The organism is Marinobacter xestospongiae (assembly GCF_023156385.1).
Lineage (GTDB): Bacteria > Pseudomonadota > Gammaproteobacteria > Pseudomonadales > Oleiphilaceae > Marinobacter > Marinobacter xestospongiae.
On sequence record NZ_JAKZAK010000010.1, the window covers coordinates 1 to 85921 of the forward strand.

Here is an 85921-nt window from a genome sequence, read left to right on the forward strand (position 1 = left end):
GCCGATGGTAGTGTGGCACTTGCCCATGCGAGAGTAGGTCATCGTCAGGCTCTTAATACCGAAAACCCCAGCATCTTCGATGCTGGGGTTTTTTATTGCCTGAAAGAAATCCATCGACATAACGCCATCAAGGCAGGCTGAGCGAACGGCCTGAAACCGGCTACTGTACGCCATTCATCCATTCCAACACGCCCCCCAGGATCCGGTGTATCAAGGCACCTGGCTGTCCAAGCGCTGACCAAGATCGGACATTGCCTGGTACTGCCAGAAGGTCAGTACCAGCACCGCCACAAACGCCAGGCTGCCGTACAAGGTCAATCGACGATGGCGTTTCTGGAGTTGCTGAATCTGCTGTTGGTGACGTAGCTCCAGGCTCAACATCGCCCGGCGCAGCTGGGCGAGGGCATCGTCGGTTTCTTCGTAGGCGACCTCCAGGGTTGCCAGTCGCCCGGACCAGCTATGGTTTGAGTCTTCAGGCATCGGTATTGTCAGGGCAGGCTCCTGCGTCGCTACCGGGTCCGCTGTGGCGGGCAGGGCTTCCTGTCGGGTGAAGATGGTGTCGAGGGCGTGAAGCAGCTGATGGCGGTCGACCTGCTTGCGAATCACCCCTGAGGCCCCCAGCGCTTTTGCCTCCTGCAGGTACCGTTCGGCGGACTGGGAGGTGTACATGAAGACCGGAATGTCCCGGGTCTCGGGATGACGCTTGATTTCAGCGAGGGCCTGCAGTCCGTTCATACCGGGCAGCAGATGGTCCATAAAGACCACATTGAAGACGTCCTGTTTCAACAGGGGTAGAGCGGCTTCTGCGGTTGCGACACCGATGGCGGCGACGTCGGCCCGCTCCAGCAGGCGAGTAAGGATAATCCGCGCGGTTGCGGAGTCTTCAACTATCAGGGCGCGTCCACGGGACATGGGGTCTCCTTGCACTGATCACGGCGACCCCTCAACATCCGTGTGATTATAGTTAGTATCGAAAACTAACGTCCCGTGCGGACAGATTCAAGTCACTTCCTGGCACCAGGAAGGGAAATGAGACCTGGTACTGATTATGGTTCCCCCATAAGCTCCAGAGGTTTGCTCGACAAAGGTTTCAGGGTAACCAGATCTCGAAAACGCCGCCGCCAAACTGGCCGCCATTGCGCAGTCGTATTTCCCCTTTGCGGCCACCCTGGTTGTGGAGTTGAGCCACCGTCGAGGCGAAGAACAGCCCCAGGCTGGTACTGCCGCTGTTGAAATCGAGCGAGCCAAAGCTGACGGGGCCGGAGTGCTGCATGCTCTCCGGATAGCCTCGTCCGTCATCCTCTACACCGATCACTAGATAGTCATCCTGCTGTCGTGCTGTGAGGTGGATGCGGCTCCGGGTATAGCGAATGGCATTATTGATGGTGTTGTTGAGCACGCCGGTTAACAGGTCCTCATCGAAGAAACCCAGCAGGTCATCGGCGGCAACAGAACACTGGATGTCCAGACCGTCCAGCAGTGGGGTGTGTCGGGCGAGATTTTCCTGCAGAAAATCAGGAACAAAGTGCTCTTCAATATGTGCAGACAGGGTCTGCTCTCCCAGTCGGTAGATACCCAGCAACTGAACCAGGTCGTTGTGGACGCGTTCAGCCTCGTACTGGAGAGTATTGAATCCCCGGGTACCGCCGAGTTGCTCGCCGTGTTCCTGGCGCAGTTCATCGAGGGAGTTCAGCAGCATGCCCAGGGAATTCTTCATATCGTGCACCGCCGAGGCGATCACCATGGAGAAGTCGATGGACTGTTCCGGTTGGCTCGTGTCCTCGGAAGGTGAGGCGGATGAATTCTGGACATCAGTCATGCTGCAGGGTCTCCAGCTTTTTCTTGAGGGCAAGTAGGCGACGATACTGCCGATGCTGTTCAGGCAGGCCTGCCAGGTCGTTAAGCAGGCGCCGGCAGTCAGTCAGCAGAGCTCGTCGGCTGGTGTCGTTGTGGTACTGCTTCATCTGTACCTGGACCAGGTTGAGGTTCAGTGCGGTATGGTTGGGCACGACGTTCAGAGCCTCCCGGAAGGCACTGGCGGCCTCCTCCAACTGACCGTCTTCAAATGCCTTGATGCCGGCCCGGTTGAGGTTACGAGCCTGCATCCGCTGCCGGAAACTCACCGGTTCATCCAGCAGGGTTTCGATCTGCTGCAGAACATCGGAATCGTCTTCGTGCGCCTGCGCCAGCTGGGCGAGTACGGCTTTGGCGTCGGTCTGTCGGTCGAGACGGAACAGGGTGCGGGCATAGTCGAGCCCGGTGTCGGCGCTCATTCCCTCATTGCCTTCCAGTTCTGCGCTGATGTCCTGCAGGCAGCGCTCGGCGTCTCGCGCCCGACCCTGACCGGCATGAACCCGGGTCTGTACCAAGCGGCTGCGAACCACCAACTCGGGATCGTCGTCAAAACGCCGTTCCATGCGTGAGAGGGTATTCAGAGCCTCCTCGGCACGCTGCTTGCCGGTGTCCGTCTGATCACCATCACTCAGGTCACTCAGCGTTCGCCCGAGGGCCAGGTAGTTGTCCGCAGTGTCGTGAATGGAGTGAACTCCGAGTTGAACGGTACGCTTCCAGGCGCCGGAGGCGGTCTCCAGGTCCTGGTTGGCTTCTGCTACACTGGCCAGGTGCTTCTGGCGCAACAGCGCATTTGGCGACAGTTCTGCCGCTTTGCCCAGCACCTGCTGGGCCTGGGAGAGTTTGCCTTGATGTTCCAGGGCGGCCGCCAGCAGGTCGTAGCCCTCCATAAAGTCCGGATGATCCTCAACCAGAGATTTCAGCTCGGTCACGGCGTCATCGTAGTGTTTCTGGGCCAGCAGCACTTTGCCCCGCCCCAATCTGGCCCACGACAGGTCCCGCTGCGACAGCACATCGTCATAGATCTTCTGGGCATGGCTGAAATCGCCCACCCGGTGGTAGAGATCCGCCAGGGTTTTCAGCAGCCAGGTCTTGTAACGGGGCTGCTTGGGAAGGGCCTGCAGGCAGAGGGATATGGCTTCTGGGTAGTTCTCCAGATCGATGGCCCGGTTGATTGGTAGCAGCGCTTTGCGCTGTTCCACCAGACTGCCGAGGCGCTTTTCCAGCATTGCCCGGTTTATCGGTTTGGTCAGGTAGGCGTCGGGCTGATACTCACGCGCTCCCATGACCATTTCCCGGGACGTTTCGGCGGTGACCATCAGGAACAGGGAGGCCCGCTTCAGCAGCTTCTTGTGGCGTAGCTCCTCCAGTACGTGCTGGCCGTTCTTGCCATCGCCCAGGTTGTAGTCACACAGGACCACATCAAAGTGCTCATAAGTACAGCGCTGGATCGCCGCGGCGCCAGTGTTGGCCACGTCGATGTGCTCCACCCCGAAGCTGCGAAGCATCTGCCGCATGGAGAGCCGGAAACTCTCGAAGTCGTCGACTATCAGATATCGGAGTTTCCTGAACGGGTTGTCATGGGCGCTATTGGCAGTCATGGTTCATGATCGTCGCTGTTTCAGCAGTTTATTGACAAGCGCCCTGAGGGCCGCTGGTTTAACCGGTTTATAGAGGATCTGATAGCCCCGTTCCAGGGCATCCTCCTTGACCTCTGCGCCCAGGTAGCCGGTGATAAGGATACCTGGAATCGCCGAATCGCAGGTTTGGCGAATGGCGTCCATGGCATCGAGTCCATTCTTGTCATCGTCGAGCTGGTAGTCCGCCAGGATAATTGCAGGATGTCGCCCCTCAAGCTTGGCCACGGCGTCCTCCAGGCTGGCGGCGGCCGTTACCTGGCATTGCCAGTTGTTCAGCAAAGCCTCCATTCCCTGAAGAATCTTGGCATCATTATCGATACATAGCACATGCAGATCCCGAAGGGTGGACACACTGCGGGCGCTACGTCGTGGTGTGGTATCGGCAGGTTTGCTGGTATCCGCCGGCGCCAGCGGAACGGTAATGCTGAACACACTGCCCCGGCCCTGTACGGAATTGACGTTCACCGGGTGGTCCAGCATACCGCTGATCCGATCGACGATGGCCAAGCCCAGCCCCAGGCCTTTCTTATCTTGGTTGTGCTGAAGCCGTTTGAATTCCTCGAAGATCTGGGCGAGCTGGTCCTCCGGGATTCCCGGCCCGGTATCCCAGACCTCAATCCGCAGAAAGCCCCGCAACCGCCGACATCCCATCAGAATACGGCCTTTGGGTGTGTAACGGATGGCGTTGGAGAGGAAGTTCTGGATCACCCGTCGCAGCAGCTTGATGTCGGATCGCACCCAGGCGGAGCTGTTGATCACATGCAGCTCCAGGCCCGAATCCGCGGCAATGGCGGAGAAGTCGTTGGCCAGTGTCCGCAACAGATCGCTGATGGGGAAACGGGTGATCTGGGGCTCCAGCGCGCCGGCATCCAGCTTGGAGATGTCCAGCAGAGTACTGATGATCTCTTCCGCCGCACTCAGCGAGCTGTCGATGTGCTCTACCAGCTCATTGGTTTCCTGGTCATGGGGCTTGCCGGCCAGGGCTGAAGTGAACAAGCGGGCGGCGTTCAGCGGCTGCAACAGGTCGTGGCTGGCGGAAGCCAGGAAGCGGGTTTTACTCTGGTTGGCCTGTTCCGCCACCGACTTGGCCTTGAGCATCTGCTCGTTGATGATCTGCAGTTCCTGGGTGCGCTCTTTGACCCGCTGTTCCAGGTAGATGTTGGTTTCCTTGAGCGCCTTTTCGGTGCGGCGCATCGCAGTAATGTCCTGGAAGGTGGTGACATAACCACCACCGGGAATGGGGCTGCCGTCGATCTTGATCACGGTACCGTCGGGCCGGTGACGCTCATAGGACATCCGCTCGCCCTTGCGCATGCTGCTGCAGCGGTCGTCGATGATCTCGTCAATCTTGCGGGCAGGGAGATTGGAGCTGGTGAGGTTGTAGCGCATCAGGTCTTCGATGGGGCGACCCACCCGCACAAACCCCCGCGGGTAGGAGAACAGCTCCAGATAGTTCTGGTTCCACACCACCAACTGCTGCTGGTGGTTCACCACCGACACCCCGAGACTGATGTTCTCGATTGCCGATTGCAGCAGCTCCCGGCTGAAGGTCATCGCCTGCGAGGCTTCATCGACAATGCTGACGACGTCCTCAATCTGCATGTCCCGGCCGGTCAGGGTGGATTCCAGTACCACCCGGGCGGTCGACGCGCCAATCACCGACGCCAGCTGTCGCTCGATGTACTTCATCAGGTGCGCAGAGGCAGGGCGTTGCGGTGACAGCCGGATGGCATTGCGGCGTTCGTAGTTGCGGAACAGGGCGTCGGCGCGTTCCTCGCCCATGAACCGGTCGGCCAGGGCCTGCAGGTCGGCGGTGAGGACTTCGCCTTCCCAGGCTTGCTGTTGCGGGGTTTCGGCTTTTGGCTCCGGATCATGGAAGAACGAGGCGATCTGGATCTTTTCCCGCACCCGTTGGCGGGTCAGCAACGACAGACAGACATAGGTCAGCGTATTCAGACCCAGGCTCCAGATGGTGCCATGGCTGACGGTGTCCATCTCCAGCCCCATCAGTGCAGTGGGGCGGGTCCAGCTCAGGCCCCAGAGGCCCTGTTCAATCAGCCCGGGGTCGAGCCAGCCAGTGGAGGCCAGGGCGGGAATCAGCAGGGTATAGATCCAGATCACGAAACCGACCACCAGCCCCCAGAAGGCGCCGGTGTGATTGCCGCGACGCCAGAGGATGCCACCCACCAGGGCCGGCCCGAACTGGGCCGCGGCGGCAAAGGACAGCAGACCGAACGCGGTCAGGCTGTAATCCTCGCTGGCCAGGCGATAGAAACCATAGGCGGTCAGCATCACCACAAAGATGGCGACCCGGCGGATGCTCAGCAGCAGGTGGCTGAGGTCTTCCTGCTGGTTCATTCTTGGGCGGAAAAACTTTAGCAGCGCCGGCATGATGATCTCGTTGCTGACCATGGTGGCGATGGCCACGGAGCAGACAATGACCATTGCGGCGGCGGCCGAGCCACCGCCGAGGAATGCAAGGATGGCAAGCCAGTATTCGCCGGCCTGGATCGGCAGGTTGAGAATCATGATGTCCGGATTGCTGCCCGGAACGCCCGGGTGCAGCATGCCGGCGGCGGCAATGGGAATCACAAACGCACTGGCAATGATCAGGTAGGCGGGCATGGCCCAGCGGGCGACGTTGAAATCCCGGTGGTCGGTGTTCTCCACCACCATGACGTGGAACTGGCGGGGCAGGCAGATGATCGCAAGCATCCCGATCAGGGTCTGGGTTACGAACGGGATGGGTTCGAAATTCTCGGTGGTCAGCACGCCCACCAGGTCAGCCTCGCTGGCGGCCCGGAACAGGTCACCAAAGCCGTTGTAGAGTCCAAAACCGACAAACAGGCCCACCGCGATGAAGGCGGTCAGCTTGATCAGCGATTCAAACGCCACAGCCTGGATCATGCCGCGGTGGTGTTCGGTGGACTCCAGATGGCGGGTGCCGAACAGTACGGTGAACACCGCCAGCACCAGGGTGATGTACCAGGCCGAATCGGTCCAGGCGGGTTGGGCCGAGCCGATGCCGGCCTGGTGGTTGTCGGCCAGCACATTGAAGCCCATGGAAATGGCCTTCAGCTGGAGCGAGATGTACGGCACGCTGCCGATCAGCGCGACCAGAGCGATCAGCGCGGCCAGGGACTGGGACTTGCCATAACGGGAGGCGATGAAATCGGCAATCGAGGTGCTGTTGTTGCGTTTGCTGATGTAGATGATGCGGCGGATCAGCGAGGCGCCGAACAGGAACACCAGCAGCGGCCCCAGGTAGATGGGCAGAAAGCCGATGCCTTCCTGGGTCGCCCGGCCGACGGCGCCGTAGAACGTCCACGATGTGAAATACACCGCCAGTGACAGGGCGTAGACGTGGGTGCGGGCGATGCGATGTCGGTAAAGGGTGGGGTGCCGGTCACCCGCCCAGGCAATGGCGAACAGCAGCGAAATGTAAGTGATGGATATCAGTACCAGTAGCCAACCGCTGAGCATAGTGTGGCGTTCTCATGACCCTGTGAAATGAATGAAGGCCGGCACGGGGCGAGTGCCCGTCCGGCCAGTGGTGTGTGACGTTGTGTCGGTCGCCCTTGGGCGTTGTTCTGAGGCTGCCCTAGAAACAGGCGGCAATAAACAGTCGATCATCGTCCGTCAGTGTGCGCAGTCCTGACATGACCGGTGTCTTGTCGTCATCCAGTGGCACCAGTTCCTGGGTGGCGCAGTTCAGGAGGTGATGCTGGTAGTTGACGGTATCAGTATAGGACTGTTCGAAACGGTACAGGTAAAACTCCAGCACATCCCGGTTGTCCTGATTGGGTTTGATCTCCTTGGTGTCCAGCACCGTGAAGGCCATCACCTGGGGGACCAGGTAACTCCAGGGCCGCCACGGTACCTGCTTTTCTTCCTGGCTGACGATGATCATGCCTTCAGCCAGTTCCGCGCGTTTCTCATCGAACCAGGTGTACTCACGAAACACCAGAAAGGCGAGCATTCCCAGGCCCCCGGCGACCGGAATGATCCAGCGCGGCGCACGCTTCATGGTCAACGTGCGGATACCCATGGCAATGCCGGCGGCGCCGAGCCCGGCGAAAACCGTGGCTACGAAGTTCCAGAACATAAGCTTGTTTCCTTAACGAAAAAACGGGCTTCCTCATTGAGGAAGCCCGTTTGGGACAACCTTTTACAGAACCTTCTCTGCAACAGGCTGCATTATCGCTCAGTGATCAGAGGCACTGCCAGCACCGCGGGGATAGCGCACGCTTTCCACCAGGTCCTGGATTTCCTCCGGCGGCTCTTCGGTGGCGTAGGAGACACCAAAGGCGACCGCAAAGTTGATGATGGCACCCACCGCACCGATGGAGAGCGGGGAGATGCCCAGCACCCAGTTTTCCGGGGTATCAGCCAGGTTGTTGGTGCCCGGAATGAACAGCCAGCCCTTGTAAACGAAGATGTACACCAGGGTGAAGCCCAGACCGGTCAGCATGCCGGCAATGGCGCCGGTATTGTTCACGCGCTTGGAGAAGATCCCCATCATCAGCGCCGGGAACAGCGATGCTGCCGCGATACCAAAGGCCAGGGCGACCACCTGGGCGGCAAACCCGGGTGGATTGGCCCCCAGATAGGTGGCCACCACGATGGCGACGGCCATGGAGATCCGTGCCGCCATTAGTTCGCCTTTCTCCGAGATACTGGGGTTGATGGCCCCCTTGATCAGGTCATGACTCACCGCCGACGAGATCGCCAGCAACAGCCCGGCGGCGGTCGACAGGGCGGCGGCGAGACCACCGGCTGCGATCAGGCCAATGACCCAGCTGGGCAGATTGGCGATTTCCGGGTTGGCCAGAACCAGAATGTCCCGGTTGACCTCAAGCTCGTTACCGTTCCAGCCACGGGCGTCAGCCTGCGGTTTGAAGGCTTCGGTGTCATTGTAGAGCTGGATACGGCCGTCGTTGTTCTTGTCCTCGTACTTGATCAGACCGGTGACTTCCCACTCACGCACCCAGTTGGGGCGCTCATCGTACTCGATCGGCTGGGCCGCCGTGCCTTCCGGGTAGATGGTGGTCATCAGGTTCAGACGAGCCATGGAGGCAACTGCCGGTGCTGTCAGGTACAGCAGGGCAATGAACACCAGGGCCCAGCCAGCGGACCAGCGGGCGTCTGCGACCTTGGGTACAGTGAAGAAGCGGATGATCACGTGTGGCAGACCGGCGGTACCGATCATCAGCGACAGGGTGAACAGCACCATGTTCAGCTTGTTGTGAACGTCATCGGTGTAGGAGTTGAAGCCCAGCTCGGTGATGACCTGGTTCAGTTTCTCCAGCAGCGGCAGGCCGGAATCGGCGTGGGTGGAGAACAGCCCCAGTGGAGGCAGCGGGTTACCCGTCAGTTGCAGTGAAATGAATACGGCCGGGATGGTGTAGGCCACAATCAACACACAGTACTGAGCCACCTGGGTGTAGGTGATGCCCTTCATGCCACCGAGTACCGCGTACACAAACACCACAACGGCGGCGATGATCAGGCCCATGGTGGCGTCCACTTCCAGGAAGCGGGAGAAGGCGACACCGGCGCCGGCCATCTGGCCGATAACGTAGGTGACCGAGGCCACAATCAGACAGACCACTGCCACCAGTCGGGCGCTTTTGCTGTAGAAACGGTCACCGATGAATTCCGGTACCGTGAACTTGCCAAACTTCCGCAGGTATGGCGCCAGCAGCATCGCCAGCAGCACATAACCGCCGGTCCAGCCCATCAGGAAGGTGGAGTTTGCATAACCGCCGGCGGCAATCAGGCCCGCCATGGAGATGAAGGATGCCGCAGACATCCAGTCGGCACCGATCGCCATACCGTTGGTGATCGGATGAACGCCGCCGCCGGCGACGTAGAAGTCCTTGGTGCTACCGGCCTTGGCCCACACCGCAATCATGATATAGAGGAGGAACGAGCCCCCCACAAAAATGAGATTGACTGCAAATTGGCTCATACCCGATCACTCCTCGTGGACGTCAAATTTCTTGTCGAGCTTGTTCATACGCCAGGCGTAGTGAAAGATCAGCGCGATGAAGGTGAGGATCGAGCCCTGTTGGGCGAACCAGAAGCCCAGATCGGTGCCACCCAGGTGGATACCGGCGAGCATGGGGCGGAGCAGGATTGCGAAGCCGTAGGACGCGAGTCCCCAGACCACCAGACTTCCGATGATCAGCCTTAGATTCGCTTTCCAGTACTTTTCGGAATCGTAGCTATGACCAGACATAACAGCACTCCCGTTTTGTTTTTGTAGATACCGTTGGATTCGATGTTTTAAAGCTACTGTGAGGCTTGGTTATTGTTGTTCGTTTTTTCGACTGTTGTCTTATCTAACTTTACTGGTCAACCGTTCGCGAGCTATTGGCAAAAGGTCTATACCTACTTTCGCCGTAGATGGAATGACAAAAACTGGCAAATAAATTGATTTGGATCAGGCCGGAAAACGCGCTGACGAAGGGGCGTTTACGGGTGGAATCAGTGACGTGACAGGGCGTTCAGACGGCGGTAGGTGCGCACCTTGTCCTGTAGCTCACCCAGAGTGGTGATGCCGTCCTTGCGGGCCTTGTTGAAGGCGACAAGCGCGAGTTCTGCGGTCACCATGGCATCGGCGGCGGCATGGTGGCGGGCGCTGGCGAACAGGCCAAACTGTTCGGACCAGTCATCCAGGCTCTTGTGGCGACCGCGCAGCTCCGGAAACAGGGCCGGCAGCAGTTCCGCCACATCCAGCCAGGCATGGGCCCGGGTATAGCCAAGGGTCTGTTTCAGCGCCCTCTCCAGAAAGCGTTTGTCGAAGGCGGCGTGGTAGGCCATCAATGGCGCACCCTGAAGCCATTCCAGCAGGTGGATGAGCGCGTCCTCGGTTTCATGGCCCTGGGTCAGCGCTTCCTTGCCGATGCCGTGGATCAGCACGGTTTCGCTGATATCCAGTTCTGGACGCCGCAGGATCAGATCAAACTGGTCGCCCAGCGGTATGGCGCCGCCGGCAATGGCCACACCACCGATGGCAATCACCTGGTCTTTGGCGGGGTTGAGCCCGGTGGTTTCCAGATCCACTACCACCAGACGGGTGGTGTCCAGTGGTTGTTCGGCCAGCAGTTCCGGCGGCGGCAGATGGGGCAGGCTGAGGTGGCCCTCACGGTTCAGGGTGCGGCTCAGCCAGTCTTTGAAGTCATCCAGCATGGTGCAGTTCACTCAGTACAGTCACAGCTGATAGGTCACTTCCAGTTTTTGCTGCAGGCGCTGGGCCTGACGGAACGACTCCCGCAGGATACGCCGGTCCAGCGGGTTGAGGTGGTCCGGGTTGATGTAGTTCGACAACGGTTGTTGCTGATCCAGCTGCTGCTGGTGCGCCCGCATCCGGATTGCCTGGATCAGGCTGTAGGCTTCCTGCCAGGCGTTGGCATCCTTGTCGTCGAACACACCTTTGCGGGCCAGTTGCTGCATCCGCTCCAGGGTGTTGGCGGCCTCCACGCCGTGGGCGAGGGCAAAGACCCGGACCGATTCCACAAACGGCGACAGGCCCTGGCGCTTCAGGTCTATGGTGTGACGATCCCCGTCCGGTGCGTAGCGAAAGCCACGGAACATATTCAACGGCGGTCGCCGGTTGAGGGCGTTCTCGGCGAGCATCTTCTGGAACAGCGCGTTGCCGCGGATGCGCCCAAGGACCTTGTCCAGTAACTGGTGCAAAGGCTCGCGGGGACCAAACACCGCCCGCATGTCGAGGAAAATCGAGGAGTACACTAGGTTCTGGGGGGTGGAGGCGTCGATAAAGCGGATAAACCAGTCATCCCACTCCTGCCCGCTGAGGCAGAGTTTGGGATTGCTGGCCATGATGTTGCCCTTGCACAGGGTAAAGCCACACTCCGCCAGTTCCTGATTGACGGTCTCGGCGAAGGGCAGCAGTACCTCGCGAACCTGGTCTTCGGTCATGCCCTCCGGGGTCTGGAACAGGATGCCGTTGTCCTGGTCGGTGAGCAGGGTCTGTTCCTGACGGCCCTCACTGCCGAAAGTCAGCCAGGTGAACGGGATACCGGGGTCGTGCCGTTTCAGGTTGAGCTCCAGCACCCGTCGCACGGTAACGTCGTTGAGGGTGGTGATGATCTTCACCACCTGGCCGGAATCGGCGCCGTGGGCCAGCATGGTGTCGACCAGGCGCGAAACCTCGGAGCGCAGGCTGACCAGGGTGCGCAGGTGACTGGCGGTGCCGATGGTGCGGGCCAGATTGACCAGGTCGACCCGTTGCAGGGAGAACAGGTCCCGCTCCGAGACCACGCCGATCAGCGCATTGTCCTCATCCTTGACGCAGATGTGGGCAAAGTGGTGCTCCGCCATCAACATCGCTGCTTCAAAGGCGTCCGCCTGCGCCGGCAGGCAGCAGGGGTTCTGGGTCATCACCTGGCCAATGGGCGTGTCCAGGGACGTCGTGCCCTCCGCCACCACCGTGCGCAGGTCCCGCAGGGTGAAAATGCCCACCGGCTTGCGGGCGTCGTCAGTGATCACGATGCTGCCGACACTGTTCTCGTGCATCCGCGCCACAGCGCGACGCAGTGGCATATCGGGAGAGCAGACGATGGGGTTGCGAATGGCAAAGCGTTCCAGCGGTGTGTCCAGCGAGTGACTGGGGCCGATGGAGGCCATGGCGCCGGTCTGGATGCGCTGGTTGACCAGATCCAGCAGGCTGCTGACCCCCCGCAGGCAGAAATCCCGGAACGGATCACTGTCGGCAAACAGCGTCACGAAGTTGTCGTGATCGAGGGTCAGGCAGAAGGTGTCGCCACTGGCCCGGTGCAGGGTCCTAGTGGGGCGCTCTCCAATAAGTGCCGCCAGGGGGAAGCACTCGCCCTGGCTGATTTCGAACGTGGTTTCCGTCTCACCGGTGTCCGGGTTCTCACGCTCGCCGCGGATGCGGCCCTGTTTGACCACATGGAACTGGCGGATGACTTCGTCGTCGGGGGCGATCACCACATCCTGGTCGGCAAAGAACTGCAGGGTGGCGTGTTCGGCAAAATGCGCCAGGTGGGCATCGTCCATGTTGGAGAACGGCGCATGTTCCCGCAAAAAGGTCATGATGGCGCGGATGTTCTGCGGGCGCTGGTTGTCCGGCGAGGAGGTCACGGTGGCATCCCTTCTTGTTCTTGGTCGTGCCTGCAGTTTAGCCGAGCTGGCGGTCGATGAACCCTGACCTTTGGTCGTAGGAGGATTCTTTATGGCCCCGGCAGCGGGTGGTAAAGTGCAATCATGAACAAGATACACGGGGCTTTGCACAGCGCACCATGACCACCAAAGAAGAGCGGATGAGTTTCCTGGAGGAAATGGAAGGCGTCCGCCGTATTCGCCAACCCAACCGCGCCGACGTCAAGAAGCCCAGGGATCTGACTCCGGGCCACCTGGAGCGTCAGCGCGCCGCCATGGCCAAGCCGGTGGTGGATCGCAACCCGCTGACGGCGGATGATGTCGACCCTCTCACCAGCCATGATGTGCTGAACTGGCAGCGTCCCGGGGTTCAGCATGGCGTGTTCCGAAAGCTGAGGCTGGGTCAGTATCCGATTGAGGCGCGGCTGGACCTGCATCGGATGACGGTGGAGGAAGCCCGGCGCGAAGTGTTTCGATTTATTCAGGACTGCGTGCGTTATGGTGTCCGGTCTGCCCTGATCACCCATGGCAAGGGCGAACGCAACGTTGACGGTGTGGCCTGGCTCAAAAGTTACCTGGCAAAGTGGCTGCCGGAGCTGGACGACGTGCTGGCGTTTCATTCCGCCCAGAAGCACCATGGGGGGACGGGCGCGGCCTATGTCATGGTGCGCAAGGGCGAGCGTCAGAAGCAGGAGAACCGTGACCGCAACAGCGGCCGGTAGCCGCCGCGATGCGCCCGGGGAGGCGCTGATGAAAAGGCTCGTTTTCCGCCGCCCCACATCCACCTATAATGGCCGCAACACACCACCCAACCTGCCAGGGGATGCCCGTTGACTGATCTTTCCCGGTTCGATGTCACTCGTTATGCCGCTGCCGCCCAGTCGATTATCGACGCCGGACGGTTTCTCTACGGTCAGGGCTGGTCGCCCGCGACCAGCAGCAACTACTCGGCGCGAATTGATGCCGAGCACCTGGCGATTACCGTCTCCGGGCGCCACAAGGGGCAGCTGCGCCAGGACGATGTGATGGTGGTGGACCTGGACGGCAACCCGGTCCAGAGCCATTGCCGCTCGTCGACGGAAACCCTGCTGCACACAGTGGTGTACCGGCAGTTGCCAACGATCGGTGCGGTGCTGCACACCCACTCGGTGAAAGCCACGGTACTGAGCCGACTGATTCCGGCCGGGCAGGCCCTGACGCTTCAGGGCTATGAACTCCAGAAAGCCTTTCCGGGCTATGACAGCCACGACTGCACCCTTGACATCCCGGTGTTCGACAACACCCAGGATATCCCTGCGCTGGCGGCCGAGACCGAGGCCTGGCTGGCCCGCAATCCCGGCCAGCCGGGGTATCTGATCCGGGGTCATGGCCTCTACACCTGGGGCGACACCATGGATGACTGTCTGCGCCATGTCGAAGCCTTCGAATTTCTGCTTGAATGTGAACTGGAAATGATGAGAGTCCTGCGATGACCACCTTGAGCATCTTTGATCAACAAGATCCCGAAACACCCCACACCGTGACCCGGGACCCGGCGGAGATTCGCCGGCGCCTGTCTGAGCAGGGGGTGCGGTTTGAGCAGTGGCCGACCCAGGCGTTGCCACAGGATGCCGATCAGCAACAGATCCTGTCTGCCTACGCTGAAGAGGTGTCACGCCTGAAGTCGGAGTGCGGCTTCCAGACCGCGGATGTGGTCAGCCTCAGTGCCGATCACCCCGACAAGGCGGCGTTCCGCCAGAAGTTCCTTGACGAGCATACCCACAGCGAGGACGAGGTCCGCTTCTTTGTCCGTGGCGAAGGGCTGTTCTACCTGCATTTTGACGACCAGGTCTATGCGGTACTGTGCCAGCAGAATGACCTGATCAGCGTGCCGGACGGCACCCGGCACTGGTTTGATATGGGACCGGAGCCGGAATTCACCTGCATTCGACTGTTCAGTAATCCGGATGGCTGGGTTGCCCAGTTCACGGGCTCCGGCATTGCCACCGAGCTGCCCAGGTACGAGCAACTGGCGGGAGCCGCATCATGATACGGGTTGTATTGACCGACATTGAGGGGACCACCAGCTCCATCCGTTTCGTCCACGAAGTGCTGTTTCCCTACTCGGCGGAACATATGGCGGAGTTTGTTCGTGATCACGAGGCGGATGATCTGGAAATCCGTGCCCAGCTGGACGAGGTCGCCAGGGAGAGCGGCGCCGACCGGGGCGATCTCGAGGCGCTGATTGACGTGCTCCAGCAGTGGATTCGTGAAGACCGCAAGGCGACCCCGCTGAAAGCCCTGCAGGGCATGTTGTGGGAGCAGGGGTACGAGCGTGGCGACTTCAAGGGCCATGTCTACGAGGATGCCGCCCACTACCTGCAGCTCTGGCATGATCGCGGATTGCGATTGTACGTATATTCCTCTGGTTCGGTCCGCGCCCAGCAGATGATATTTGGGTTCAGCAACTGCGGTGATCTGACGCCGTTTTTCAGCGGCTACTTTGACACCCGGGTTGGTGGCAAACGGGAGCAGGCTTCCTACCAGGCCATTCTGGACGAGCTTGGCGTGGAAGCGCATACCGTACTGTTTCTGTCCGACGTGGAGGCCGAACTGGAAGCGGCGGAAGCCGCAGGCATGCACACTGCCTGGCTGGTCCGGGAATCCGATCCCCCCCATACCCATCGACTGGCAATGGCGGACTTTGAAGCGGTGGATCAGCTGATCCGGGATCGTACCCTGAGCTGATTTGCCCCAACCCGGAGGGCAGGCAATGCAGTGGGGCTGGCGGATCGTCTGTGGGCTGGGATGTCTGCTGCTGTTATCCGGATTGACTGGCTGTGATCCTTTTTCCCAACCGCGATCGCTGATGGACGAATACGTCGAGCGGGTTGCCCGGGTGATGGAGCAGGAGCCGGTCTACACCCCGTTGCCCGCTGTCGGTCCCATGCCCCGGCGGCGGGCCCGTCTCCTGGAGCTGCCGGAGTTGGACATCGGCATGCTGGATTTCCTGTCACTCTATGGCTGCGAACTGCAGGTAGTGGTGGGCGAGCGCAACTCGATCATGGGGCGGATGATGCAGCCGCTGAATCAGTTGCGCTACGAGCAACGGTTTCTGCGCGCCGCGAAGGCCTGCCTGCCGCAATTGGAGCGGGACGATCTGAAGCAGGCGGTGCAGCAGGCCATTGATGGCAAGACCGACTCACTCGGCATCGCGGCCTGGAATGCGACCTGGGGTGGCGAGGCGATTGAGCCGTTGCTGACCCAGGCCAAGGGCCCGCTGCCCCTCACCGGGTCCGGGCCGGAAGTGGCGCAGCTGGCGGCTGATCTGAACCAGTGGAACGCGATCCTGGCGGCGTTGCTCGCTGGTGATCTGAACGTATCACTGCAGCCGGCCAGTGAAATGCAGCAGCGCTGGCAATCCAACCACGCCGCCGGGCAACTGATTCGCAGCGCGTTACTGGTGACCACGCGGCTCGACGACGCAACCCGGCTCCTGCAACAGCGCATTGATGGCCGGCCATTATGCCTGGACGGCAAGGTCAATCCCAAGGCGCGCAATGCCGAAGGACTGCTGGTGACGGTGTTTGCCGGCGAGGTCCAGCCCTACCTGGCGCAGGTGCGTCAGCGCCGGGATCAACTGCTAGAGCCGCTGGCACAAATGGCGACGCTGCAGTCCGCGGTGATGCCGCCCGCGTTCCGGCAATGGCACCAGAGGGTGCTCGATCCCCAGCATCCCGATGGGCTCTGGCGGGCCTTTGACCAGGCCATCGTCGAGCATGCCCGCAGTTGGCAGCGATTGCTGGAGCAGTGCGGGCTGGCGCCGGGCTGAGGGTTACTGCGGCCGTTCACTGCCCATCATGGCAGGCATTTCCTCTGGCCGTGGCAGGCCCCGTTTCATCTCCACGTCACCGTCGGCGTTCAGGTAGTAGGTTGATGGAGTCGCACTCAGCCCCAGACTGGACATCAGTTCGTTGTTGGCCGTGACCTTGGCCCGGTAGGCGCTGACACTCTCCCGATCCACTTCAATACCGCCCTCCTGGTAGCTTTGGTGGTTCGCCATCAAGGCGTCATCTGGAGACTCTGCCCCCAGGATGGTGGCGGCCTTGGGCATACTGTCTGGCCGAATGATACCAACCATGACGTGACGCAGCTGCACCCGGCCCGCATCGATCCAGGGTTGGGCGGCCTGGCGGAAGCGGTGGCAGTAGGGGCAGTTGGGATCGGTGAAGGTGTAGACAACAGTCTCCGCATCCGGGTCGCCGTCGCCAACCCAGTGGCTGTCGGCCAGGCGGGACCAGGCGTTCTGGTTCATCGGCTCAATCACCAGTTGCTGAACCTTGTCATCGGTGAGGTTATTGCCGTCGGCGTCCAGCATCGGGCCGACAATCACGTGATCGCCGTCCGGGGTCAGATAGAACGCCACCGGCTGGCCCTGCATGCTGCCCGCGTAGCCGGTCAGACCGCCGGGAGCCTCAAACGTGCCGGCCAGGTCAACGCCGCGATCCAGCAGGCGCTGTACCGCTGCGGGGTGGGGATCTGCCTGAGTGGGTGATGAAAAGGCAGGCGATGACAGGCCTGCCACCAGCAGCAGAGACAGCGGAACGGAACGTCGACGGGACAGCATAGGTTTCTCCATGGGGGGGTAAGGTTACTTGGCCAGCAGTGGTGACAACCGGTGGGCCAGGGACGCCTGGGACAGTTCACCCAGATGGGCGTCCACCTGGCGGCCCTCGGCGTCGAAGAACAGCGTGGTCGGCAGCGCCTGGCTGCCAACCGTGCGACCGAGGGCGCCGGGCTGGTCACTGACAACGTGGGTGAGATCCAGCTGGTGGCGCGCCAGGAACTGGCGAATGGTTTCCTCCGGCTCGCCCTGGTTGGCGAAAACAAAGGTGACATCGGGGTATTGCGCCTGGGCCGCGTCCAGCACCGGCATCTCACGGATGCAGGGCGGACACCAGGTGGCCCACAGGTTCACCACCATCGGTTTTCCGTCTGCCAGTTCCGACAGCTGGCGGGGTTCGCCGGCCAGGGTCGTCACGGCTGTTTCGGGAATACGGTTGGCCTGGGCGTGCATCAGCAACGACAGGCTACTCAGCCCGCCCCAGAGCAGGCCTCCGGCGAGTGTAGCGCTGGCCAGTGGTTGACGCAGGGCGGGGTCGCGCCAGCAACGCCAGAGTGCGTAGACCAATGCACCGATCAGGCCACTGAGCGGATGAAAGCCGCCGTCGCGAATATCGAATATCTGCCAGGGCGCTTCCTGGTAGTGGGAAAAGTAGAGCGCAATGAAGCCGACCCGGGCAGACACCAGCGCGATCAGCAGCAGGTCCATCAGTGTACCGGCGACCGGTACCTTGTGCTTGCGCCCAACCAGAGTGCCCACCAGCAGGGCGAGGGCGAATGCGGCCAGCAGGAGCAGTTGGCTGAGCGCCAGAGCGAACGGCCCCAATGAAACGGATAGCATGCTGAATCCTTCGAGAAATCAAATACATTGCAAGGCTATCGCTAAGGAGCCTCTGATGTTCAGGGGATGACTGGGAGGCGGGCTAAAAGTTTCCGGCCGGGGGTGACATTTTGGCAATGCGGGTCAGCAGGCGAGTGATCAGCGTTGGCTTTCGGGCGTGACCCGCAGCACTTCGGCGATGGTGGTCTGGCCGGCAGCGACTTTCTGGGCGCCGCTGAGTCGCAGGGATTTCATGCCTTCCCGGTAAGCGTCCCGGCGCAACTGCTCCAGTTCGCAGCGATCGTCGATCTGGTTGGTCAGGCGGCTGGACAGGGTCATGATTTCGTAGACCCCGGCGCGGCCCATGTAGCCGGTATTGCGACACTCCAGGCAGCCAACAGGCTCAAAGGTCTGGCTCGGCGGGGTGGCCTTCCAGGGACGGGTAAGGCCGGCCCAGGCGCGTTCGTCCAGTGGTGCGGCACTCTTGCAGTGAGGGCACAGGGTGCGGACCAGACGCTGGGCCATGACGCCAAGAACGGTGGCGCGAATCAGGTAGGGCGGAATGCCCAGCTCCAGCAGCCGGGTGATGGCACTGGGAGCGTCGTTGGTATGCAGGGTGGAGAGCACCAGGTGGCCTGTCAGTGCCGCCTGGACCGCCATCTCGGCGGTTTCCAGATCGCGGATCTCACCGATCATGATGATGTCGGGGTCTTGCCGCAGCAGCGACCGGACACCGGCGGCGAAGGTCAGGTCGATGTTGGCTTGCACCTGCATCTGGTTGAAGGCCGGCTCCACCATCTCGATGGGATCTTCAATGGTGCAGATGTTGACCTCCGGTGACGCCAGCTGTTTCAGCGAGGAGTACAGCGTTGTGGTCTTGCCCGAGCCGGTGGGCCCGGTCACCAGTACGATGCCATGGGGCCGGTGGGTCATCTCCTGCCAGCGCTCCCGGTCCTCCCGGGAGAAACCCAGTTGCTCCATGGTCTGCAGCAGTACGTCGGGATCGAAGATCCGCAGCACCATTTTTTCACCAAAGGCGGTGGGCATGGTGGCCAGGCGCAGCTCAATCTCGTTGTTGTCCGGATTGCGGGTTTTGATCCGGCCGTCCTGCGGACGCCGTTTTTCGGCGACGTTGAGGCGGCCGAGGATTTTCAGCCGGCTGGTGACGGCAATGCCGACCTGGTCAGGGAATTCGTAAACATGGTGGAGCACGCCGTCGATGCGAAAGCGGATCTGGGTGACGCCGCGACGGGGCTCGATGTGAATATCGCTGGCGCGCTGCTCGAAGGCGTACTGCAACAGCCAGTCAACAATCTTGACCACGTGCTGGTCATTGGCGTCCGGATTTTCTTTGTTGCCCAGTTCCAGAAGCTGTTCGAAGTTCTGGGTGTTGCCAACCGGGCCCTGGCCGCCATTGGCTTTACTGACTGAGTTGGCAAGTTGATAGAACTCGACGGTGTAGCGGCGGATATCCTCCGGGTTGGCCACCACCCGGCGGATGTCTTTCTGTAGCACGTGCCGCAGGTTGGCGATCCAGTCTTCCTTGAACGGCTCAGCGCTGGCGATGGTGACTTCGTTGGCGCCGATCTCTACCGCCAGGATGCCGTGACGCTGGGCAAAGCCATAGGACATGACCCGGGCAATCGCTGGGGTGTCGATCTTGAGCGGGTCGATGTGAAAATAGGGCTGGTCCGCCCAGTTGCCCAACCATTGGGTCAGCCGCTCCAGGGTCAGGGTCTGACCGTTTTTCTCACTCTTGAGGCCGGCAATGGCCACCAGCTCCAGCGGGTGGCGATCCGAGTTGTCGCTGCCCAGGTTGGCAGACAGCACCCGCTCGGCCTCGTCCTGGCTGACTTCCCCACTGGTGATCAGTGCGGTGCAGATATCCCGCAGTGTGAGCGTGGAACGGTGGGGAACCCGAGGGCGTAGGTCAGCCATAAGATCCTTCTGTATCGGCGTTACTGGGCATCGCTGGCGGTTATGGTGTGGCGGTTAACCTTGAGGTGAACCATGGCCAGAGTGAACAGTAAAAAGGTCAGTGTCGTCAATAGCATGGGCGCAAAGGCGCCTTCCGTGAGCCAGGCCCGGACGACAAAGCTGGTGAAGTAGAACAGCACCACAAAGCTGAGCCAGATGTAGGCGCGGTTGTGGCCGCTTACGACGTGAACGGCAAAGAACACCAGCGGCAGCAGTTTGACCCCGAGGATCAGGGCAATCGAGACGTCCTCGACCGGTGCCGGGTAGAAAGTGGTGATGACCAGGCTCGCCAGCAGCGCGAAGTAGATTGCGCTGGTTAGGCGGGCGGTCAGTCGCGCCCTGGGTGCGCGGATGTGATCGTTCATGGTGGTGTCCTCACTCATGTCAGTGTTTGGTGGCTGTCGGAGGCGCCGGCGGCGAGGGTCAGCGCCAGCCCGGCCAGGCGTTCTCCCAGGGCCTGGCAGATGGTCTTCTCGTGCTCGGACAACGGTTGCTGCTCCCCAGTGCCGGCCCAGTGCGACGGGCCATAGGGGGTGCCGCCGCTGCGGGTGTCACTCAGCGCGGATTCGGAGTAAGGGACGCCGCACAGCACCATGCCGTGGTGCAGTAGTGGAATCATCATCGTCAGCAGGGTAGTTTCCTGGCCACCATGAAGACTGCCGGTGGAGGTAAAGGCGCCGGCCGGCTTACCGGCGAGGGTGCCATTGAGCCAGAGGTCGCCAGTACCGTCGAGAAAGTGCTTCAGTGGTGCGGCCATATTGCCAAACCGGGTGGGGCTGCCGATCGCCAGGCCGGCGCAGTGGCGCAGATCGTCCTTGCTGGCGTAGGGGGCACCGTCGTCGGGTACCGGCGGCAGCGAGGCTTCGGTGTCCGGCGACACCGGTGGTACGGTGCGCAGGCGGGCTTCGATTCCGCTCCGCCGTGCCACGCCGCGGGCGACCTGGCGAGCCATCTCAGCGGTCTGTCCAGACCGGCTGTAGTAAAGCACCAGGACGTAAGGTTGCTCTTGGGACATGAAAAAGCTCCGGGTGATTGCCGTCGGGCCGGCTCAGAACAGGTCCAGCACCTGCTCGGGCGGGCGGCCGAGGGCGGCCTTGCCATTGTGGAGCACGATCGGACGTTCGATCAGTTTGGGGTGCTCAACCATGGCCTTGACCAGGGCCGGGCGATCAAGTTCCGGATTGTCGAGTGCCAGTTCCTTGTACAGGGTTTCCTTGGTACGCATCAGCTGGCGTGGCTCCAGACCCAGCAGGTCGAGAATCTGCTCCAGTTCCGCCTCTGTCGGAGGGGTTTCCAGGTAGCGTATAATCTCCGGCTGGATGCCTCGTTCTTCCAGCAGAGCCAGGGTCTGGCGGGATTTTGAACAGCGCGGATTGTGGAAAATTCGGGTCGGTTCTGTCATCGTTCTGTGTCTTTCCTGAGCCGGTTCGGGCCTTGTCGGGCCTGCTTAATCGGGGCAGCTAGTCTAACAGGAGGCCCGGTCGTGCAATACCCCGCAGCTTTTTTGCCCTCTGCAATCCTATTATTCCGGCGTCTGGCCCGGCACTCGCGCCGGACGGCGCCGTTACTGCTGGTCATGGCGGCGCTGGCAGGGTGTAACCGGGTAGAGCTGCCCACCGCTGAGGGCGAGGTGCTGGAATGGCAGTCGATGCGAGGCCAGTGGGTGGTGGTGAACTACTGGGCAGAGTGGTGCAAACCCTGTCTGGAGGAAATACCGGAACTCAACGCCCTTGATGAGCAGCCGGCTGTCACGGTTCTGGGCGTGAACTTTGATGGTGTTGGTGGTGACGACCTGGTCGCGCTGGGTGACACCATGGGAATCCGCTACGCCATGCTGACCACAGATCCCGGACCTGAGTTCGGCTGGCAGTTGCCCGTGGCGTTGCCGGCCACCTTTATCGTGTCGCCTGACGGCGAGCTTCACGAGGCCCGTTTTGGGCCCCAGACCGAGCGCCAGTTGCTGGACGCCATGGGGCTGTAGCGCACAGACGCTGTGCGCCAATCTTTTTGCAATTTAGATGGAATCAACCTTGCCTGATACCTTTGTACACCTCCGTGTCCACTCCGAGTACTCCATGGTGGACGGCCTGGTCCGGGTCAAACCGCTGATCGGCCGCGTCGCGGATATGGGCATGCCCGCTGTGGGCCTGACCGAGCAATCAAACCTGTGTTCCCTGGTGCGTTTCTATAAGGCCGCTGTGGGTGCCGGGGTGAAGCCCATCATCGGCGCCGATCTCTGGGTGGAGAACCCGGATGATCCGGAAGTTCCGTTCCGTCTGACCCTGCTGGCCCGCAATCAGACCGGGTACCTCCATCTCACCGAGATCATTTCCCGTGGTTACACCGAAGGTCAGCGTTACGGCAAGCCCATCATCCAGCGTGCCTGGCTGGAGGAAAAAGCGGCCGGGCTGATCGCCCTGTCCGGCGCCAAGATGGGCGACGTTGGCAAGGCCCTGTTGGCGGGCAAGACTGACCTGGCCCGGGAGCGGGCACGGTACTGGATGTCGCTCTATCCGGAGGCGTTTTACCTGGAGCTGCAGCGGACCGGGCGACCGGGGGATGAAGACTGTCTGCATCACAGTGTGGCCCTGGCTACAGAGCTGGGCTGCCCGGTGGTGGCCACCAATGACGTTCACTTCCTGGCGCCGGAGGATTTCGAGGCCCACGAGGCCCGGGTCTGTATCGGTGAGAGCCGAACCCTGGATGATCCGCGCCGGGATCGCCGATTCAGCGACCAGCAGTACCTGCGCAGTGCGGAGGAGATGATCGAGTTATTCTCTGACATCCCCGAAGCGGTCGAGAACACGGTGGAGATTGCCCGCCGCTGTTCGGTGAAAGTGCGGATGGGGGAGTACTTCCTGCCCAACTACCCGATCCCTGACGGCATGACCATGGATGACTACTTCCGCCAGGTGTCGGAAGAGGGGCTGGAAGGGCGCCTGGAGACCATTCTCAGCAAGGATGATCCGGACTACGACGACAAGCGTGCGGCCTACTACAAGCGGCTCAACTTCGAGCTGGACATCATCATCCAGATGGGGTTCCCGGGCTACTTTCTGATCGTTATGGACTTCATCAAGTGGGCCAAGAACAACGGCGTGCCCGTTGGCCCGGGGCGAGGCTCCGGTGCCGGCTCCCTGGTGGCCTATGCGCTGCTGATCACTGATCTGGACCCGCTGGAATACGACCTGCTGTTCGAGCGATTCCTCAACCCGGAACGGGTCTCCATGCCGGACTTTGACGTCGACTTCTGTATGGAAGGGCGGGACCGGGTCATTGACTACACCGCCGAGAAGTACGGTCGCGAAGCGGTGTCCCAGATCATCACCTTCGGAACCATGGCCGCGAAGGCGGTGGTGCGCGACGTCGCCCGGGTTCAGGGCAAGTCATACGGACTGGCGGACAAGCTGTCCAAGCTGATCCCCTTTGAACCGGGGATGACGCTTGAGCGCGCGATCGTGGAAGAGCCACAGCTCAAGGAGTTTCTGGAGCAGGACGAAGAAGCCCGGGAAATCTGGGAGATGGCCCTCAAGCTCGAGGGGGTCTGCCGGAACGCCGGTAAGCACGCCGGTGGGGTGGTTATCGCGCCGACCAAGATCACCGATTTTTCCGCCCTGTACTGTGACGATGAGGGTGGCAGCCTGGTCACCCAGTTCGACAAGGGGGACGTGGAAGACGCTGGTCTGGTGAAGTTCGACTTCCTCGGTCTGCGGACCCTGACCATCATCAAGTGGGCGTTGAACATGATCAACCCGCGCCGTTCCACGCGTGGGGAAGATGAGCTGGACATCAGTGCCATTCCGCTGGATGACAAGCCGTCGTTCGAGATGCTCAAGCGAGCTGAGACCACCGCGGTATTCCAGCTGGAATCCCGGGGCATGAAGGACCTGATCCGCCGCCTGCAACCGGACTCCCTGGAAGACATGATCGCCCTGGTGGCGCTGTTCCGTCCGGGGCCGCTGCAGTCTGGCATGGTGGACGACTTCATCGACCGTAAGCACGGCCGCCAGCCGATGTCCTATCCGCACCCGGATTACCAGTATCAGGGCCTGCAACCGGTGCTGGAGCCGACCTATGGGGTCATCCTCTACCAGGAACAGGTCATGCAGATCGCTCAGGTGATGGCTGGCTATACCCTGGGGGGCGCCGACATGCTGCGGCGGGCGATGGGTAAGAAAAAGCCGGAGGAGATGGCCAAACAGAAGGCCATCTTCCTGGATGGCTGTGAGAACAACGGCATCGACAAGACCCTGGCGGAGAATATCTTCGACCTGGTGGAAAAGTTCGCCGGCTACGGCTTCAACAAATCCCACTCCGCGGCATACGCCCTGGTGTCCTACCAGACCCTGTGGCTGAAGGCGCATTATCCCGCCGAATTCATGGCCGCGGTACTCACTGCCGATATGCAGAACACCGACAAGGTGGTGACGCTGGTGGAAGAGTGCCGCAACATGAAGCTCGACCTGCTGGTGCCGGACGTCAGTCGCTCCGAGTACACCTTCACGGTTAACGACAACGGCCAGATTGTCTACGGCCTCGGGGCCATCAAGGGGCTCGGGGAAGGCCCGATCCAGAGCGTGGTGGAAGGCCGCACCGATGGTCCCTATCAGGACCTGTTTGATTTCTGCGCCCGGGTCGATCTCAAGAAGATCAACAAGCGGGCCCTGGAGGCGCTGATCCGCTCCGGCGCCATGGACAAGCTGGGAGCCAGCCGTGCCCAGTTGATGGCCAGTATCGACAAGGCCCTGCAGCAGGCCAACCAGCAGTCCCGCAACGAATCGGCGGGCATGGTGGATATGTTTGGCGACATGCTGGCCGGCGGTGACGGCGGCAACCCCTACGAGGACGTCACCGGTGTACGGGAGTGGCCGGAGAAGGAGCGCCTGAAGGGCGAGAAGGACACCCTCGGGTTGTACCTCACCGGTCATCCGTTTGATGAGTATGAGAAAGAAGTGCGTCGGTTTGTCCGCTGCGCCATTGCCGACCTCAAACCCAACAAGTCACCACAGCGGGTCGCCGGACTGGTGGTGGCCCAGCGCACCATGAAGACCAAGACCGGGTCCACCATGTGCTTCATCACCCTGGACGACCGCAGTGCCCGCATCGAAGCCACCCTGTTCTCTGAGGCCTTTATCGAGAACCGTGAGCTGCTGGGGTCGGATCAGGTGATCGTGGTGGAAGGACAGGTCAGTCACGACGATTACTCCGGCCAGATGAAAATGCGGGTCAGTACCGTGATGGACGTGGCCACGGCGCGTCAGCGGTTCAGTCGCGGGCTGAAACTGTCGTTGCATGCCGACCAGCTGCAAAATGGTCTGCTCGACAGGCTGGACGGCCTGCTGCGACCGTGCCGCTGTGACGGCAGCCCGGTGTGGGTGGATTACCAGAGCCAGGATGCGGCCACCCGGATAGAACTGGGCGACAGCTGGCGGGTTGAGCCCAATGATGAATTGCTCTGGGAACTCAAGCACCTGGTGGGCGACCGGGGGGTGGAACTGGTCTATGATTGAGGGCGGGCGGACGCTGTAGCCATTGGTCGCACCTTATACCAAGGTCCGCTTCAGCGACCCGTTTAGCGCTGTTATTGTTTGCCGAAATTGTTGGCAGAAATTCGACTGGTGAGGGCGAGCCTCGCCCAGCAACCTGATTGACGGAACATCATGAATCCCAATTACCTGGACTTTGAACAGCCGATCGCCGACCTGGAAGCCAAGATCGAAGAGCTTCGCATGGTGGGCAACGATACCGACATCAACATCAGCGATGAAATCAACCGCCTGCGCAGCAAAAGCGTGAGCCTGACTGAGTCGATCTTTTCCGACCTCAAGTCGTGGGATATCGCCCGTCTGGCCCGGCACCCACGCCGGCCCTATACCCTGGACTACATCGAGACCATGTTTGACGACTTCGATGAGTTCCACGGTGATCGCGCCTACGCCGATGATCAGGCCATTGTCGGCGGCACCGCCCGCCTGGACGGTAAACCGGTGATGATCATCGGCCACCAGAAGGGCCGGGAAGTGCGTGACAAGGTTCGCCGCAACTTCGGCATGCCGCGTCCGGAAGGTTACCGCAAGGCCGTCCGGCTGATGGAAATGGCCGAGCGTTTCAAACTGCCGGTGCTGACCTTTATCGATACCCAGGGAGCCTACCCCGGTATCGGCGCTGAGGAGCGTGGCCAGAGCGAGGCCATCGCCCACAACCTGGCGGTGATGTCCCGTCTGAAGACGCCGGTGATCTCCACCGTGATTGGCGAAGGTGGTTCCGGTGGCGCCCTGGCCATTGGTGTCTGCGATCGCCTGCTGATGCTGCAGTATTCGACCTACGGGGTGATTTCTCCGGAAGGGTGTGCGTCGATCCTGTGGAAGAGCGCCGAGTACGCCGCCCAGGCGGCTGAGGCTATGGGCGTAACCGCCGACCGGCTGAAAGAGCTGGGCGTGGCGGATCGCCTGATCGATGAACCCTTGGGTGGGGCCCACCGTGACCCCGAGGCCATGTCGGCATCCCTCAAGGCGGCACTGATCGATGAGCTGGAAGAACTTCAGCGGCTGCCGGAAGACGAGCTGCTGTCCCGTCGCTATGAGCGTCTGACCCGGTATGACAACGGACGGTAAACGCCGTCCCGCTGCGTCATCCTGGCCTGATTCCCTGCTCGCGCCCCTGCGGGCGCTGCCGGATGACGGCCCCCTCCTGATTGCCCTAAGTGGTGGCATGGACTCGGTGGTGCTGTTGCATGCCGCGGTCCATTGCCTGGCTGAACGCCCCGGTGGCCTTGCCGCCCTCCACATCAATCATCAGCTCCAGACTAACGCTGACGACTGCGAAGCGTTCTGTCGCGAGCTGTGCGCCTCCCTGGGGGTGGCCTGTCAGGTGACGCGAGTCACGGTGCCGCAGGGTACTGCCGGTGGTCATGGTGGGCTGGAAGCCGCGGCCCGGGAGGCCCGCTATCAGGTATTTGAAGCAGCACTCGCCCAGGGCGGCACCCTGTTGATGGCGCACCACCAGGATGACCAGGCTGAAACGGTGCTGTTCCGATTGCTGCGGGGCTCCGGTCCGGCGGGATTGGCGGGCATGCCCCGACAGCGACCGTTGGGCGGTGGCCGGCTGGTACGGCCGTTCCTGGAGTTCTCACGACAGCAATTGCAGGGTTGGGCGGACAGCGCGGGTTATCGCTGGGTGGAAGACCCCAGCAATCAGGACACCGGGTTTGATCGCAACTTCCTCCGCCACCGTGTCCTGCCGCTGCTGAAACAGCGTTGGCCGACGGTGCTTAAACGACTGCAGCGCAGTGCTGAGGCCTGTGACGAGGGGGCTCAGCTGGCGGCGTCGCTGGCGCGCCTGCACCATCAACAGGTGGCCTCCTGTGACGGCGGCCTGCGGGTGGCTGAGCTGGCCCGACTTACCGGGCCAGAGCAGAAAAACCTGCTACGCTGGTGGATAGGTCAGCGGGGGCTGCCAGTGCCGGAACGTCAGGACTGGCGCGCGTCCCTGGCCGAGCTCACCGACGCGGGCGAGGATCGTCAACCCGAACTGGTCGGGCAGGGCTTTGTGCTTCGGCGCTACCGCGGCACCCTCTACCTGGTTACGGCGGAGCAACGGTTGCCCGAGCCCTGCTGGCTGGAGCCGGGGCGGCCAACCCGATGGGGCGACTGGCGCCTGACTCTGGAGCCGGTGGTGGTGCCGAGTACGCAAATACCGAAAATCCGACTGTCGACCCGACAGGGGGGAGAGCGTCTCAGACCTGACTCCGACGGGCCCTCCCGGGCCCTGAAAACCTGGTTGCAGGAACAGGCCGTTCCGCCTTGGGAACGGGCGCGGTTACCGGTTCTGACGGAGCTTGGCGAGGTGGTCGCCGTCGGCGATTTCTGGATCTCGCCGAAGTACGCCGGAGCGGCGCCAGAGCGCGGCTGGCGGATTGTTGTGGAGCGGTATTGTGATTGAGAAGGTGGGGCGGTTCTGGTAGTCTGGCGTCCCATCTTGAGATGACAATCTCCCTCCTTCACCGAATCAGATAAATCACACGGAATCTGCATGACGCGTTATATTTTCGTCACCGGCGGTGTCGTGTCCTCCTTGGGGAAAGGTATCGCTTCCGCCTCTCTGGCAGCGATCCTGGAGGCACGCGGCCTGAAGGTCACCATCCTCAAGCTGGACCCCTATATTAACGTCGACCCGGGCACGATGAGCCCCTTCCAGCACGGCGAAGTGTTCGTGACTGAGGACGGCGCCGAGACGGATCTTGATCTGGGCCATTATGAGCGGTTCATCCGCACGCCCATGACGCGCCGCAACAACTTCACCACCGGCCGGGTGTATGAAGAAGTCATCCGCAAAGAGCGCCGGGGTGACTACCTCGGGGGCACGGTGCAGGTGATTCCTCACATCACCGACGAGATCAAGCGCCGGGTCATTGAAGGCGCTGCTGGTGCCGATGTGGCGCTGGTGGAGATCGGCGGTACTGTGGGCGACATCGAATCGCTGCCGTTCCTGGAAGCCACCCGCCAGCTCAAGGTGGAAGTGGGCCCGCAGCGTGCGCTGTTCATGCACCTGACCCTGGTACCGTACATCGCCACGGCTGGTGAAGTGAAAACCAAGCCGACCCAGCACTCGGTGAAGGAAATGCGCTCCATCGGTCTGCAGCCGGACATCCTGCTGTGCCGGTCTGAGCACGAGGTGGATGTCAGCTCCCGCCGCAAAATTGCGCTGTTTACCAACGTTGAAGAGCGCGCGGTGATTCCGTTGCAGGATGCCAAAACCATCTATGCCATCCCGCGGATGCTGCACGAGCATGGCCTGGACCAGTTGATCATCGACCGCTTCAACCTGGAAGCCGGCGATGTGGATCTGGGTGAGTGGGACGCCGTGGTGGATTCCCAGCTTAACCCGGACAACGAAGTCACCATCGCCATGGTCGGCAAGTACATGGAGCTGCTCGACGCCTACAAGTCGCTGATCGAATCCCTGCTCCATGCTGGCATCAAGACCCGCACCAAGGTCAATATCAATTACATTGACTCTGAAGACATTGAGCGTGAAGGCACGGCGGCGCTGGAATCCGCCGACGCCATCCTGGTGCCCGGTGGCTTCGGTGAGCGCGGTGTGGAAGGCAAGATCCGCACCGTACAGTACGCCCGCGAGAACAAGGTACCGTATCTCGGGATCTGTCTGGGCATGCAGGTGGCGGTGATCGAATATGCCCGCCACGTTGCCGGTCTGGCGGATGCCCACAGCACCGAGTTCCGTGAACACACGCCGTCGCCAGTGGTGGGCCTGATCACCGAGTGGCTGGATGCAAGCGGCGAGCGCGAAGAGCGCACCAGCGACTCCGACCTGGGTGGCACCATGCGCCTGGGCGCCCAGGACTGCGCGCTGACCGAAGGCTCCACCATTGCCGATTGCTACGGCAAGAAGGTGATTCGCGAACGTCATCGCCACCGTTACGAAGTCAACAATCACTTCGTCTCGCAGCTTGAGGAGGCCGGGCTTCGCATTTCCGGGCGTTCCACCGACGGCGCGTTGGTGGAAGTGGTGGAAGTGGCCGACCATCCCTGGTTTGTGGCCTGTCAGTTCCATCCGGAGTTCACGTCGACCCCACGGGATGGCCATCCGCTGTTCCAGGGCTTTGTGGAAGCCGCCCTGGCTCGACACCAGGGGTAACACCTTTTTTGACACCGACGCCGGTGCGGTCTTCCGCACCGGCGTTTTGATTTGCCGGCCCCGTGCCGGCACCGGACAGGAACACGACCGTCATGGCCCAGTCCCAAGTTACCGTTGCCGACATCCCCATTGCCAACGATCAGCCGTTCGTTCTTTTCGGCGGTATGAACGTGCTGGAATCCCGGGACATGGCTTTCGAGGTAGCAGAAGCCTACGTTGAAGTCACCCGCAAGCTTGGCATTCCCTATGTGTTCAAGGCCTCGTTCGACAAGGCCAATCGCTCGTCAGTCAGTTCATTCCGTGGCCCCGGCCTGGAGCAGGGGGTGCAGTTGCTGGCCGACATCAAGGAACGCTTCAACGTTCCGGTGATTACCGACGTGCACGAGCCGCACCAGGCCCAGCCCGTCGCGGAAGTCTGCGACGTGATCCAGCTGCCAGCCTTCCTCAGCCGGCAGACCGACCTGGTGGTGGCCATGGCCAAAACCGGTGCCGCCATCAACATCAAGAAAGCCCAGTTTCTGGCCCCGCAGGAGATGCAGCACATCATCCGCAAATGCGAGGAAGCCGGTAACGATCGCATTATTCTGTGCGAGCGTGGCACCAGCTTTGGTTACAACAACCTGGTGGTGGACATGCTCGGTTTCGGCATCATGAAGTCGCTGCAGGTACCGGTGTTTTTTGATGTCACCCACGCCCTGCAGATGCCGGGTGGCCGTGCCGACTCCGCGGGTGGGCGTCGTGCCCAGGTCTGCGATCTGGCCCGTGCCGGCATGTCCCAGGGACTGGCCGGACTGTTTCTGGAGGCTCATCCGGACCCGGATCAGGCCAAGTGTGACGGCCCCTGCGCGTTGCGGCTGAGCCAGTTGGAGCCGTTCCTGCGCCAGGCCAAGGCGATGGATGAGCTGGTGAAGTCATTTGAGGCGATCGACACTGCCTGATTTGCATCAGGCGCCTCGAGCCGGGCGCCCCGAACCGGGCGCCCCGAACCGGGCGTCCCGAACTGGGCGTCCCGATATCCGCATTCGTACTGAACCCATAACGTTGATCTGATTACAGAACGTTGGAGAAAAAAACGCATGACCACAATTGCCAACATCAAAGCCCGTGAAGTGCTGGATTCTCGTGGTAACCCCACTGTAGAAGCCGATGTGATCCTGGAAGACGGTACCGTCGGCCGGGCCTGTGCGCCGTCCGGTGCCTCCACCGGTTCCCGCGAGGCGCTGGAGCTGCGCGATCAGGACGCCAGTCGCTACCTGGGCAAGGGTGTCACCAAGGCGGTGGCTGCGGTGAACGGAGCGATCCGTGACGCACTGCTGGGCAAAGATGCGGCCGATCAGCGCGGTCTGGACAACATCATGCTGGAGCTCGATGGCACCGAAAACAAGGCCAAGCTCGGCGCCAACGCCATCCTCGCGGTGTCCCTGGCGGCTGCGAAGGCGGCGGCTGCTTCCCTGGGCAAGCCGCTGTATGAGCACATCGCTGACATCAACGGCACCTCTGGCCAGTTCAGCATGCCGGTCCCGATGATGAATATCCTCAACGGTGGCGAGCACGCCGACAACAACGTGGATATCCAGGAGTTCATGGTTCAGCCGGTGGCGGCCAAGAGCTTTGCTGAAGCTCTGCGTATCGGCGCCGAGATCTTCCACAGCCTGAAAAAGGTACTGAAGGCTCAGGGTCTGAACACCGCGGTGGGCGATGAGGGCGGTTTTGCTCCGAACCTGCCATCCAACGAAGCGGCTCTGGCAGCTATCCAGGAAGCGGTGGAGAACGCCGGGTACGAGTTGGGCAAGGATGTGACCCTGGCCCTCGACTGCGCGTCCTCCGAGTTCTTCAAGGATGGCCAGTACCAACTCTCCGGTGAAGGCAAGTCCTTCGATTCCGCCGGCTTTGCCGATTACCTGGCCGGTCTGTGCGAGCGTTTCCCCATCGTCTCGATCGAAGATGGCATGGACGAGAGCGACTGGGACGGCTGGAAAGTGCTGACCGAGAAACTGGGTGACAAGGTGCAACTGGTGGGTGACGACCTGTTTGTCACCAATACCAAAATCCTCAAGCAGGGCATCGACAAGGACATCGCCAACTCGATCCTGATCAAGTTCAACCAGATCGGCAGCCTGAGCGAAACCCTGGACGCCATCAAGATGGCCCAGGACGCTGGCTACACTGCGGTTATTTCCCACCGTTCCGGTGAAACCGAGGACACCACCATCGCTGATCTGGCGGTGGCCACATGTGCCGGCCAGATCAAGACGGGTTCGCTGTGCCGTTCAGACCGGGTTGCCAAGTACAACCAGCTGCTGCGGATTGAGGGCGAACTGGCTGAACGGGCGCCGTATCGTGGTCTGACCGAGATCAAAGGCCAGGGCTGAGACCGTAAACGTGGCCTAACCGGTTAGGTTCGGCTAAACTCTTAAGGCTGCCGATTATCTTTAGGGTGTAACCTACGGATTCGGCAGCTTTTATGTTTCTGGTAACCCGTCCCCATAGGGCAAGTCGAGCGCTCAAATGAAGGTTTTATGGTCGGTGATGATTATCATCATTCTCCTGCTGCAACTGCGGTTGTGGGTGGGGGAGGGCAGTTTTGCCCAGGTCTGGAGCCTGCAGGAATCCATTGCGGCGCAACAGGCAGAGAATGCCACCCTCGCCGCCCGTAACCAGCGGCTTTACGCTGAAGTTCGTAACCTGCGTCATCAGCAGGGGGCGATCGAAGAGCGCGCGCGGATGAATCTGGGGCTGATTCGCCAGGACGAGACCTTCTTCCTGGTGGTTGAGCCCTGAACCTGCCATAGGCCGGCAACCCCTGAGTCTGACAGCAATGATGAACAGTCCCCGTCTCTGGCTGGTAATCCCGGCCGCTGGGGTGGGTCGGCGCATGGCCGCCGATTGTCCCAAGCAGTATCTCCGTATCCACAATCGCTACGTGTTGGACATTACTCTGTCCCGGGTGCTGGACTTTGCACCGTTTGCCGGCTGCGTGGTGGCATTGAACCCCGAAGATGGTTACTGGTCTGAGGCCGATGCCAGCAAAGACCCCCGAATTCAGACCTGTGCCGGGGGCCAGGAGCGGGCGGACTCAGTGCTGGCTGCCTTGCAGGCACTGGACGCCCGGGCGGCAGACGACGACTGGGTGCTGGTACACGATGTTGCCCGGCCCTGCCTGATGGCGGAAGACCTCACCCGACTGTTGGAGCGGCTGGCAGCGGATGAGGTGGGTGGCCTGCTGGCAGCGCCTGTGAGCGATACCATCAAACGTGTGCCCAAAGGCCGTGACCAGGTCACGGCCACCGAAGACCGCAGCCTCCTGTGGCGGGCGCTGACACCGCAGATGTTCCGCTACCGGACGCTCTGCGCGGCGTTGACTCAGGGGTTGCAGGCTGGACAGCCGATCACCGATGAGGCATCCGCCATTGAACTGGCAGGCCTGATACCCCGGGTGGTCGAGGGGCGTCCAGACAACCTCAAGATTACCGTGCCGGCGGACTTGGCCCTGGCAGAATTCATTCTCGGGCAATCCACCGCCCGCGATCAGCAGTAAGAGCAGGAGAACCTCATGCGGATAGGCCAAGGCTTCGATGTCCACGCGTTTTGTGATGGCGACCGGGTGATACTGGGCGGCGTGAGTATTCCCCACAGTCAGGGACTCAAGGCCCATTCCGACGGTGATGTGCTGTTGCACGCACTGGCCGACGCCCTGCTCGGTGCCCTGGCTCTGGGGGATATTGGTCACTTCTTTCCGGATACCAGTGACCAGTGGGCGGGGGCGGACAGCCGCGACCTGTTGCGGCGGGTGATGGCGGAGGTGCACCAGCGGGGCTACCGGGTGGTCAATGTCGACACCACGGTGATTGCCCAGGCACCGAAGATGGCTCCCCACGTAAACGCCATGCGGCGGAACATTGCGGAAGACCTGAACGTGGCGGTGGAGTGCGTCAGCGTCAAGGCGACGACCACCGAAAAACTCGGGTTCACCGGCCGTCGTGAGGGCATAGCCTGCCAGGCGGTCTGTCTGCTGGAGGCTGCTGACCATGACCGCTGATCCATCACCCTGGTGTCTGGACTGGCCCGTATCCGGTGAAGGCCGGGTTGGCCGGGCGGTGCTCAAGGTATCTCCGGAAACCTTCTTTGTCGACGAGGATCTGGGGCTGCCCGGGTTTCCCGAGGAATGCGGTGCCGATCAGCGCCAGGGGGAAGGTGAGCACCTGTGTCTGCGGCTCGAGAAGTGTGGCGACAACACTGATTATGTGGCCCGCCAGCTGGCCGATCTCGCCGGTTGCCGGGCCCATGAAGTGGGCGTCTGTGGCCTCAAGGATCGCCATGCGGTGACCCGGCAGTGGTTCAGCATCCAGCGACCTGGCCGGGAAGCCGAGGATGTTGACTTCGTGGCGACGGTGGCCGAACGCTGGCCGGTGCTGGCCTGTCGCCGTTTCAACCGCAAACTGCGGCGGGGAGACCATCGCGGCAATCGCTTCCGCATTACCCTGGTGGCGGTGGAAGGCGACCGGGCTGCCATCGAATCGGCTCTGAACCTGGTGGCCCGGGAAGGCTGCCCCAACTACTTTGGCCGCCAGCGCTTTGGCCACAACGGTGGTAACCTTGATCGGGCCATTGCCGACGCCAAAAAAGGCCATCGACCCCAGCGTCGCCGTGGTCATGGCAATCGCCAGAAGGCCGGCCTCTACCTCTCTGCTGCCCGTTCCTGGCTGTTCAACGCGGTGCTGGCAGAGCGGGTTCGACAGGGCAATTGGCATCAGCGTTTGCCGGGCGAGCCTGACCCGGAGCGGCCCACGGGCCCTCTGTGGGGGGATGGCGGTACCCGCGCCACTGAGGTTCAGGAAACCCTGGAGCGGCAGGTCGTCGCGGCGATGCCGGAGCTGGAGGCGGTGTTTGCCGCTTCCCGCATGTCGCCCGAGCGGCGTCCGCTGGCGCTGTTACCCGGGCAACTGGAGTGGCAGTGGCCGTCAGAGTCCGAGCTGACACTCACGTTTCATCTGCAGGCAGGACAATACGCCACGGCACTGATTGGCAACGTTTTCGAGCTTCAGGATGCCAGTGGACTCGCAGCCAGCGGCTAAAGCGGGCATATTAGTGGGCTGACTGTCAGGGTTGCAGCGTCGGCTCTGGCAGGGACTTGGTAAAATAACGAAAGGGCTACACCCCACGGACATGATTGCCACGGCGCAGGGATCGCCGGGAGGGTCGGGGCCCGTGGAGATGATTGTGCGTATTCTGTTGTCCAATGATGATGGTGTCCATTCTCCGGGGCTGGTGGCCCTGCATGACGAGCTGAGTGGTCTGGCGGAGCTGGAAGTGGTGGCTCCCGACCGGGATCACAGTGGGGCCAGTAACGCCCTGACCCTGAACCGTCCATTGACGGTGGAACGTCACCCCAACGGTTTCCAGTCGGTGGATGGAACCCCTACCGATTGCGTTCATTTGGCGGTTAACGGCCTGTTTGACGCGCCTTTCGACCGGGTGATCTCCGGTATCAATACCCACGCCAATCTCGGTGATGACGTCATATACTCCGGCACCGTTGCCGCTGCCACCGAAGGCCGCCACCTGGGCTTACCGGCGATTGCCATGTCGCTGGCCAGCGAGGGGCGGGGCCATTTCGATACCGCCGCCCGGGTTGCCCGCTTCCTGCTGGAGTGGCGGCGTCCGCTGTCCCTGGGGCCGCGCTGCATCCTCAACGTCAACGTGCCAGACCGTCCCTGGCAGGAGCTGGCCGGATTCCAGGTGACCCGGCTTGGCCACCGCGGGCGTGCCGAAGGGGCCGTACCAGTCACTTGCCCGCGCGGGCGGGCGCGCTACTGGATTGGCGCCGCCGGGGATGGGGGCGATGATGGTCCGGGTACCGACTTTGCCGCCATTCGCGCCGGTTTCGTATCGGTGACGCCGGTCCAGGTGGACATGACACGGCACGAAGCGCTGGGCTCGCTGTCACAGTGGCTGGAGGGCGCGAATCAATGAGCAGTGAACTTCAGGGTATAGGCATGACTTCCCGGCGCACGCGGATGCGACTGATCCAGCGCTTGAGGGAGCATGGCATCGACAACGAGCAGGTGCTGGATGTGATGGCGGACGCACCACGCCACATCTTCCTGGATGAGGCGCTGGCTCACCGTGCTTATGAGGACACCGCGCTGCCGATTGGCCATGGCCAAACCCTGTCACAACCCTACATTGTTGCCCGAATGACCTCCGCGCTGATGGCCCATAGTCCCTCCCGGGTGTTGGAGCTGGGAACCGGCTCGGGTTACCAGACCGCCATCCTCGCCAGGCTGGTGGATGAAGTCTTCAGCGTTGAGCGTATCAAACCGTTGCAGGACAGGGCCCGTGATCGCTTGCGTACTCTCGGGGTGAGGAATGTGGTGCTGCGCCATGCGGATGGCGGTATTGGCTGGCCCGAGAAGGGGCCCTTCGATGGCATTATTGTCACCGCCGCACCCAAGGTGCTGCCTTCCGAGTTACTTTCCCAGCTGGCCGATGGTGGTGTGTTGATCGCGCCGGTCGGCGAGACCACCCAGATGCTGGTGCAGACCGTACGCCAGGGCGACGAATTCGTGCAGACCGAACTGGAACCGGTGCGCTTTGTACCCCTGCTGGGCGGGGTGGTTCGATGAGTCAGGCGGACGATCGCAGCCATAGCGCTCTGGGCATCGCGCTGCGGGGACTGGCGATGGGCGCAGCCGACATCGTCCCCGGCGTCTCCGGTGGCACCATCGCGTTCATTACCGGTATCTACTTTCGCCTGCTGGCGGCAGTGAACGCTGTACCCGCGGCGGTGTTGGGAGAGCTGCTCAAAGGACGCGTCAAAGCCTTCTGGGTGCGATGCGACGGCACGTTTCTGACACTATTGCTGGCGGGTATTCTGGTCAGCATCGTGACCATGGCTTCCATGATCAGCTACCTGCTGCAGGCTTATCCGATCCTGTTGTGGAGTTTCTTCTTTGGCCTGATTCTGGCGTCGGTGTGGCACGTGTTGAGGCAACTGCAGCGGCCTGACTGGCCATTGCTGGCGCCCCTGGCGTTGGGTGTGGTGTTTGCCTGGTGGGTAACCACCCTGCCGGTCGGACAGGTGTCGCCGTCCGGGCTGGTGTTTTTCGGCGCCGGGGCGCTGGCCATCTGCGCGATGATACTGCCGGGTATTTCCGGCAGCTTCATCTTGGTGATTCTGGGGATGTATGCGCCGGTACTGGCAGCCATCAAGGGTGCCCAGTTTGCCACCCTGGGGCTGTTTGCCGCTGGCTGTCTGGTGGGCCTGCTGTCGATCGCCCGACTGTTGACCTGGGCGATTCACCGCTATCACGATGCCGTAATGGCACTACTGACTGGCTTCATGATTGGTGCGTTGAACAAGGTCTGGCCCTGGAAAGAGACCCTGAGCTGGCGCACCAACAGTGCCGGCGAGCAGGTTCCGTTGAGTCAGGTTAGTGTGTCGCCGGGCCGGTTTAGCGAGCTCACCGGTGAGCCGTCACAGTGGGCGCTGGCCCTGGGGTTAGCCGTTGCGGGCTTTGCGGCCGTGCTGTTGGTGGAGTGGCTGGGGCAGCGTCGATTGCCAAAAGTGGCAGCAAAAACATGACACTGTGTTCGTTTAATTGTTTTTGCAAAGTGTTACCTATCCGAACTTTAATCTGTTTCCGCCAGTAACAAATACCAAGAGGCGGTAACTTGGAACTGCACAGAAAATGTGCAATATATTAGCGAGTTAGTGATAACAGTTTAGATCGCCTCCGGTTTTTTATATTGATTTCGAATGGCTAAGACGTTTTTATTCTAACAAAGCTCAACTATCGGCCGACTCGCACCGTGACTCCTACTACCCCTTCCAATAGCGCCCGTCAGGGCGTGCAGGGGCAAGGGCGCAACGTCGCCCTCCGTGCCCGCCGCCACCGCAGCCTGCTGCTGGTGGCGGTGATGCTGTGGCTGGCCGGTTGTAATTCCCAGTCAATCTACAGCGACGATTCCTACAACCCCCCGGTGTACTGGGGGCAGCATGTGGTCAAGCGTGGCGAGACCCTTTACAGCATCGCCTGGCGCTATGGCCGCGATTACCGCGAACTGGGTAACGCCAACGGCATTGATCCGCCGTACCACATCCAGGCGGGGCAGGTTCTGCATCTCGACCGTCGTGGAACTGTAACCTCATCCCGCCAGACTGGGGCCAGTCGGACCCCGTCGGCCTCCCGCAGCAGCTCTGCATCCACCACAAGCCGGGCGTCCTCGAGGGCATCCGCATCCAGTTCACGCAGTGGTCAACAGGCGAGTCGTCAGTCTGGCCGGGTGGATACCAACCGCACCCAGACCGTTTCCAGCATCGAGTGGCGCTGGCCCCACGCTGGCACCGTAATTGCAGGATTTTCAACAACTGGCAAGATCAACAAAGGTCTCGATATTGCAGGCAATACCGGTGACCAGATCAGGGCGGCAGCCGCTGGTAATGTTGTCTATGCCGGAAGTGGGTTGCTCGGTTACGGCAACCTGATCATTGTGAACCATAACGAGCACTACCTGAGTGCGTATGCCCATAACCGGAGCATACTCGTGCAAGAAGGGGAGGACGTCCAAGCCGGGCAAGTCATCGCAGAGCTGGGAAACAGCGGAGCGGATAGACCCAAGTTGCACTTTGAAATTCGTAAGAACGGCAACCCAGTCGATCCCTCACGCTACCTGCCTCCTCGCTGACATCCGGCGCCACAGCAAAACCGCATATAACAATACGTCACGTCGATCGCAGGCCTGAAATGCGAGACGGCGGCAACAATGCCCTGAACAAACAACAACGAACGAAACAGCAGGCGTCTGCGACAACTACAAAACAGGCAGACGGATAAACCGGGTCATTCAAAGGCGGGATTAGCATATGTCAGTAGAACATGAAGAACTCATCATCGAACGTGAAACCACTGTTGACGAAGCCGACGATGAAGTCGAGGCCGTTTCCCTTGAAGACAAGAGATCGGCTCAGGAGCAGGACGGCTCCCCCACCAAGGAAGACATACCCCCCCAGGGACGCTATTTCGGCAGCCAGAAACAACTGGATGCCACCCAGCTCTATCTCAATGAGATAGGCTTTTCTCCACTGCTGACGCCGGAGGAAGAGGTCTATTTCGCACGACTGGCCCGAAAAGGTGAGGAAGCCGGTCGCAAGCGGATGATCGAAAGCAACCTGAGGCTGGTGGTGAAAATTGCCCGTCGGTACGTCAATCGCGGTCTGACCCTGCTGGATCTGATCGAGGAAGGCAACCTGGGGCTGATCCGGGCAGTTGAGAAGTTTGATCCCGAGCGCGGGTTCCGCTTCTCTACCTACGCCACCTGGTGGATTCGTCAAACCATTGAACGCGCCATCATGAATCAGACCCGGACCATCCGGCTGCCGATTCATGTGGTCAAGGAGCTCAACCTGTATCTGCGGGCGGCTCGTGAGCTGACCCAGAAACTGGACCACGAACCGTCGGCGGAAGAGATCGCCAAGGTGGTGGACAAGCCGGTGGCGGACGTCAAACGCATGCTGGGCCTGAACGAACGGGTCGCCTCGGTGGACACCCCGATCGGCAGCAGCGGTGAGAAGTCTCTGCTGGATACCGTTGCCGATGAGGGCGCGTCCGATCCGGCGGATCTTTTGCAGGACAACAACATGTGCAGCTGCATCGAGAACTGGCTGGACCAGCTCAGCGACAAGCAGCAGGAAGTGTTGTCACGGCGTTTCGGGCTGCGTGGTTATCCTACCAGCACGTTGGAAGAAGTTGGCCAGGAAATTGGCCTGACCCGTGAACGGGTTCGCCAGATCCAGGTCGAAGCGTTGCGCCGGCTTCGGGAAATCCTTGAAAAAGAAGGCCTTTCCGGTAACATGCTGTTCATGTAAACGCTTTCGGGTAGCAAGCCTGGGGGAATCATCCCAGGCTTGCCCGTCGTTGGTTGCGTTCGCCGCAACCCGGAAACCGACCCTCTGTGGTCGGTTTTTTTATGGCGCGCAAATGAGAACCAGGTTACGTCTCGTGTCTGAAGCGCCTTGTTACAATCGGCGAGCGTCATGTTGAGTCGTAATGATGAGCTACGAACCAATACGCAACCATAACAACATAAAGGAAAGGACGATGAACAAGGCCCTATCAACACTGATTTCCGGTTGGGTGCTGTCCGCAGCCCTGTCGACACCTGCCATGGCGTTGACCGTGGAAGGCGTCGATGTACCAGACACCTATACCGCCCAGCAGTCTGAACTGACCCTCAACGGCGCTGGCACCCGTTCCAAGTGGTTTATGGATCTGTACGTCGGTGGTCTATACACCCCGCAGAAGGCCAGCGACGCAGCTGCGGTGATCAATGCCGATGAGCCCCAGGCGATCACCCTGCATATCATCTCCGGGCTGATCACCAGCGAGAAGATGACATCCGCGACCCTGGAAGGCTTTGAAAGCGCCACCGGTGGCAACCTTGCGCCGATCCAGAGCGACGTCAACGCGTTTCTGGATGTCTTCTCCGAGGAGATCAAGGAAGGCGATGTCTTCGATCTGGTCTACCTGCCAGGGGAAGGGGTTCGGGTGTTGAAGAACGGCGATGCCCGCGCCACAGTCGGCGGTCTGGAGTTCAAGAAGGCGCTGTTCGGAATCTGGCTGTCGGACGAGCCGGCCCAGGAAGACCTCAAACAGAAAATGCTGGGCCAGCGTTAAGCTATAGCCCCCCGGGCTGACCACGGCCGTGGTCAGCCTGCGCACGATTACCAGCTACAGGTAATCCCGCTTGTCCTTGAACTCACACAGATCCTCGATCATGCAGATACCGCACTTCGGTTTGCGGGCGGTACAGGTGTAGCGACCATGGAGGATCAGCCAGTGGTGAGCATCCAGCAGGAATTCCTTGGGCACCAGCTGGACCAGGCGTTTCTCCACTTCCAGCACGTTCTTGCCCGGCGCTATACCGGTACGGTTTGAGACTCGGAATATATGAGTATCAACCGCCATGGCAGGCTGACCGAAGGCGGTATTCAGCACTACGTTGGCGGTCTTGCGGCCAACACCGGGCAGCGCTTCCAGCGCCTCGCGGTTGTCCGGCACTTCACCCTGATGCTTCTCCAAAAGCATGCGGCAGGTCTTGATGACGTTCTCGGCCTTGCTGTTGAACAGCCCGATGGTCTTGATGTATTCCTTGAGCCCATCCACCCCCAGGGCCAGAATTGCCTCCGGGGTATTGGCCACCGGGTAAAGCTTGGCCGTGGCCTTGTTGACCCCGACATCGGTGGCCTGCGCCGACAGGATGACGGCGATCAGCAGCTCAAACGGGCTGCTGTAGTTCAGCTCGGTGGTGGGATTGGGGTTGGCATCCCGCAACCGGGTAAAGATTTCAGTACGTTTTTGCTTGTTCATAACAAAAGTTCAGTGCTCAGGATACCTGTCCGGTGACCCGGACCCGTTTGCTGCCCGTGGTTGCCGGCTCCTTGGGGACCTGCGCCTGACGAGCTTTGAGGCGGTTGTCGATGCCGTTCTTGATGGCGATCAGCAAGCCCAACCCGATGAACGCCCCCGGAGGCAGGATCATGAACAGCACGTCCGGGTAGTTGGCCAGGGGGCGGAAACCCCAGTCCGCGGCGATTGGCCCGAGCAACAGGTCCATGTCGGTGAACAGGGTGCCCTGTCCCACCAGCTCCCGGAAGCCACCAAGAATCACCAGCACCGCGAGGAACCCAAGTCCCATCATGGCCCCATCCAGCAGGGCCGGCAGGGGAGGGTTCTTGCTGGCAAAAGCATCGGCCCGGCCCAGAATGGCGCAGTTGGTGACGATCAGCGGGATGAAGATGCCCAGAATCTGGTACAGCTCGTAGGTGAAAGCCTGCATCAGCAGTTCGGCGCAGGTAACGAATGACGCGATGATCATCACAAAAGCGGGCAGACGTACCGAATCGGAGACGAAGTTGCGAATCAGCGACACCGCCAGGTTGGAGCCCATCAGCACCAGCAGGGTAGCCAGTCCCAGGCCAATGGCGTTGACCACGGTGCTGGTCACCGCCAGCAGTGGACACAGTCCCAGCACCTGAACCAGTGCCGGGTTGTTGCTCCAGAGGCCGTCGCGAATGATCTCGGCGTTGCTCTTGGTGGCCATGGTCAGCGGGACTCCTGTGGCGAGGGCAGGTCGAAGTTCGGTGGTAGCTGGTCCTGATGGGCAGCAAGGTAGCGCAGGCTGCGATAGACCGAACCGGTGACGGCCCGTGGGGTGATGGTGGCGCCGGTGAACTGGTCAAACACGCCGCCATCCTTTACCACTGCCCAATCCGAGGGGGCGGGATTGGTGAGCGAGCGGCCATTGAACGACAGTACCCAATCGGATTTCTTGCGCTCTACCTTGTCTCCCAGTCCCGGGGTTTCCTTGTGACTGGTGACCCGTACCCCAAGAATCTCGCCATTGCTGGCAACGCCCACCAACAGGCGGATATTTCCGGAATAGCCGTTCGGCGCCACCGCGGGCAGAATCAGGCCTACGGCTTCGCCGGCATCGCGGGCTACCCAGGCCTGCACTGGCTGCAGGACACCGAAACGATCGTCAGCAGGCAGGGTGACGGTGTCTTCCAGCAGGTTGTTGTCATGCTGCTGCTCGGGAATGATCTCGAACAGGGCGCGCGCTTCCGCCCGGGCTGCCTGTTCTTCAATACGATCCTTGGTCAGGGCCTGGGTGACGGCGATGGTACCGCCGGTGATCACCGCAAACAGGCCCAGGCCGATAGCGCTGCGCCGGATGGATTGGGTTAATGCCGACATCTTAACCTGCCTCCTTGCCGGCCAGTCCACGCCGTGGCTTGTGATGGCCATAGGTGCGCGGAGGGGTGTAGTGATCGATGAAGGGAACGGCAAAGTTCATCAACAGTACGCTGAAGGCGATGGCATCCGGGTAGTTGCCCCAGGTGCGGATGATGTACACCAGAATGCCGATGCCTGCCCCGTAGATCAGTTTGCCCTGGTGGCTGGTGGCGGCGGACACCGGGTCGGTGGCGATAAAGAACGCCCCCAGCATAGTGGCGCCGGCCAGCAAGTGGAGGGTTAGTGGCGCGTAGAGGTCCTCATTGCTGCCGAAGGCCAGGCTCATCAGGGCCAGGCCACCGAGCAGACTGAGTGGTATGTGCCAGGTGATGATTCGCAGCGCCAGCAGTAGCAGACCGCCGGCCAGGAAGGCACCATTGACCCATTCCCAGCCGCGGGCAATACCGTCACCAAAGGTGGGGTGCTGCAGCACTTCGGCGGCGGTATGGGTCGCAATCTGGTGTTTGTACTCATCCAGTGGTGTGGCCATGGTGAAGGCGTCGACCGCCGTCTGCTGTCCGGAGGTTATCGTGGCCAGGGTATCGGCCAGGGACGGGGCGTCCTGCCAGAGCAGGCCGGGCTGGGCCCAGTTGGTGGTCATCGCCACCGGAAACGACACCAGCACCAGGGCGTAACCCACCATGGCGGGATTGAACGGGTTGGCGCCGAGACCGCCATAGAGCTGCTTCGCCAGAATGATGGCCGCCAACACTGCCACCATCGACACCCACCAGGGGGCGAGTGGTGGCAGGGACAGACCCAGTAGCAGGCCGGTGACCGCTGCGGTGTTGTCTTTCAGGAAGAACGCCACCGGCCGTTGCCGCAGCTTGAGCATCACCGCCTCGGCGGCAACGGCCAGCATTACACACCAGATGACGTTGATCAGGTTGCCCCAGCCGAAGAACACGGTCTGCGCCAGCAGCCCGGGAATCGTCGCCAGAATCACCCACAGCATGACCCGGGACGTGGGCCGGGCGCCGCGTGTGTGGGGAGAGGATTGTTGCCTTAGTGCCATGTGCTCGGTGCCTGATGGTAATTGCTGTTGGGGTGCTCAGTCGGCGTCCTGGGTGGCCAGCTGGGCTTTGGCCTCGCTCAGGGCCTGTCGCGCCCGCTGAACCCGATCCTCGTTCTTGGCCACCGCGCGCAGCAGTTTGTCGACATTGTCGCCATTGTTGCTGCGGGCCTCGTCCAGCAGCCCCTGCATGGTCTCCAGTTTGGCCTGGGCCTTGTCGAGCTGCTCTGTGAGGACATTCAGGTCGGGCGGTGATGGCTCCGGGGAGGGCGCTTGCGGTACTTCCTCAGCCACCGGTTCCGGTTCGCTGGTCTGCGCCTGGGCAAGGGCTTCCTCCGCCCGTTTCACCCGGTCTTGGTTTTTCGCCACCGCCCGCTCCAGTTTCTCCACGGTGTCGGCATTGTCCGCCCGGGCCTCGTCCAACAGCGTCTGCATGTTGCTCAGCTTGCCGCGGGCTTTCTCAAGCTGGGTCTTCAGGCTGTCGATTTCTTCGGCACTCGCTGGGGCTTGTACGGGCGCTGGCTGCGCCTCCACAGTGGCTTCGGAGGGCGACGGTTTGCTCGCCTGGGCCAGGGCCTCTTCGGCGCGTTTGAGGCGTTCCTCATTCTTGGCGACCGCCCGCTCCAGCTTGTCGACAGTGCCGTCATTGTTGCTGCGGGCTTCTGTCAGCATGTCCTGCATCTTGGCAAGCTTGTCGCGGGCCTGGTCACGCTGCTTCTCCAGCGCCTCCCGATCCACCGGTGCCGGCGTGGGCGCTGCTTCGGCGTTGCCCTGACTGTTGGCTTTCTTGCGGGCCAGGGCCTGTTGCACCATCGCTGCCTTGGCTGCCCGTTCATCGGCTGCCGGAGCCTCGCTGGCGTCGGCTTCTGCCTTCTGGGCCTGCTCCGCTTCCGCTTGCTTGCGGGCCTGGGCTTCAGCGGCGGCGCGCGCCCGTTCTTTGCGTTTGGCTTCTTTTTCCGCCTGTTCCCGTTCCAGTCTTGCCTGGCGCGCTTCAAAACGCTCGCGGGCGCGATCGGCCTTGGCCTGTTCCGCCTGCTGGGTACGGATTTCGCCCTTGGCGAATCGGTAGTACTGGACCAGCGGGATGGCACTCGGGCAGACGTAGGTGCAGGCACCGCATTCGATGCAGTCGAACAGGTTCTGGTGTTCGGCCTTGTCGAACTCGTTGGCCTTGGCGTACCAGAACAGTTGTTGTGGCAGCAGGTCCATCGGGCACACTTCGGCGCACATGCCGCAGCGAATGCAGGGCTGCTCCGGTGGCGGCTCCGGCAGTTCCGTGGCGGTGGCGGCAATAATGCAGTTGGTGGTCTTGATCACCGGAACCGCGGTGGTCTGCAGGGTGTAGCCCATCATCGGGCCGCCCAGCACCAGCCGGCTGAGGCGCTCGGGCTGCACACCGGCCTGGGCCAGCAGGTGGTCAATGGGGGTGCCCAGCAGCGTGTCGAAGTTGCCCGGGTTGGCGATGGCCTCGCCGGTCACGGTGGTGATTCTCGAGATCAGCGGCTCGCCCAGATCGATGGCGCGATGGACGGCAATCGCAGTGCCGATATTCTGGCACATCACCCCGATGTCGGCCGGAATGCCGCCGTGGGGCACTTCCAGGCCAGTGAGAATCTGTACCAGTTGCTTCTCACCACCAGACGGGTACTTGGTGGGTATCACGCAGACTTCCACCTGGGTGCCCTGACAGGCGGCCCGGATGGCAGCGATGGCCGCCGGCTTGTTGTCTTCAATGGCGATCACGCAGCGCTGGGGGCGAAGTATCCAGGCCATAATTCGCAGCCCGGCCGCCACCTGGTCCGCTCGCTCCCGCATCGCCATATCGTCTGCGGTGATGTAGGGCTCGCACTCGGCACCGTTAAGGATCAGTGTCTCCACTTTACGGTCGGTGGGAGGCTGCAGCTTGATATTGGTGGGGAAGCCGGCCCCGCCCATGCCCGCAATGCCGGCCTGGCGAATACGATCCAGGACATCGGCGCGCTCAAGCTGGTGGAAATCCGCCACCGGCTGACGATCACACCAGCGGTCGTCGCCGTCCGGGCGCAGGAAGATGCAGACATCGTCCATACCTGAGGGGTGAGGCACCGGATGCGAGCCAATCGCCTCGATGGTGCCGGAGGTGGGGGCGTGGACCGGCACCCCGACCGGACCTTCGACCGTGGCCAGGGGCTGCCCTTTGAGGACCTGCTCGCCCACCTCCACGACGGGCACGGCGGGCGCGCCGATGTGTTGCTGCAGCGGCAGGATCAGACGATCCGGCACGCCGGCAGGCTCGATCTGGCGGGTGGTGGAGAGGTCTTTGTTTTCCACCGGATGTATGCCGCCGGGGAAATCCCAGAGTTTGGTCATCAGGCAACGACTCCCTGGCGATCCGTCGCTATAAGGTTGCTGGCAGGCGGGTTCCAGGTCCAGGTGCGGATATCCGCTTCGACCGTGACCATGTCAATACAGTCCACCGGGCAGGGATCGACACACAGATCGCAGCCGGTGCACTCGCTGGCGATGACCGTGTGCATGTGTTTGGCGGCCCCGAGGATGGCGTCTACCGGGCAGGCCTGGATGCACTTGGTGCAGCCGATGCACTCATCCTCACGGATCACCGCGACCCGTTTGGCCTGCTCGACGCCGTGTTCGGCGTCCAGTGGCTGGGGTTCAACATCCAGCAAATCTGCCAGGGCCTTGATGGTGGTTTCGCCACCCGGTGGGCATTTGTTGATGGCGTCGCCATTGGCAATGGATTCGGCGTAGGGCCGGCAGCCGGGAAAGCCGCACTGGCCGCACTGGGTCTGGGGCAGAATTGCGTCAATCTGTTCCACCAGTGGGTTGCCTTCCACCCGGAAGCGTTCGGCGGCAAAGCCCAGCAGCCCGCCAAAGGCCAGGGCCAGTAGCAGGAGAACGGCAACGGCGATCAATACGCTGGTCATCATGGCAATAAACCCCGCTGGTCAGACGCCGACAAGGCCGGTAAAGCCCAGGAACGCCAAGGCCATCAGTCCTGCGGTGATCATGCCGATGGCGGCGCCCTGGAAGGCGACGGGAACGTCGGAGACGGCAATGCGCTCACGCATGGCGGCGAACAGCACCAGCACCAGCGAGAAGCCGGCGGCGGCGCCAAAGCCGTAGAGCACCGATTCCACGAAGTTGTTCTGCTTGTTGAGATTCAGCAGAGCAACCCCGAGCACCGCGCAGTTGGTGGTGATCAGTGGCAGGAAGATCCCCAATACCCGGTATAGCAGAGGGCTGGTCTTGCGGACCACCATCTCGGTGAACTGGACCACCACCGCGATCACCAGGATGAAGGTGATGGTCTTGAGAAATGCCAGATCCAGCGGCGCCAGCAAATAGGTGTAGGCCAGGTAACTACAGACCGAGGCCAGGGTCAGGACAAAGGTGGTGGCCAGGGACATGCCCATGGCGGTCTCCAGTTTCCCGGACACGCCCATGAACGGGCACAGGCCGAGAAACTGGACCAACACAAAGTTGTTCACCAGGATCGTGCTGACCAGAATCAGCAGGTACTCTGACATTGCAACAGGCTCCCGCGGAGACTACATGATCCGCATGCCGGGGGTGGCGCCGGAGTCCGGCGACAGGATGTGGATGTCCTTACCACCCGGGCCTGCCGCCAGCACCATGCCTTCCGACAGGCCGAATTTCATCTTCCGTGGTTTCAGGTTGGCGACCATGACGGTCAGCCGGCCTTCCAGATCTTCCGGGTTGTAGGCGGACTTGATACCAGCAAACACGTTGCGCTCGCCGTGACCTATATCAAGGGTCAGGCGCAACAGCTTGTCAGCACCTTCCACATGCTCCGCTTTGACAATCTTGGCCACCCGCAGATCGACCTTGGCAAAGTCGGTAAATTCTATCTCATCGGCGATCGGTTCCAGATTGGCTGCGGCGGCCGGTTTCGCGGGCTCGGCGGATACCGATTCGCGGGACGCCTCCAGCATTTTCTCGATCTGGGCCATGTCGACCCGGTTCATCAGTGGCTTGAACTTGTTGATGCCGTGGTTCTGCAGTAGCTCGCCACGGTCGTTCCAGTTCAGCGGGCTGTTGAGGAACTCGGCTGCGGCTTCGGCGGTTTTCGGCAGCACCGGCGCAAGGTAGGTCATCAGCAGGCGGAACATGTTGATGGCGTTGGTGCAGATCGCCTGCAGGGCGGCGTCCTGGCCTTCCTGCTTGGCGATGACCCAGGGCTGCTCGTCGTTGACATACTGGTTGGCAATGTCGGCCAGTTCCATGATCCGGCGCATCGCACGGCCAAACTCACGTCCCTCATAGTGCTCGGCAATCTCCTGGCCGGCGTCGATAAAGGTGTTCAGTTTGTCCTGCTCGGTCACGGTGCCAAGCTGGCCATCAAACCGCTTGGTTATGAAGCCGGCGCTGCGGCTGGCGATGTTCACCACCTTGCCCACCAGATCGGAGTTCACCCGGGAGGCAAAGTCCTCCAGGTTCAGGTCCATGTCGTCGACACCGCTGCCGAGCTTGGCCGCGAAGTAGTAGCGCAGATACTCCGGATTGAGGTGATCCAGGTAGGTGCGGGCCATGATGAAGGTGCCCCGCGACTTAGACATCTTCTTGCCGTTGACGGTGATGAAACCGTGGGCCCAGACCGCGCTCGGGGTCCGGTAGCCGGCACTGTGCAGCATGGACGGCCAGAACAGGGCGTGAAAGTTGATGATGTCCTTGCCGATAAAGTGGTAGACCTCGGCGTCGGAATCGGCATTCCAGAAATGGTCGAAATCGATGCCTTCGCGATCACACAGGTTCTTGAAGCTGGCCAGGTAGCCAATGGGTGCGTCCAACCAGACATAGAAGTACTTGCCCGGTGCGTCAGGAATCTCAAACCCGAAGTAGGGCGCATCACGGCTGATGTCCCACTCCTGCAGGCCGGCGTCCAGCCACTCCGACAGCTTGTTGGCGATCTGGGGCTGGAGGGCGCCACTGCGGGTCCACTGCTGCAGGAAGTCGGTGAACTCCGGCAGACGGAAGAAGTAATGCTCCGATTCTTTCTCAATCGGGGTGGCGCCGGACACTGCGGAGGTCGGGTTGATCAGCTCCGCCGGGGTGTAGGTGGCGCCACAGACTTCGCAGTTGTCACCGTACTGGTCCTCGGACTTACACTTCGGGCAGGTGCCCTTGATGAAGCGGTCCGCCAGGAACATCTCTTTTTCCGGATCGTAGGCCTGGGTGATCTTGCGGGTGGCGATGTGATCGTTCTCACTCAGACGCCGGTAGATGTACTCCGAGAACGACCGGTTCTCCTCCGAGTGGGTGGAGTGGTAGTTGTCGAAGTGGATGTTGAAACCGGCAAAATCCTCCTGATGCTCCTGACGGATACGGTCAATCAGGGCCTCGGAGGTGATGCCTTCGCGCTCGGCACGGAGCATAATGGCGGTGCCGTGGGCATCGTCTGCGCAAACGTAGTAACAGTTTTGGCCACGCATTCGCTGGTACCGGGCCCAGATATCAGTCTGGATATACTCCAACAGGTGTCCCAGGTGAATCGGGCCGTTGGCGTAGGGCAGGGCGCTGGTAACCAGAATGTCGCGCTGTTTCTGTTCGCTTGCTTGCGTCATGTTAAGTGTCCGAACCTTGATCAATAATGGATGTGGTCAGAAGCGGGCACAGATGATACCTTCCGGCCGGTAATTTTTCATCCAGATAGCCCGTTTTTGTTGCCCCGAGCGCCGGGTACTGGCGTCCTGCCAGCGGTGACTGACGGGGCGGCTGGCTTTCGACATCGCTGCTGCCGGTGTGCCTGGCATTCCGGTGGCGCCCCCACTTTCTGGAGAACGGCATGACCGACGTTTCCCGGCAGGCTCTTGAAGCCGCCGTGCGCCAATACCAAGACCCCTATCTCGAATGTGATCTGTTCCAGCTGGATGCGGTGAAGTCGCTGACCATCGACGACGCCGGCGAGGTGTCGCTGGTGGTTGAGCTGCCTTACGCCGCTGAGGGCATCACTGGCGCCCTGCGGCAGCTGGTGAGTTCTGCGCTGGAGAATGTGCCTGGCGTGGCGTCGGTTTCGGTGACGGTGAATCAGCGTATCCATGCCCACCAGGCCCAGCGTGACCTGCAATCCATCGCCGGGGTCAAGAACATCATCGCGGTTGCGTCCGGCAAGGGTGGGGTTGGCAAGTCGACCACGTCGGTGAACCTGGCGCTGGCGCTGAGCCAGGAAGGTGCGCGGGTGGGTATCCTGGATGCGGATATCTACGGCCCCAGCGTTGGCATGATGCTGGGCATTGCCGAAGGCACGCGCCCCGACACCAAGGAGAACAAATACTTCCTGCCGCTGAAGGCCCATGGTCTGCAGGCCATCTCGATGGCCTTCCTGGTGACTGACAAGACACCGATGGTGTGGCGCGGGCCGATGGTCAGCGGTGCGGTGCAGCAGCTGCTGACCCAGACCCTGTGGGACGAGCTGGACTATCTGGTGGTGGACATGCCTCCGGGCACCGGCGATATCCAGCTGACCCTGGCGCAGAAAGTGCCGGTGACCGGCGCGGTGGTGGTCACCACCCCTCAGGACATTGCCCTGCTGGACTGCAAGAAAGGCATCGAAATGTTCCGCAAGGTCGACATTCCTGTGCTCGGTGTGGTGGAAAACATGAGCGTGCACATCTGCAGCCACTGCGGTCACGAAGAGGCGCTGTTTGGGCATGGTGGCGGCGAGCGGGTGTCCGAAGAGTACGATACGCCGCTTCTGGGCCAGCTGCCGCTGCACATGACCATCCGCGAGCAGACCGATGGTGGCACCCCGTCGGTGGTGGCGGAGCCGGACTCGGAAGTGGCACGTCGCTACCGCGATATCGCCCGCCGGCTGAGCGCCCTGTTGTCCCAGCGACAGCGTAACCTGAGCTCGCCCATCCCCAGTATTTCCATCAGCGACGACTGAGGGATTTCCGCAGCGACCTCCGCCGGCTTTGGCGTTGGTGGGCGTGGGTGGTTACAATAGCCGGTTTACGGGAGCGGGCTTGACCGCTCCCGTCCGCACATTGTCCGAATTCACCGTGAGATTGAACTGATGAGTATAAAGTCCGACAAGTGGATCCGCCGCATGTCCGAAGAGGCCGGCATGATTGAACCGTTCGAGCCTGGCCAGGTGCGTGAGTCCGGGAAGGGCCGGGTCATCTCCTACGGTACGTCCAGCTACGGCTACGACGTGCGGTGCAGCAATGAGTTCAAGATCTTCACCAATGTGCATTCGGCCACGGTGGACCCGAAGAACTTTGACGACAACAGTTTCGTCAACGTGACCAGCGACGTCTGCATCATTCCGCCCAACTCCTTCGCCCTGGCGCGCACCGTGGAGTACTTCCGCATTCCGCGCAACGTGCTGACCATCTGCCTGGGCAAATCCACCTACGCCCGTTGCGGCATCATCGTCAACGTCACCCCGTTGGAGCCGGAATGGGAAGGGCAGGTGACCCTGGAGTTTTCCAACACCACCAACCTGCCGGCGAAAATCTACGCCAACGAAGGGGTGGCGCAGATGCTGTTCTTCGAGTCTGATGAAGTCTGTGAGACCAGCTACAAGGACCGTGGCGGCAAGTACCTGGGCCAGACCGGCGTGACCCTGCCAAAAACATGAGGTGTCGCGACCGTCTGACCCACCCGATCTTCAAGGCGACAGCGCTATGAATGCCAACCAGTTCCTGAAAGCGGTCGAGCAGCTCCATGGCTGGCGAGAGTTCGCCTTCATCGTGGCTCTGGCCGAGCGCGGCTTCCCCAACTACGCCCTGTTTGCCGATGCGGTGGGCCTGAAGACCGGCGCCAAGATGCGCCAGCTTCTCGACGTCACCTGGGAGATGCTGCAGCAGGAGCCGTCGGAATCGGCTATCCCGCAGTTGCTGACGAAACTGGAGGCGTTGTCACCGGATGTGAACGTCTACGACGCGTATGGCGTTTACCCGGCGTTTGATTTCTGCCGCCTGCTGGAGCAGGCCCTGTTGTGCCGGCTCAATCCGGATCGGCACCGGGCTACCGAAGCCTCCCAGTGGGCAACGGCCACCGTCGTGGACTTCGTTGAAGTGTCTGACGGCGAGGAACTGGACGAGGATGAGTTGGTGCGCCTGCTTGATCAGCATCCGCTGATGAAGGCGGACAAGGCGTTCCAGCGTGACCTGGTGTTGGCCCTGAAGCGTCAGCGCACACCACTGGAGCGTTTTGTCGACGAGCTGCGTGACATGGCGGCGAACGACGGCATCAGCAATATCGGCATATCACTGCAGGACTGAGTGCGCCGGGTACAGGCGTCGGGTCCTGGTCCCGGGGGGGCTCCCCGGGTTTTCTGAATGGCTATCGCGATGGATGGCGATTCTTGGACGACTTGGACGATCACACCATGAAACTGTCTTCTTTCGGCCGCAAGTTCACCGCCGGCGCCGGTATCACGTCGTTGATGGAGGATCTGGGCAACGCCCTGGCATCCGGCGACGACATGATCATGATGGGTGGTGGTAACCCCGGCCACATCCCCGAAGTGCAAGCCCGACTGACCGAGGTGTTGGGCGATCTGGCCGCCGATCCCGATGCGGTACGCCGCCTGGTGGGGATTTACGATCCGCCCCAGGGCGAGAAACGCTTCATCGCGGCGCTGGTGGATCTGCTGAACGCGGAATACGGCTGGAACCTGGCGCCGGAGAACGTGGCCCTGACCAATGGCAGTCAGGCGGCATTTTTCATGCTGTTTAATATGTTTGGTGGCGACTACGAAGACGGCCACCGCAGGCACATCCTGCTGCCGATGGCGCCGGAGTATATCGGTTATGCCGACGCCGGAATTGCGCCGGAGCTGTTCAAGGCGGTGAAGCCGGAGATCACCTTCACCGACGCCCACGAGTTCAAGTATCGGGTTGATTTCGATGCGGTGGAGGTGACGGCGGACACCGGCGCCATCTGCGTGTCACGGCCGACCAACCCCACTGGCAATGTGGTCACGGATGAGGAACTGGCGCGCCTCGAGGCGTTGGCACGGCGCCATGATGTGCCACTGATTGTCGATGGCGCTTACGGTACGCCGTTCCCGAGCCTGCTGTTCGTGGAGGCGACGCCAACCTGGAATGAGCAGATCGTGCTGTGCCTGAGCCTGTCCAAGCTGGGCTTGCCGGCGGCTCGAACCGGTATTGTGATTGCGGATGAACGCATCATTTCGGCGCTGTCCGGGGTCAATGCCATCATGAACCTGGCCACCGGCAGCTTTGGTGCGATGCTGGCGGAACCGCTGGTGCGCAGCGGCGAGATTCTTTCCCTCAGCCGGGAGGTGGTGTGTCCGTTCTATCGTGGCAAGATGGAGCGGGCGGTCGCGGCCTTTACCCAGGCCATGGGGGAGGGTATTCGCTGGTATGTGCACAAGCCGGAAGGCGCAATGTTCCTGTGGCTGTGGTTCCCGGATCTGCCGATCTCCAGCCTGGAACTGTATCAGCGCCTCAAGGAGCGAGGGGTGTTGGTGGTGTCCGGTCATTACTTCTTCCCGGGCCTGCCGGAGGATGACTGGCGTCACCGCCATGAGTGCCTGCGGGTGACCTATTCCCAGGACGATGCTCAGGTAGCCGAAGGGTTGCGTATCATCGCCGACGAGGTCAAGGCGGTGTGGGCCGCTCACTGAGCTCCATGTCTTCCAGGTGAATCTGGTATCGGCTGCCATCCGGTTCTTTCTGGGTCAGCCGTACCAGCAGGTGTTGCCATTGGGGCGCGAACCACATCAGCGTTTCGCGCCCGCTGCCTTCCCCACGGACCTTCTCCACCACCAAGGTTTCCACTTCACCCAGCTCCGTCTGCAGAGGCTCCTGACGAATGACCTGGAAACGGTCTTCGTCGTAGCGGCCCTTGTCCACCACCTGATAGGTCACGTCGGTCAATCCCGCCCGCAGGTCCTGATGGAGCTGCAGTTGGTAGCCCAGCGGGTCCAGACTGCCGGGCCGGAGCGGCAACTCGAAGGTCTTGCCCTCATAGCGACCGGACACCATGCCGTCCTGCCAGTTGAAGTCAATCAGCCGCTCGCGATCGCGGATCAGCATGCCGGACAGGTGGTAGCGATAGCGCAGAGGGATCACGCGATGATCCTGCCAGCGGAAGATCACCGACTCGGTGATGTTGGCAATGAATGACGATACCCTGAAATCGTAGTGCCACAGGCCACTGTCCAGTTGTCGCAGCGTGCGGGTGGCGCCGCCATCAATTGCCACGCCCTTGTCCAGTGAGGCGCTGAAACTGGCCTCGTAGGGCGTCAGCGAGAGCGCCGAGGTCGCCTCGGAAGGTGTGGTGGCGGCCGCGCTGGCTGTGCTGGTCATGAGCAGCACGGCGCCGATCATGGCGGCCGAGAACAGTCGGTGCAGGACCGGGGTGGGCATGGACGGGCTCTCCGGGCAACGTCGTGATGAGTGCGGGATTGCAGCCAGGGCGGAAATATCGCCCTGGCTCGCTCACAGTGTAGCCCGAAGGGAAAGTCTCCGGAATGACAGGGCGTTAACCCGGCCTCCTTGGCCAGGCGTTCTCAGGCTTCCTCGGCCGGCAGCACCAGGGGCTGGGTCAGCGGGGTGCCGTCAAAGGTGGCGTGTTCGTCATCCAGCTGAACCCGGCCTTCGCAGAACCAGCGCAGTACGATGGGGTACAGTACGTGCTCCTGCTGTTGCACCCGGGCAGCGAGGCTCTGGGCGTCATCATCAGCGGCCACGGCCACCTCGGCCTGGGCGATCACCGGGCCGCCATCCAGGTCTTCGGTGACGAAGTGAATTGACACGCCGTGGCGTTGGTCGCCGGCATCGAGAGCGCGCTGGTGGGTGTTGAGGCCCGTGTATTTCGGCAGCAGCGACGGATGGATGTTCAGCATCCGGCCGCGGAAGGCGTTGACGAATCCGGGTGTGAGAATGCGCATAAATCCGGCAAGCACCACCACGTCGGGGCTGTGGCGCTCAATCTCCGCTTTCAGGGCGGTGTCGAACTCATCGCGGGAGCCGAATTTCTGGTGGTCCACGGTGAAGGTCTCGATGCCGGCCCGTTTGGCGCGTTCCAGGGCCAGAACGTCCGGCCGATTGCTGCCGACAGCGACGATCTGCCCCGGGTAGTCCCGCTCCCGGGTGGCTTCGATCAGTGCCTGCAGATTGCTGCCGCTGCCGGATACCAGCACCAGGATGCGGGGATCGGTCAGTTCCTGGTTCATCATGCGTTCAGCAGTCCTGGCGCGTAGCGAACCGATGCGTCGGCGTCACGATCGTCCTGGCGCTCGATGGTGCCGATTTCCCAGGCCTGCTCACCCATGGATTGCAGGGCGTCCAGGGCCAGCTGTTTCTGGTTGGCCGGTACGCAGATGATCATGCCCACGCCGCAGTTGAAGGTGCGGTACATCTCTTCAATGGCCACGTTGCCGTTGTCCTGCAACCACTGGAAGACGGGTGGTAGTTGCCAGCTGTTGGTGTCGATGGCGGCCACGGTTCCCTTGGGAAGCACGCGGGGAACGTTCTCCGGCAGGCCGCCGCCGGTGATGTGGGACATGGCCCGGATCTCGACTTCGCAGCGCAGTTGCAGCAGGTTCTTGACGTAGATGCGTGTCGGCGCCATCAGCGCGTCGGCCAGGGTTTGACCTGCCAGGTCCTGCTGCAGGTCAGCGTCGCTGACTTCGATGATCTTGCGAATCAGTGAGTAACCGTTGGAGTGGGGGCCGGAGGAGCCCAGGGCGATAAGGGCGTCGCCTTCCTGGACCTGGGAGCCGTCGATGATCTCGCCGCGCTCGACCACGCCAACACAGAAACCGGCCAGGTCGTAGTCGTCGCCTTCGTACATGCCGGGCATTTCGGCAGTCTCACCACCCACCAGGGCGCAGCCGGAGAGCTCGCAACCGGTGCCGATGCCTTCCACCACCTGGGCGGCCACATCAACGTTGAGCTTGCCGGTGGCGTAGTAGTCCAGGAAGAACAGTGGCTCGGCGCCGCCAACCACCAGATCGTTGACGCACATGGCAACCAGGTCGATACCGATGCTGTCGTGCTTGTTCAGTTGCATGGCCAGGCGAAGCTTGGTGCCCACTCCGTCGGTACCGGATACCAGCACCGGCTCTTTGTAGCCGGCGGGGATGGCCACCGTGGCGCCAAAACCACCCAGACCGCCGAGGACTTCCGGGCGTCGGGTGCGGGCCGCAGTATCCTTGATGCGATGGACCAGGTCATTGCCGGCGTCAATGTCGACACCCGCGTCGCGGTAGGTGAGGGAGGGCTTGCGTTCGCTCATGGTAGTGAAAACCGTTTTGGCCGAAGGATAGGCGCGGGATTTTACCAGTTGCGAAGGGGCGCTCCAACTGCATTTCCCCTGACGTCCTCCAGCCACGGGGCCCATCGCTCCGTATGGCCGTTTTTTTGCCGTGGCAGCGCGGCCGGGTTGCTACTCAGCGTTGGGGCCTTGGTGTATCCTATGCGCCACAAAACGGAATGCAGGGTGATTCATGCCAGGACACGGTCTTACGCACAAAACGACAACCTTCCCCAACGCCCGCTGGCTCAGGCGCCTGGTGCCGCTGTTGCTGGCTCTGGTGTGGTCGTCAGCGTCGGCGGTTACGGTGGAAGGGCTTTATGCCGTTGAGGTGCCTGTCGCCGGATCTGGCCAGAGCCAGTTGGAGGCCGGGGCCCGAGAGGGGCTCAAACAGGTGCTGCTGCGGGTGTCGGGCCATTCCAGCATCCTCCAGCGGGAAGAGCTGGCACCGGTACTGGAGCAGTCGGAATCGCTGCTGCAAACCTATCAGTTTCTGCGGGGTGGTGGTCGTGGCTATCGCCTGCGAATGACGTTTGGCGCGGTCGGGGTAAACCAGGCGCTGTCGTCGATTGATGCGCCGGTGTGGGGCGCCAACCGCCCGCTGGCGCTGGCCTGGGTGGCGGTGCAGCAGGGTGCCAGCCGGGAGCTGGTGACTCAGCCCCGGATCAATGACGACGGTGAAGCCGCTTCTGGCGGTCGCTGGTATCGGGCTTTCCAGGCGGCTGCGGCCCGACGGGGGCTGCCGCTGGCATTTCCGCCCCAGGCCTGGGGCGGGGATCGGGAGCTGCTGTCGGAAGTCTGGGGGCAGTTCCTGGGTGAGCTTCGCTCGGCGTCGGAAGACCTCAGTCACGACCTGCTGGCGTCGGTACGGATCAGTCGTTCCGGTAGCGGCTGGCAGGGTGCCTGGGTGCTGGACGGCCGCGGACTGGAAGAATCGGACCGCGCCATTCAGGCCGGCTCGCCAGAGGCCCTCGCGGAGCGTATGGTGGGGCATTGGGCTGACCTGCTGGCCTCCCGCTATGCGGTGGCAGCCGGCGAAATCGCCGATTCTCCGCAGGTGGACATCGTACTGGACAATGTTGAGCGGATGACCGATTACGCCGCGGCCAAGGCGGCGCTGGATGGTTTGACGCCAGTGCTGAAAGTTGGCCCGGTACGGGTGACGCCAACCCGGGTGGTGCTGCGGGTGGCATTCTCGGGTGAGCTGGCCCAGTTGCGGGAGTACATGGCGCTGGACCCGCGCTTTGTCTCCGAGGAAGCGACAGTGATGGCTGCAGAGGACAATGCCGCAGAAGGCATTGCCGCCACCGACGATGTGGCACAGACTGCCAGTGGGCAACTCACAGCAACCGCCGGTGGCGACGTTGACGGACAGGCAGCGGCGGGTGAGGGTGATGTTGCGCCACCGGTGTTTCGTTACCAGTCATCGGCGCTGAATCCCGAGGACAGTGAACAGGCCTTTGAGTCGCTGTACCCCATTCTTCACTATCGCTGGCAGCGGGCTCCCTCCGCTGGTGGCGATGCCGGCCAGCCCTAGGCTGGCCGTCTGGCGAAACGGAGTCGACGGATGACCCACAGCTGGCGCTGGATTCCCAACGCGCTGACGTTTCTTCGGGCGTTCCTGATCCTGCCGTTTGCTATTGCGCTTTGGGAAGGTAACTACCGGCCAGCCTTGGTGATTTTTCTGTTGGCCGCGGTCACCGACGCCTTCGACGGGTTTCTGGCAAGGCAGTTTGACTGGCGCAGCCGTATTGGCGCGGTGGCGGACCCCCTGGCCGACAAGGCCTTGCTGATTACCTCCTATCTCATGCTGTCGCTCACCGGGGTTCTGCCCATGTGGCTGTTCCTGCTGGTGTTGGGGCGGGATCTATTGATCGTTGCCGGCGGCCTCGCGTTCCATTACGGTATCGGCCGTTTCGAGATGCAGCCCAGTTTTCTGGGCAAGTTCAATACTCTGGTGCAGATTCTGGTGGTTCTGGTAATCATCATGATGCTGGCCGGAGTCCCGCTCCAGCCCTGGGTGAAGGAAGCGGGAATTGTGCTGGTGGCACTGTCGACGATCATCAGCGGTATTCATTACGTAGTGGTGTGGAGTATGCGGGCGTGGAGGGCAAAGAGGCATTGAGTGGTCCTCAGCTGACCCTGGGCGTGAAGCTCAGGGATGATGCCAGATTCGACAACTTTCATGGCGAGCGCAACGCGTCCGCGGCCAACCGCCTCAAGCAGCTGGTGGATGCCGGCGGTGGCAGCGGGTTGCAGGTGGTGGTGCTGTGCGGGGATTCCGACACCGGCAAGAGCCACCTGTTGCAGGCTGCCTGTCACCAGGCGGAGGGACGTTCAGAGCGGACCGTCTGCATCAGCATGGAGGAAGTGCTGCCCTTTGGTCCTGGCGCACTCGCTGGCCTGGAGCAACTGGATCTGATCTGCCTGGACGACCTGGACCTGATCGCCGGCAAGGCGGACTGGGAGGAGGCGGTGTTTCACCTCTATAACCGCATCCTCGACCGGGGACGCCGGTTGATGGTGAGTCTGTCGGCTCCTCCGAGTGTGGTGTCGTTTGGTTTGCGGGACCTGCTGTCGCGGTTGCAGCATGGGCTGGTGATCCAAGTTGGTATCTACCGGGACGATGACCGGCTGACCATTCTTCGAACCCGCGCCGAGCAGCGGGGATTGGTACTGGCGGATGATGTTGCGGGCTTCATCATGCGACGGGCGCCGAGAAAACTGGCGGACCTGCTGGCCATTCTGGACAGGCTGGACGAAAATTCCCTGCGGGCCCAGCGAAAACTGACGATACCCTTCGTCAAGTCGGTCATGGGCTGGTAAGCGTCCGGACCGGATAATAGCGGGTTAAGGCCGGACAAGCTCAGTTCAGATAACTCAGTTGGATTGGCTAACGCCGTTTTAGATAACCAAGAGAGCCGGGCAAACGGCTCCAGAATACTCAAGGAACAACTCAGGCACGTGACAGGCCTGGACAACCTCAGGGACCGCCAGTGTGTCACTGTCCGGAGAGTGTGGTCAGCACGCCTGTGCCAGACCGTCGCCCGGCCGACAGTCGGTCCCCACGCACACATCCAGGGGACAGTATGAGAAGAGTCGTATTCAATCAGAAAGGGGGTGTTGGCAAATCCAGCATCACCTGTAACCTGGCGGCCATCAGCGCTGCCCGTGGCAAGCGTACGCTGGTGGTGGATCTGGACCCCCAGGGCAACTCCACCCATTACCTGCTGGGCAAACCTGCGGCGGAACTCCGGGATACGGTGGCGGATCTGCTGGAGCAGACCGTGGCGTTCACCATGTTCAACCGTCGTCCCGACGAATTTGTTCACGCCAGCCCGTTTCCCAACCTGTTTGTCATGCCCTCCAGCCCGGAGCTGGACTTCCTTGAGCGCAAGCTGGAGGCCAAGCACAAGATCTACAAGCTGAGGGAGGCGCTGAAAAAGCTCGGTGAGCAGTTCGACGCCATCTACATCGACACCGCGCCGGCGCTGAATTTCTACACCCGCTCGGCTCTGATCGCCGCCCAGCGTTGCCTGATCCCGTTTGACTGCGACGACTTCTCGCGCCAGGCGTTGTACAACATTCTTAATGAAATCCGTGATCTGCAGGAAGATCACAACGACGAGCTGGTGGTCGAAGGCATTGTGGCCAACCAGTTCCAGCCCCGCGCCAGTCTGCCCAAAAAACTGGTGGCGGAATTGCTGGAAGAGGGGTTGCCGGTGTTACCGGTGCGGCTGTCCAGCTCCGTCAAAATGAAAGAGTCCCACCAGAGCCGGGAACCATTGATTCATATGGCTCCCAAACACGCCCTGACTCAGCAGTTTGAGCGCCTGTTCAGTGTGCTCAATGGTGAGCAGGTGGAACTGGAGCCTCTGGCCGACTGACGGCCGGGCCGAAGTCGAGTCAGACACGCGTCGAGCAAGAGAGAGATACTGTGAGCCATCAGCCCAACGTCACTGAGGTGGCGGACTGCCTGTTACGAATCGAGATGGAACTGCGTCGGCTGGACGCCTGGTCAGACCAGCGCCCGTCGGAGCAGGCACTGCAAAGTACCCAGCCATTCGCCGTGGACACGCTGGAATTTACCGAGTGGTTGCAGTTTATCTTCCTGGAGCGGATGAAATGGCTGGTGGAGCAGGGGCAGGCGCTGCCATCTGTCTCCGGCATGGCGCCGATGGCTGAAGAGTACTTCCGGGCACGGGAGGGATCCGGCCTGGCGCTGATCCGGGAGCTGGAGGCGATGGACCGGCTGCTGTCGAAATGATGCCGGTCGCCGCGGGCACAATGCTACCGTAAGTTGGCTTCAGGGCTCCCGTCGGGTGTGAGTCTCACCGAAGGGCATGTGGATCTGGTTTTCCGGCAGGATCGGCCCATTCTGCCGGGCCTGGGCAAACAGGTCCGGCAACTCACCACTGGCCACCGGCGAGCAGAACCGGTGGCCCTGTAGCAGATGACAGCCGGCGGTTCGCAGGAAAAGGTCCTGCTCCTCGGTTTCCACACCGGCGGCAGCCACCGTCAGAGAAAGCTGGCGGGCCAGGTTGATCAGGGTATGGATGATCGCCTGGGTGTTCTCGTCACTGGGCGCCAGGTGCAGCAGGTGCTGATCGATTTTGACCTGGTCAAACGGCAGGTCCCGCAACAGCTTGAGCGTAGACAGGCCGCTGCCATAGCGGTCCAGCACCAGACCCACGCCGATCTCTTTCAGCCGATGCAGGGTGCAGGCGGTTTCCTCCAGGCGATCATTGAGGATGCGTTCGTCGATCTCCACCAGCATCAGCGCCGGGTCCAGCCGGGTGTCCTGGATAATGCGATCGACCTGCTCCGCCAGCCTGGGGTGATTGTACTGCCGTGACGACAGGTTGATGCGAATGCTCACCGGATAGCCGCTCATCGCCTGGATGGCACGGGCCTGCAGGCAGGCATTGTGGCAGATCCATTCCCCGAGGGGCTGCAATAGCCCGGTCTGTTCGGCGACATCGAGGAATTCCCCCGGAGCCAGTACGCCGCGACTGGGATGATGCCAGCGCAACAGCGCTTCCAGGCCGATGATTTTACCGTCCCGCACCTGGAACACCGGCTGGTAGTGGAGGTCAAGCTGGCTGTTGTTGATGCCGTAGCGTAGCTCCCGCTCCAGCGTGATCTGGCGCTGCATCTCCTCGTTCATGTCGGCGCTGAAGAACTGGATGTTGTTGCGGCCGGCGTTCTTGGCGCGGTACATGGCCATGTCGGCATTCTTCAGCAACTGCTCGTAACTGCGGGCGTCACCGGGGGCCAGGGTAATGCCGATACTGGAGGTGATCACCAGCTCGCCACCAGGCACGGTGATGGGTTGTACGATGGCCTCGAGGATGGAGCGGGCAACCTTCTCGCAGCCCTCGGCGCCGTTCACCCGGGTCAGCAATACCGCGAATTCATCACCACCCAGGCGGCCGATGGTGTCTTCTTCCCGCACGCAGGTGTGCAACCGGTTGGACAGTTCCTGCAGCAGGCGGTCGCCGGCATCGTGACCGAGGGTGTCGTTGATGCGTTTGAAGTGGTCCACGTCCAGGCAGATCAGCGCGCAGCTGTGACGGTGGCGAATGGCGCTGCTGATGGCCTGTTTGCAGCGATCCTCAAACAATCGCCGGTTGGCGGTGTTGGTAAGCACGTCGTAGTGAGCCAGGTAATGCAGCTGACTCTGGGACTGGCGGATCTCGGTGATGTCCTGGCCGATAAGGATCAGCCGTCTCTGGCCTGGATCGTCCTCGTCGTTGAGACGGCTCAGATTCCAGAGGATGAAGTGGCGGCTGCCGTTGAAGCCGTGGATTTCGGTTTCCAGGATTTCCTGGGTCAGGCCGCTGCTGAACAGCTTGAGGATTTTCCAGGACAGCTCGTCCTGTTGCTCGGCGGGAATGAACGTGGTGCTGAGATTGCGACCGATGGCCTCGTCGCGGCTGTAGCCGAACAGTTGCTCCGAAGCGCCGTTCCACTGACGAATGACAATTTGGTCATCCACCACAATGATCGGGTTGCTGGCGGTCTCGAACAGTGCCCGGAAATGCTGGGACGAGCGTCGGAACGACTTCTCGGCCTGCTGGCGAACGAAGATTTCATCCTTGAGCTCGAAGTTGGCGATCTGCAGTTCACGGGTGCGCTGTTCCACCACGTCTTCCAGGCCGTACTCAATCCGTTCGCGGTCTTTCAGCAGCACCCGTACGTAACAGGATGCCGCAACAATCATGGCGGTCAGCCCTTCGATCACCAGGTAGGCCTCCAGCATGCTGTGGCCGTGCTGGAGGCCGGCAATGGCACTGGCCAGGGCCGCCAGGCCCGCACCGGAAACTGCCAGCATGGCGTCTTGCAGTGAGAAGCGGGTTGCTGCCCAGATGGTGACCGGAAACATCAGATAGAGGTTCTGTAGCGGGTCGTACCACACGACCAGCAGAATAAAACCGAGGCTGGCGAACCAGGCCATGCTCTCGAAAAGATGGCGGCGCAGGGCTCGCAGCAACAACCCGCGATGGCGAATGCCCATCACCAGCGGTGCAATCAGGACCGCCCCAAGGAAGCCGGCGAACCAGGGTTGCAGGATGGCCTGCTGCAGATCCGGCAGGTTGGTGCCGCCGTTGAGGTAGCCAATTCCCAGGAACGGCAGGGTGGCAACGAAGCCTGCCAGGGTCAGAGTGCCGAGAAACCAGAGGAAGGCGGTGTAGTGGACCAGCGGGAATTGCCGGGCCATGACCCGCCGGTAGCCCTGCCAGGTGACCAGCGCCGCGATCAGGGTGTAGAGGCTGACCGCCAGCCACCATTCCATTCCCTGGACCCAGTCTTTGGCCCCGAGCAGTGCCGGTACCAGGGCGGCCAGCAAGGTGCCGGACACCACCGATGGCAGCGCCTGACGCCCGTGGGTGAAGAGCAGGCCGATGGCGTAGCCTGTGGGCAGCCAGGCGGCGGGTGATTGCAGGGAGGTATCGAGCAGCAGCAGGCTGGCAAGTGCCAGGCACAGAAAGGCAGCGATATCGGCAATCAGCCGTAATCCGCCTGTTGGTCGGTTGGTGTTTGTGTCGTTGTTCACGGTATCCCTACCTGCTCAGTGCTGATCGCCCCGGCATTCACCTCAGTGAACAGGGAGCTTTACACCAGTATATCGGGCGGCTAACCCCGAATCCGGCGACCAGTCCTCAACTGGGTGTGTTAAAAGGTGCCAGTCGCATGGACAGGTCGATGGCCTTGATGTCCTTGGTGAGGGCGCCAATGGAAATGTAGTCGACGCCGGTCTCCGCCACCGCTGCCAGCGTGTCGCTGCTGATACCGCCGGATGCTTCCAGTTTAGTCTGTCCGCCAGCCTTGGCAACTGCGGTGCGCATGTCATCAAGCGAGAATTCATCCAGCATTACGATGTCGGCGCCAGCGGCCAGGGCCTGGTCAAGCTCTTCCAGAGACTCGGTTTCCACTTCCACCGGTCGGCCGGGGGCCAGTTGGCGGGCGCTCTGAACCGCGTTGGCGATGGAGCCGCAGGCCGCAATGTGGTTCTCCTTGATCAAGAATGCGTCCCACAGGCCGATACGGTGGTTGTGGCAGCCGCCGCAGGTGACCGCGTACTTCTGCGCCAGGCGCAGTCCCGGCAGGGTTTTGCGGGTATCAAGCAGCCGCACGCCGGTGTGTGCCACGAGGTCGGCATAGCGTTGACAGCTGGTGGCCACACCGGACAGCGACTGCAGCCAGTTGAGGGCGGCACGTTCCGCCGTCAGCAGACTGCGGGCCTCACCCTCGCAGGTGAACAGGGTCTGATCCGGCTGCACCCGGTCCCCATCGCGCACCTGCCAGTTGATGGTCACCGACGGGTCCACCTGGCGAAACACCTCATCCACCCAGGCCTGACCGGCAATCACCGCCGCTTCGCGAGTGATCACGCGACCACGGGTGTGGCGGTCGGTGGGAATCAGTGCCGCGGTGATATCCCCGCTGCCCACGTCTTCGCGAAGGCTGTGAGCCACGGCCTCGATTCGGGCCTGGCGGAGCATATCGGGAGTGAGGGCGGAGCTGTAGGCTGATGACATGGTTGCGGGTCCGTGGTCCGTGGTTCGTGTGAGGCGCAAGATTCTACTGCCTCATCGCCGTCAGCGACAGTCTCCGGCATGAGCGAATGGTAACGCTGGCTGGTTAGCGGGTGACCAGGGAGCGAGTGACGAAATTTGTCAGTCGGCTCTTGATGTGTCGTGAAAGCGGGCGCTTTCATGCCCCGCGGTTGAGCGGATTGTCGACTGATTTTCGTTCAGAGTGTGATCCGGTTCCGCTCTTCACAAAAGGTGACAAAACCTGACACAAGGTGACGGGGTGAAGGCATATCATGTGTAATGCGGTGTAAATCATTGTTAAACGTGTTTTCTCACCAAGCGAATATAGGGCATCGATCCGGAGTAGTCCGATGACACAGGACCGAAAAGTAGTCAGTTTGAAAAGTCAGGGGTTGGTAGACCGATTCAGTCTGCCGCCGGTACTGGTGCGGTTGCGGGACGTATCGGGTCTGCGACTGCGCAGTGTGTTGTCCGACTTTTTCGACAGTGCTGACGACGTACTGTTTGGAATGGCGGAGAAGGCCGGCTCCAATCAGGATCAGACGGCCTACTTCGACGCCATGCGCGAGCTGCGCCTGCGACGCAAGAACATGACGTCCTCGATGCTGCAGTGGGTCAGTCAGGCCTTTAACGAACTGGGCACTTTCGATCCGGTGCCCAACTCGTCCGGGCTGGATCAGGTGGACCAGGACTCGCTGTCGTTGCTGGATCACGACGACATGGAGCAGAAACTGGCCATCGACGGCCTGATCACCAAACTGCGCAACCGCCATGAACAGGCCGTTCAACTGCTGGCGGCCCGGGTTGCCCACCTGGTCCCGAACATTGACCTCAAGGACCGGCAGATGCCGTTGAGCCCGGAGGTGTTGTGTACCGGTCTGGCGGAGGCCTGTGGTGATCTTGAAATTGATATCCGCGCCAAACTGATTGTGCTCAAGCTGTTCGACCAGCTGCTGATCAGCAAGCTGGACGAACTCTACCGGGAGGCCAACGAACTGTTGGTCGTTCAGGGCATCCTGCCGGAACTGACCGATACCGACGCCCGTCTGCGGCGCGCCGGCCGCCCCGCGAAGCAGGGACGCCGGGCGCCCCCGCCCCCGAGTGCCCGTGGTGCAGTGCCGCCGCCGGCAGCGCCGACCGACGACCAGCAATCGCTGATCTCCAGCGGGCACAGTTCGGCGACGTTCTCTGAATTGTCTGAACTACTACGAGAGGGAGGGCTGGTGACAGGTCAAGCTTCGGCAGCCGATAGTCGTCCATTGGACACCCAGGCATTGATGGGCATGCTGGCCCAGTTGCAGCCGCCGATGATTGTGGATGACAACGAGCCGGTCACGTCACTGTCCGATCAGCTGCAATCGCTGATCCGCCCGGACTCTGGTCCTGCCTATTCCCTGCGCCAGGTGGACAGCGATGTCATCAACCTGGTGTCAATGCTGTTTGATTTCATACTGGAAGATCACCAACTGCCGTCGCCGATCAAATCCCTGCTTGGCCGTCTGCAGATCCCGGTGCTCAAGGTCGCCCTGACCGATCAGAGTTTCTTTAACCGGGGCGGGCATCCGGCTCGCAAGCTGTTGAACGAACTGGCCATGGCCGGCATCGGCTGGGTTGAAAAATCGCCCGGTCAGCGCGACCCGCTGCGGGACAAGATTGAATCGGTGGTGGACCAGTTGGCTGAAACGTCCCTGGACCAGCCGGACGAACTCGAGTCGCTGCTGGACGACTTCTCCCGCTTCATGGATCTGGACCGCCGCCGGCGGGCCCTGATCGAGCAGCGCCTGCGGGACGCCGAAGAGGGCCGGGCGATCCAGGAGCGGGCCCGGCAGACGGTAGATCAATTGCTGGCCGATACGTTGTCCGGTCGCGAACTGCCCCAGCCGGTGGTGGACCTGCTGCAGCAACCCTGGTGCAAATACCTGCAGTGGCTGGTGTTGCGTGAAGGCAGTGAGAGCGAGGTCTGGCACCGGGCGGTGACGCTGACCCGTCAGTTGGTCTGGAGTGTTGATCCGGAGCCCATTGACGAAAACACCCGCAGCGAACTGCTGGCGACCATTCCCACCATCGTGGACGGCCTGCGTGACGGTCTCCAGACTATCTCCTGGGACCCATTTGCCACCGACAATGCGGTGCGGGATCTGGAGCTGGCCCATGTGGATGTATTCCAGCGCCTGGTTACCCAGCCGGAAGCGCCGGTTGTGGAAAGCGAGCCGGAAGCCCCGGTGGCGGCTGAACCGGAGCCGGAGGTCGAGGCACCTGAAGCGGAAGCTGCCGAGCCAGACCTGCCCACCGAGACTGCAGACGCGGTGGTGGATCTGTTGGATGATGTCCCGTTAATTGATGATGACGTTCCGGAAGTCGACGACGTCGCTGAGGTGGACGTACCAGAGGTGACGGCGAGCGCAGAACCGGTGGCAGAGGCTTCGCCTGCTGTGGCGACTGCTGCCGAGAGCACCGAACCCGCCATTGCCGAAGAATGGTTGGCCAAGGCGGATCACCTGCCGGTGGGGTCCTGGGTTGAACTGCTGAGCCAGGAAAGCCGCATCCGCTGTAAGCTGGCGGCGTACATCAAAGTCACCGGCAAGTTTATCTTCGTCAATCGCAACGGCGCGAAAGTCGCTGAGCTGCAACGGGAAGAACTGGCCCGGGCCCTGGCCAGCAAAGAGATCACCATGCTCGACGATGGCCTGATCTTTGACCGCGCCCTTGAGTCCATTATTGACAACCTGCGCACTAACCGCCGGGATTAACGGCGGTTTTTGTCCGCTGTCCGTGACATCTGGCATGTGACAGCGGTTGCGCCTTTGTGCTTCAATCAAGACTGATCCGCCCCTGATACTGACCGTGGACCAGCCTTGAACGCGATAACCCAAGATATGCCGGACGACTGCCTTCACCTGCGGTCCACCGGTCGACTCCCCGGGGCACGTTGGTGCCCGTCTCCCAACTTTGGTCCGCGCCCAGATGGTGCGGCTATCTCCCTGCTGGTTGTCCATAACATCAGCCTTCCTCCAGGGCAGTTCGGCGGCAACGCCATCGAGCAGTTCTTCTGCAATCAGCTGGACCCGGGCGAGCATCCCTATTTCGAAACCATTGCTGACCTGAAGGTATCGGCTCACGCGCTGATTCGCCGGGATGGTGAGCTGGTGCAGTTTGTCAGCCTGCTGGAGCGGGCCTGGCACGCCGGGCGTTCCAGCTTCCAGGGGCAACAGGAGTGCAATGATTTTTCCATCGGTATTGAGTTGGAGGGCACCGATGAGTTGCCCTATGCCGCCGCCCAGTATCAATGCCTGGCAATGGTGGCCCGCCAAATCATGACCGCCTGGCCGGCAATCGCCACCGAACGCATCGCCGGTCATTGTGATGTGGCGCCGGGGCGCAAGACCGACCCCGGTCCCGCGTTTGACTGGCAGCGCTTTCTGGCGGATCTGTCCGCCATGGATGGGGGAGTGTAGCCGTATGCCGTTGGTGATTTTCCTGTTGGCGTACCTGATCCGGCGACGGCTGGACATCGCTGGCCGTCTGGATGGTGAACAGGGCTTCTCCCAGCTCTGTCAACGTCTGGGTGGGCAGTCGCATCCGCCAGCAGGCAGCAGCCATCTGCCCGGTTTGCTGGCGGTGGCGCTGGTGACGCTGTTGCTGTTCTATCTGGACTGGATGGCTACCTGGCAGGGATGGCCGGCGGTGCTGTATCCCCTGGAGCTGGGGTTGCTGCTGGTACTGATGGGCCTGCCTGGCTGGAAGGGCCGGCTGGAGGTTTACAGCGATGCCTGGCAGCGGGGGGACATGCAGGCGGCCTGGCATCACATCCGCGATTGCCTGCCGGCCAGTGAGCGCGGTCAGGCCAGTTCCCCGGACCAGATGCACCGGTCGCTGTGCCATCGGTTCATGATGACCGTCTTCGAGCGCTATTTCCTGGTGGCGTTCTGGTTTGTGCTTGGCGGCATACCGCTGGCATTCCTAGCCCGTGCCCTGGTGGCGCTGCGGGATCACTGGCCGGATGCGGAAGCCCGGTCCCGCTTCAGCCTGCTGGTGGAAGTGATGGCCTGGTTGCCGGTGCGCTTGCTGTCGCTGAGTTTTGGCGTTGCCGGGGATCTGTCGGGTTGGCTGCGGTCGGGTCGTCAGTACCTGGGGCGGCCGGCGGTGTCGGCCTCGGCTGTGCTGGCGGCGGGCGCCAGCAGTGCACTGACCGGGTTTGCCCTCGACCCGCAGCGGTTCTCCGAGTTGCATCCCGATGAGTGGCTCCAGTTCGGCGGCCGCAGTCTGAAGGCCATCCGTGATCTGCTCAACCGCAGCATGCTGGTCTGGGTCTGCCTGTTGGCACTACTGGTCATTGCTGGCGTGGTGTAGTGTTTGTGCACTGGCCAGCAGCCAACTCAAAAGAATGTACGCAGGGCGGGCGCTACCAGGATTGTCCTGGCTCAATTGCGCTTACGGTGTGGCTGGTATGCTGAACAACGGAAGTCATTGCTTTTCGCACTTATTACAGCAAATACAAAACTTTGTCGAAAATTTACAATGTATTTCGCTCAAGATCTGCGACAATTCGGCGATATACAAATAAATAACAATAATCCAGACACGCCCTGGGGAGTTAATCCGTGAAGAGACTCATCTTTCCTGCTGTCTCCCTGATGAACCGCCTGCCGATGTTCTACAAGTTCGGCCTCATCAGTATTCTCTTCCTGCTGCCGATTGGTGGCCTTGCCTACCTGGTTGTCAGTGAGCTCAACCAATCCCTCGATACCCTGACCCGTGAACAGGAAGGCCTTGCCCAACTGAGCCAGGTGGACACTCTGGTTGATGCGGCCTACCGCTTCCGGGATTTTCGCTCGGGCGGCAAGATCAAGAACGACGACGGCCTGCTTGCGCTGTCTGAAGAAGCCGCCGGCACCATTGATGAGGTGTTTGCCGGACTGCTTGCCAGTGACGTGCAGTTTGACGATGACGGCGACTGGCGACAGCAGGTCACCGAACTGGAAGCGGCCTGGCGCCAGCTCCGCGAGGAAGACAGTTACCAGGGCAACATTGCGCCGCAGTTCAACTATTATCAGGAGTTTGTTCAGAAAGCGCGGGCGCTGTTGTCTGCAACTCTGGAGATCTCCGGGCTGGGGCACGATGTTTCCCGCGAGAACCTGGCGCTGCTCAAGCTGGTGGAGGAGTCCACCCAGGACGCTCGCAGCGCCATGGGCAAGGCCCGGGCCTATGGAGCCTATGCCTTGATTGAAGGGCAGGTGGGCTATGCCCTCAGTGATGCCCTGAACGAAGTCTTCGACGAGCTCACCAACCGTCAGGCACTGCTGGGGCCGGTACTGAACGTGGCCACCAGTGCGTCGGACCAGTTGGCGGCTGAGGCCGAGTTGCTGGCTTCCGTCAGCAATGGCCTGACCGAAGTGCGGGATACGCTCGATACCAACGTCATCGTGCCGATGCGACTGGAGATGCCCTGGCGGGACTTCAACCAGGTGGTGGGGCGCCAGTTCCAGTCCATCGACCGTCTCCATGCCCGTATTTTCGACATAGTGGCAGGCAATCTCGAGCAGCGCCTGGCGGCGGAGCAGCGGCAACGAAACCTGATCTTCTTGGCGCTGGCCGCGGTGTTGCTGGTGGTGGTGTACCTCTACATTGGCTTCTTTGTTTCGGTACGGACGGCGATCAACCGCTTCAGCGACGCGGCCCGTACCGTGGCGGCCGGGGATATGACGGTGACCATCCGGCTCGACAACCGCGATGAACTGGGTGAGCTGACGTCCGAGTTCAACAACATGACCAGCAAGATGGCGGATCTGATCCGCTCGGTTTCTGCCACCACCAGCGACGTTGATCGTCAGGCCAGCCGGGTGCATGAAACCGCGACCATGAACAGCGAGGCGTCGGCGCGGCAGATGGATGAAACCACCCAGATCACCGATGCCATGCAGCAGATGGTCGGCGCGGTGCAGGAGGTGGCGGAGAGCGCCATGCGGGTGTCTGACAGCGCTGGCAGCGCCGAGCAGGATACTGAAATCGGGCGTCAGGTGGTGGCCGATACGGTCGAGACCATCAACCGCCTCGCTGGCGAGATCAACGGTGCGGTGGCGGTGATCAATCGGGTGTCTGAGGATAGTGGCAGCATCAGCCAGGTGCTGGTGGAGATCAAGGCCATTGCGGAGCAGACCAACCTGCTGGCTCTCAACGCCGCTATCGAGGCGGCCCGGGCGGGCGAGCAGGGACGTGGCTTTGCGGTTGTGGCGGATGAGGTTCGCTCGCTGTCCCAGCGCACCCACAAGTCGACGGAAGAGATCGAGGGGATGATTTCCCGGTTGCAGAACGGTGTCAAAGACGCCGTGGATGCCATGACCAACAGCCACGAAGTGACCGAGGCCACGGTGGCCAAGTCCTCGGAGGTGACCGAGGCACTGGATCGGATCACCCGGGGCATCGCGGCCATCGTCGATATGGGGCACCAGATTGCCCAGGCCGCTGAGGAACAGTCGGCGGTGACCAAGAACGTCAACGTCAACGTAGAGCAGATTGGCACCCTTGGCCAGCGCACGGCCGCCAACGCCGAGGAGACCCTGGGAGCCTCCCGCGAGATGTCTGATCTGACGGCATCCCTGCAGCGGCTGGTAGAGGCGTTTCGGGTCTGACTATAGACAATCCGTGCTCGTCAGAGCGCGGATTTTTTCTGCTCCCACAGAATCTCTTCGGCGCCCTCCCGTCGGGCCAGCACCCGGGCCATGACAAACAGCAGATCCGACAGCCGGTTCAGGTACTGCCGCGCTGCGCTGTTGATGGAATCCTCATGGCTCAGCGCCACCACCACCCTTTCCGCCCGACGGCATACCGCCCGGGCCATGTGGCACTGGGCCGCGGCCGGTGAACCGCCCGGAAGAATGAAGTTCTTCAGCGGGGGCAGGTCGGCGTTGTGTTCATCGAGGGTGTCTTCCAGCCATTGGATATGGTCTGCACCGATCACCTGGCTGCCGGGAATGGCAAACTCGCCGCCGAGATCAAACAGGTGGTGCTGGATTCGGCGCAGGGTCTCCAGCAGGGCATCGTCACCGTCCAGACACTCGATCAGCAGCCCCAGGTGGCAGTTCAGCTCGTCTGCGGTGCCCATGGCTTCCACGCGTTGGGCATTCTTGGCAATCCGGTTGCCGTCGGCGAGACCGGTGGAGCCGTCATCGCCGGTGCGGGTGTAGATCTTGGACAGTCGGTTTCCCATGGTGTTGATCCTTTCTAGGTTGCAGATCAGCCGTTGGCCAGGTTTCTGACCTTCTCGGTTAGCATGGCGTTGACCGGGCAGGGCAGTCCCAGGGCCCGGCTGCGCCGGGTGACGTAGCCGTTGATGTAGTCGATTTCGGTGCGTCGTCCCTGCATTACGTCTGCGCGCATGGAAGAGATGTTCCGGGCCGTTGCCCGGGCCACCTGTTCGATGGTGGCACGCAGGTGTGCTGGCGGGTCAGTCGCCAGGCCTTCGGCCGCCATCAGCGCCGAGAGCTCCTGACACAGCCCGTCGATATGGTGTTGGTACAGAGGCTGCGCCAGGATGTCGCCATTGCGACAGTCCAGCAGGGCAGTAAACGGGTTGATGCCCGCGTTGACCACCAGCTTCCGCCACAGCCGGGACTGGATATCGGCTTCCGGCTGGACCCTGAGAGGGCTGTGGGCGAGGCGTTGAGTGACCGCATCCAGATGCCTCTGGCCCGCCGGATTGATCGCGCCGATCCAGGTCTGGCCGAGGCCTGCGTGCACCGTCAGGTCCGGTTCCGGACGGTTGGCGCCCTCGGTGGTGACCGCGGCCAGCACCGGGTGCGCCGGCCAGGTCTCGGCCACGGCCTGTTGGCTGCCAAGACCATTCTGGAACAGCACGATGGGCAGCGTTGGCGGCAGCAGGGGAAGCTGTTCGGCCAGGGCATCCAGGGTCTGGTGGGCTTTGGTGGTGACCAGTAGCAGTTCCGCCTGGCTGGCCTCAGCCGCGGGGCGGACGCTCACCGTGCGAAGCTGCTCGGGGCCGTCGACGGGCTGGAAACGGAAGGTGTCGGTGTCGGCGGGCTGTCCCGGTCTTGCCAGCAACCGGGTGGTGTCTGTGGGCAGTGATGCTGCCCACAGACGTCCCATGGCGCCGGCCCCCAGGATCAGGATGCTGCCCTCCCCAGGGGAGAGCGCCTGGTGGCGCGGTGCCGGCATGGCTTACATCGCCTCGATGGCTTTACGCTGGTCGCTGAGGCGGGTCAGGCTGCCCTGGGCGTCGCGGAGCTTCTCCTGCTCCTTCTCCACCACCTCGGCGGGCGCCTTGGCGGTGAACTTCTCATTGCCCAGTTTACCTTCCAGGCGGCCGATTTCCTTGTTGAGGCGCTCCAGTTCCTTGTCCAGACGCGCCAGTTCGGCGGCCTTGTCGATCAGTCCGGCCATCGGCACCAGCACTTCCATCTCACCCACCAGTTGGGTAGCGGACATGGGGGCTTCGGCGCCGTCGAACCAGTCCAGGCTCTCCAGCTTGGCCAGGGAGATCAGGAACTGGCGGTTGTCGTTCATGCGGCGCTGATCGTCGGCGCTGGAGCCCCGCAGCAGGACCGGAATCCGCTTGGCGGGGGAGATGTTCATCTCGCCACGGATGTTGCGCACGGCAACGATCACGCCCTTGAGCCATTCGATGTCGGCGGTCAGCGACTCATCCTTGCGGCTGCTGTCAGGCTGCGGGTAAGGCTGCAGCATGATGCTGTCGCCCTGTTTGCCCGCCAGGGGCGCAATGCGCTGCCAGATCTCTTCGGTGATGAACGGCATAATCGGATGCGCCAGCCGCAGCACGGCCTCCAGCACACGCACCAGGGTACGACGGGTGCCGCGCTTGGCCTCGGCACTGGCGGTCTCGTCGTTCAGCGCCGGTTTGGACAGCTCCAGGTACCAGTCGCAGTACTCGTTCCAGATGAACTCATAGAGCGCGTAGGCCGCCAGGTCGAAGCGGTATTGCTCCAGGTGACGGGCGACTTCCTGCTCGCAGTGCTGCAGTTCGCTGATGATCCAGCGATCCGCCAGCGACAGCTCCACCGGCTCGTCGTTGACGCCGCAGTCCTCGCCTTCGGTGTTCATCAGCACGTAGCGGGCCGCGTTCCACAGCTTGTTGCAGAAGTTGCGGTAGCCTTCCAGGCGCTTCATGTCCCAGTTGATGTCACGGCCGGTGGTGGCCATGGCCGCCAGGGTGAAGCGCAGGGCATCGGTGCCGTGGGCGGCAATGCCTTCCGGGAATTCCTTCTGGGTGCGCTTGCCTATCTTCTCGGCCAGCTGCGGCTGCATCATGTTGCCGGTGCGCTTCTCCAGCAGGGCGTCCAGGTCGATGCCGTCGATCATGTCCAGTGGGTCAAGCACGTTGCCCTTGGATTTGGACATCTTCTGGCCATGCTCGTCGCGGATCAGGCCGGTGACGTAGACGGTCTTGAACGGAACCTGCGGGGTACCGTCCTCGTTCTTCATGAAGTGCATGGTCATCATGATCATCCGGGCAACCCAGAAGAAGATGATGTCGAAGCCGGTCACCAGCACGTCAGTGGGGTGGAACGTTTTCAGGCGTTCGGTGATTTCCGGCCAGCCCAGGGTGCCGAAAGTCCACAGCGCGGAGGAGAACCAGGTGTCCAGCACGTCCTCGTCCTGGCTCAGTTCCAGGTCGGCGGCCAGGTTGTATTTCTCGCGTACCGAGGCTTCGTCGCGACCGACGTAGATGTTGCCGTCGGCGTCGTACCAGGCCGGGATGCGGTGTCCCCACCACAGCTGACGGGAAATACACCAGTCCTGGATATCGCGCATCCAGGAGAAGTACATGTTCTCGTACTGCTTGGGCACGAACTCGATGCGGCCGTCTTCCACCGCCTCGATGGCGGGCTTGGCCAGGGTCTTGGCATCGGCGAACCACTGATCGGTCAGCATCGGCTCGATGATCAGGCCGGAACGGTCGCCGCGGGGAACGCTGAGCACGTGGTCTTCCACCTGTTCCAGCAGGCCGGCGGCTTCCAGGTCAGCGACGATCAGCTTGCGGGCTTCCTCGCGGGTTTTGTCTGCGTAGGCCGCAGGCAGAGTGCCGTCGATCTCGTCATTGGCGCTGCCATCAGAATTGAACACCTCGGCGACGGCGCGGATGTTGGCGTCCTGGGTCATGACGTTGATCATCGGCAGCGCGTTGCGCTTGCCAACCGCGTAGTCATTGAAATCGTGGGCCGGGGTGATCTTCACGCAGCCGCTGCCTTTCTCCGGATCGGCATGGTGGTCGGCCACGATGGGAATCTCACGGTTGACCAGAGGTAGCAGCACCTTCTGGCCAATTAGGTGTTGGTAGCGCTCATCATCCGGGTGGACGGCGACGGCGGTGTCACCCAGCATGGTTTCTGGACGGGTGGTGGCAACCACCAGGTAGTCCTTGCCGTCCTGAGTGGTGGCACCATTGGCCAGCGGGTAACGCAGGTGCCAGAAGTGCCCCTTTTCTTCCTTGTTTTCCACCTCCAGGTCAGAGATGGCGGTGTGCAGTTTCGGGTCCCAGTTCACCAGCCGCTTGCCGCGGTAGATCAGGCCGTCATCGTAAAGACGCACAAACACTTCCTGAACCGCCTTGTAGAAGCCGTCGTCCATGGTGAAGCGTTCGTGGTCCCAGTCCACGGAGTTGCCAAGGCGGCGCATCTGGCCGGTGATGGTGCCGCCAGAGTGCTCTTTCCAGTCCCAAATGCGCTTGATGAACTCATCCCGGCCCAGGTCGTGGCGGGTTTTCTCTTCTTCGACGGCCAGCTTGCGTTCCACCACCATCTGGGTCGCAATGCCGGCATGGTCCGTTCCTACCTGCCAGAGGGTATTATTGCCCTGCATGCGCTTGTAACGGGTCAGCGTGTCCATAATGGTGTGCTGGAACGCATGACCCATGTGCAGGCTGCCGGTGACATTGGGAGGCGGAATCATGAGGGTGTAGGGATTACCCTCACCGGAAGGGCGGAAGTAACCTTTGGATTCCCAGTTCTCGTACCACTGGCGCTCGATGTTTTCTGGCTGGTAGGTTTTTTCCATGGGCTGTGCTGATGACCGCGTTGGTTGGTGAAAATCGAAAGTTTGAAGGCCGCAATTATACATGCTCTGGAAGGGTGCGGCGAACCCTCCGGAGGGCGCCACCGTCGTCAGCAGGTGGTGGTGGTGACCGTCGCGGCAAGACAGGGGAGAAAGTCGTTGTCGGAGCAGGATGATCTGGGCGGGGCCGCCATTCGGCCCTTGGTGGGTGAGCGTCATCTATACCTGGGTTTTGACCGGCCGCGGCCGTGCCTGAGTTCGGCGCCGTTGAACGGTGGTTTCCAGGTCGTTGACCAGGTGCTGAACCTGCACGTAAGCGGTCAGCCGGTGGCTGAAGCTCCCGACGTCTCGTTGCAGGCCTACGCCACGGCGGCGGGGTGGCCGGGCACCACGGTGGGGATGATGACCGCCGCGCGGCCAGGCTCTCTGCGCCACCGGCATTGTCGCTACCACCGGGAAAGCCTGGCGTTGTGGCTGACCTGTGGTCTGGACAATGCCCGCCGGGCCGGCGATCCCCATGACTGGCAGGGCGAGCTGGCGCCACCACCGGGCACCATCAACACGGTGCTGGTCACCAGTCTGACCCTGAGCCCGGCCACCATGGTGGAACTGATGATGGTGCTCACCGAAGCCAAATGCGCAACCTTGCAGAAACTGGGCATTACCAGCCCGGTGTCTGGTCAGCTCGCCACGGGCACCGGGACCGATGCAACAGTGATTGTCGCCGGTCATGGTGGGGAAGAGCGTTGGGCCGGCAAGCACACCCTGCTGGGCGAACGCTCGGCCCAGTTGATGATGGCGGCGCTGGAGGCGTCGATCAGTAACTGTTAGAACTCCGCCCGCTCGTACGTGATCGGGGTCAGTCCTCGTCATCCCATTGGGGCCAGTTACCGCGACAGAACTGAATGATATCGCTGGTAGATGCAAAGCCCACGACCCGGCAGTAATCGTGAATGGGGTCTTTGCTGTCGTAGGTGAGCCATTGCCGGTTCTCCCAGAACATCAGGTCCAGTTGACCCAAACCATTTGGAAAACGAACGGCAGTCAGATACAGCCCTTCGAAAAAGGGCTCTCCTTGTTTCCAGCCGATGTTTTTGTTCATCTTTGCAGCCTGGGTTTTTGAATACAGTTTTCCGGGTGGTAGATGGCTCGTTTCGCTGATTCCCACTACCGCTTTCGAAAATCATGCACCTGCGGTTCGATGCCCAGCGCCCTTAGCTGCTTGAAATGGGAGCGGGCCTGGTTGAGGACGGCGGGGTCGTTGTGGGCCACCAGGGCCAGGCGTTTGAAACGGTCGGCGTCGGCGGGGAGGGTGGCTGACAGCACCACCACGGTGTCCCAGTCTTCGGCGACGGGCGGGCACAGCAGGATGCCCACCGGGTCGGTACAGGTGGTGGCGGTGTCCGGCACGATGCTGTGGGGGATGAAGGCGTCCGGGTTGAACTGCCACAGCAGGTCGTCCAGATCCTGGGCCTGCTGGCTGCTGTCGCAGACGATGCAGACCCGGTCCCCCTGTTGCCAGGCCTTGTCCACCAGCCGCACCGCATGGAGATTGCGGGCGGCGGGTGTGTTCTTGGCGAGGATGTGGAACCAGTAGGCCTGGTTCCGTTCACCCTGGTGCTGGTTGCCGGAATCAGCCGGCATGAGACATCAGGTAGTCGACCAGCAGCGGTACCGGTCGGCCAGATGAGCCCTTGGCCTTGCCGGAGTGCCAGGCGGTACCGGCGATGTCTAGGTGGGCCCAGCGGTACTCCTTGGTGAACCGGGACAGGAAGCAGGCGGCGGTGATGGTGCCGGCCGGACGGCCACCAATGTTCTGCATGTCGGCAAAATTGCTGTCCAGCTGAGCCTGGTACTCGTCCCACAGCGGCAGGCGCCAGGCGCGGTCGCAGGCGCGTTCGCCGGAGGCCAGCAGTTCGTTGGCCAGGGCGTCGTCGTTGCTCAGCAGGCCGGTGGCGTGGTTACCCAGTGCGATGATGCAGGCGCCGGTCAGGGTGGCCAGGTCGATCACAGTCTCCGGATCAAAACGCTTGACGTAGGTAAGGGCGTCACACAGCACCAGACGGCCCTCGGCGTCAGTATTGAGGATCTCCACCGTCTGGCCGGACATGGAGGTGACAATGTCCCCGGGACGGGTGGCGCCGCCATCCGGCATATTTTCCGCTGCGGCAATCACCGCAACCACGTTGATCTTGGGCTGGGTTTCCGCCAGCACCCGCATGGCACCAAAGACAGAGGCGGAACCGCCCATGTCGTATTTCATTTCGTCCATGCCTTCGCCGGGCTTGAGGCTGATGCCGCCGCTGTCAAAGGTGATGCCTTTGCCAACCAGAACGTGGGGCTTGTCCTTGGCCTTGCCGCCACGGTACTCCATCACGATCAGGCGGGCGGGCTGCTTGCTGCCGGCCGCCACAGACAGCAGGGTGTTCATGCCCAGCTTCTTCATTTCCTTTTCGTCCAGGATTTCGGTCTTGATGTTGCCGAAGTCCTTGGCGAGCTTCTCGGCCTGTTTGGCCAGCCAGGTCGGATGGCAGATGTTGGGCGGGGTATTGCCCAGGTCGCGGGTGAAGTTCATGCCGCGCCCGGTGGCCAGGCCGAGTTCAAAGGCGCTCTTGAGGGCCTTGGTGGTTGCCGAGGCGCTGACCGTCACCTTTTTCAGTTTGCGTGGCTTGGGCTTCTCACTCTTGTAATCGTGGAAGGTGTAGAGCTGGTCTTCCAGGGTGCGGCCAATCAGGCTCAGACGTCCGGCCTCGGAGCTGGCCTGGTCGTCACCAGTGGTTGCGCTGTCAGCAAGGGCGAGCAGAACGTTGCCGGCGGCACCGTCCTTGAGCTGCCCCACAGCGGCGATCAGCGCCTTGCGGTAGTTGGTGGGATTGCGATCCGCATCCTTGCCGCTGCCGACCACCAGAACCCGGGGCCAGGGCTGGCCGCTGACCGGAATCATCAGCGTGGTGGCGTTGCGGCCGCTGATGTCGCCACTCTTGACCAGCTGCTTGAGCAGACCGCCCAGTGCTTCATCAACCTGCTGGGTGGATTCCGGCCAGTCTCCCTGTTCGGGTACGGCGACCACAACGCAGTCTGCTTTACTACTGGATACGGCTTTACTGCTCAGCGTGAAATTCATGACAACTCCTGAGTGTGTTTTGGGGCTTCATTTCCCTCGATGGATAGATCCTAACCTTAGGGTGGCGCGGGCAATTATCAAGGGATGCGCGACCGATACCCGGCCGGTGCCTGGCGGGGAGGCGGTGCGGCTCTGTCATTCGTCGATCAGGTTACATAGAATACCCGACAATTTCTCCGTTGCCTTGGGAGTCTCTGATTTTGAGGCTCCTTTATTCCGGATCTGGCCACTGGACAGTGTGTGCAGGGGCGATTTGGAATTGATCAGAGGCCCCCTAGTTTCCGGCCAGAAGAGACTGTCTTGAGCATCGTTTTCCGTTACCTCACCCGTCAAGTGATGATCAGCATGCTGGCGGTGTCCGGCATTCTGTTGCTGGTGTTTATGAGTGGGCGCTTCATCAAGTACCTGGCCGATGCGGCCCAGGGGGAACTGGCCGGCGATGTGCTGTTCCAGATCATGGCCTACCGTTTCCCCGGCTTTCTCGAGCTGATCCTGCCGCTGGGCTACTTCATTGGCATTCTGCTGGCTTATGGCCGCATGTATCTGGAAAGCGAGATGACGGTGCTGTTCGCCTGCGGGGTCAGTGATCGTCAGGTGCTCAAGCAGACGCTGATCGGCAGCGGCCTGGTAATGCTGGCCGTGGGCGCCATGAGCCTGTACGTCTCGCCCTGGGGCATGGAGCAGGTGGAACGCATCTTCAATGAACAGCGCAAAGCCACCGAGTTTGAGATGCTGGCGCCGGGCCGGTTCCAGGATCTGTCGTCCGGCGAGCGGGTGACCTACACCGAGGCGTTGAGCGACGACAAACGTCAGCTTCAGGGCGTGTTCATTGCCGAGATTTCCCGGGACAAGCCGGGCATCAGCATCGTGACCGCCGAGGTGGGGTCTCAGTTGGTGGACAGCGAAACCGGCAGCCGCTTCCTGATTCTCGAGGAGGGCGCGCGCTACCAGGGCGTGCCGGGGCAACTGGACTATCAGGTCACCACCTTCGATGCCTATGGTCTCAAGGTGCTGGCCGGAGATGCCCGGGACCGGGAGCTGGAAGAGGCGGTCAGTACCCTGGAGTTGATGGCGTCGGATCGTCCCGAGGATCGGGCGATGCTGCACTGGCGCTTCTCGTTACCGCTGATTGTGCCCATCGTGACTCTGCTGGCGGTACGGCTGAGCCGGGTCAATCCCCGCCAGGGCCGGTTCTTCCATCTGTTGCCGGCCATGCTGGTGTACATCCTGTATCTTGGCTTGCTGATCGTGGCGCGGGACGCCTTGGCGGACGGCAAGGTACCGGAATGGATTGGCATGCTCTGGGTTCACGCCCTGTTCCTGGCACTGGGACTGTGGCTGCAGTTCGGGCCGGCCTGGCTCCATCGCCGGCGGCTGACCCGGGAGGGCGCGCGCCATGCGTAAGCTCGACCGCTATGTGATGCGTACCGTCGGCGGCGCCATGCTGCTGGTGATGATGGTGGTGCTGTCGCTGGACCTGATCTTCGCCTTCATCGCCGAGCTGGATGATGCGGAAGCCGATTACCAGACCCTGCAGGCTCTGCTGTACGTGTTCATGACGCTGCCGCGCCGGATCTACGATTATCTGCCTTTGGGCGCCTTCATGGGGTGCCTGGTGGGGCTGGGGGCCATGGCCAGTTCGTCGGAGCTGACAGTGATCCGGGCGGCGGGGGTGTCGATTCGCCGTATCATCTGGTCGGCGATGAAGCCGACGCTGTTGGTGGTGGTGATTGGCCTGCTGATTGGTGAATACGTGGCGCCGCCCTTTGAGCGTATGGCTCAGAGCCAGAAAGCGGTGGCCCAGGGCGCCGGCAGTAACATTGCGTCGGCGCGGGGGATCTGGCACCGGGAAGGAGACACCTTCATTCACCTCAACGCGGTGCAGCCCAACGGCGTACTGCACGGGGTTTCACTGTTCCGTTTCACCGACCGGCGCAGCATGGTCACGGCCACGTTTGCCGAGCGGGCGATTCACCAGGGTGATCACTGGCTGCTGCAGAATGCGGTGACCACGCGTTTTCATCCCCAGAATACCGAGCGGGAGGCGCACCAGCAGCTGCGCTGGGATACCGGGCTGTCGCCAGAGGTGTTGAGTGTACTCATCGTCAAACCGGAGAATCTGTCGATGTCCGGTCTGTTTACCTACGCGTCCTACCTTGATCAGCAGGAGCTGAGTTCGGCGAGTTACTGGCTGGCGTTCTGGAAAAAGGTGCTGATGCCGGTGGGCACGGCGGTGATGGTGCTGGTGGCCATCTCATTTGTGTTCGGCCCCCTGCGGTCCGTCACCATGGGGTTCCGAGTGTTCACCGGTCTGATTGTCGGGTTGCTGTTCAAGTACATGCAGGATCTGTTGGGGCCGATGAGTCTGGTATTCGGCTTCGCCCCCATTCTGGCCATTCTGGTGCCGATCCTGATTAATGCGGTGGTGGGGGTGTTGCTGATGCGGCGTGCCGGGTAGCGACCCAGCACGCCGATGACGACTATTTTTTCTTGTCGGGATTCGGCACCCGGACCACCTGGGTTTTCGAGACCCGATCCACCAAAGATTCTCCCCGGAACGGCCAGAACACCAGGCCCACGGCGGGCGCCAGGATGATCAGGCTCCAGCTGCCCCAGTGGTACAGGCAGAGCAGGGCGCCAAACAGGGCGACGGCTGCCATCATGAAGCGCTTCAGGGACTGGCTCCAGCTGATGGAGATGCCGTTGAGATTCTGCACCCGGATGCGCCAGACTTGCATGCCCAGGGTCTGTCCGGAGCGGGTCCAGAAGTAACCAAAGAACAGGTACAGCACCACGAACAGAAGGCTGCTGAGTACCGGATCGGCCTCCAGGGTACCCGCTTCCATCTTCGCCTCATACTGGTCGAAGCCCATCACCCAGGCCGCCACCAGGGTGTACAGCCAGGTGGTCACCATCAATACCGCAATGCAGATCAGTCCGTCATAGATGATGGCCAGCAACCGGCGGGTCAGGGTGGCCGGTGGCAGCAGAATGTCCTCGTCGTGAAAGCGGCGTGGCATCGAATACTCCTGGATTGTGGTTTCGCCCCGCCGTGGTGCCGGTGACCCGGGATCGCTGCGGGAGACATGGAATCAGGGCGAGAGTATACCTTGCCGAATCATTCCCCGCTCGCGGTGATGAATCCGTTTTTCCGCTGTTCAGCCTATGCTAGAGTAGCGGATTTGCGCCGCCGGACGACGGCCTTCCCCGGGCCTTTTTATTGTTTTGGTGGCGCTATCAGGAATGAATCTTATTCATCGAACGGTTGATACGTGGACCAGGGCACTTCTCTATGAAAACCGCAGCGTTGCGACAGGCATTTTTTGACTTCTTCCAACAACAGGGACACACCGTGGTACCCAGCAGTTCGCTGGTGCCTGCCGACGATCCCACGTTGCTGTTCACCAATGCCGGCATGAACCAGTTCAAGGACGTCTTCCTTGGCCGGGAGCAGCGCGATTACAGCCGGGCCACCACCGCCCAGAAGTGTGTGCGGGCCGGCGGCAAGCACAACGATCTCGAAAATGTGGGCTACACCGCCCGTCACCACACCTTCTTTGAAATGCTGGGCAATTTCAGCTTCGGTGACTACTTCAAGCGTGAGGCGATCAACTTTGCCTGGACCTTCCTCACCGGTGATCAGTGGCTGAAACTGCCAAAAGACAAGCTCTGGGTAACCGTTTACGCCTCCGACGACGAGGCCTTTGATATCTGGAGCAAGGAAATGGGCGTGCCGGAGGAGCGGATCATCCGCATCGGCGACAACAAGGGCGCGCCCTATGCCTCTGACAACTTCTGGCAGATGGGGGATACGGGTCCCTGCGGCCCCTGCACCGAGATCTTCTACGACCATGGTCCGGACGTTGCCGGTGGACCCCCCGGCAGCCCGGAGGAAGACGGCGATCGCTACATCGAAATCTGGAACGTGGTGTTCATGCAGTACAACCGCACCGCCGAGGGCGAAATGCTGCCGCTGCCCAAGCCGTCTGTCGATACCGGCATGGGTCTGGAGCGGATTGCCGCCGTGCTCCAGGGCGTTCACAGCAACTATGAGATCGATCTGTTCGAGGACCTGCTGAAAGCCGCGTCCGGGATTCTTGGCGGCGTGGCCACCACCGAAGCGTCTCTGCGGGTGGTGGCGGATCACATCCGTTCCTGCTCCTTCCTGATCGCCGACGGCGTGATGCCGTCCAACGAAGGTCGCGGCTTTGTCCTGCGCCGCATCATCCGTCGCGCGGCCCGTCACGGCAACAAGCTGGGCGCTCAGGGTACCTTCTTCCACAAGCTGGTACCGGCGCTGGTGTCGCTGATGGGCGAAGCCTACCCGGAACTTGCGCGCACCCAGGCTCAGATTGAACGGGTACTGCTGCAGGAAGAAGAACAGTTCGCCAAGACCCTCGACAAGGGCCTGCGCCTGCTGGAGCAGGATATTGCAGACCTTGAGGGAACGGTCATTCCCGGCAAGACCATCTTTACCCTGTACGACACCTACGGTTTTCCGGTGGACCTGACCAACGACATTGCCCGGGAGCGCGGCCTGACCCTGGACTACGACGGCTATGAAGCCGCCATGAACGACCAGCGTGAGCGTGCGCGGGCTGCCAGCAAGTTTGGTATCGACTACAACGCCGGCCTGCAGCTTGAAGGCAAGACCGAATTCTCCGGCTACGAGCGGGTGGATGGCCACGAAACCATTCGCACCGTCATCGTCGATGGTGAGGAAAAGCCGGCCCAGGCGGGTGATGAGGCCATTGTAGTGCTTGAGAAAACCCCGTTTTACGCTGAGTCCGGTGGCCAGGTGGGCGATACCGGCCTGCTGACCTGGAGTGGCGGCCGATTCCAGGTTGCTGACACCCGTAAGGAAGGTGATCACCATATCCACATCGGTACGGTGATTGAGGGTGAGCTGTTCCCGGGGCTGGAAGTGGATGCCCGGGTGGATCACGTTCGTCGCCAGGCCACGGCCCTGAACCACTCCGCAACACACCTGCTGCATGCGGCGTTGCGCAAGGTGTTGGGCGAGCATGTGACCCAGAAAGGCTCATTGGTTGATCCGGACAAGCTGCGGTTCGACTTCTCCCACTTTGAGGCGGTGTCCGCAGACGAGCTGAAAGAGATCGAGCGTGAGGTCAATGAGCAGATCCTGGCCAACACCGCGGTCGAAACCGACATCACAGACATGGAAAGCGCCCAGGAAAAAGGCGCCATGGCGCTGTTCGGTGAGAAGTACGGCGACACCGTGCGGGTGTTGAGCATGGGGACCGATCGCTACTCGGTGGAGCTGTGTGGCGGAACCCACGTTGCCCGTACCGGCGATATTGGTCTGCTGAAGATTGTCTCCGAAGGTGGCATTTCATCTGGCGTCCGTCGAATTGAGGCCGTTACCGGTTTTAATGCGCTGGCCTGGATGGATCAGACTGAAGAGAAGCTGAAAGAGGCGGCTCAGCTGGTGAAAGGCGGCCGGGATTCGGTGATCGACAAGGTCCAGGCCACGGTAGAACGTAACCGTCAGCTGGAGAAAGAACTCGATCAGCTCAAGGCCAAGCTCGCCAGCTCTGCTGGCTCCGACCTGGCGGCATCGGCCGTTGAGGTGGGTGGTCTCAAGGTCGTGGCGGCAGAGCTGGAAGGTGCCGACCGCAAGGCGCTGATGGAAACCGCAGACCAGCTCAAGAACAAGCTGGGTGAGGGCGTTGTGGTGCTGGCCAGTGTCGAGGATGGCAAGGTGACCCTGGTAGCGGGGGTGACCAAGTCCGCTACCGGTCGCGTGAAGGCGGGTGATCTGATGAAGCACCTTGCTGCCCAGGTGGATGGCAAGGGTGGCGGTCGTCCGGATATGGCCCAGGGTGGCGGTAATGACCCCGCCAAGCTGCCGGCCGCGCTGGAAGGTGTTGCGGCCTGGGTTGAGCAGACAATCGCCTGACCACTTGGCGCAGTGAATACAGGTTGACGGCACTGGGTGTCCGTCGTGGGTGGTGATAGCAAGACGGAAGAAAAATGGCTCTTTTGGTTCAGAAGTTCGGTGGTACCTCGGTCGGCACTACCGAGAGAATAGAGGCGGTGGCAGAGAAGGTCTGCCGGTTCCGCAAAGAAGGTCATGATGTCGTGGTGGTGGTTTCCGCCATGAGCGGTGAGACCAATCGCCTGATTGGACTGGCCAGCGACATCATGGAAGAACCGACGCCGCGGGAAATGGACGTGCTGGTGTCTACTGGCGAGCAGGTCACCATTGCACTGCTGTCCATGGCTCTGCAGAAACGTGGCTGTGAGGCCCGTTCCTATACTGGCAGCCAGGTTCGCATTCTGACCGACAGCACCCACACCAAAGCGCGTATCCGCCAGATTGACGAGCAGCGGATGCGGGAAGACCTGGACGCAGGTCGCGTGGTGGTGGTGGCTGGATTCCAGGGCACCGACGAGCACGGCAATATCACCACGTTGGGCCGGGGTGGTTCCGATACCACCGCGGTTGCTCTGGCAGCGGCGCTGAAGGCGGATGAATGCCAGATCTACACCGATGTGGACGGGGTGTACACCACTGATCCGCGGGTTGTGGACAGTGCCCGTCGCCTGGACCGCATTACCTTTGAAGAAATGATTGAGATGGCGAGCCTGGGCTCCAAGGTGCTCCAGATTCGCTCCGTGGAATTCGCGGGCAAGTACAATGTGCCGCTGCGTGTCCTGTCCAGTTTCCAGGACGGTGGTGGAACCCTGATTACTCTTGAGGATGACGACGTCATGGAACAACCGGTTGTTTCCGGCATAGCCTTTAATCGTGATGAAGCCAAGCTGACCATCTCGGGCGTTCCCGACACCCCAGGCAGCGCTGTGGGTATCCTGAAACCGGTCAGCGACGCCAACATCGATGTTGACATGATCGTCCAGAATGTGGGCGCCGACAATCGCACCGACTTCACCTTCACGGTACATCGTGGCGACTTCAAACGCGCCAACGACGTGCTGGAACGGGTGGCTGCCGAGCTGGGTGCCCGGGAAGTCAGTGGTGACAACAAGATCGCCAAAGTGAGCATTGTTGGTGTGGGAATGAAGTCTCATGCCGGGGTAGCGACTACAATGTTTGAGGCGCTGTCCCATGAAGGCATCAATATCCAGATGATCTCAACATCTGAAATTAAAATTTCTGTAGTAATTGATGAGAAGTATCTTGAGCTTGCGGTTCGCGCCCTGCATAGTGCGTTTGAACTGGATAAGCCTGAGGGCGAGGCCTGATCCGACATTCGTGTGGGGTCCGGCCGCAGTGGAATAACAAGGGTTGAATTCCTGGTCCGGAAAGGCGGGAATCACGTATAAGTGGTTGTTCGCCTTTCAAACGATGAGTTTGCCCACTATAACTTATATAAAGTGATATTCGTCGGAACTGGTAGCTCTGAAAAGGGAGTAAAGGACATGTTGATTTTGACTCGCCGAGTTGGCGAAACCCTGATGGTCGGTGATGAGGTCACCGTGACGGTACTGGGGGTTAAGGGGAATCAGGTACGCATTGGTGTGAACGCTCCGAAAGAAGTGGCAGTACACCGTGAAGAGATTTACCAGCGTATCCAGAGTGAGAAAACAGACTCTGATGAGCCGAACGGCAATCGCTAGCCAGCTCTAAAAGGCCGCTCAAGGGAAACCTGAGCGGCCTTTTTCTTTGTCTGGGAAACGAATTTAAAAAAATTTTGCGTCAACCCTATGAAAACAAAAATTTCGTGGTAGTATACGCCCCGTTCTCAAGGAGAGGTGGGTGAGTGGCTGAAACCAGTTCCCTGCTAAGGAACCATACGCGTTAGCGTATCGAGGGTTCGAATCCCTCCCTCTCCGCCATTTTCTTTTGCGGAAGAAAAGTTGAGGCAGTTGGTTTAGCACCCAACAGGTTTTTGATATCGGCGGCTGTAGCTCAGCTGGATAGAGTACCTGGCTACGAACCAGGCGGTCGGAGGTTCGAATCCTCCCAGCCGCGCCA

The 85921-nt window shown here is 61.5% G+C and carries 75 protein-coding genes, 2 tRNA genes and 1 pseudogene; 43 read left to right on the forward strand and 35 right to left on the reverse strand.

The window, feature by feature from the left end; genetic code table 11:
• Nucleotides 1-210 precede the first annotated feature (210 nt).
• The 9 genes from MLD24_RS09025 to MLD24_RS09065 form a co-directional block, all read right to left on the reverse strand.
• Nucleotides 211-912: a response regulator gene (locus MLD24_RS09025; RefSeq protein ID WP_248166323.1), complete on the reverse strand. Its 702-nt coding sequence runs from the start codon at nucleotides 910-912 to the stop codon at nucleotides 211-213.
• A gap of 178 nt (nucleotides 913-1090) precedes the next feature.
• Nucleotides 1091-1819 carry a sensor histidine kinase gene (locus tag MLD24_RS09030; RefSeq protein WP_248166325.1) on the reverse strand — a complete coding sequence of 243 codons (729 nt, stop codon included), beginning with the start codon at nucleotides 1817-1819 and terminating at the stop codon, nucleotides 1091-1093.
• On the reverse strand, nucleotides 1812-3452 hold the full coding sequence (locus tag MLD24_RS09035) for a response regulator (protein WP_248166327.1): 1641 nt from the start codon (nucleotides 3450-3452) through the stop codon (nucleotides 1812-1814). Before MLD24_RS09035 ends, MLD24_RS09030 begins: the two co-directional genes overlap by 8 nt.
• A gap of 3 nt (nucleotides 3453-3455) precedes the next feature.
• Nucleotides 3456-6974 carry a hybrid sensor histidine kinase/response regulator gene (locus MLD24_RS09040; protein ID WP_248166330.1) on the reverse strand — a complete coding sequence of 1173 codons (3519 nt, stop codon included), beginning with the start codon at nucleotides 6972-6974 and terminating at the stop codon, nucleotides 3456-3458.
• A 118-nt stretch (nucleotides 6975-7092) separates the two neighbouring features.
• The gene (locus MLD24_RS09045) at nucleotides 7093-7596 is read right to left on the reverse strand and encodes a hypothetical protein (protein ID WP_227171601.1); all 504 of its coding nucleotides are present in this window, start codon (nucleotides 7594-7596) and stop codon (nucleotides 7093-7095) included.
• A 99-nt stretch (nucleotides 7597-7695) separates the two neighbouring features.
• The gene (locus tag MLD24_RS09050; protein WP_227171600.1) at nucleotides 7696-9462 is read right to left on the reverse strand and encodes a sodium:solute symporter family protein; all 1767 of its coding nucleotides are present in this window, start codon (nucleotides 9460-9462) and stop codon (nucleotides 7696-7698) included.
• 6 nt (nucleotides 9463-9468) lie between these two features.
• Nucleotides 9469-9732, reverse strand: a complete 264-nt coding sequence (locus MLD24_RS09055) for a DUF4212 domain-containing protein (protein WP_227171599.1) — start codon at nucleotides 9730-9732, stop codon at nucleotides 9469-9471.
• Between the two features lie 248 nt (nucleotides 9733-9980).
• Complete coding sequence (locus tag MLD24_RS09060; RefSeq protein WP_248166331.1) at nucleotides 9981-10685, reverse strand: 3'-5' exonuclease; 705 nt, start codon at nucleotides 10683-10685, stop codon at nucleotides 9981-9983.
• A 21-nt stretch (nucleotides 10686-10706) separates the two neighbouring features.
• Nucleotides 10707-12572: a putative nucleotidyltransferase substrate binding domain-containing protein gene (locus tag MLD24_RS09065; RefSeq protein WP_248166434.1), complete on the reverse strand. Its 1866-nt coding sequence runs from the start codon at nucleotides 12570-12572 to the stop codon at nucleotides 10707-10709.
• A 206-nt stretch (nucleotides 12573-12778) separates the two neighbouring features.
• Between MLD24_RS09065 and smrA the strand changes: the two genes are divergently transcribed.
• The 5 genes from smrA (at nucleotide 12779) to MLD24_RS09090 (ending at nucleotide 16449) form a co-directional block, all read left to right on the forward strand.
• Nucleotides 12779-13360 carry a DNA endonuclease SmrA gene (smrA, locus tag MLD24_RS09070; protein ID WP_248166333.1) on the forward strand — a complete coding sequence of 194 codons (582 nt, stop codon included), beginning with the start codon at nucleotides 12779-12781 and terminating at the stop codon, nucleotides 13358-13360.
• 108 nt (nucleotides 13361-13468) lie between these two features.
• Nucleotides 13469-14110: a methylthioribulose 1-phosphate dehydratase gene (locus tag MLD24_RS09075; RefSeq protein WP_248166335.1), complete on the forward strand. Its 642-nt coding sequence runs from the start codon at nucleotides 13469-13471 to the stop codon at nucleotides 14108-14110.
• Nucleotides 14107-14667 carry a 1,2-dihydroxy-3-keto-5-methylthiopentene dioxygenase gene (locus MLD24_RS09080; protein WP_248166337.1) on the forward strand — a complete coding sequence of 187 codons (561 nt, stop codon included), beginning with the start codon at nucleotides 14107-14109 and terminating at the stop codon, nucleotides 14665-14667. Before MLD24_RS09075 ends, MLD24_RS09080 begins: the two co-directional genes overlap by 4 nt.
• Nucleotides 14664-15365, forward strand: a complete 702-nt coding sequence (gene mtnC / locus MLD24_RS09085) for an acireductone synthase (RefSeq protein ID WP_227171594.1) — start codon at nucleotides 14664-14666, stop codon at nucleotides 15363-15365. The genes MLD24_RS09080 and mtnC overlap by 4 nt, the downstream gene beginning before the upstream one ends.
• 25 nt (nucleotides 15366-15390) lie before the next feature.
• Nucleotides 15391-16449, forward strand: a complete 1059-nt coding sequence (locus tag MLD24_RS09090) for a DUF3080 family protein (RefSeq protein WP_248166339.1) — start codon at nucleotides 15391-15393, stop codon at nucleotides 16447-16449.
• A gap of 3 nt (nucleotides 16450-16452) precedes the next feature.
• Here the strand turns inward: MLD24_RS09090 and dsbG are convergent, their stop codons facing one another.
• The 6 genes from dsbG to arsC all read right to left on the reverse strand — a co-directional run bounded on the left by dsbG (nucleotide 16453) and on the right by arsC (nucleotide 21439).
• On the reverse strand, nucleotides 16453-17244 hold the full coding sequence (gene dsbG, locus MLD24_RS09095) for a thiol:disulfide interchange protein DsbG (RefSeq protein WP_248166342.1): 792 nt from the start codon (nucleotides 17242-17244) through the stop codon (nucleotides 16453-16455).
• A gap of 24 nt (nucleotides 17245-17268) precedes the next feature.
• A complete protein-coding gene (locus tag MLD24_RS09100) occupies nucleotides 17269-18081 on the reverse strand; it encodes a TlpA disulfide reductase family protein (RefSeq protein WP_248166344.1) in 813 nt (270 codons plus the stop codon).
• Between the two features lie 138 nt (nucleotides 18082-18219).
• The gene (gene tfpB / locus MLD24_RS09105) at nucleotides 18220-19998 is read right to left on the reverse strand and encodes a type IV pilus assembly ATPase TfpB (protein ID WP_248166346.1); all 1779 of its coding nucleotides are present in this window, start codon (nucleotides 19996-19998) and stop codon (nucleotides 18220-18222) included.
• Between the two features lie 20 nt (nucleotides 19999-20018).
• Nucleotides 20019-20402, reverse strand: coding sequence for a DUF2069 domain-containing protein (locus MLD24_RS09110; RefSeq protein ID WP_248166347.1), 384 nt, complete (start codon nucleotides 20400-20402; stop codon nucleotides 20019-20021).
• A gap of 14 nt (nucleotides 20403-20416) precedes the next feature.
• On the reverse strand, nucleotides 20417-21052 hold the full coding sequence (gene wrbA, locus MLD24_RS09115) for an NAD(P)H:quinone oxidoreductase (protein WP_248166349.1): 636 nt from the start codon (nucleotides 21050-21052) through the stop codon (nucleotides 20417-20419).
• A 33-nt stretch (nucleotides 21053-21085) separates the two neighbouring features.
• On the reverse strand, nucleotides 21086-21439 hold the full coding sequence (arsC, locus tag MLD24_RS09120; protein WP_227171587.1) for an arsenate reductase (glutaredoxin): 354 nt from the start codon (nucleotides 21437-21439) through the stop codon (nucleotides 21086-21088).
• A gap of 81 nt (nucleotides 21440-21520) precedes the next feature.
• Between arsC and MLD24_RS09125 the strand changes: the two genes are divergently transcribed.
• The 17 genes from MLD24_RS09125 (at nucleotide 21521) to MLD24_RS09205 (ending at nucleotide 40370) form a co-directional block, all read left to right on the forward strand.
• Nucleotides 21521-22018: a TlpA family protein disulfide reductase gene (locus tag MLD24_RS09125; protein ID WP_248166351.1), complete on the forward strand. Its 498-nt coding sequence runs from the start codon at nucleotides 21521-21523 to the stop codon at nucleotides 22016-22018.
• Between the two features lie 49 nt (nucleotides 22019-22067).
• Nucleotides 22068-25547: a DNA polymerase III subunit alpha gene (dnaE, locus tag MLD24_RS09130; protein ID WP_248166353.1), complete on the forward strand. Its 3480-nt coding sequence runs from the start codon at nucleotides 22068-22070 to the stop codon at nucleotides 25545-25547.
• Nucleotides 25548-25697: 150 nt separating this feature from the next.
• Entirely contained in the window at nucleotides 25698-26651 is a 954-nt protein-coding gene (gene accA, locus MLD24_RS09135; RefSeq protein ID WP_227171585.1) for an acetyl-CoA carboxylase carboxyl transferase subunit alpha, read from the forward strand.
• Nucleotides 26635-27978 (forward strand): tRNA lysidine(34) synthetase TilS, encoded by a 1344-nt coding sequence (gene tilS / locus MLD24_RS09140; RefSeq protein ID WP_248166355.1) that lies wholly within the window; start codon nucleotides 26635-26637, stop codon nucleotides 27976-27978. The genes accA and tilS overlap by 17 nt, the downstream gene beginning before the upstream one ends.
• 90 nt (nucleotides 27979-28068) lie before the next feature.
• A complete protein-coding gene (gene pyrG / locus MLD24_RS09145) occupies nucleotides 28069-29694 on the forward strand; it encodes a CTP synthase (RefSeq protein ID WP_248166357.1) in 1626 nt (541 codons plus the stop codon).
• Nucleotides 29695-29786: 92 nt separating this feature from the next.
• Nucleotides 29787-30632 carry a 3-deoxy-8-phosphooctulonate synthase gene (kdsA, locus tag MLD24_RS09150; RefSeq protein WP_248166358.1) on the forward strand — a complete coding sequence of 282 codons (846 nt, stop codon included), beginning with the start codon at nucleotides 29787-29789 and terminating at the stop codon, nucleotides 30630-30632.
• Between the two features lie 138 nt (nucleotides 30633-30770).
• Nucleotides 30771-32066: a phosphopyruvate hydratase gene (eno, locus tag MLD24_RS09155; protein WP_248166360.1), complete on the forward strand. Its 1296-nt coding sequence runs from the start codon at nucleotides 30771-30773 to the stop codon at nucleotides 32064-32066.
• A gap of 136 nt (nucleotides 32067-32202) precedes the next feature.
• Nucleotides 32203-32475 carry a septum formation initiator family protein gene (locus MLD24_RS09160; protein WP_227171580.1) on the forward strand — a complete coding sequence of 91 codons (273 nt, stop codon included), beginning with the start codon at nucleotides 32203-32205 and terminating at the stop codon, nucleotides 32473-32475.
• 40 nt (nucleotides 32476-32515) lie between these two features.
• Nucleotides 32516-33232 carry a 2-C-methyl-D-erythritol 4-phosphate cytidylyltransferase gene (gene ispD, locus MLD24_RS09165; protein WP_248166435.1) on the forward strand — a complete coding sequence of 239 codons (717 nt, stop codon included), beginning with the start codon at nucleotides 32516-32518 and terminating at the stop codon, nucleotides 33230-33232.
• 15 nt (nucleotides 33233-33247) lie between these two features.
• Nucleotides 33248-33733, forward strand: a complete 486-nt coding sequence (gene ispF, locus MLD24_RS09170; RefSeq protein WP_248166362.1) for a 2-C-methyl-D-erythritol 2,4-cyclodiphosphate synthase — start codon at nucleotides 33248-33250, stop codon at nucleotides 33731-33733.
• On the forward strand, nucleotides 33723-34769 hold the full coding sequence (gene truD / locus MLD24_RS09175; RefSeq protein WP_248166364.1) for a tRNA pseudouridine(13) synthase TruD: 1047 nt from the start codon (nucleotides 33723-33725) through the stop codon (nucleotides 34767-34769). The genes ispF and truD overlap by 11 nt, the downstream gene beginning before the upstream one ends.
• A 145-nt stretch (nucleotides 34770-34914) precedes the next feature.
• Nucleotides 34915-35667 (forward strand): 5'/3'-nucleotidase SurE, encoded by a 753-nt coding sequence (gene surE / locus MLD24_RS09180; RefSeq protein WP_248166367.1) that lies wholly within the window; start codon nucleotides 34915-34917, stop codon nucleotides 35665-35667.
• Entirely contained in the window at nucleotides 35664-36320 is a 657-nt protein-coding gene (locus MLD24_RS09185) for a protein-L-isoaspartate(D-aspartate) O-methyltransferase (protein ID WP_248166369.1), read from the forward strand. Before surE ends, MLD24_RS09185 begins: the two co-directional genes overlap by 4 nt.
• Nucleotides 36317-37279 (forward strand): DUF368 domain-containing protein, encoded by a 963-nt coding sequence (locus tag MLD24_RS09190; RefSeq protein WP_248166371.1) that lies wholly within the window; start codon nucleotides 36317-36319, stop codon nucleotides 37277-37279. Before MLD24_RS09185 ends, MLD24_RS09190 begins: the two co-directional genes overlap by 4 nt.
• A 335-nt stretch (nucleotides 37280-37614) precedes the next feature.
• The gene (locus MLD24_RS09195; RefSeq protein WP_282450556.1) at nucleotides 37615-38382 is read left to right on the forward strand and encodes a peptidoglycan DD-metalloendopeptidase family protein; all 768 of its coding nucleotides are present in this window, start codon (nucleotides 37615-37617) and stop codon (nucleotides 38380-38382) included.
• 178 nt (nucleotides 38383-38560) lie between these two features.
• Complete coding sequence (rpoS, locus tag MLD24_RS09200) at nucleotides 38561-39562, forward strand: RNA polymerase sigma factor RpoS (protein ID WP_227171573.1); 1002 nt, start codon at nucleotides 38561-38563, stop codon at nucleotides 39560-39562.
• Between the two features lie 232 nt (nucleotides 39563-39794).
• Entirely contained in the window at nucleotides 39795-40370 is a 576-nt protein-coding gene (locus MLD24_RS09205) for a chalcone isomerase family protein (protein ID WP_227171572.1), read from the forward strand.
• Nucleotides 40371-40424: 54 nt separating this feature from the next.
• Here the strand turns inward: MLD24_RS09205 and nth are convergent, their stop codons facing one another.
• From nth to metG, 8 genes and pseudogenes are all read right to left on the reverse strand, one after another.
• Nucleotides 40425-41063 carry an endonuclease III gene (gene nth, locus MLD24_RS09210; RefSeq protein WP_248166375.1) on the reverse strand — a complete coding sequence of 213 codons (639 nt, stop codon included), beginning with the start codon at nucleotides 41061-41063 and terminating at the stop codon, nucleotides 40425-40427.
• Nucleotides 41064-41079: 16 nt separating this feature from the next.
• Entirely contained in the window at nucleotides 41080-41796 is a 717-nt protein-coding gene (locus tag MLD24_RS09215; protein WP_248166377.1) for an electron transport complex subunit E, read from the reverse strand.
• Between the two features lie 2 nt (nucleotides 41797-41798).
• A complete protein-coding gene (gene rsxG / locus MLD24_RS09220) occupies nucleotides 41799-42449 on the reverse strand; it encodes an electron transport complex subunit RsxG (protein WP_248166380.1) in 651 nt (216 codons plus the stop codon).
• A 1-nt stretch (nucleotide 42450) separates the two neighbouring features.
• Nucleotides 42451-43503, reverse strand: coding sequence for an electron transport complex subunit RsxD (gene rsxD, locus MLD24_RS09225; protein WP_248166382.1), 1053 nt, complete (start codon nucleotides 43501-43503; stop codon nucleotides 42451-42453).
• A 528-nt stretch (nucleotides 43504-44031) separates the two neighbouring features.
• Nucleotides 44032-45849, reverse strand: a pseudogene (rsxC, locus tag MLD24_RS09230) (electron transport complex subunit RsxC); the annotation flags it as partial.
• A complete protein-coding gene (rsxB, locus tag MLD24_RS09235) occupies nucleotides 45849-46424 on the reverse strand; it encodes an electron transport complex subunit RsxB (RefSeq protein ID WP_228752880.1) in 576 nt (191 codons plus the stop codon). The pseudogene rsxC and the gene rsxB, both read right to left, overlap by 1 nt.
• A gap of 21 nt (nucleotides 46425-46445) precedes the next feature.
• Nucleotides 46446-47027 (reverse strand): electron transport complex subunit RsxA, encoded by a 582-nt coding sequence (gene rsxA / locus MLD24_RS09240; RefSeq protein ID WP_227171566.1) that lies wholly within the window; start codon nucleotides 47025-47027, stop codon nucleotides 46446-46448.
• 21 nt (nucleotides 47028-47048) lie between these two features.
• Nucleotides 47049-49082, reverse strand: coding sequence for a methionine--tRNA ligase (gene metG / locus MLD24_RS09245; protein WP_248166384.1), 2034 nt, complete (start codon nucleotides 49080-49082; stop codon nucleotides 47049-47051).
• 221 nt (nucleotides 49083-49303) lie between these two features.
• Between metG and apbC the strand changes: the two genes are divergently transcribed.
• The 4 genes from apbC (at nucleotide 49304) to MLD24_RS09265 (ending at nucleotide 53116) form a co-directional block, all read left to right on the forward strand.
• Nucleotides 49304-50404, forward strand: coding sequence for an iron-sulfur cluster carrier protein ApbC (gene apbC / locus MLD24_RS09250; protein ID WP_248166386.1), 1101 nt, complete (start codon nucleotides 49304-49306; stop codon nucleotides 50402-50404).
• 129 nt (nucleotides 50405-50533) lie between these two features.
• The gene (dcd, locus tag MLD24_RS09255) at nucleotides 50534-51100 is read left to right on the forward strand and encodes a dCTP deaminase (protein WP_227171562.1); all 567 of its coding nucleotides are present in this window, start codon (nucleotides 50534-50536) and stop codon (nucleotides 51098-51100) included.
• A 46-nt stretch (nucleotides 51101-51146) separates the two neighbouring features.
• Nucleotides 51147-51746, forward strand: coding sequence for a YjaG family protein (locus tag MLD24_RS09260; RefSeq protein WP_248166388.1), 600 nt, complete (start codon nucleotides 51147-51149; stop codon nucleotides 51744-51746).
• A gap of 107 nt (nucleotides 51747-51853) precedes the next feature.
• The gene (locus tag MLD24_RS09265) at nucleotides 51854-53116 is read left to right on the forward strand and encodes a valine--pyruvate transaminase (protein ID WP_248166390.1); all 1263 of its coding nucleotides are present in this window, start codon (nucleotides 51854-51856) and stop codon (nucleotides 53114-53116) included.
• Here the strand turns inward: MLD24_RS09265 and MLD24_RS09270 are convergent.
• The 3 genes from MLD24_RS09270 to purM form a co-directional block, all read right to left on the reverse strand.
• On the reverse strand, nucleotides 53091-53861 hold the full coding sequence (locus tag MLD24_RS09270; RefSeq protein WP_248166391.1) for a DUF3108 domain-containing protein: 771 nt from the start codon (nucleotides 53859-53861) through the stop codon (nucleotides 53091-53093). The genes MLD24_RS09265 and MLD24_RS09270 overlap by 26 nt on opposite strands.
• 143 nt (nucleotides 53862-54004) lie before the next feature.
• Nucleotides 54005-54673 (reverse strand): phosphoribosylglycinamide formyltransferase, encoded by a 669-nt coding sequence (purN, locus tag MLD24_RS09275; protein WP_248166393.1) that lies wholly within the window; start codon nucleotides 54671-54673, stop codon nucleotides 54005-54007.
• Nucleotides 54670-55734, reverse strand: a complete 1065-nt coding sequence (gene purM / locus MLD24_RS09280; RefSeq protein WP_248166395.1) for a phosphoribosylformylglycinamidine cyclo-ligase — start codon at nucleotides 55732-55734, stop codon at nucleotides 54670-54672. Before purM ends, purN begins: the two co-directional genes overlap by 4 nt.
• Before the next feature lie 211 nt (nucleotides 55735-55945).
• Here purM and MLD24_RS09285 point away from each other — a divergent pair, with 211 nt between their 5' ends.
• The 5 genes from MLD24_RS09285 (at nucleotide 55946) to MLD24_RS09305 (ending at nucleotide 60019) form a co-directional block, all read left to right on the forward strand.
• Nucleotides 55946-57289: a DUF2066 domain-containing protein gene (locus MLD24_RS09285; RefSeq protein ID WP_248166397.1), complete on the forward strand. Its 1344-nt coding sequence runs from the start codon at nucleotides 55946-55948 to the stop codon at nucleotides 57287-57289.
• Nucleotides 57290-57319: 30 nt separating this feature from the next.
• Nucleotides 57320-57877 carry a CDP-alcohol phosphatidyltransferase family protein gene (locus tag MLD24_RS09290; RefSeq protein WP_248166400.1) on the forward strand — a complete coding sequence of 186 codons (558 nt, stop codon included), beginning with the start codon at nucleotides 57320-57322 and terminating at the stop codon, nucleotides 57875-57877.
• Nucleotides 57856-58578, forward strand: coding sequence for a DnaA regulatory inactivator Hda (gene hda, locus MLD24_RS09295; protein WP_227171554.1), 723 nt, complete (start codon nucleotides 57856-57858; stop codon nucleotides 58576-58578). The genes MLD24_RS09290 and hda overlap by 22 nt, the downstream gene beginning before the upstream one ends.
• A 263-nt stretch (nucleotides 58579-58841) precedes the next feature.
• On the forward strand, nucleotides 58842-59639 hold the full coding sequence (locus tag MLD24_RS09300; protein ID WP_227171553.1) for a ParA family protein: 798 nt from the start codon (nucleotides 58842-58844) through the stop codon (nucleotides 59637-59639).
• Between the two features lie 50 nt (nucleotides 59640-59689).
• Nucleotides 59690-60019: a YqcC family protein gene (locus MLD24_RS09305; RefSeq protein WP_248166402.1), complete on the forward strand. Its 330-nt coding sequence runs from the start codon at nucleotides 59690-59692 to the stop codon at nucleotides 60017-60019.
• A gap of 39 nt (nucleotides 60020-60058) precedes the next feature.
• Here the strand turns inward: MLD24_RS09305 and MLD24_RS09310 are convergent, their stop codons facing one another.
• Both MLD24_RS09310 and nadC read right to left on the reverse strand, forming a co-directional pair.
• A complete protein-coding gene (locus MLD24_RS09310) occupies nucleotides 60059-62809 on the reverse strand; it encodes a bifunctional diguanylate cyclase/phosphodiesterase (RefSeq protein WP_248166403.1) in 2751 nt (916 codons plus the stop codon).
• 106 nt (nucleotides 62810-62915) lie between these two features.
• Complete coding sequence (nadC, locus tag MLD24_RS09315; RefSeq protein WP_248166405.1) at nucleotides 62916-63794, reverse strand: carboxylating nicotinate-nucleotide diphosphorylase; 879 nt, start codon at nucleotides 63792-63794, stop codon at nucleotides 62916-62918.
• 368 nt (nucleotides 63795-64162) lie between these two features.
• Between nadC and MLD24_RS09320 the strand changes: the two genes are divergently transcribed.
• The 4 genes from MLD24_RS09320 (at nucleotide 64163) to MLD24_RS09335 (ending at nucleotide 70441) form a co-directional block, all read left to right on the forward strand.
• A complete protein-coding gene (locus tag MLD24_RS09320; protein WP_248166407.1) occupies nucleotides 64163-66562 on the forward strand; it encodes a DUF1631 domain-containing protein in 2400 nt (799 codons plus the stop codon).
• Nucleotides 66563-66688: 126 nt separating this feature from the next.
• Entirely contained in the window at nucleotides 66689-67267 is a 579-nt protein-coding gene (ampD, locus tag MLD24_RS09325; protein WP_248166409.1) for a 1,6-anhydro-N-acetylmuramyl-L-alanine amidase AmpD, read from the forward strand.
• 4 nt (nucleotides 67268-67271) lie between these two features.
• Complete coding sequence (locus MLD24_RS09330; RefSeq protein ID WP_248166411.1) at nucleotides 67272-68162, forward strand: histidine kinase; 891 nt, start codon at nucleotides 67272-67274, stop codon at nucleotides 68160-68162.
• Nucleotides 68163-68413: 251 nt separating this feature from the next.
• Nucleotides 68414-70441 (forward strand): methyl-accepting chemotaxis protein, encoded by a 2028-nt coding sequence (locus tag MLD24_RS09335; RefSeq protein ID WP_248166413.1) that lies wholly within the window; start codon nucleotides 68414-68416, stop codon nucleotides 70439-70441.
• A gap of 20 nt (nucleotides 70442-70461) precedes the next feature.
• Here the strand turns inward: MLD24_RS09335 and MLD24_RS09340 are convergent, their stop codons facing one another.
• Genes MLD24_RS09340 through MLD24_RS09350 form a run of 3 tightly spaced genes read right to left on the reverse strand, consistent with a single transcriptional unit; the run spans nucleotide 70462 to nucleotide 74840 of the window.
• A complete protein-coding gene (locus MLD24_RS09340) occupies nucleotides 70462-71019 on the reverse strand; it encodes a cob(I)yrinic acid a,c-diamide adenosyltransferase (protein WP_248166415.1) in 558 nt (185 codons plus the stop codon).
• Between the two features lie 26 nt (nucleotides 71020-71045).
• The gene (locus tag MLD24_RS09345; RefSeq protein WP_248166417.1) at nucleotides 71046-71984 is read right to left on the reverse strand and encodes a ketopantoate reductase family protein; all 939 of its coding nucleotides are present in this window, start codon (nucleotides 71982-71984) and stop codon (nucleotides 71046-71048) included.
• A gap of 3 nt (nucleotides 71985-71987) precedes the next feature.
• Nucleotides 71988-74840: a valine--tRNA ligase gene (locus MLD24_RS09350; protein WP_248166419.1), complete on the reverse strand. Its 2853-nt coding sequence runs from the start codon at nucleotides 74838-74840 to the stop codon at nucleotides 71988-71990.
• Nucleotides 74841-74882: 42 nt separating this feature from the next.
• Between MLD24_RS09350 and MLD24_RS09355 the strand changes: the two genes are divergently transcribed.
• Nucleotides 74883-75668, forward strand: a complete 786-nt coding sequence (locus MLD24_RS09355; protein WP_248166421.1) for an adenosylcobinamide amidohydrolase — start codon at nucleotides 74883-74885, stop codon at nucleotides 75666-75668.
• 28 nt (nucleotides 75669-75696) lie between these two features.
• Here MLD24_RS09355 and MLD24_RS09360 read toward each other — a convergent pair whose 3' ends face one another.
• The 3 genes from MLD24_RS09360 to MLD24_RS09370 form a co-directional block, all read right to left on the reverse strand.
• The gene (locus MLD24_RS09360) at nucleotides 75697-75939 is read right to left on the reverse strand and encodes a hypothetical protein (RefSeq protein WP_248166423.1); all 243 of its coding nucleotides are present in this window, start codon (nucleotides 75937-75939) and stop codon (nucleotides 75697-75699) included.
• 65 nt (nucleotides 75940-76004) lie between these two features.
• Nucleotides 76005-76481: a DNA polymerase III subunit chi gene (locus MLD24_RS09365; protein WP_248166424.1), complete on the reverse strand. Its 477-nt coding sequence runs from the start codon at nucleotides 76479-76481 to the stop codon at nucleotides 76005-76007.
• Nucleotides 76471-77961 (reverse strand): leucyl aminopeptidase, encoded by a 1491-nt coding sequence (locus tag MLD24_RS09370; RefSeq protein ID WP_248166426.1) that lies wholly within the window; start codon nucleotides 77959-77961, stop codon nucleotides 76471-76473. Before MLD24_RS09370 ends, MLD24_RS09365 begins: the two co-directional genes overlap by 11 nt.
• 300 nt (nucleotides 77962-78261) lie before the next feature.
• Between MLD24_RS09370 and lptF the strand changes: the two genes are divergently transcribed.
• Nucleotides 78262-79365 (forward strand): LPS export ABC transporter permease LptF, encoded by a 1104-nt coding sequence (lptF, locus tag MLD24_RS09375; RefSeq protein WP_248166428.1) that lies wholly within the window; start codon nucleotides 78262-78264, stop codon nucleotides 79363-79365.
• A complete protein-coding gene (lptG, locus tag MLD24_RS09380) occupies nucleotides 79358-80419 on the forward strand; it encodes an LPS export ABC transporter permease LptG (RefSeq protein WP_248166430.1) in 1062 nt (353 codons plus the stop codon). Before lptF ends, lptG begins: the two co-directional genes overlap by 8 nt.
• Nucleotides 80420-80441: 22 nt before the next feature.
• Here the strand turns inward: lptG and MLD24_RS09385 are convergent, their stop codons facing one another.
• Nucleotides 80442-80981, reverse strand: coding sequence for an RDD family protein (locus tag MLD24_RS09385; RefSeq protein ID WP_227171536.1), 540 nt, complete (start codon nucleotides 80979-80981; stop codon nucleotides 80442-80444).
• Nucleotides 80982-81253: 272 nt separating this feature from the next.
• Here MLD24_RS09385 and alaS point away from each other — a divergent pair, with 272 nt between their 5' ends.
• The 5 genes from alaS (at nucleotide 81254) to MLD24_RS09410 (ending at nucleotide 85921) form a co-directional block, all read left to right on the forward strand.
• Nucleotides 81254-83881, forward strand: a complete 2628-nt coding sequence (gene alaS / locus MLD24_RS09390) for an alanine--tRNA ligase (RefSeq protein ID WP_248166432.1) — start codon at nucleotides 81254-81256, stop codon at nucleotides 83879-83881.
• Between the two features lie 74 nt (nucleotides 83882-83955).
• Entirely contained in the window at nucleotides 83956-85188 is a 1233-nt protein-coding gene (locus tag MLD24_RS09395) for an aspartate kinase (RefSeq protein WP_227171534.1), read from the forward strand.
• Nucleotides 85189-85365: 177 nt separating this feature from the next.
• Nucleotides 85366-85563, forward strand: a complete 198-nt coding sequence (csrA, locus tag MLD24_RS09400; RefSeq protein WP_227171533.1) for a carbon storage regulator CsrA — start codon at nucleotides 85366-85368, stop codon at nucleotides 85561-85563.
• 129 nt (nucleotides 85564-85692) lie between these two features.
• Nucleotides 85693-85782 (forward strand) — tRNA-Ser (locus tag MLD24_RS09405).
• A gap of 62 nt (nucleotides 85783-85844) precedes the next feature.
• Nucleotides 85845-85921: transfer RNA gene (locus tag MLD24_RS09410), tRNA-Arg, on the forward strand.

Excerpts from the sequence above, each read along its gene's own strand:
- MLD24_RS09195 (WP_282450556.1), top strand. The coding sequence starts at position 37,615 with ATGCTGTGGCTGGCCGGTTGTAATTCCCAGTCAATCTACAGCGACGAT.
- MLD24_RS09345 (WP_248166417.1), bottom strand. The coding sequence starts at position 71,984 with ATGCCGGCACCGCGCCACCAGGCGCTCTCCCCTGGGGAGGGCAGCATC.
- csrA (WP_227171533.1), top strand. The coding sequence starts at position 85,366 with ATGTTGATTTTGACTCGCCGAGTTGGCGAAACCCTGATGGTCGGTGAT.
- MLD24_RS09285 (WP_248166397.1), top strand. The coding sequence starts at position 55,946 with ATGCCAGGACACGGTCTTACGCACAAAACGACAACCTTCCCCAACGCC.
- purM (WP_248166395.1), bottom strand. The coding sequence starts at position 55,734 with ATGAGCGAACGCAAGCCCTCCCTCACCTACCGCGACGCGGGTGTCGAC.
- ispF (WP_248166362.1), top strand. The coding sequence starts at position 33,248 with ATGCGGATAGGCCAAGGCTTCGATGTCCACGCGTTTTGTGATGGCGAC.
- MLD24_RS09260 (WP_248166388.1), top strand. The coding sequence starts at position 51,147 with ATGAATGCCAACCAGTTCCTGAAAGCGGTCGAGCAGCTCCATGGCTGG.
- MLD24_RS09365 (WP_248166424.1), bottom strand. The coding sequence starts at position 76,481 with ATGCCGGCTGATTCCGGCAACCAGCACCAGGGTGAACGGAACCAGGCC.
- MLD24_RS09385 (WP_227171536.1), bottom strand. The coding sequence starts at position 80,981 with ATGCCACGCCGCTTTCACGACGAGGACATTCTGCTGCCACCGGCCACC.
- accA (WP_227171585.1), top strand. The coding sequence starts at position 25,698 with ATGAATCCCAATTACCTGGACTTTGAACAGCCGATCGCCGACCTGGAA.
- apbC (WP_248166386.1), top strand. The coding sequence starts at position 49,304 with ATGACCGACGTTTCCCGGCAGGCTCTTGAAGCCGCCGTGCGCCAATAC.
- MLD24_RS09360 (WP_248166423.1), bottom strand. The coding sequence starts at position 75,939 with ATGAACAAAAACATCGGCTGGAAACAAGGAGAGCCCTTTTTCGAAGGG.
- MLD24_RS09110 (WP_248166347.1), bottom strand. The coding sequence starts at position 20,402 with ATGAACGATCACATCCGCGCACCCAGGGCGCGACTGACCGCCCGCCTA.
- tilS (WP_248166355.1), top strand. The coding sequence starts at position 26,635 with ATGACAACGGACGGTAAACGCCGTCCCGCTGCGTCATCCTGGCCTGAT.
- rsxB (WP_228752880.1), bottom strand. The coding sequence starts at position 46,424 with ATGACCAGCGTATTGATCGCCGTTGCCGTTCTCCTGCTACTGGCCCTG.
- rpoS (WP_227171573.1), top strand. The coding sequence starts at position 38,561 with ATGTCAGTAGAACATGAAGAACTCATCATCGAACGTGAAACCACTGTT.
- ampD (WP_248166409.1), top strand. The coding sequence starts at position 66,689 with ATGCCGGACGACTGCCTTCACCTGCGGTCCACCGGTCGACTCCCCGGG.
- MLD24_RS09320 (WP_248166407.1), top strand. The coding sequence starts at position 64,163 with ATGACACAGGACCGAAAAGTAGTCAGTTTGAAAAGTCAGGGGTTGGTA.
- MLD24_RS09035 (WP_248166327.1), bottom strand. The coding sequence starts at position 3,452 with ATGACTGCCAATAGCGCCCATGACAACCCGTTCAGGAAACTCCGATAT.
- MLD24_RS09290 (WP_248166400.1), top strand. The coding sequence starts at position 57,320 with ATGACCCACAGCTGGCGCTGGATTCCCAACGCGCTGACGTTTCTTCGG.
- MLD24_RS09055 (WP_227171599.1), bottom strand. The coding sequence starts at position 9,732 with ATGTCTGGTCATAGCTACGATTCCGAAAAGTACTGGAAAGCGAATCTA.
- MLD24_RS09050 (WP_227171600.1), bottom strand. The coding sequence starts at position 9,462 with ATGAGCCAATTTGCAGTCAATCTCATTTTTGTGGGGGGCTCGTTCCTC.
- MLD24_RS09100 (WP_248166344.1), bottom strand. The coding sequence starts at position 18,081 with ATGCTATCCGTTTCATTGGGGCCGTTCGCTCTGGCGCTCAGCCAACTG.
- pyrG (WP_248166357.1), top strand. The coding sequence starts at position 28,069 with ATGACGCGTTATATTTTCGTCACCGGCGGTGTCGTGTCCTCCTTGGGG.
- MLD24_RS09370 (WP_248166426.1), bottom strand. The coding sequence starts at position 77,961 with ATGAATTTCACGCTGAGCAGTAAAGCCGTATCCAGTAGTAAAGCAGAC.
- MLD24_RS09190 (WP_248166371.1), top strand. The coding sequence starts at position 36,317 with ATGAGTCAGGCGGACGATCGCAGCCATAGCGCTCTGGGCATCGCGCTG.
- nth (WP_248166375.1), bottom strand. The coding sequence starts at position 41,063 with ATGAACAAGCAAAAACGTACTGAAATCTTTACCCGGTTGCGGGATGCC.
- MLD24_RS09025 (WP_248166323.1), bottom strand. The coding sequence starts at position 912 with ATGTCCCGTGGACGCGCCCTGATAGTTGAAGACTCCGCAACCGCGCGG.
- dsbG (WP_248166342.1), bottom strand. The coding sequence starts at position 17,244 with ATGCTGTCCCGTCGACGTTCCGTTCCGCTGTCTCTGCTGCTGGTGGCA.
- MLD24_RS09185 (WP_248166369.1), top strand. The coding sequence starts at position 35,664 with ATGAGCAGTGAACTTCAGGGTATAGGCATGACTTCCCGGCGCACGCGG.
- smrA (WP_248166333.1), top strand. The coding sequence starts at position 12,779 with ATGACCACCAAAGAAGAGCGGATGAGTTTCCTGGAGGAAATGGAAGGC.
- tfpB (WP_248166346.1), bottom strand. The coding sequence starts at position 19,998 with ATGGCTGACCTACGCCCTCGGGTTCCCCACCGTTCCACGCTCACACTG.
- dcd (WP_227171562.1), top strand. The coding sequence starts at position 50,534 with ATGAGTATAAAGTCCGACAAGTGGATCCGCCGCATGTCCGAAGAGGCC.
- eno (WP_248166360.1), top strand. The coding sequence starts at position 30,771 with ATGACCACAATTGCCAACATCAAAGCCCGTGAAGTGCTGGATTCTCGT.
- MLD24_RS09090 (WP_248166339.1), top strand. The coding sequence starts at position 15,391 with ATGCAGTGGGGCTGGCGGATCGTCTGTGGGCTGGGATGTCTGCTGCTG.
- arsC (WP_227171587.1), bottom strand. The coding sequence starts at position 21,439 with ATGACAGAACCGACCCGAATTTTCCACAATCCGCGCTGTTCAAAATCC.
- MLD24_RS09065 (WP_248166434.1), bottom strand. The coding sequence starts at position 12,572 with ATGACCTTTTTGCGGGAACATGCGCCGTTCTCCAACATGGACGATGCC.
- wrbA (WP_248166349.1), bottom strand. The coding sequence starts at position 21,052 with ATGTCCCAAGAGCAACCTTACGTCCTGGTGCTTTACTACAGCCGGTCT.
- MLD24_RS09270 (WP_248166391.1), bottom strand. The coding sequence starts at position 53,861 with ATGCCCACCCCGGTCCTGCACCGACTGTTCTCGGCCGCCATGATCGGC.
- MLD24_RS09265 (WP_248166390.1), top strand. The coding sequence starts at position 51,854 with ATGAAACTGTCTTCTTTCGGCCGCAAGTTCACCGCCGGCGCCGGTATC.
- mtnC (WP_227171594.1), top strand. The coding sequence starts at position 14,664 with ATGATACGGGTTGTATTGACCGACATTGAGGGGACCACCAGCTCCATC.
- MLD24_RS09350 (WP_248166419.1), bottom strand. The coding sequence starts at position 74,840 with ATGGAAAAAACCTACCAGCCAGAAAACATCGAGCGCCAGTGGTACGAG.
- MLD24_RS09030 (WP_248166325.1), bottom strand. The coding sequence starts at position 1,819 with ATGACTGATGTCCAGAATTCATCCGCCTCACCTTCCGAGGACACGAGC.
- MLD24_RS09340 (WP_248166415.1), bottom strand. The coding sequence starts at position 71,019 with ATGGGAAACCGACTGTCCAAGATCTACACCCGCACCGGCGATGACGGC.
- MLD24_RS09040 (WP_248166330.1), bottom strand. The coding sequence starts at position 6,974 with ATGCTCAGCGGTTGGCTACTGGTACTGATATCCATCACTTACATTTCG.
- rsxD (WP_248166382.1), bottom strand. The coding sequence starts at position 43,503 with ATGGCACTAAGGCAACAATCCTCTCCCCACACACGCGGCGCCCGGCCC.
- MLD24_RS09160 (WP_227171580.1), top strand. The coding sequence starts at position 32,203 with ATGAAGGTTTTATGGTCGGTGATGATTATCATCATTCTCCTGCTGCAA.
- ispD (WP_248166435.1), top strand. The coding sequence starts at position 32,516 with ATGAACAGTCCCCGTCTCTGGCTGGTAATCCCGGCCGCTGGGGTGGGT.
- MLD24_RS09395 (WP_227171534.1), top strand. The coding sequence starts at position 83,956 with ATGGCTCTTTTGGTTCAGAAGTTCGGTGGTACCTCGGTCGGCACTACC.
- kdsA (WP_248166358.1), top strand. The coding sequence starts at position 29,787 with ATGGCCCAGTCCCAAGTTACCGTTGCCGACATCCCCATTGCCAACGAT.
- nadC (WP_248166405.1), bottom strand. The coding sequence starts at position 63,794 with ATGTCATCAGCCTACAGCTCCGCCCTCACTCCCGATATGCTCCGCCAG.
- MLD24_RS09205 (WP_227171572.1), top strand. The coding sequence starts at position 39,795 with ATGAACAAGGCCCTATCAACACTGATTTCCGGTTGGGTGCTGTCCGCA.
- alaS (WP_248166432.1), top strand. The coding sequence starts at position 81,254 with ATGAAAACCGCAGCGTTGCGACAGGCATTTTTTGACTTCTTCCAACAA.
- lptG (WP_248166430.1), top strand. The coding sequence starts at position 79,358 with ATGCGTAAGCTCGACCGCTATGTGATGCGTACCGTCGGCGGCGCCATG.
- MLD24_RS09330 (WP_248166411.1), top strand. The coding sequence starts at position 67,272 with ATGCCGTTGGTGATTTTCCTGTTGGCGTACCTGATCCGGCGACGGCTG.
- MLD24_RS09045 (WP_227171601.1), bottom strand. The coding sequence starts at position 7,596 with ATGTTCTGGAACTTCGTAGCCACGGTTTTCGCCGGGCTCGGCGCCGCC.
- rsxA (WP_227171566.1), bottom strand. The coding sequence starts at position 47,027 with ATGTCAGAGTACCTGCTGATTCTGGTCAGCACGATCCTGGTGAACAAC.
- purN (WP_248166393.1), bottom strand. The coding sequence starts at position 54,673 with ATGATGAACCAGGAACTGACCGATCCCCGCATCCTGGTGCTGGTATCC.
- MLD24_RS09060 (WP_248166331.1), bottom strand. The coding sequence starts at position 10,685 with ATGCTGGATGACTTCAAAGACTGGCTGAGCCGCACCCTGAACCGTGAG.
- rsxG (WP_248166380.1), bottom strand. The coding sequence starts at position 42,449 with ATGTCGGCATTAACCCAATCCATCCGGCGCAGCGCTATCGGCCTGGGC.
- MLD24_RS09080 (WP_248166337.1), top strand. The coding sequence starts at position 14,107 with ATGACCACCTTGAGCATCTTTGATCAACAAGATCCCGAAACACCCCAC.
- truD (WP_248166364.1), top strand. The coding sequence starts at position 33,723 with ATGACCGCTGATCCATCACCCTGGTGTCTGGACTGGCCCGTATCCGGT.
- metG (WP_248166384.1), bottom strand. The coding sequence starts at position 49,082 with ATGACGCAAGCAAGCGAACAGAAACAGCGCGACATTCTGGTTACCAGC.
- MLD24_RS09300 (WP_227171553.1), top strand. The coding sequence starts at position 58,842 with ATGAGAAGAGTCGTATTCAATCAGAAAGGGGGTGTTGGCAAATCCAGC.
- MLD24_RS09215 (WP_248166377.1), bottom strand. The coding sequence starts at position 41,796 with ATGGCCACCAAGAGCAACGCCGAGATCATTCGCGACGGCCTCTGGAGC.